A 101,609-nucleotide genomic window follows, 5' to 3' on the forward strand; every position below is an offset into this window, starting at 1 on the left:
ACTCATTGCGCCCGCTTGGCAGAACTTTTTGCGCACGCGCTCTCGATATCTGTATCGCCGCTGATCTGGCGGATGGCCTGAGCGTAACGCTGACTGCCGTGCTGCATTCCGGCGGCCTGGCACAAATACCCCAGGGCTTTGGCGCGGTCAGTTCTGGCAGCAAGAAGACCAAGATTATAGGCGGCATCAGACATGGTCGGGGCAAGGCGTAAAGCCTTGAGCAGCATCTGCTCTGCCTCTGCCCTGAGGCCGCGCTCTGCCAGTATTAGGCCAAGATTATAGGCAATGGCGGCATTGTCGGGATCAATCTCGTGTGCCTTGCGCAAGGAAGCTTCCGCCCCGGCCATGCTGCCCAGACGGGCCAGAGCCATGGCGGAATTGACATGGGCGGCGCTGGCGTCCGGCCGCAGGCGCAAGGCGGTCTCATAGGCCGAAAGAGCCGCAGCGGGCTCGCCCGAGCGCAGCAGGTAGTTGCCGCGATTATAACTGCCCGTCCAGTCATCGGCTCTGGCAGAAAAGGATTGCTCCAGTTCTTCTCTGGCCTTGGCAACAGCCTGCAGCGAAGATTCCGGGATATCCTGGCTCTGCACGCCAGCCAAGGCCTCGGCAGCCCGAACCCGCACGAGCCGGGATGGATCGGCGCAGGCTTTGGCAAGGGCGCTCACTGTGGCAGCCTCGCGATTTTCAGCCAGCGAGGCAGCGGCACTGGCGCGAACCAGCTCGGATTCATCGCTCAGGGCCGCGCGAACCACCGGCCACTTGGCGCTGTCCGGGCAGGCGCGCAGCAGGCGCAACATGGATGCGGCGTAAACAGCATCTCGCCCCGGCTCCGTCAGGGAGGCAAGCATGGCTGGCAATTGGCTGAAGTTACGCTGCCGCGCATCCAGAATATGCCGGGCGCGGGCCAGCACCGGGGCCTGATAGTCTCTGGGCCGCCATTGGCGCACAAGGGCATCTGCCCATGCGGCATCCTTATCCGGGTGGCAACCAAGGCAGGCGTTTGGCGAACCAAAACTGGCAGTTGCGGCAGGCGTTGGCGGGCGCATGGAGTGGTCGCTCCGGCTCATGCGGGCAAAGTCCGTCTTGGGCATGTGGCAGGCAATGCAACGGGAGCCGGGGCTTTCCGGCTTGTGCCGGGTGTGTTTGTCCAGCCCGGCTTCCTTGTCTTTATGGCATGGCAGGCAGGCCTGATCCGGATCCTTGGCCTGACGGAAACGCCCGCTGGAGGTATGGCAAAAGATGCATTCCAGTTTGCCCGCGCGCGCGCAGGGGGCAGACAGCCAGGAAGTGAAGGTAAAGTTTTCCCCCAGGTCGCGCCCGTCTGGATAGTAATCCTCATTTTCCAGCAGGATCAGATCAAAGTGGTCAAAAAAGCGCTCGCCCGGGCGGAACGAATCCGTGAGGGGCGACATTTTCGCATGGCACGAGGCGCAGGAATCGTCGCGCTGCTGGCGATCCAGATCTTTTTTTATACGAATGATTTTCAGATCCGCAGGCGGCTTTCCCGGTTGCGCGGCAAGGCAAGCGTCATTGTGGGCCTGCAACGGCCCGTGGCATGTCTCGCAGTTGATGCCCGGCTCACGCCATGTGGTGCGGTAGCTATCGCTTGCCGCATCATAATTGGTGGCCAGCTGACTGACATGGCAGGCGTGGCAGGAGGTATTGAAGGTGTAGGCGCGGTCGCGCCAGTTGAGGCCCTCGCGCCCGCCAGCCCGGAAGTGAGGGCTGCGCCGCGCCGTGCTGTCTGCAACCGCAAACCACTGGCGGTTACGCACGTCAAAAGCCAGAGGTAGGGTCTGCAAACGCCCGCGCTCAAGGGTTGTAAGAAAATAATAAACGTTTTTGCCGCCGAGCACCTGCGCAATGGCGTAGTCGTGTTCGCCGTCTGGGCCAGTCTCGCGCACAAAGCCCTGCCCCGGCCCGCAATAGGCGCGGTACACCCGCCCGCCGGATTCAATGCCTTTACCCTGCGGGGCCAGCTGCGCGCCAACCGTGGCATCTGCATACGGCTGCATGGCCAGCCCGTGACGGGATGTGGACCAGAGGGAATAAAATTTTTCGTGGCAGCTCTTGCAGCTTTGCGAACCGGCAAATCCATCAGAGGCATCTGCTGCAAGGGGTGCGTCCGGCCCGCAGACAAGGGCAAGCCCCAGCAACAGGGCCTGCCCGCATCTGCATATATTCTCTGCTATTTTCAAGCCTAATATCCTGGCAGACGGAAATTGGGCGGATACTTTTGCAACACGCCACGGTAGCGGCCAAATTCCGAATTAATGACATTCCCCACCGGTATGTGGCGAATACCCACGGAATCGTCTTCCTGCGGATTGGTATACAGGTTGAACATCACAAGGCCGCCGGTTTTTTCCACGATGCCCCCGGTAAAGCCGCCATTGTAGCCCTTGCGGGTGATCATGTCGGTGATCTGCACAGCCTTGTGCAGCTTGAACTCGTCAATGCGCACAGCCGCAAAGGTGGTGCCCAGCCAGTACAGAATGCTGCGCCGGTTGGAGTTGCCCTTGTCCGCCAGCAGGAAGGAAAGCTGGTCGATGCCGTCCACATAACGGTCTGGGGGCAGCAGCTTGGCAAGCTCTGCTCCGGGCTTGCCAGCGAGGGAAAGCGCCGTGGGCAAAATGTCCGCCAGGTCAAAGAGACCTTCTGTCTTGCGGGGGGAGATCACGCCCTTGAAATAGGCAAACGTGGGCACGCGGGTGCCGCCTTCCCAGGTGGTGCCCTTGTACCCGCGGAACGGCGAACGGCCATAGGGGGAGACTTCGCCTTCCGGTCCGTTATCCGAGGTGAAAATAACCAGCGTGTTGTCAATCTGGCCGGAATCCTCAAGGGCCTTCATCAGGCGGGCGAAGACATCGTCCATTTCCACCATGCAGTCGGAATACGGTGTGCAGGCGCGGGATCTGCCCAGATATTTGTCGCTGGGATAGTTATCAAAATGGCATCCGCGCGTGCCAAAATACAAAAAGAAAGGCTTGGGATTTTTTGCCTGGGCCTTGATGAAATTTTCGCCGTAGGTCGTCAGGTCGTCATCCAGATGCTTGATGCTGTCGAGATCAATAACCCGCAGATCCTTGCAGCCTTTTTCACCTTTTTTGCACTGCACTTCGCTGTGGCTGAAGGGGGCGTTTTCAAACGCGGCAAATCTGGGGGGATTGAGGGCAATCTCTGGGTTGGCATTGATGTCGCGCCATTCCGTGTACTCGTCAGAAACTGACAGAAATCCACGAAAATCGTCAAAGCCGACATTGTTGGGCAGGGAGCCTTCGTTTTCACCCATGTGCCACTTGCCTATGCCTTGGGTCACATAGCCCTGATCGGAAAGCAGTTTTGCAATGGTGATGGCCCCGTCCAGACCGCCCGCCTGTCCATACATGGGCGGGTATTGCAGGCCGTGATGCACTGGCAGCTGCCCGGTCATTATGGTGGCGCGGGTTGGCGTGCAGCTTGGCTGCGAATACGCCGAGGTCATGATAAGCCCCTCGGAAGCGAATTTGTCCAGCGAGGGTGTATCGTTGCCCACGGCTATGCCGCCGCCGTTAAAGCCCACATCCATCCAGCCAACGTCATCAAGCACAAAAACCAGGATGTTGGGTTTTTTACCGAACTTTTTTTCCAGAGCAGCCAGTTTTTCCCGAACGGCCTTGTCCTGCTCTGGATGGGAAATGACAGGCTCCAGGTTATCGGCGATTTTAACGCCGGGTACGGTGAGATACTGGTCGGGGTGAGGATACCCCTTGGCTTGTACGGGGCCGGATGAGGTGCCCCTGTCGTTTTGCGCAAGGGCAGTTCCTGAAACCAGCGCCATTGCCCCCAGCTGCATGAGGGTCAGGGCAGAACACAAACAGATAAAACGCAAAAATTTATCCATGCTTCCTCCGAACAACCGTGCTTAGCTGAAGATGTTCAGAAAATAGCATTGTAAATACGGCTTGACTAGATAAAAATATTGCAATTTCACAATATTCGTAACCACAATAATTCTATAACATTTATTTTTTTCATCACATTAATGCAGCATTATTCCAATACAAAATTGTTATAAAGACATTTAATATATTGTATTAATTACAACTACATTCTACTTTTCACATCAACTGTTCGCCATATTATTTTCATAATTTTTATCAAATTTACTTATATATTCTGCTTAAAACAAATAAAATAGTATAGAATATCAATGAAAACGATATATCTCGACATATTGTCGTTACGAATCACAGTTATAGTAGTCATAATTTTTAAAAATTATATACAGTACAATTAATACGCCATTCAACACAATATTTTCTATGCACTGCAAAGAGTTGTGCAAACATGGCGTGTATTTTTCCAGTTCATCCATGAGGCCCTACCCTGCAAATATTTGGTCAAAACCAGGCTGTGCGCAGAGCAGCAACCGACTTGTTCTAAATGTCTGAGCGCCAGTGCAGCACTGCCGCCTAAATAAAAAACTAATTTATTTCAAATGTTTATATTTTATCCAACTATTTTTATTCAAAAAGCAGACGGCTTCATATAAACTTGCTGCAACAGCGTGTGCTTGGCGCGGCATTGGCACGGCGGGCGAGCAAATCGGCTTTCACAGCACCCCGCTGAATCCCTTTCAAATAATGGTGAGATCATGCCCACAGCAGAGCAAAGCACCAGAGAGAAGAAAGGCGCGTTATGCAACTGCAACAGGCGCATGCTTGCCATCACGGCGGCGTCCCTTCTTTTTCTGCTGACGATCATCTGGTCGGCAACCCTGTGGGACATTGCGCGCTCAGAAAAAGAAGTTCAGTCTAACGTTGAAATTACCACGCGCACCCTGGCCCGCGCCCTGAGCGAGCACATGCTGTCCACAATCAAGCGCCTTGAGCTTGCCATCAAGGAACTGGATGCAGCATGGACTCCAGACCAAAAGGATATCCGCGCAGAAGCAGAGCGGCTGAAAAAAATCATCGGCGATCTGGCGCTGCAAATTTCCATAGTTGAGCCCAACGGCCTTGTTGCCTATTCAACCCTGCCGCACATTGCGGGCATAAGCATAGCCGACAGAGAACACTTTAGTGTGCACCTCACCCCGCCCTGGCGGGAAATTCATGTTGGCAGGCCAGTTTTGGGCCGCGTTTCCGGCAAATGGACCATCCAGTTTTCCAGCCCCATTGTCCGGCAAGACAAACTTGTCGGCGTCATTGTTATTTCTGTTGAGCCAGACTACTTTGCCTCATTTTTTCGCAGCCTTGGCCTTGATGCGCAAGATTCCATCGATGTCATCCGCTCTGACGGCACACTGCTTGTGCGCTCCACAGGAGCGGGCCTCATCTACGGGCATATCATCAGCGGCACAGCCTACCTGCAAGCAAACTCCCCCATCAGCGGCAACTTTCGCCGCCCTTCGCAGATTGACGGCATCGAACGGATATTCGGCTATTACAAGATTGGCCAGTATGGGCTGACCTTTGTGGTGGGCAGCGCGGTGGGCAACGCCTTTGCGCCTTTTGAGCAGATACGCACCGCCACATTATGCGGTGCGGCGCTGGTATCCGCCCTGCTGGTGGCTCTGGCCTTTCTTGCTTACGACAGCCTGCGCCGCCGCGATGAAGCCGAAAAACAGCTGGAGCTTACGGGACAGGTATTTGATTTCACCGGCGAGGCCATCTGCATAACAGACAGCGAAACAAACATTCTGGCCGTCAACGAATCGTTTTGCCGCCTCACGGGATTTTCGCAACCGGAAATAATCGGCAAGACCCCGCGCGTGCTGGCCTCAGGCCGTCACGGGCCGGAATTTTACAGGCACATGTGGGATCAGCTGTTTTCCAACGGCTGGTGGGAAGGCGAAATCTGGAACAAGAAAAAGGACGGTACCTTTTACCTTGAATGGCTGAACATCAAGGTAGTGCGCAACCTACGCGGGGTCATAACCAACTATATCGGCGTGTTTGCCGACATCAAAAAAATCGCCGTAACCCAAAGGCGCATTGAGTTTCTGGCCACGCACGATGAACTGACGCAGTTGCCCAACCGCGCCGTGTTTTGCGACCGCCTGCAAAAAGCGCTGGATTGCTACCCGCCCAACAGTTGCCAGTTTGCTGTTGCCTTTATCGACATTGATGATTTTAAAATAGTCAATGATTCCATCGGGCATGCGGCGGGCGACAGCCTGCTTAAAGAAATGGCCCTCCGCCTCACCACCGGAGCGGGCGCGGATGCCGTTGTTTCACGCTTTGGCGGCGATGAATTTACCCTGCTGCTGGAAAATGTGGACGAGGCCAAGGCTGCGGCCACAGCGCAGCGCATCATTGAATCATTACGCCAGCCCATTTCCGTATGCGGCTTTGAAATCTACGCCGGGGTCAGCATTGGCATAGCCGTGTACCCACAGCATGGCAGCGACATAAGCACTCTTTTGCAAAATGCCGATATTGCCATGTACCATGCCAAGGGGCAGGGTAAAAACACTTTCAGCTTCTTTAATGACGAGTTGCAGATCAAGGCGGCCATCCAGCTACAGATAGAAAGCGGCTTGCCGCGCGCCATTACAGAAAACGAGCTGGTTTTGCACTACCAGCCGCAGGTGGAACTGGATTCCGGTCGCATAATCGGGCTTGAAGCCCTTGTGCGCTGGCAGCACCCCAATGACGGGCTGCTGTTCCCCGGCAAGTTCATTCCCCAGGCGGAAAAAACACGCCTTATCGACAAACTGGGCGAATGGGTTGCCGACAGTGCCGCCGCGCAGATCGAGCAGTGGCGCGCCGCAGGGCTCAACCCGCCCAAGGTTTCCATTAATATTTCACCATCGCAGTTTTTGCGTGGCGCGGCCTTGCCCATGATTGAGCGTATTCTCAACAAATATTCCATTCCGCCGTATCTGCTCGCCATTGAGCTGACAGAAAGCGCCCTTATGACCGACCCCAAGGAGGCCCGCCGCGCTCTGGGCAGGTTCCGCGATATGGGGCTGGAAATTTCCATTGACGATTTTGGCACCGGCTTTTCTTCGCTGTCGTCCCTGCGCCACTACCCCATCAACAGGCTCAAGATCGATCAGTCTTTTGTGCGGGACTTGGACGAGGCCCCGGATGCCTGCGCCATCACGCAGACGGTCATTGATCTGGCAAAATATCTGGGCATAGCATCCATTGCGGAAGGCATTGAAAACGAAGGGCAGTTCACCAAAATCAAAATGATGGGCTGCAATATCGGGCAGGGATTCTTTTTCGCAAAAGCGCTTTCAGTGGAAGATCTGGAAAAAAGAGGATTCGTCAGCACCGGGCCGGCAATTATCCCGCGCGACCAGTAGCCCCCTCCGCTCCGGCGGAGTGCACCACGGTATTCTTGCCCCTGGCCTTTGCGGCGTACAGGGCGGCATCTGCCGCGCGCAGCAGTTCACGCCTGTTTTTCTTTCCCGTGGGTTCCAGCACGGCAACTCCGGCGCTCACGGTAACAACATTGTCGTGCCTGCCAGTGGCATGCTCAATGCGCATCTTTGCAAAAGCCCGAACCACATCCTCCGCCAGCGCAAGCGCCTCTGTAGCGCCCATGCCAGGCAGAATCAGGGCAAACTCCTCCCCGCCATAACGGGCGGCTACATCCGTGGTGCGCCGGGCATGTGCTTGCAGAACCTGCGCCAGCTTGCGCAGGCACTCATCGCCTTCCTGATGGCCGTACTGGTCATTGTAGTTCTTGAAGTCGTCAACATCCAGAATCACAATGGCCATGCCAAGCCGCCCACGCACGGCCCGCTTCCACTCGCTCTCATACGCGGCATCAAACTTGCGCCTATTGGCAAGGCTGGTGAGGGCGTCAGTCTCCGACATATCCTGAAGTTCTTCGTTGGCGACCCGCAGTTCCGCTTCCATTCTGGCAAATGTCATGGCGATGATGCTGAAAGTCAAAATTGAGGCAATGAACATTGCCATGAGCAACATGGCCTTGGCCATGTCATCCGGCCCGGAGGGAAGGCACTGCACGGAGTTGAAGGCCTTGTACGCGCGCAGCACAAACACTGCCCCAAGAACAACAAACATCGCCGACAGCAGGGATTGCGTCGCATGCCGTTTCCAACCCTTGACCACATACGGTTCAAACCCGATGCGGAGAAACATGAAAGCCATGCCAAGGGAAAATGCGGCGACCCTTGTGCAAGTGTTGAAATCAACAAACATGTAGTAGGCTATCACAGCTGAAACGACCGCAAAAACACCGTAGTTTACTGCCATGCGACGCTTCGGCCTGACACCGCCATACAGCAGCATGCCACGGAACAGAAAAACCCCGGAGAGCAGCATCAGCACGCCGCCAAAGTAGAGGGAAAGCAAAAAATCAAAGGGACGGAAATAGTTGAGAAACAGCCCTACAGACCAGGAAACCAGCCCGAGCGTCATACTCCCGAACCCAGGATAGGTTCGGCGGCACAAGTACGTATACACAAGCACGGAAGACAGCGAGAAATAGAGGGCCGCCACGAGAACTGCCATGGTGAAGGCATCAAAGTTGCTCAAAAGATCAGTCACTGGCAACTATCCGTAACGGTTGGGAATAAACCAAAATTTCAGACTGCCTCAGAAACATTTAGCAAGATTAGCATGTTGCTGCATACCTGAAAAGGCGCAAATACTCCCCCGGCCTGCCCTGCACGGGCACGTCTTTTGCGCCACCGGCCCTTTCCGCCAGGTTGACCTGCGCCGTGCTTCACGCGTAAGGCCAAGAGGTGGCTGCAACCTGCCGTGTTGCCTGTTGAATACGTTCCACCCCGGCTCTATTGCCGGATCAGCGAAGGCCCTATGGATATTCCTGTTCTTGTCGTTGTGATCGCCTGGTTTGTGGGCGGTTTTGTTTCAGGTGCAAGCGGCATCGGCGGCGCCATGATCGCCCTGCCCCTTGCGGCCCTGTTTATTCCCATTCAGGTTGTCATCGCCCTGAGCTGCATACTTAATCTTGTTATGGACGGCATGATCGCCGCCATGCATTTTCGGTACTGCAAGGTTCGCGCGCTGTACCCCTTGTTTGCCGGGGCCATCCCCGGCTCCATCATCGGCCTTTTCATTCTCCAGATGGTTCCTGGCAGCATGCTCCAGGGCATGACCGGCGTACTCCTGCTGGCATTTGTGCTGTGGCAGAGCCGCTCGCGCGTAAGCCAGACCGGGCAGGAATCCTGGCTCAAAGGCGGGCTTGCGGGCTTTGCCTCGGGCGTGCTGGGGTCGGCCATCTCGTTTGACGGTCCCCCTGTAGGAGCCTACGGCCTTTATGCCGGGTGGACTCCACGGATATTTCTCGGCACGCTGGGCGTATTTTTTATCATCAGGGCTTCGCTGACCTGCGTTCTTCAGGCCGGAGCGGGATTATACACGCCCGAGGTGCTGCGCTACGCCGCATACGGCATGCCTGCCACGGTGCTGGGCACGTTGTGCGCCTTCCCCGTTGCCAAGAAGATCAACCCTGAACGTTTCCGCACCGTGCTGCGCGGCATCATTGCCGCTGCGGCTCTGGTCTGCATCTGGCGGGCATGGCTGTAGCGCTCAACCACTTGCAACCTTCCATCAGTATTGGCCTCCTCGCGGAGGCCTTTTCTTTGCGGCAAAAGCAAAGCCCGCACCAAACAGGCGCTTGCCCCAGCAGCGATACAAATTTGTAATCTACAGTGGCTTTATGAGGACAATAAAACAATATTGTTTTAGCAATCCCCTGTTATTTTAATTAAAAATATTTAATTATCTGAAATAAAACAATTTTTAACTTTGGCAATCATGTTGCAATACCCTCTGCAAAATCTGGAGGGTTTTCGTATGAATATTTTGCTGAAAAAAGTTGTGGTTGGTGCAGCGCTGGCAAGTTCGCTCCTCATGGGCGCCAATACCGCTCGTGCCGACCTGCTTGCGGATATCAAGGCCAAGGGCGAAATCGTCATCGGCACCGAAGCCCGTTTTACGCCGTTTGAATTTATGGAAAACGGCAAAATCGTGGGCTACAGCACCGACCTGCTTGAAGTCATCATGAAGGACATGCCCGGCGTTAAGGTCAAGCGCATGGATATTCCCTTTCAGGGCATCCTGCCCGGCCTGAGCGCCAAAAAATTTGACTATATCGTCACGTCTGTCACCGCCACCAAGGAACGCAACGAACACTACGCCTTGAGCGTGCCCGTGGCTGACGCCACTGTGGCCATGCTGGTGCGCGCAGACAGCCCCTTTGCAAAGCCCGAAGACATGAGCGGCAAAACCGTGGGCTGCCAGACCGGCTCCGCCCAGATCAAGGCAATCGACCTGCTTGCCGAAAAACTTGGCGGCAAGGACAAAATCAAGGTCAAGGAATACGTGGCCTTTGACGAAGCCTACGCCGACCTTGCCGCAGGACGCCTTGACGGCGTGGCGCAGTCCTACCCCAACCTTGCGGATGTTATCAAACGCCGTCCCGGCATGTTCAAAATTCTCACCCCGCCCTTCGGCCCCAAGGTCTACTTTACCTGGGTTGGCCGCAACGATGCGGACAGCGCTAGCCTTGCGGCTTTCTTTGATGACGGGCTGCGCAAGCTCATCACCAGCGGCAAGATGGCTGAGCTTCAGCAGAAGTGGTTTGGCTTCACCATGGAAATTCCTACAGAGCTGCCCACTCCCGTTCAATAGCCTTTACTTCCTTCACACATGGCCCCGGCCCTATGAGGCCGGGGTCTGCTTTTACCAGTTTGCACATTATTTCAGGAGAATAGGTATGTGTCCGGTCAATTCCCTGCAATCCCCCCGGTTTTGCGGCATCCGCACCTTCATGCGGCAACCGATGGCAACGGGCGAAACCCCGCAGGCTGATATTTCCATTATCGGCGTTCCCTTTGACAGCGGCGTATCATACCGGCCTGGCACCAGGTTCGGCCCGGCGGCAATCCGCGAGGCCTCAACCCTGCTCAAGCCCTACTCTCCAGAACTTGATGTGGACGTGAACGAGAGCTTCACCATCGCCGACCACGGCGACATCGACACCATCCCCGGCTATATGGAAGACAGCTTTGCCGCCATCACCAGCGGCCTGAAGCCCTTTTTCGCCTCCAAAACCCTGCCCGTCATTCTTGGCGGCGACCACAGCATCAGCCTGGCAAACCTGCGCGCCGTGCATGCGGCGCATGGGCCAGTGGCCCTGCTCCATTTTGACGCGCACAGCGACACCATACCCAGCTATTACGGCAAGCCCTACAATCACGGCACCCCCTTTTACTGGGCGCTGAAAGAAGGCCTCATCCTGCCCCAGCATTCCACGCAGATCGGCATTCGCGGGCCGCTCTACGGCCGCAACGCCCTTGACTGGCCCCGCCAGCAGGGCCTGCGCATCATCATGGGGCACGAGGCCCACGCGATGGGGCCGGAGGCTGTGATACGCGAGGCCCTTGCACGCATTGGCGACGCCCCGGTGTTTCTGAGCTTTGACATTGATTTTCTTGATGCGGCCTATGCCCCCGGCACCGGCACGCCAGAGGTGGAAGGTTTCACCACCTACGAGGCCATGACCCTTGTGCGCGGCATTTGCAGCAAGTGCCGCGCTGTTGGCATGGATCTGGTGGAAGTGCTGCCCGACAAGGACGTGGCGGGCATTACCGCTCTGGCTGGAGCCTCCGTGGTCTTTGCCTTTCTTGCGGCGCAGGCGGCCTTTCGAAGCGCACAGCCCCAAACCACATTATGATCGCGGAATGAAACAAAAATGTTTTGTATAAATCCAACATTGCGGAATCAAAACTTTTTTGTTTTCACAAAGCTCCAAAAAAAATCAATCAAAACTTGGTAACTAACTGTCAATAAACAATAATCACCACAATGGCATCCAGTTTGCTCAAAACACCATACTGACAGGCGGGGAGCCGTGCCGCAGGGGAGTCCCTCCCACTGTTCCCCGCCGGAAACGCCCAACCGAGTGGATGCATCCACAGCAGGCTATCATGAACGAATGCAGCTTCATCCTTTCCATTATGCCGGAGCTGCTCCAGGGCGCAATAACTTCGGTTTTTGTGGCTATGGCGGCAATCTCGCTGGGTGTTGTGCTCGGCATTTCGGTGTGCCAGATGCGGCGGTCGCAGTTTTGGGGCTTCAAGCGGGCGGCGGGGCTGTACATCAGCTTTATGCGGGGCATTCCCGTGCTGGTGATTTTGTTTCTGCTGTTCTACCTGCCCTCGGCAGTCAACATTGAAGTGCCCTCACTGCTGGTTGCCGTGCTGGCCCTTGGCCTCAACACCAGCGCCTTTCAGGCCGAAATTTATCGCGGCGGCTTCAACTCCATACCCGTGGGGCAGATCGAAGCGGCCAAGGCTCTGGGCCTCAGCCGCATGCGTATTCTCACGCGCATCCAGCTGCCGCAGGTGCTGTCGCTCACAGGGCCGGAGCTGGTCAATGAGTTCATCATCCTGTTCAAGAACTCGTCACTTATTTCTGTTATCGGCGTCACCGAACTCATGCGCCGCAGCGAGCAGCTTGTGTCCACAACCTACAAGCCTGTGGAAGTGTATCTGGCCGCAGCCATTATTTATCTGGCCCTGTGCCTGATTATTTCTCGCCTGGGCGAACGCCTCAAGGGGAAGCACTGATGGACGCCCTCACGACCTTTCTGGCCCGCTGGCAGAGTTTTTTGATTGAAAACGGCCCGGATTTTGGTGCAGCGCTCTGGGTGACCATCCGCATCAGTCTGGTCGCCATAGCATGCGGTCTGGCGCTGGGTTTTGCCGCAGAACTTGGCCGCCGCATCTTCCCCTGGCTGCGCAAGCCCGTTGCCTGCTATGTGGAGTTTTTTCGCGGCACGCCTCTGCTTATCCAGCTCTATCTGCTCTATTACGGCGGCCCCCGAATCGGCATTGTGCTGGATGCGGAACCCGCAGGCATGCTGGGCATGTCGCTCTATGCCGCCGCCTATTTTTGCGAGATCTTCCGCGCCGGATTTGAGTCCATACCCGAGGGTCAGCGCGAGGCCGCGCACTGCCTGGGCATTCGCCCCTGGCGCAGACTGTGGCGCATAGAATTGCCGCAGATGGCCCAGATAGTTCTGCCGCCCGCAGTCAACCAGATCATCACGCTCATCAAGGATTCAGCGGTGCTTTCCATCATCACCGTGGCGGAACTGACCAAGACCGCGACCCGCATCATGAACATCAGCTTTGAAATCGTCATGCCCCTGTGCCTGCTGGCTCTGCTCTACTGGATCATTTCCGAGGCAGTGGCGGTTTTGTGCGGCAAGGCGGAGGCCCGCCTGACCAGGCATTTGACGCGTTAACGCAGCATCAGACGCGCGCAATTTTTACAGAAATACGCGCCGCCAAGGCTCCAAAGGAGAACAGGTCATGGAAGAAACAATCACTCCAGCCATCAGAATATGCGATGTGCGTAAGCGTTATGGGCAGCACGAGGTGCTTCAGGGCATCGATATGGAAGTCATGCCCAAAGAAGTGGTCTGCCTTATCGGCCCTTCCGGCTCGGGCAAAAGCACCCTGCTGCGCTGCGTCAACTTTCTTGAAGTGTACGACGAGGGCGAAATCCTGGTTGAAGGCGCGCTGATGGGCTACGAGGTGCAGTACAACGGCACTCGCCGCCGCGCCAGCGAAACACGCATCCGCGAAAGCAGGCGCGACCTAGGCATGGTGTTTCAGCATTTCAACCTGTGGCCGCACATGACTGTCATGGAAAACATTACCGAAGCGCTCATTTCCGTTGCTGGCAAAAGCCGCGCCGCCGCCGAAAAAAAAGGGATGGAATGCCTTGAACGCGTAGGCCTTGCCGAAAAGCGCAACAGCTACCCGGCCCAGCTTTCCGGCGGGCAGCAACAGCGCGTTGCCATTGCGCGCGCCCTGGCAACGGAGCCGCGCATCATGCTGTTTGACGAGCCAACCTCAGCCCTCGACCCCGAGCTTGTGGGCGATGTGCTGCAAGTCATGCGCAGTCTGGCCAACGATGGCATGACCATGCTCATAGTGACCCACGAAATGGGCTTTGCCGCCGAGGTGGCGGATCGGGTGGTCTTTATGGAAGGCGGACACGTTGTGGAGCAAGGGCCGCCGGACAAACTTTTTCATACGCCGGAAAGCCCCCGCCTTGCGGCCTTTCTAAAAAGCTGGACGCACCGCAACGGACAGGTTGCCTAGCGCCTGTAGCACTGCCGCCAACATCAGTTACGAGCGGCAGACAGAATATCTGGCACAAGCCTTTGGCAGGAGAACATGACCATGAGCGAATACATCACCATTCCCGGCCGCTGCGGCGATGCCGCCATTGTGCGGGCCGGTGAACGCATCAAGATCGTCAACATCACGGGGGAGCAGGTGGTGGACACCTGGGCCTTCAACCTGCGCAACCCACAGGAATATATGTCCATGCAGCATGTGCGGCCCGATCTCAACAAGGGCATTCCCGGCCCGGGCGACAGGCTGGTGACCAACTGCCGCCGCCCGGTGCTCACCATGCTGGAAGACACCAGTAACGGCGCGCACGACACCTTTATGGCCGCCTGCGACATCTACCGCTACATGGCCCTTGGCGTGCAGGGCTACCACGCCAACTGCACGGACAATATGTATGCGGCCCTGCGCAAAATGGGCATACAGGTGGATTTTTGCCCCTGCCCGCTGAACCTGTGGATGAACACCCCCATTGTGGACAACAAGGCCCACTGGCTGCCGCCCTTGAGCAAGGCGGGCGACTACGTGGTGCTTGAAGCCCACTTTGACTGCGTGGTGGTCATGTCGGCCTGCCCGCAGGATATTTTGCCCATCAACGGTAAAAACTGCGTGCCTTCAGACATCAAATACAAGGTCTACGCGGCCTGACCGCGCGGCAAAAATACAAGCATCGGCCCCCATTGCGGCGGCCACGATAACAGACCGAACTCTTCCGGCCCAAACATCGAGGTTTATATGGCTTCCATGCAACCACCCAGCGCGTCTTCGTCCCCACGTTTCTGCAACACCGGCAGCTTCATGCGCATGCCGCGTATGGACGACCCCACGGGTATGGATTTTGCGGTTTTTGGCATTCCCTTTGATACGGGCAGTTCCTACCGCACGGGTTCGCGCTTCGGGCCTTCGGCCATCCGGCATATTTCGAGCATGATCAAGCCCAACAACGTGATCTTCGAGGTCAATATTCTCAACGAGCTGACAGGCGGCGACTTTGGCGACGTCAATATTGTCCCCGGCTATATCGAGCCTTCGTATGCAGCCATCACCCAGTTCATGCAGCCTCTGCTTGAAGCTGGCGCAGTGCCGCTGGGCCTTGGCGGCGACCACGCCATCACCCTGGCCGAGTTGCGCGCTGTTGCCGCCCAGCACGGCAAGGTAAGCCTGCTGCATTTTGATTCGCACCTTGATCTGAACGAATCCGTATTCGGGCAGCCGTACAACCACGGCACACCCTTTCGGCGTGCGCTGGAAGAAGGCCTCATCGACCCGTCCACCTCTATCCAGCTGGGCATGCGAGGCTCGCTCTACGACCCGGACGACTTCAAGATCGCCGCCGATCTTGGCTTCAAGGTGCTGCCCGCGCACATCATGCACGAGATGGGCTTGCCCGCGGTTATCGAAGCCATCCAGCAGCGCGTGGGCGACACAAAGGTTTTCCTCACCTTTGATATCGACTTTGTGGATCCTGCATACGCCCCCGGCACCGGCACGCCAGAGGTCGGCGGATTTACCTCATGGGAGGTGCTGAGCCTGGTACGCGCCCTCAAAAACCTGCACTATGTAGGCTTTGACATTGTGGAGGTCATGCCCGGCATAGATCAGGCCGAGCTGACAGCCTATCTGGCGGCCAACATCGGCTTTGAATTTCTGTCCATCCTCGCATTTCAAAAAAAGAACGGCCTGCGTTAGGGCAGGTTCCGCATGAAATGGGTTAACGGCTCTAAAGAACGCAACTGAATTTAAGCAACTTTCCATCACGCGCACGGCGCAGCCCTGTTACCCTCACAGAGCTGCGCCGTTATATTTTCAGCCAGACAACACGTCTGGCAAGGGCTGGAGCCGACTAAACTTCGGCCGTGTACGGCGGGGCCGGGTCGTACTGCAAAATTTTGCGCACAAGGCGGGCGTGATCCGGATCATGGATCTGGCCCACAAGCCACAGGGCCATGTCCATACCTGCAGACACGCCCTGCGAGGTGACAATCTTGCCATCGCGCACATAGCGCGCATCCGGCAGAGCCGTTATTTCCGGGTCGCTTTCAAGGGCGTCCATGAGCTGCCAGTGCGTTGTGGCCCGGCGGCCCTTGAGCAGCCCGGCCTTTTGCAGGATCAACCCGCCGGTGCACACTGCGGCAAGGTATTCCACCTTCTCATATTGCTGGCGCACCCAATCCAGAATGCCGTGGTCGCTCCAGGCGTATTCGGAAACTTCCGCCGTGCCCGGCAATAGCAGCACATCCAGCGGCGGGGCGTTTTGCAGACTGTAATCCGGCGTAATGCGCAAGCCGCTCAATCCGCAGAGCGTCTGGCCCGTGCAGCTCAGCGTCACCACCCTGCCGCCCCCGGCAAACTGGTTGGATGCCGCAAATACCTGCATGGGCGCTACAAAATCCAGCTCCGCCACCTGTTCATAAATATATATTCCGTATGTCAGGCCTGTTTTCATCGTTGTTCTCCTTTAAAAAAATGTCGGCTGTACTGGTGGGGACTCAGGCCAAGGCGGCGGATGAAGGCCTTGCGCAAACGATCTTCGCTGCCAAAACCCGCCGACTGCGCCACCGAGGCAAAAGACTCAGCCCCGGCTTCAATGAGCTCACGCGCCCGGATGATGCGCAAGCCTTCCACAAAGCGGGCGGGGCTGCTGCCGGTTTCTACGGGGAATACCCGCGCGAAAGACCGGGGGCTCATGTTCGCCACCTCGGCCAGGCGCTCAACAGTCAGTTTTTTGCCCAGGTTAGCCTCCAGCCAGCGCACCAGAGGGGCAAATCTGCCCGCATTGACCTGCGCCGCCAGCGCTGAGCTGTACTGGCTCTGGTTGCCGGGGCGGCGGCGGTACAAAAGCAATACGCGGGCGACTTCCATGGCCAGTTTGTCGCCGTAGTCTTCCTCAACCATATCCAGAGCCAGATCTATGCCCGCCGTAACGCCGCCGCTTGTGGACGTCTTGCCGTCGCGCACAAAAATGGCGTCAGGCTCCACGCTAATCTGCGGGTACAGCTCGGCCAGGCGGTCAGCCACCAGCCAGTGGGTTGCCGCCCTTTTGCCGTGCAGCAGACCGCAGGCCGCCAGAATGAACGCCCCGCTGCACACGCATGCTATGCGCGCAGATCGGGCCGCCGCCGCACTTACCTGCTCTATGATCTGCGGATTCCCCGATATGGCTTCCGCATCCACTGCGCCGGGAACAACAAGAATATCCGGCGAAAGATTTTCAAGTGTTGTTTCCGCCGTCAGCACAAGACCGGATGAGGTTCGCACAGGGCCGGGGGGGCAGGCGGCAAATACGGGCGTATAGCCCTGATCATTTTTGTTGCTGTGCGCCAGAATATCCGTAGCAGCCGCAAAAACCTCCAGCGGGCCGGATACATCCAGCGAGACAATGCCGGGATAAAGAAAGAAAACAACGCGCTGTTTCATGTGTGCAGAATAGAAAACGGCCGCACTGGCTGCAATGACAAAAAATAGCCTTTTTCTGCCACAATGGCGGCAACAGTGCCGCCGCCGGAACAGGCGGTGCAGATTGGCAGAAACAGGCAAAGGCCGTCCGGCATACTCACGGGTATGCCGGACGGCCTTTATATTTTTGAATGTCGGGCCTTCTGGCCCGCCTGGTTGTTTACTGCTTCTTTTTATCGCGGGTCTGTTTGGTGGGGCTGCTGGGAGCCGCGGCCTTGGCAGGAGCCTTGGTGGACATGCTGCGCAGGGCGGCCTTGGCATCAGGATCCCCGTTCTTGGCGGCAAGCTGATACCAGCGGCTGGCTTCGGTCAGGTTGCGGGGAACGCCCGTCCCCTGTTCATACATGAGGCCAAGACTGTACTGGGCGGCAGCTTCGTTCTGCTCCGCAGCCTTGCGGTACCAGTCCACAGCCTGGGTATAATCCTGCGCCGCGCCGCGCCCCTGCTCATACATATAGCCGAGGTTGTACTGCGCCTCAGCATAGCCCTGCTCCGCCGCGCGTGTATACCACTGCACGGCCTTGGCGGGATCCTGGGCATAGCCGCGCCCTTCGGCGTACATGTAGGCCAGGTTGTTCTGGGCTTTGGCGTGATCCTGCTCTGCGGCCTTTTCAAACCAGTGGGCCGCCTTGGTGTCGCTCTGGTTTTCGCCCTTGCCGTTCATGTAGGTCCAGCCCAGCGAATACTGGGCCGAAGCCAGCCCCTGATTGGCGGCACGGGTGTACCAGTCAATGGCGGCGGCTTCATCCTTGGGCACGCCCTTGCCATAGGCATAGAGGTAGCCAAGATTGTACTGGGCCATGGCAAGGCCCTGATCGGCGGCCTTGCGGAACCAGCGGGCGGCCTCGTGGTAATTGCGGGGAACGCCATCCCCGGTAACCAGCGACGTGGCCCACGAATTCATGGCGCTGACATCGCCCTTTTCCGCCGCCAGACGGAAAAATTCCGCAGCGCGCGTATTGTTTTTCTTCACGCCCTTGCCATCAAGGATCAGGCGACCCATGACATAGAGGGCTTCGGCATTGCCGCTGTCCACCAGCGGCTTGAGCACGCGCACGGCCTGATCGTAATCGGCCTTGTCCAGCGCGGCCTGCGCCTCGCGCAGGGTCGAGGCGTCATCAGCCAGAACAGTGCCGCCCATGAGCAGAACAGAACAGAATACCGCGGCCACCAACAGCGACAACGAAAAAACACGAACTTGCATGTGTTACAGACTCTTCAGCATTTTCAGCCAGTAAGGGTTAGGACCGCCCGGAACGGTCAGGGCCTGCTGCGCGCAGTACGCCTTGCGCGCCTGCTGCACCTTATCGCTCATCCACCATGCCAGCGGATCACTCCAGACCTCGGCGGCCTTGGCGGCGGCCTTCTGGGGTGTTTCGTGCCATATACCGGCTTCGGCCAGCATGTCCAGCAGGGCCGTGGCATCGCTTGTCAGGGCCCAGGCCTCACGCCGCCAGAACAACACCATGGGCATATTGGCAACCAGCGATTCCAGCAGTGTTGTACCGTTGTGGTCCAGCACCAGCAAACGGCAGGCATACAGGTGGGTTGACAACATGCCCGTGGCCATTCGCACTGCGGGGAAACGCTCCAGCACCCAATCCGCATCGCGCAGGGAGCCGGGAACCGGGAAATAGGGACGGTACAGCGAACAGGCTTGCACATCGCGCCCCAGAGCTTCAAAAAATCGACTTTTGTCCTTGCGGTATTCCACTATCTGCAAGGGCGAGGGATGCGCGTCAAGCCGATAGGGAAAGGCGGGCATTTCGGTGCCGACATACAGCAGGTTTTCGCCCTTCTGCCCCTGCCAGCGCCCTTCAAGGCCATCAAGCTGCGGATACGGCAGGGGAATAAAATTGCCCGCGCTGCCCTGATGCTGCTTCCAGCCCCAGGTGCCAAAGGCATGCTGGCTGTATTCCACCATCTCCACATCCGACACGCAGCGCACCTGCCCGTAGTCGCTGCCATGCTGCACATACATGAGGCGGTTGCCGCGCCCCCGCCACATGGCCAGCGACTGGCGGTAATCCGCATCTTCATAGGCCAGCACGCTGGCAACGCGCAGGCGCGGCCCCAGCGGATCAGGCGTAAGACGGGCCGGATGCTTGTGACTTGCCAACAGCTGCGGCAAGGATGCCATGAAAAGCGTCACCAGCGTACTGGCGAAATTTTCTGGCAGATCCGCCGCAATACCGGTGGCGGCGCTGCTGTACTCCGCCTGCGGGCGCGACCTGTCCGGCCCATGGCTGCGGTGCAGCAAGGCCAGCGAAAAACGCAAAGTCTGGGCAATGCTCATGCCCTTAAGCCGGGGGCAAGGCAGGCGCAGCATCAGCTTGCGCAGCACTTCACGCACCCGCTCCTTGCCGGAGAGCTTTTCCGGCTCGCCATATTTCTTTTGCACCGCAGGCAGATACTCCAGGCTCCAGGCAGCGGGAAAAACCTCTTCCAGCAGGCGCGAGAACAGCCAGTGGTTGTAGGTATGCCCCAGCGCCCCGTGCATCACAAAATCCGGCCCGGTGGCAAAACTGAACGAGCAGTCACGCGGCAGCAGCGGCACATGCAGCGGCTCCTGCCCCCAGGCCTGCACCATGGCCTTGACCCGCCACCAGCGCTCCACAACCTGCTTGGAAACATTCATTGCCCACGGCGTGAGCAGGGTCTCCCAATAGGCAGGCGGCAAATTGCGGGCATGCGGGCATATACGCTCGGCAACATGAGGCAGCATGTCGGCGCAGAGAGCCTTTACCTCCTGACAGGCCCGCTCCTGCAAGGGAATCTCGACCAGCGGCTCTGGAGCAAAGGTGAATTTTTTATCCCAGTCGGGGAAAAATTCTTCCTGCTCGGCAAAACACCAAGGCCCGGCCGCGCGAAAAACCGCAGGGTCGGCCTTGTGGGGCATGCGCCCAAGAACAAGGGTTACGCGCCCGTTGCTCATAATCAGGCCCTGTCAAGATCGGCCCAGGAAAGCACGGTATCTTCTGGCAGATCACGGCGGGCGCGCATACCGAGCACCTCGTCGTAATTACGAGGGGAGATGCCGTGCGCGGGGCGCTTCCAGGTAAGATCGGCAGCGGTCAGAGGCTGACCGGCAGGCACGGCCCGCGCCGTCACCAGAGAGCGGCGGGCATGCTGACGTGCGGGTTCTTCTTCCGGCAGGGCGCGCAGTTCCATGCCGCCCACGCTGGTCAGCGTGGCGTTGAGGCGCTTGTAGAAATGCTTGAGGTCTTCCTTGTCCATGGCATGATAGTGGTCATTGCCGGGCAAGGTTTTGTCGTGCGAAAAGTGTTTTTCAAGAATGCGCGCGCCCAGCAGGGTGGCGGTTTCAAGAATATGCATGTCGTTGGGCAGGGTGTGGTCGGAATAGCCGATGACATGCTGGGGAAAATGCCGCTTGAGCGCGGGAATCATGCCCAGGGCCGCGTTTTCGTCCGCAGTGGGATAGTTGAGCACGCAGTGCAGCAGGGCCAGCTTGTTGCCCTTTTCTTCAATCCATTCCACGGCTTCTGCAATTTCGTGCAGATGCGCCGCGCCTGTGGAGAGAATAATGGGCTTTTTGAAATCGCAAAGAATGCGGATAAAAGGCTTGTTGGTGATGTCGGACGAGGAAATCTTGAACACGTCCATGAGGTCGTTAAGAAAGTGCGCCGACTCCACGTCAAAGGGCGTGGACATGAAGGCAATGCCTGCAGCGTCGCAATATTTCTTGAGGGCTTCAAATTCGTTCTTCCAGAAAGAATCGTGCTTCTTGAAGAGCTCGTACTGGCTGGAAGTAGGTTCCTTGGAGGTATCCCAGTAGGCAGGAGAATCCTTGGAGGCCAGGGTTCCTGCCTTGTAGGTCTGGAACTTGATGGCATTGGCCCCGCCCTCGGCGGCCTCGTCAACCAGACGGCGGGCAATGTCCATGCTGCCCTCGTGGTTCACGCCAGCCTCGGCAATAACATAGGGAACGGGGATGTGGGTTTCCTGAGTGGGGACGTCGAATATTTCCATGAGTTTCATGCTCATTTCCTCTCTGATGAATGATGGGTGAAAACTATACTCCCGCAAGATGCAAAAGAAAAGCACACGCTGCGGCCCATTCACATAACATTTCATAATAACTATATATTTAAACTATCCAGGCGTTTTACCCAACGCTCTTTACCTGCGGCCCGCCTGCGGATATGTTCTTTGCCCAAACTCATAAAGGATGCAGACATGGCGCACAGCAAGACACTTCGTATCGTTCTGGCCACGCAAAATGCGGGCAAGGTTCGCGAACTGGCCGACCCGCTGACCGAATTCGGCGTGGAAGTTCTGGGGCTTTCGTCCTTTCCTGAAATTGGCGACATCGAAGAAACCGGCACCACATTTGAAGAAAACGCTCTCATCAAAGCCCGGGCCGTGGCGGGCCTGACCGGCCTTGTGAGCGTTGCCGATGATTCCGGCCTGGAAGTGGACGCCCTGGACGGCGCACCGGGCGTGTACTCTGCCCGCTATTCCGATGACTGGGAGAGCCTGCCCGGCGAAAGCCGCGATGCCCGCAACATCCGCAAGCTGCTGCACGCAATGACCGCAGTACCCGCTGAAAAACGCGGCTGCCGCTTTGTCAGCTGCATGGCCGCCGCCAAGCCCAATGGCGATGAAATGGTGGTGCGCGGCACATGGGAAGGCACCCTGCTGGAATGCCCGCACGGGGACAACGGTTTTGGCTACGACCCTATTTTCTTTGATTCGTCCGCGCGCAAATCCGCTGCGGAACTGACGCGGGACGAAAAAAACGCCCGCAGCCACAGGGGTAATGCCCTGCGCGCCCTGCTGGCCCGCTGGACAGAATTTATGCACTAAGGCGCAGCACACGCCAATGATGCGGACGGAACAAACCGCCCGCAAATGTCGCATGGCTGCAACGTCAAAGAATCAGGAGCAGGCGGGGCAACCCGCCGCTTCTCTTTTACCCGGCTCTGCAAGGCCGCGAACTGCACCCTCCTGCCTAGACGCAGCCCCCCAAGAGTACCGGGGAACCAGACCGTCATTTTTATGCCAGTCAGGGCAACCGACAACCGGATCTGCTCATTTTCCAGGCGCCGCCAGTCTCTAAACTTTTTCGCCTTTGCTCCGTTAAAATAACTGAGCGCAAGACCTTCGGCAATTTTGCGTGGAGGCAAAAACTGCCCTTTCGACAGCCCGGAGCGAAACAAAGGCTCCACGTGCGCAAGCGAAAAAATACGGTCAAGACGGGTACCCGCGCTATCCGCTGATTTTTTTCAGCATTTCCGGCATTGCTACTCCCCGCCCTGACGTATCCACCAATTTGCACGTATCTTGCAAATTTTGAGTGTCCGTCATGTCTCCGGCATGTATTGCCGCCATTTGCATGCATGACGGCTGGCGGTTCCCCAGGTTTGCGCATGCCCGCACCGGGAACGGCACATCTTTCTTGTGAGGCACCTATGGCCACCACCATATCCGGTTCCAGCGCCATATCCAACCTCAGTGGTTCGGATACTGACTTTGACAAGGTTCTCGCGGACCTTAAAAAGATTGAGTCCACGCAACTCAATCGTCTTACGGCGTGGAAAAGCGACTGGAAACTGCGCTATGATGCTTTTGACAAAGTTATTGGGCAGGTCAGCACCGCCAGCAATGTGCTTGCAACCCTTGCCAACAAGAACAGCTTTGTTACCAAGAACGTAACCAGCAGCGACAGCAATATTATTTCGGCTGTTGCCAGCGCCTCCGCAGACGATGTTCAGCATACCATCAAGGTCAGCCAGGTGGCGAGCAACGCCATATGGGCCAACACCGGGCACGTCTTTACCAGCAAGACGGACATCATCAATACATCCGGCACATCGCAGACATTTTCATACCGCTATGCTGGCAAGGAATACAGCATGGCCGTTCCGGCCAATACCACGCTCGATTCCTTTGTGAGCATGGTCAACAATTCTTCCGACAACCCCGGCATCAAGGTCAGCATTGTTCAGGCCAGTTCCGGCTATGTTTTTCAGGTTGCCGGCAAGAGCACCGGCGCGTCCAACGATCTGGTCATTCACAGTTCCGGCCTTGTGGGCATGAGCGCATCTGGCGCATCCTCCACATGGTCGACCAACAGTGTGCTGGACATGGGCAGCACGCTCACCAACCCCACAAAATATGCCTACGACCTCATCATGGAGGACGGCAACACATTTTCGGTCAAAATCAACGGGGACAAGACCAACCAGGATCTTGCAAGCGCCATCAATGCGCAGGTGGGGCGCAGCATTGCCAGCATTGACGGCTCCGGCAATCTGCAACTTGCAGACGTCAAGGCCATGTACCGGCGTGACACCAGTACGCAGACATCTTTCAGCACCCCGGTCACAAAATTTTCCATGGGCTCAACGCCCACAACAACCAAGCTAACGGGCGCCCTGACGGTTGATCTGAACATCAACGATGGCGTCACCACTGGCACACGCACCCTGACCATTGCCGCCGGCACCACCATGAAGGATGCCGCATTGCAGATCGCCCAGGCTTCAGGCGCCAGCACGGCTGAAATGACCTACAACAACACCACTGGCGGCTGGGAGCTGAACCTCTCCAACGTGAACGGTGCAACCCTCAGCTTTGCTGACAGCGCCAGCGATTCTGGCAAAATGACCTCAACCGTCATTGCGGATCAAACCAAGCTTGGTACCAAGGTGATAGGCGATTCCGGCTCGCAGAGCTTTACCGCCAGCACGGCTATTACCTTTGACAGCGCCAAGCTCTCGCAAAAGCTTGGCGGCACAAGCGCTGACGGCACAAAAAACTTTACCTATACCTTTGTTAACAACACTGGCGGCACGCAAACCCTGACCATTGCGCAGGACAAGACCTATCAGGATCTGCTGACTCAGCTTCAGTCGTTTGGCGGCACATTGAGCGGAGATGGCAAAACCGTAACGTTCGCGAATACGGAGAAAGTCTACCTGAGCGCGGGCGGCACCGGCGGCGGCATGGACGGAATCACCGTCAAGACAGACTCCACGGCCACCGTTACCAACATGGCCGCAGGCTCCACGCTGGAGACGCCCCCGGCCCTGACCTATACTTACACCACCAATGACAGCTCCACGCCCAAGACATTTACGGTTCCTGGCGGCTCCAAGATGGCGGACGTGATCGCCGCACTCAAATCCAAGAATCTGTCTGGTTCACTGGTAAGCGCGGACGGAACCACGACCATTGACCTGCAAACAGGCACCCTGCCTACAACCGGCAGTTATTTTCTCAAGCTCAACAATATTGATTCGCTCAGCGGGCCGGGCATTACCGGCCAGGTGACCTCGTCCTCCAACTGGAATATCCGTGGCGCGGCCAACGCCAAATTTACGGTGGACAACTGGCCCTTGACCATGGAATCCGACACCAACAGCGTGAGCAACGTGATCGAGGGCGTGGTCTTTACCATTCAGGACAAAGGCAGTGCAGCCATTACGGTCAATACAGACGTCACCTCGGTGGAAAAATCCATTCAGACGTTTCTTGATTCCGTCAACTCTGTCTTGATGACCATCAATGATTGCACAAAATTTGACCCGAACAAGGACGTCACCACCAACGATCCTAAAAATATAAACAGCAAAAACTACAGTACCTCGCAGCTGACCGCAGAAAAAGGCGGCCTGTTGCAGGGCAACTATGGCGTACAGCTGTTCAAATCGCGCTTCACCTCCTTGGTCAACAGCGCCCCCCCTGGTTTTGCCAGCCGGTCATCTGCCTCCGATGTGCTGTCGGGCGATGTGCTTGCCAACCTCGCCAACATGGGCATCAAGGTTGAAACTGACCAGTCGAGTTCCAACTATGGGCTTTTGGTAATTGCGCCTTCGTCCGGCATTGCCGAGCTGCAGAAGATGGACAAGAGCAATTATGAAAAAATGATCAACAGCAACCTTTCGGATGTTGTGGATTTTTTCTGTTCCAGCGGCACCGGCACGACTACCAGCTCTGATTTTCGCTATGGCAGCCACATTGCGGGCATCACCAAGGGTGGTTCCTATGATGTGAACTACTCGGTTGATGCTGGCGGCAATATTACCAATGTCACGGTTGGCGGCGTGGCCGCAACGCGCGACACAAGCCAGCCGGGCTATTACTACAGCGTTGCTTCCGGTGATGCGCGAGGTCTTGCGCTCCAGATAGACAACCTCACCCCCGGCAACCACACGGGGCAGGTACGCATCAAGGAAGGGCTGATTCAGACGGTCAGCACCTTCCTCAAAAGCGAACTGACCTATACGGCCGTCAACGTCTCGGGCACTGGCACCGCAGAGCAGACGTCCGCAGCCATTGCGCTTAAATCAAAAAACGGCGCCTTGATGATTCTGAAAAACAACTATCAGAGCATCATGGAAAATATCGATAAAAAGATTACCAAGGAACAAGATCGGCTCGACCAGTGGGAAGCCCGGCAAAAAAAATATTTTGCCAACCTTGAAACCCTGCTTAAAAAATACAATACCCAGAAAGATCAGCTCACGTCACAGCTCAAGCAGCTTTCCAGTTCGTCAAGCAGCTCCTAACCAGCATGAAACAGCAATAAGGCCAGCCAAAGAACACCGCCATAAGGACACACCATGAACAAAGCGGCGCAAGCATATTTTCAGACCAAGGTCGGCACCACGGATCAGGGGCAACTTTTGCTCATGCTCTATGACGGCGCGCTCACATTCATACAGCAGGCACGCACAAAAATGATTGCCAATGACTATGCGGGAAAGGGCATCCTTATCTCCAAGGTCATCGACATAATCAACGAGCTTTCCGCTTCTTTGAACATGGACAAGGGCGGCAGCCTGGCTGTGAACCTGAACAACCTGTACCTGCTCTGCACGGCCCGTTTGCTGCGCGCCAACCTGAAAATGGATATGGATTCACTCAACAGTGTGGAATCCATCCTTTCAGGCCTGCGCGGCGCCTATGCCCAAATTATTGAAACCCCCGAGGCCCGTCAGGCGAGCAACGATATTGCCACCCGCCTGCAACCCATGGGGACAATGACCAGGTCACCGCAGCCCATCATACCGTCAACAGTTACCGCCGTGCCGCGCTCCCATGCTCAGGCGGCCTATGGCCGTAGCGCCATGCGCCCTGCAGCCCCTGCGGCGGAGGCACCCAGCCAGATGGCCGATGCCCAGCGCGCGCATGTGCAGTCTTTTGACCAGACCGCGCCGCAGGCGGCAGCACCTCAGCCGCGCCTGCCCGGCGCTTACGGCAAACCATAGCATAGGCCTTGCCCAGACAGGAAGGCTGGCAGCAGCATTACGCAAAAGCGGCGGCATCTTGGTGTCGCCGCTTTTTGCGCTGACATGCGGTCTGCCGAAAAATACCACCGATGTGTATGGCAAAAGACGGCAATGCAGCTTCGGGAAATCGATTATTATCCTCTTTGACAGGCTTATCCAGAGAAGCTAGTCTTCACAAAATTTTTAAAGAGCATCCGCTCAAAGTTTATCCATATTTTACTGCACTGCGAAACAAGCCCCATGGTGAAATCCAAAGAGTCTTCTGTTCACTGCAAAAACACATATCTCAAATTATTTGATATGTTTGATAAAGCAGGCGTTCCGCCAGAAACGCGCTGGCGCTCCCTGCTGCTTTTTTTCAGGGAAATGAAGGACTATCATTTTCTTGATGAAGAACAAAAGATTGCCATTCTCGCACAGATGGAAGAGCTGTTGAAAAACAGGCACTACTCTGATGAGCAGCTTGTTTCCACAATCCGCAAGTGCAGCGAAATATTCAGCAAGCCAATTGTGACGCAGCTTGACAGCATGGTTCACGAAACGTCTTCCATCATAGACCAGTTTTTCAGCAAGCTGTCTTCGCGCTACGGTGATATTGCCCACCTTGAAAAAGAAAGTCTTTCCATTGTGGCGGAGAACGGCGATGGCACCGTCATGCTTGAAAAGCTGCAATCAGCCTTTCGCCGGGTCAAGGTGCTTTTTGAGGAAGACATCTGCAACCTTGAAAATCTCGCCTTCATTGACCCCCTGACTCAGGTTGCCAACCGCCTGAGCCTTGATCTTTTTATCAAAAATTCTACGGCCCGATGGCACGAAGAAGGGCACCCCCTTGCCCTGGCCCTCTTTGATATCGACCACTTCAAAACCTTTAACGACACATATGGTCACCTTATCGGCGATCAGGTGCTTAAGGTTGTTGGCTCGCACCTCCGCAGAGCGCGCGAAGAAATTGATACAGAGACGGATGCCCTGGCAGCGCGCTTTGGCGGCGATGAGTTTGCCCTTGTGGCCTCCGGGGCCAACGCGCATATGTTGCCCGAAATCATCAGCCGTTTTTGCAAGGCCATCAAAAATTTCAACCTGCTCATCCGGGATACGGAAGGCAATGTTGAAAAAAACAACCTGCACATTACCGTCAGCGCCGGCATAGCAGTGCTGGATGCCCAAGCACCCCGAATTCAAACGGCAGAACAGCTTTTTGACCGGGCGGACAAAGCCCTGTACCACGCCAAGCACAATGCCCGTTCTCGCGCGGTGGTGTTAAAAGCCAACGATCAATACCTGATTCTGGACGAAGAAAATCACAAGGCAGTCTAGCGCCGGGGCAACAGCCCGCAGCTTGCGCACCATAAAAAAAGGCGGGGAAACCCGCCTTTTTTTATGGTGCTAACAAAATCAGCCGCATGCTCGCCAGTAACGGCCCTAACCCTTTGCACCCCCGTTTTTTTTACAGCCCAGACCTGGCTTGGTGAAAGCAGAGTTTTACCGCCACTGCGGCAAGGCAAGCTGTTAAAAATGCCCCCGCCATGTCCAGTGGATAGTGCACACCCACAAAAATTCTGGCCCAGGCAGTAGCGAACCCCAGCAGCATGACAACCAGTGCAATGCCACGCGGGCCCTTGTGCAGAAGCAGGGCAAACGCCATCGAAAACAAAAAGGTGGCGTGTAAACTGGGAAGTGACGATGTGGGTTCGTGGGCAATCAGCATTCGCCCAATCCCCAGCACAAAGGGCCGGGGATTATAATGAAACATTCGGATCAGGCAGGCTGAACCCATGGCCACCGCCACGGTCAAAACCACACGTAAAGCCAAAGCAACGGCAAAGCCGCGTGGCTTTTGCCGCACAACAGCCAGCAGGGTCAACAAAACCGCGATACCTATGGGCCACTCTGCCAGTGCGCCCCCTGCCCACACTGCAAAGGGGGATGCCGCATCGCTGGCGTTAATGGCAAGAAAAATCTGGTGATTCAGTAAAATCATGCTCTATACCGGGATACAACAGATCAGAAAAAATCCGCATTATGCGCGCTGAAGCGCGTTTTCAAAAAATCTTTGAATATGTCCACGGCCGAGGCCGCAGTATTGCTCCAGGCAAAATCCTGAAAAACAAAATGCCCGCAATACGGCAGCATCAACAGGGAGGCGTCCGGGATCAGTTTTTTCATGTCCACAAGCTGCTCTGGCAAAACGATATCCCGATCGCCGCCCACAATAAGCGTTGGCGTTTGCAGGGCTTGCAAAACTTCAACTTCAACAACGCAATCCCTGCTCCACAGCTCTTTTGTCTTACTGATAAAGCTCTCAAGCATTGGAGCTGGGTTCAGCTCGGCATACTGCTGCGCAACTTCCGGCATATGCTCCTGAACAAAATCCGCAGACAAAGCTTCAACCGTTTCCAGCCAACCTTGCGACATCCCCGACACACCAAGATAATTGCCGGATATGGCAATGAGGCTCTTTGCCTTGCCCTGCAAGCGACTTGCCATATGCAAGCCGAGGTTCGCCCCATCGCTGTAGCCAACAATGTGAAAAGGCGGCAGATCAAGCGCCTGCGTGAAAGAAATCAGTTCCTCCGCCATCAGGGCATATTCAAAAGGCGCTTCCGTGTCCGCTGTTCTGCCGTGCCCGCGCCGGTCAACAGCGATAACGCGGAAGTCCTTTGCCAGCTCTGCAAGCAAAGTTTCGTAATTTTCGCAGGTATCCAGCCCGCCGTGCAAAAAGAGAAGAGGTTCCCCCTGCCCTTTTGTTGTATAAAACCAGTTGATTCCGTCAGTTGATATTTGCATTGCTTGCACTCCGATATCTTCTTTTTTGCTATATTGGCTTGTTTCAGTGGCTTATCAACTTTAGCGTGTCGCCGTTAATGCCCTGAGCCGAAAAATCTTTTCGCGAATAATCACACAACGCGCCCCGAACTTGTAAACAAAAAGAGCCGGGGCAGACCATACTCCGGCTCTTTTTGCACATATCAGAGTTTGCTTTTCAGGCTACTGTCACTGCACGCCCTTGCCATTAAGAAATGGGCCATAGCGTTTATCCGTACCCATAATATGGCCCACGAGCCACTCTTTCAAAAAACGCATGATTTCCATGGTGACCTTGGCGCGACCACTTTTAAGCTCCTGCTCAAAGGCCAGAACTTTTTCTACCAGATCACGGTGCGCTTTTTTGTGCGCAGGCGCTTCTGCGTAGCCATAGCGGTCAAAAAATTCTTCTTCCGTGGCAAAATGCTTTACCGTGTATTGCTTCAGCCTGTCCAGCACGCCTGCAAGCACCTCTTCTGACCGGCGTTGCCGCATGGCGGAATTCAGCTCATTGATAAGGGCCACAAGAGCCTTGTGCTGCTCATCTATCTTTGCAACCCCTACAGAAAGATCGTTTGTCCAGCATATAAGCTGGTCAGAATCTACAACGCCGCCAAGATTTCCCTGCCCCATGGCGCTGACGATGGCGTCCAGTTCTTCTGCCTGACCAGATATTTCCACAAGCACGCGAATGGAATTATTGACGTGCTCCGCCGTTTCCTTTGCGATGGTGTTGACTTCAGCCGCACCTCTGCGAACATCTTCACTCGCCGCGGTCTGCGCCTGACTGGACGCCGCGATGGCAGAAACTTCGTTGGCGGCCTGCTGAACAAATCCCGCAATCCTGTCCACATCTTCAGCGGCCTGTTCGGCGGCGCTTGCGCTTGTAACAATATCTTGCGCGGCGGCATCCACAGCCTGAACATTTTCGCGCGCCTTGGCCTGAATATTTCTCAATGACTCGCCGACCTCGCTGGTGGCCTTCATTGTCTTTTCCGCGAGCTTCCGCACTTCGTCGGCGACCACGGCGAATCCGCGGCCAGCTTCGCCTGCCCTGGCGGCCTCAATGGCGGCGTTCAGGGCCAACAGGTTTGTCTGATCCGCGATGTCGGAAATAACTCCCAGCACAGTTCCAATGCCCTCGGCCTGTTGCCCAAGATTGGTCATGGTTTCCTTGAGCAGCAGAATACGCTCTTTAACCTGATCAATAGAAAGAACTGCCGAGCGCACCCCCTGCGCGCCCGACACAGCCCCCTGCTGCGCCAAAGCAGCGTCATCCGCAGCTTTAACGGTATTGAGCGCTATACTCTGAATGGCGGAATTAATCTGCTCTATGGCTTGCGAGGCTTCATGCATTCTTTCCCGCTGATGCACCACATCGCGATCCACATTCTCCATGTTTTGACCAAGTTCGCGGATACCGGAAAAAATACTTGAGGATGCAGTGGCCGCTTTTTGCGAAGCGGTACGCATGTCATTGAGCAGTTGCCGCACCTGCGCTTCCGCAGCGCGGCTTTCCTGCAATGCAAGTTCGCTGTCTGCCGCGAGCCGGTGCGCTTCGTCGCCTTTATGTCGGGCATCTTTAAGGGCCTGATCCAGCGAGGCGACCATAGTGCAAATACTCTCGCGCAGGTCTGAGTATTCTTTGGGCATGGTGTACGCTGGGCATGCTGTGGGGCGGCCACTGGCGATCTCTTGTGCGTAATCACGTATGCTGCGCAAAGGAAGTATCAGCTGCCTATAGACAGTCCATATTAAAAAAAGACCAGCCGTGGCCGCCAATAAAAATAACACACCGTGTATTATAAACGATGCATTAGAAATAACGCCATATGTGAATGATGCTGCGCCACCGCACATCAGCACGACAGCAGAAGAAAACAACCGGAATGAGAGGCTTGTTCCTGATGCAATAGCCATGACATATCCCCTAATGTAGTCGATTGTCGATTTTCAGGAAGCAAAAACTGTCTCGATAAAAATGCAGGCTAAACAACTCTACGGGAACATTAATAATTTTTGTATATAATTATACAAATTTAAATGCAACTGTCACTAAAGAAATACGGTAGCTTCCTATCTTTTAAATCGAGGCAAAGAGCCTACCCATTCTTGAGTAGTCTGTTTAATAAAATTAAAAAAAACGTTAGAGATTCGCCGCCCCATACGTTGCCCCTAGCATCACCCCTGTTTGAGACATAACGGATGCATTAAATTTTTTATTAGCTGAAAAAATAATTTTTTTGGAAATAAACAAAATAACCACTGTCATACTGAACAAAATAACGAGTATTAAAACGTCCCACTACAGCAACAAAGGAAAGCATGCGCGCTTCAAGCTCACACGTGCCCCATGATAGCCACGTGTGATATAAAGTCGCACATAACCGGGAGCATGCTTTCACATAGCGAACGCATAATTGCGGAAGCTGCACTCCGGTAAGAGTGCAGAATGGTGCCGGGGAGGAGGAAGGCGGCTTAACTCGAAAAAAAGACTGGAGCCGCATGTACGGCATTACTCGATACATACGGCTGACGCTGGCGGGAGTACGCCCTACCCGGCCAGTTCGCCCAGCTCTTGCCGGCGCTGCTCCGCAAATTCCCAGCGCAGCAGCAGCTCAGTTTGCTCTGTTTCCAGCGCCACCAGCCGATCTGTGATTTTGGCAAAAGCATCTGGATCGCGGGCGAACAGTTCCGGATCGGCAAGTGTTGCTTCCAGAGTTTTCTGCTCCTGCTCCAGAGCGTCCATACGCTCCGGCAGGGCTTCCAGCTCTTGGCCCAGCTGTTCAAATTCCCGCTGTTCCTTAAAGCTGCGTCTGCGGGGCTTGTCCGAGGCGGGGCGCTGGTTTGTGCGAGCGTTTTTCTCTTCCGGCTTGCGCTCCTGCGCAGGGGTCGAGCGCTGGCGCAGCCAGTCGGTATACGCGCCAACATACTCGTGCGCCATGCCGTCGCCCTCCAGCGCGATGACGCTGGTGACAAGATTATCCAAAAAACTACGGTCATGGCTGACCACGAGCACAGTGCCGGAATAATCAGCAATCAGCTCTTCGAGAAGATCAAGGGTTTCCGCATCCAGATCGTTGGTGGGTTCGTCCAGCACCAGCACGTTGGATGGCCGGGTAAATAGCTTTGCCAGCAGCAGGCGATTGCGCTCGCCGCCGGAGAGCACCTTGACCGGCAGGCGCAGGCGGTCGGGAGTGAAGAGAAAATCCTGTAAATATCCTGCAACATGGCGCGTGCTGCCGCCTACCGTGACCACATCGTTGCCCTCGGCGACGCTGTGCATGACGCTGGCTTCCGGGTCGAGCGTTTCGCGCAACTGATCGAAATAGCTGATTTCAAGATTGGTACCGAGGCGCACCTCGCCTTCAGTGGGCTGCTGCTCGCCCAGTAGAACGCGGATAAGCGATGTTTTGCCCGTGCCGTTTTCGCCGATCAGGCCCACGCGGTCGCCGCGCTGAATGATTGCGGAAAAATTGCGGATAAGCGGCGGCTGACCAGGGTAGCCAACTGAAATATTGTCGGCCTCAATAACCAGCTTGCCCGAGCGACCAGCCTCCTGCGCGGCCATACATACGTTGCCCTGTCTGTCGCGCCGCTCGGCGCGCTCGGCCCGCAGAGCCACAAGCGCGCGCACCCGGCCCATGTTGCGCGTGCGGCGGGCCTTGATGCCCTGCCGAATCCACACTTCCTCCTGCGCAAGCTTTTTGTCTTGCAGCGCAAAGGCGCGCTCCTCGGCGGCAAGGCGTTCTTCGCGCCGCTCGGGGTAACGGTCGAATCCGCAGGAATAGTTGTGCAGCTTGCCCCGGTCGATCTCCACAACACGCGTTGCGAGGCGCTTGGCAAAGGCCCGGTCATGGCTGACAAAAATCAGGGTGCGGGCCTTGCGCAGCAAAAAATCTTCCAGCCAGGTGATGGTGGCGATATCCAGATGGTTGGTAGGTTCGTCCAGAATGAGGTCTTCGGAGCAGATGAGCGCCCGCGCCAAGGCCACGCGCCGCTTGGTGCCGCCGGAAAGGGAGGTAAAATCCGCATCGGGATCCAGCCCCAGATGATTGATGACGGCAAGCACATCGCCGTAGCGCTCCCAGCCGCTGGTCAGCTCAAGGCTGTGCTCGGCCCCGGCATGCGCGGCGGCAAGGGCCGTGCCCTCCTCGCCCAGAACCTCCGCCACCAGAGAAAAAACCGTGCCGCGCCAGCGTTCCGGCACATCCTGCGGCATCTGGCCTATGAGCGTGCCGGGGCGGATAATCATGCCGGAATTGGGCTGCATCTGCCCGCCGAGCAGCGCCAGCAGCGATGACTTGCCCGCGCCGTTGCGGCCCACGAGGCAAAGCCTGTCGCCCACTTCAACCGAAAAATCCGCCGAGTCCAGTAGCGGCTTGCCGCCGAGGTTCAGGGTAACACCCTGCATGCTCAAAAATGCCAAAATATTCTCCAACGCTGTGATATGATTCTGCTTGAGGCTGCCGCTGCTCTGGGTTGCGGCTGCCCTGCGGATGTGTGCTTTGCGTGCCCTGCATACCTGGCGGCCAGCGCTGTGCGCAAAAACGCGCTGCACCTGCGCCCCGCAGAGGCGTATCATTACCCCAGCGGCGAAACTGACGCAACGGGCCGCTGACAAACCTGTGCGCGGCACATTTCGCACAACACATATGCTCAGGCGATCTTGTATTGCCCGCACAAAGCGAGTACCCGAAGACATTGCCGGAATTTCACTCATTACACACGGACGGGAATATGCGGAGCGCAAAAACCTTTTGCTGGTGTTTTCTCTTTGTGTTTTTTGGCGGATTTGGCTGCGCCCTTGCGGGCGATATTCAGGTTCACGAAGCCACGCAAACGACATCCCAGGGGCCGGTCGCGGTTAAGGCCTTTCTCGCCGCCGGGCAAGGGCCGCACCCGGCTATCATTGTGCTGCACGGCAGCCAGGGGCTGGATAAATTCCGGGCATTTTATGAGCGCAACGCCACACAGCTTGCCCACGCGGGTTTTGATACCTATGTGCTGGATTATTATAATGAGCAGGATGTCGCATGCTCCAAAACTGTGGAAACGCGGCGCGCAAATTTTTCAAAACGTATAGGCGCGTGGTCGCAGATGGTCAGCGATGTTGTGACAGGCGTGCTTGCGCAGGGGCACAAGGCGCGCCCTGTTGGCATTGTGGGCTTCTCTCAGGGGGGATATCTGGGCACATCCGTAGCCAGCAAGGATACAAGAATCGCGGCGCTGGTTGTGTATTACGGCGGTATTCCCGCCCAGCACAGGGCTGACGGCAAGCACCCCATTACCCACATGCCGCCGCTGCTGGAACTGCACGGCGATGCGGATACCGTTGTGCCCATGGAAAGAGGCAAGGAACTGATGGAACTGACCCGCAGCCTTGGGCAAACCGCTGAGATGGTCATCTACCCCGGCGCGGGGCATGGCTTTAACCGCTCTGCCGCCACAGACGCTGAACAGAGGACGCTGGAGTTTTTTCAGCGGGTGTTGATGGGCAAGAGGTAGGGGGAAGTGACATTCAAACTTTTCACATTTATAACACTTGGCATATCTACATTATTTAAGAAATCAGCATAGCCTTATTGTAATATTAACAAAACATACGTTAGTAAAATGCGAGATATTGTCCAAACAAATAAAAAAATTAGCGCGCTTCAACTAAAATTTTCCTGCGCTTGTTCCCAAATTTAATCTTTTCAAAATTATGCTTGCTGTCCTCAATATCTACGCGACGAAAAAAGGTCGCCCCTGCCAGCTATCGCGCGATTTTTTAACGACCTTGAAACCGTTCCGGTATATTCAACCCTCCCCGTGCAGAAAACCTGTTCAAACCGGAAGCACCTGCCCTCGCAAAAAGGCAGGTAGAAAACGCCAGGGGTATTGACGTCCAGCAGAGTTCTTACAGTGTGCGGCGCTAAGGGATAAAGCTTGCCACCACAAGACAACGCCTTCTGGTCCAGCACACGCCGGGATTTCTTGATTCGGGCATTAACATTTTACCATTCAGCCTTCCACTCAGCCCGCAGGGCACGAGAGCCTCCCAAAGAACTCCTTGGATCATCAAACTCCTTTCCATGTATGAACCACAGGGTACATGGCTGGCGGAATACGCAATTCCCTTATGGACAGAGAGACCGGGCTGGATATACTTGGAATGCGCCTGGTTCCGTCTACGACCTCGCCGGAAAATTGCGGCGTTAAACGCTTTGACAGGGCGCACGAGCAAAAGGTACATGTGCATGCAGCCTGCGACATACTGCACTCATCACCCCGCAAGCCTTCGCTACCGGCGAAAGCCTGCCGCGCCTGACGCTGATGCGAACCAAAGATAAGTATGAAGTGCTGAAAATACGGCGCATGGTGTTCAGCGTGGGCTCCGGCAACCGGGACGACCACTCAAAATCTTCCCTTTGTGCAGCACAAGAAAAATCTGTGGTACGCCCTCGATTTATGACCTTTGCAGTCAGAAGGTATTAACGGAAACAGACTTGCGAGGTCAGCAACAAGGGCCAAGGCCATAAGCGAAAAGGATTTTCCGATAGCTGCCGCGACTGTGGACGTGCACACGCCGACAATTAGAGAAATTGTGCTGGTGGATGGTTTTTTGGGCGGAGTGGAAAAGTAAGACGCTCGGTTGGCGGAGCTGCTACCCCCAAGGTTACAGAACACGGTTAACGAACAAGTATCAAAAAAGTCATTTTGACACAGACAGCAACACAATTTATGCAAGTCACCACCTGAACAACTTGCCTGCTGAAAAAACATACAGCGCATTTATCAAATTTGAATAATATCTCTTGGGGGAAGCATTTCGTGTCAACCAGCCTTTCGCTAATTATTCCTTGCTATAATGAAGAGAACACGCTGTCTAGCTGCGTTGAAAGATGCCTCGCGCTGCGTGATGAAGGTATCAAACTTGAGCTCATCATCGTGAACGATTGTTCAACTGATCGCAGCATGGCCATAGCCAATGAACTTGCAGCTGCACATCAGGAAGTTGTCGTGCTTCACCACTCTGTTAATCAGGGAAAGGGAGCGACACTGCGCACGGGATTTTTGCAAGCAACCGGCGACTACATAGGAATTCAGGACGCTGATGCGGAGTACGATCCTAAAGACTACCTGATGTTACTAGCACCACTGCTGGAGGGTAAGGCCGATGTAGTGTACGGCTCCAGATACCTGCGACAAGAAACCCGGCGGGTGCTATACTTTTGGCATACTTGGATGAACCGCTCGCTTACGTTTATATCCAATATGTTTACTAACCTAGACATCAGCGACATGGAAACCTGCTATAAACTCTTCAGGCGCGAGGTCATTCAGGCTATTGCCCCAAAATTGCAAGAGAACAGATTTGGCTTTGAACCAGAAGTTACCGCCCTTGTAGCCCAGATGCACTGCCGGGTATACGAATGCGCCATTCACTATACCCCGCGAACTTACGAAGAGGGTAAAAAGATCGGCTGGCGTGATGGCATACACGCCCTCTACTGCATCATGCACTACAGTGCGCACACCGCCCCGCTTCCAATGCAATTTTTGCTGTATTTCTTTATCGGAGCTATTAGTGCACTATCAAATATTATATCATTTGCTTCATTAACAGGAGCAGGACTTAATATTTCTTCCGCGATCATCCTTGCTTTCATTATCTCGACATCAATAAACTATAAGCTATGCATTTCAATTCTTTTCCGGCATAATGCGCGATGGTCTTCCCCAAAAGAAATATTCGCCTATGCGCTTGCATCTATAGGCATGCTTGGCCTTGATTATGCTGTAACATATGGGCTAATCGCCCTCACAGTGATGCCTGTTTGGAGTAAATTCTGGGCGGCAGTAATTGGCTTTGCAGGAAACTTTACATTACGAAAGTATCTAATTTTCCGAGAAAAAAACAAAAAATAAACTTAGCGCCTCTTCGCGATGCAGCCAATAAAGACCATCACTGGATCCTCATACATTTATCCCTAAGAGGCACCAGAAACAACAGTTGCGCCGGATTCACATAACAAGTCAAATATGCTGCGCGCTGCTTATTGCTGTATAAAGCCACTATTTTCTTTGTGCCGCGCGTATTGGAAAAAATGAATGATTTGCATCTATCTTTGCACCCTTGCGCTGTTTCTTGCTACCAGTAGTGCTGGATTTACATTTTTTTCATTATTGCGGGTTACTCCGCGCAATCCATTTTTAGCTTTTTTTGCGGGCGTTTTTTTAGTCAGCCTGCTGGCTATGGCGGTTTCACTGGTTAAGCCGCTCACCCTCCAATATTCCCTCTTGTGCCTGACCCCGGCGCTGTTTGGCCTTAAGCAGTTGCGCAACCTATTCGTCTCCCCGGCCAGTCAGCCGGGGCGGCACCTGCCCGTATTGGCATTCTTTTTTGCCATAGCGGGAGTTTGCGCTCTAGGCACAGCCTATGCGGAATGGACAGGCTATGCCTACGACACCGACCTTTATCACATTCAGATTGTGCGCTGGCTCAATGAATATGGCACACCGTGCGGCCTTGGCAATCTACATTCCAGGCTGGCAAACAGCTCCCTATGGCCCGTTTTTGCAGCTCTTCTAAACCACTCATTTCTTCAAGACAGCACACCATGGATCATGATGCCGACGTTTATAACGGCGTTTACAATGTATTTTGTACATGACTTCATGAACAGTTCATCCCAATCTCTTCGCGCCTACGCATTTTGCATGTTTCCAGTGTGCATTTATAGCCTCATATTTTGGAATTATCCCAATCTATACCACGATTTTCCTTCCATGGCTGTTTTGTGTATCTCTGGCGCAGAGTTGCTGAACATGCTCTTTACCAAACAAAGTAGAACGTTAAGTTCAACTATTTCTGTAATAACATGCATTACCCTTTCTTTTTTGATCAAACCACTTTCGGCAATATCAATATTGATTGTAACTCCAATTGCATTATATTACTACTGTACATCAACAAATTTTAAATTTAGTAATATTCTGATAATATTTGTGTTCCCATTACTCGCTGCCATTCTCTGGTGCGCAAAAAATGTCATCACTTCAGGGTATCCATTTTTCCCCATTTCCATGCTCCCGTTTAATGTAGATTGGGCCATGCCACTCAGGGATGTGACAGGCAATGCAACCGCTGTGCGCGCATGGGCGCGCATGCCTGGACCAAATCATCTTGAAGCATTTGAGCGTGGTATTTCTTTCTGGTTTTTACCTTGGGCTAAGGCGCTCATCTCATCCAAACAGGCAATTCTCACAACACTACTTCCTTTTACTGCGGGTTGCGTATGCTGGTTTTTTATTCGCGAGCAGCTTACTTCACGTAAAATATTGTGTCTCTTTGGCTGGCCGCTGCTTTCCATCGTGTACTGGTTCTGGATGGCGCCAGACCCGCGCTTCGGCAGGGAACTTTTCTGGATGTTTTTTGCCTTGGGGGCCGCGTGTTTCGTTCAGCATTGGCCAGTTACTGGCACATCCATTCTGAACAACTTTTTCAGATATAAAGACAAACAGCGCCAACTCTTCGTCGTAATAGTCCTTTTTTTCATGCTTGCTTCAAGTGCCATATCATTCATGCACAGATTACAGGGCAACAGTGTCGCGTGGGTTTCCCTGGGAACTATCAATCCATGGCCCACAAAACTTATAACTACAGAAAGCGGTGCCGCTCCTTTTGACATATATATTCCATTTGACGATGATAGATGCGGCAATTCACCACTACCATGTGCTCCAACAGTACCACAGCATACAGTACGGCGTGATGTCATAAAACTTGGGGCTGGATTTCGTCCAAATACCCACCAGTAAAACAAGTATCGCACTACTATTGTTGACTTTACCCGACGAAGCTGGAGCGACTTGAGTTAACCTGTCGCATGCCAAACCACGCAACTTGCGCCCCTTCTTTCACTGAGCAGTATTCAACGCATAAGGTGTCAGAGACAAAAATTCTTCCGCCTCTTCATCTTTGATGCTCATGATCATCTAAAATGTCCCCCCATGGATGCTTCCAGCAAACAGCCAAACACTCTTAGAAGTATTCTCAATGTATACACATTACTTGCAAATACAACCCGAGCTGCGGGGAAACATTCTGGTGGCGTTCAGTCACGTGCTGAACACCTCGTCTTGCATGAAGCTGTTGTCTACCCTATTGTCCCGTTTCTTCGCGGTCATTCCTGTCGCGGGCCCTTCCCCATTTTTCCCGCAAATCTCGTCAAGGTATGCAACGTAGGTCGAGAACTCGCTAAAAACATACCCTGTTTAGACACGAAAACGGCGTACTGCTATCTAAAGCAATACGCCGTTTTTATTATTTGCTAATGGCGGAGAGGGTGGGATTCGACAATATCCACTAACATAAAGAAATATCATAATAAAAAATAATTCCCCCAACAACAATATCCGCTTTTATATCCCATTAAGAAAAAAGTAAGAAAAAATTGAAATGCTATCCTCACGAAAAAAATAAGTACAAATCCCGCCACAATCCCTTCAGCATTCTTTACGAAATCAAGCAAGGTACACGCTGAAGATGACCCCCATTCAAAACAATCTGAACTTTTTTGTAGGCCGACCGAGTCTTGAAAACAAATAGAAGCATGAATATATTGAATCTTGTCAAAAACCGAGGTAATTTCGAGAAAAAAATTTTGGGGGGGGAATAAATGGATTTTTCAGTCATAACCATCCACACAATTGACCTTGAGCAAACTATGGTTCTTAACCGTACGATACCACAAGGATTTTCCGAATTTTCCTCTGAACTGTTTGACCACATTGACAACAACAAAACGACAAGGAACTACAAAACAAGATCGTTGAATACAGAGGTAATTAGTGCAGCGACTGAAGTCAGCAAAAATCAATCAAAGGAAATGTTTCATGAAAAATCTGAAATCATTGCAAGTCGCTTACTAAGAGAAGAACTCAATGCCCAAGATTCGATAAAAAACATGAATGGGATCGTTCGAAAAGGATCGTGTATTCAAGCATTTGCACAATCCAGCAATGGTTTTATTTATCTTTTGGCAAAAGTCCAGCACCGTAACTACATTGACGACATTGAACTTATCTCGAGGACTGGATTTCCGCAGGATCAAAAAGGCATTTGGAAATCATGTCTCATTTTCTTTGACTCCAATTGCAACATAAATACAATTAAGGTATATTCTGACAACGGCGCAAAATACTGGAATAATACTTTTCTAGAACTCGATCCTATTAATTCTGATAATGATAATACGGCTAATTCATTTAGTGCAATTGATAGTTCACTAAATATTCTTAAAAGCCACCCGCGAGACAAATTAATTTTCCGTAACAATATCATTACGTATATAAAGACACATGATATAATAAATTACGATGAAATGATTTCTGATTGTGTTTCAAGAATTGACAACACAAGCGTTGAGAAGGCAACGATTGAAAAGTTGCAAAAAAAGTTGCTGGATCTTCCTGACAAAAAAAACTTTGATAGACAATTCACTTCTGCCCCCAAAGCTATTACCGCTAAAGTCCGAAAAATCTTCACTGTGAGCCAAGGTATTAAGTTACAGATAGATATTACAGACGGGAGCCCTTGCGACAAAATTGTTTCGATGCAAGATCACTCCACGGGCGAGAAATTTTTAAAGCTTGCAGTTGAAGATGAAACAACCTATCAAGCCTTCCTAAAAAGAAATTAGGAGTTATCATGAGCTTCCTAGAAAGCCTACATAGCCTTTTCCCTGGCGATGGGACGTTCTGGGAAAACAGATTAAACGCTCAGTACACAATTTCGCTTGATGCAGACAAACTCCCAGACTTTAAGAACATCGTTGCTTTTTTATCCAATCTTCCAGAAAGGGATCATATTGCCATAACAGTGACGGTAGACGACGAAACTTTTTTTAGCTTCGAAAACAAAAAACCTTTCGACGAAGAGAGTTGGGAAACCTATTTAAAAAATTCAACAGATGAAGATTGCTCGTTTGATATAGCAATTAAGATTACAAAAACTAAGCATCTCGGCCACTGCACTATTTATTCTTATAATGACTTTATTAAAGATCTAGCAAGCCAATCTTTTCATGAACTTATAATTTTTTTCAATACACTCCTACTTGGTGAATCAAGCATCATTTTTGATGTCTTGGAGGATGGTAAATGCTGGGGGACAGAACACCTAGCTTTTGTTTCTGATGGAGCAAGCATACAGCTTGATGAATGCAGGCTAAAAACACTTGAAGCATGCCGCGACAACGCCCATTTCCTAAATTTCTCATCTTGCAACTTGTTGCCGTCTGATTTCCACATAGGCACTAACTACGAAGGGAATCCACTAACTGATAAATTCAGAAAACTTGAAACATTTTTATCCATTGCATTCATTTCCAACTCTTTTTCCTTTGACAAAGAAGGCTGCTCAACTTCATTTTCAGCCTTAAGGGACTTCAAAGAAGAAATCCATTTTGTTGATCTGCGCTTTAATAGGCACTGGTATAAAATTTATGAGTGGGCATACACTGATGCACATATTTCAGACAAGCTTGCGCTAGTTCGTAACGTTGTTAGCCTAAACTGCAAATTCAAAAAAATACTCGACATTGACGAGACACTGCTTGCCTCAATTCAATCAAACTACCTCATTTATTTAAAGAACAATATCTCTGAGTATCTAACGGCTAGAAATAAAATCGGGGACTATATTAGCGGGGTTCTTTTAAATTTATCTGAACACATCAGCAATCTATCAACGAGCCTTACTCACAATTTTATTGGGGTATTAGCATTTTCACTTACTACGATATTCCCAAAACTTATTTCAGGAAATACGGGAATACAATTCAGTGACACCTCACGTAACATTGTTTTTTTTGCAATAGCTATTTCAGTTATTTACTTAATATTCTGTGTAATAAATTTTAACGATAGGATATTAACCATTAGAGAAAGCTTTGCCGCACTAAAGGATAACTATACTAATATATTTTCAGAAGTAGAACTCGCTCAAATCTTTGACAACACCACAGTAGAGAACCGTATAAAGCGCGCAGAAAGACGGCGTCTACAAATTATTAGCATCTGGTTTTTTTTCATGCTTGCACTTGCATGCGGCATCAACTACTTCAGTGAGCACCCATTATCTTTCAATTTTATAAGCAGTAGCGTTTCTTTCAACACTTGCAGCGCTCCGTTTATATTAATTCCATGCTAACTACGAATAGGCTTAAGACTGACAGATTTCTATACATTATTCTTTCAAAAATTAATGACAGCCACCATGCGGATTCGACCTGTAAAATAATGTTTCCCGATGGTTACAGATGTATCCTTCTCGCGGGATTCTTCCGGCATTAGTTAGTTGCAATTCTGCTCCTGACTTCGCCTTGGCATCATGCACAAACAGAAACAATCTTACATTTAAGCATTCTTTCGAATTTTTCTGCAAAGCTTTCACTGTGCCAACGGGGCTGGTACTTTTTTGATTTACGCAGATGCTCTTTGGCCCTGCAACGCGCTATAAGGAACAATCCGTTCCATATCCGTGCGCTTCTGGGCATCCATCGAATCCGCTTCATACTGCGCCTGCAAGTTGACCCACAGATTAAGATCAGTTTCAAAAAATTTTGCAAGCCGCAGGGCTGTATCAACAGAAATACCCCGCTTCTCATTAATAATCTCATGCACTCGCGAGGCCGGTATCCGCAGCTCCAGCGCAAGGGTGGAGGCCGTAAGACCAAGGGGGGCCATGTATTCCTCGCGCAATATTTCGCCGGGATGAATAGCAATCATAATTAATCTCCTAACCATGTGTGGTGGTTTGTTGTTTCCTGCCAGTAGCTTTGCCGCTAGTGATAATCCACCACTTCCACACCATATGCGTTTCCATCTTTCCACCGAAAGCAGATGCGCCATTGTATGTTAATGGCGATGCTGAATTGACCGTCCCGATCTTCCTTCAACTTTTCCAGCCTGTTGCCGAAGGAATTCGGAGCGAATTGAGCTGACTTGTTGCATGTAAAATGCGCAGCATGCGCAATCCCTTTCGCTGCACAGTATTCAATGGCGGGAAATTGCCAGAGGTAAAAAGTTCTTCCGTCTCTTCGCTTTTGAAGCTCATAATCATCTAAAGCGTACCCTCATGAATGCCTCCAGCAAGCAGCCAGAACACTTTTTGCGGCATTCGCTGCGCGAATACGCTAAACGTATTTGTTGAACATAAAAGCGCCCGATTGGGCTTGCTGTCAATATTAGCTAAACAAGGAAAGATGGTGTTTACGCCTTCCTCGCCGTTTTCCGGCACCGCTCCATACGCGCCCGGTGCTGGTTCAAAACCTCAACAGGTTATTCCTTTTCTTGGTGAGCTTCGGCCCCGATCTCGCTTGGCGGGGCTGGTGTTGACGTTAGAGCGCGTGTTCACCTACCCCCCATCACCATATTGCTATCATCTCATATTTTAGCTACTATACTAAAAAATACAGTTAAGAGCTATTATGTTAGATGATATATTAAAAACTCCGCAGGAAATCCGGCTCGGCATCGCCGCCAAGGCGCAGGCCAAACGTCTTGCTCTCAATATGAGCCAGAAAGATTTGGCGGCCCGCAGCGGCGTTTCCCTTGGCTCTGTGAAGCGCTTTGAAACAACAGGGGAAATCTCGCTCGCGTCCTTGCTGGCTATCGCCCTGATTCTTAACGATCTTGAAGCCTTTTCCGGCTTGTTCAACCCACCGCGTACAGAAAACCTGTTCAAGCCGCAATCCCCAGCACCCCGCAAGCGGGCAGGGAGAAAACGCCATGAATCTTGACGTGCATCTGCATGCATACGGCGCACGGCGCCATGTGGGAAAGCTTGCCGCACACAGCAACGCCATTCTGTTCCAGTACGCGCCAGAATTTCTTGATTCGGGCATCAACATTTCGCCGTTCAGGCTTCCGCTCAGCCCAGAGGTCAGGGAAGACCCCAAGCGCACCTTTGACGGCCTGTTCGGTGTGTTCAACGACAGCCTGCCCGATGGCTGGGGGCTGCTTTTGCTGGACAGGGCATTACGAAAAAAAGGCTCATCGCTCCATGCCTGCCTGCCCTTGCAGCGCCTTGCCATGGTGGGTGCCCACGGCATGGGCGCACTGGAGTACACCCCGGCGGCGGAACAGGCAGAAGAAGCCGTTTCTGTGGCGGAACTGGATGCTCTGGCAGAGGATTCGCTGCGGATTCTGCGCGATGCGCCTGTGGATGCGGGGCAACTGGACAAGCTTATTCAGCTCAACGGCTCATCCGCAGGAGCCAGACCCAAAATTCTGGTGAACGTTGCCGATGATTACCGCATTGTGCCGCAGGGGGCGGGGGAACCCCAAGGAACCCCCTGGATCATCAAATTTCGGTCTGCGCACGAACCGCCAAACACCGGGCTGACGGAATACGCATATTCTCTGGCGGCCAGAGAAGCCGGGCTGGATATGCCGGAAACGCACCTGTTTCCGTCTGCAACCTCGCCGGGATATTTCGGCGTCCAACGCTTTGACAGGGTGCATGGCCAAAAGGTGCATGTGCACACCGCCTGCGGCCTGCTGCACGCATCGCACCGCGAACCCTCGCTCACCTATGAAAGCCTGCTGCGCCTGACGCTGCTGCTCACCAAAGACATACGCGAAGTGCTTAAAATGGTGCGGCTCATGGTGTTCAACGTGCGCTCCGGCAACAAGGACGACCATTCCAAAAACTTTTCCTTTCTGCTGAACAAGGAGAACCAGTGGCGCATGGCCCCGGTTTATGACCTTACACCGTCAGAGGGCATTAACGGGGAACAGACCTGCATGGTCAACAACAAGGGCAAGGATATAACCGAAAAGGATTTTTTGGCGGCCGCCGCAACGGTGGATGTAGACGCTCGGACTGTGCGCGAAATCATGCAGCAGGTAGACGCGGCTTTGGCCGAGATGAAAAAGTAAGGTGCTCAAATGTTGGAAGGAGCCCGTCTGAGTGACAAATGGGAAATTCCGCAAGCAGCATGAGAACTGCTCATAAAGGAAACGCCAGAAAAAATATCCGGTTTTGTATCTGATTTTCACAGCGCGAAAGAAGGCTGCCATGCGGTTACACATAGCAGCCTGCATTTATTAACCTACTGGGATAATAGCCTAAATTCCTACGGCAATACTCAATGACCTAGCCAGCGGAGAAACAAGAACAGAAGCATGAAAGCAATCGCTGTGCATCCAGAAGTTACACTTGCCAACCACCACGTATCACCCCGCAATTCCTTGCCGTAACCATCCATTACTGCACGCGATTTTTCAAAATACTCCTTTGATGCGATTGCCGCCACCTCGCACTTTGCCAAGCTTTGCTCCATACGCGCTCTGTGCTGATTCAAAACCTCAACGGGATAATCCCTTACTTGGTGAGCTGCGGTTCCGATCTCCCGCGCGGCCTGAGAGGTACTTCTCTGCAATTCTCGTAAAAGCTGAATCAACTCCTGTGAGTTCTTGATTCGTGCTTCTTCCTGCAAGCTCAGAACCATCAGGCTTGCCTCTATCCTTGTCTGATCTATCTCGCTCGACGGGGATGGTACTCCCCCTTCGCACTCCGTCAGAGATACAGCAATGTCGGCATTGCATAGTGCGGGCATGGCCCTATCCCACCCATCATGCAAATCAAAGAAACCCCGCACAAACTCGCAGTTTAAGTATCGGGCTGCGTTGCCCGCATCAAGGGCATCAAGAAGGCAGTTGCAGTTGTCAATCATGCCGACGATATAAACAGAAACCAGCGGTTCATGTTCATAGAGGCCTCGGCACCCTGTTATCGCAACCAGCTTCATACGTTCAATTGAAACTGAGCGTGGGGGCAAGGCTGCTGATCGCCGCATTCGCACGTTGAAAACGCTCTGGAATTGGCACAAGGACGCGGTTCCACGGAACCCCTGGCGTTTTGTTGCCAAGCCCGCTGTGGAACAATACGTCAAGTACGTGCCGACCCCTGACGACATGAGCAAGGTTCTTGCTGCGGCAAAACCGTGGCAAGCTGATTTGCTCAACACGCTGCTGCTCACAGGGGCCAGAGTAAGCGAAATTCTCAACCTAACGTGGGAAGACGTTGCCGAGCGCTCATTGAAGCTTTGGACGCGGAAGCGCAAGGGAGGGGCAAGGCAGTACCGGACGTTACCTATCGGCAGCAGCTTGCATGCCATCATAGCTGCTCAGAAAGCCATAACAGGCAATACGACACATGTTTTCATCAATCCCAATACAGGCGGGCCGTACTCAACCCGCCAACAAACGATCAGGGATATGATGAAAAACCTTTGCAAGAAGGCTCAGATCAAAACCTTTGGCTTTCATGCCATACGGCATTTTTTCGCCGTGAGCCTTATCCAGTCACACCATGCGGGTTTGACCGACATTCAGCTCCTCTTAGGACACCAGAGGGCCACTACGACCGACATCTACCTGAAAAGCGTGTCGCCAGACATCAACCATTTGGCGGCTATCATTGAAAGTGCGGTTCAGCCAGCATCTAGCCGAACGCACGAGGTTGAAGCCGGCAGATAACTCTGGATGCCAGAACGCTTAAGGGCGAGTTGCTTCACTGCGACCCGCCCTTTTCTTGTGTCCAGCGGCACTGATGCGAGTGCGGTACATGGCGACGGAATCAGGTTTTGGAACTCGAGGCTCTCATGGAGTGTTGATTTTTCCGCCCATCGGTGTGCCGGAGGTGCCGCTGAACGTGCGGTTATTGCCCCTTGACAGCGGTGGGGGTATCATTAATTATGAGACTGAGCACACCGTTTATTAATTGGGAGTACACATGGCTCGACCAAAAAACGAAACGCTCCACCAAGAGCGTCGTCTTCAGATTCTCAAGGCAGCAGCGGGCGTATTTCGCGCAAAGGGCTTCCATGCAGCTAGAACAGAGGAGATTTGCTCAGCAGCAGGCATGAGCGCAGGCACGGTTTTCCGATATTTCCGCGACAAGGACGAAATCATTGCAACCATCGCGGAGATGGAATTCAACGCCAGCCAGGAGATGGGAAAACACCTTTTCACCCGTGAAGGATTTACGGCCTTTGCCAACATCGACGGCAAAGGCCTGGAGGAGATGTGGAGTTCTTGTGCTTCGGGCATGGGCCTTGGCCTCGACAGTTGGCTCGAACTGTATCGAAACGAGAAGTCCGCAGTGCCGTGCAAGGCCAAGGAAAGGGCTATGCGGGAGCAGTTTGCGGAAGCTCTGCGCCTCGGACAGACTGAAGGATGGGTGCGCGCCGCCATTGATCCGAACGAGGCAGTGCTCATCCTCATGGCACTGTTTTCCGGGCTGATGATGGAGCAGCAGTTCGCTCCAGGGCTGGACCTCGAAAAGCTGGCTGGCGGTTTGCGCGGTGTGCTGCGCGCCTACATCCTTACGGAGGCATAGAGGATGATGTTTGACTTAGGCAGGAACATTTGACGAACAGCCTCCCGATATGAGGCATCAACCTTTTAGCCAACTCACATAGATGGTAGAGATATGAAAATAGCAATTATTGGAACTGGCCTGATGGGCACCGCTTTTGCAGAGGCAGTGATGAAAGCTGGCCATGAAGCCATTGTCTACAATCGCACGACAGCGAAAACAGCCCCCTTAGTGGCTATGGGCGCAACGGCCATGGCGACCGCAGCGGAAGCCATCATGGCAGCCGATGCTACCATCCTTGTGCTTCTGGACGGATCGGGAGTGCGTGAAATGCTGCTGAGCGATGCGACAAAAGCGGTGCTTAGGGGCAAGAAGCTTATGAACGCCTCCACGACAAATATTGACGAGATCATTGAAATCGCGGGCGAAGTGGCCAAGTGCGGCGGAGACCTCGCGGAGATGACCATCTATGTGGGTAATGATCAGCTACGCAACGGACAGGGACAGTTCGTCTACGGCTGCGCGCCGAAAGACGAGTCCCTCTGGGAAAACATTCTCATGAGTGTCGGCAGCTCCGCCTTCCGCGTGGGTGAAGTGGGGGATGCGACCAAGGCAGAAACCCCAACGCTCATCGCTTCCATGTTTGGGGCCGTGACGCTGGCGTATGCGGCAGCGGTGGCCAAGAAGCTTAACGTCCCGCAAGAAGTGTATGGCCCAGCCATTTCCATGGCTGTACCGGGCGCGGAATACCTGCTGCCCAAAATGATTGACCGGAATTATGATGAATCGCTTGGGTCTGTGGACAGTTACACGGCTGGGCTGACTATCGCAATCAATACGGCAACGTCAGTCGGCATCCCGACCGACGTCCTAAAGGACATGCTCCGTCTATTCGAGTCTGCGGCAAGTCGTGGCTTCGGCAAAAAGGATGGGGCTGCCGTTTTGGAAGTGCTGTTGGAGCCGCGCTAGACGGACACCGCAATCACGACGCGCACGCACAACCTAGCCCTCATTGCCTGTAAAATCGAAAAAACACCTTTACGTGATGTCCTTATTTGAACATACAGGCCATAGTGAATTTTTCCCACATATCTAGCCAAAGTATGCATGATGGTATGCATGTTAGTCGCGCACTCGCTAAAAACATACCCATTTTAGACGCAAAAACGGCGTGTTGCCATCTAAAGCAACACGCCGTTTTTATTACGCATTAATGGCGGAGAGGGTGGGATTCGAACCCACGTAGGAGCTATTAACCCCTAACTCGATTTCGAGTCTAACCATACACTTTTCGCACACAAAAATATGTGATGTTATTACCGTGCGTTATAAAAATAACCTCGGATAAACTCGGATAAACTCGATTTTCTTTCACGCCAAAAAGGCGGCAAAATCACGTCACATCACGAATTGCCATCACCATCCAATAGCGCCGCAACCCCGCGATCTATCGACAATTCATGTAGGTACTTTTCTGTCGTACTCAAATTTTTATGTCTCAGTGCCGCTTGAATCTGAAACGAAGTAATCACCCCACTGTCTTTTAACAGCGTTGCAAAATAATGCCGCATAGCATGAGCCGTAAAAGGAGGACAAATGCTGGCAGCCTTGCACAACTCCGGAAGCCAAAGCCGCACGGAGTTTTTTGTAAACTGTCGCCCGGCACGTCCCACGAAAACAAACTCCGGGTGGGCAGAAGGGAGCCCTTTCCTTGCTGCCAGGATTTCACGCAGAATTTGCGGCATGGCAAGGATCCCCGGTTCAAGGTTGCCCCCCTTACGCTTGCGCGTCCAAAACGTGATTGTATTCCGCTGAAAATCAACATCATTCCAGCAGAGGTTGCACACTTCAGAAAGTCGCGCGCCCGTGTAGCGCAGGATGTCGAGAAAATCTTTTTGTTCCTGCGTTGCCAACTTCAGCACTGCGTCAATTTCCGCAGCAGTTGGCACCCGCCGCACAAATTTCTTTTCAGGGAATTTCTCGAATGGAATGAAAGGATTCTCGTGATAAAGGCGCTTTCGGATCGCCCAGTTCATAACCGCCCGCAGTTCCACCAGATCACGATTTGCGGCCTTTGGCCCCATCGCTTGTTTTCGTGCAACAAGGTACCCGCTGATCTGCGCGGCCCGAAGGCGTTCAAGCTGAAAATCACCACCTATAAAAGACAAGAATCGCCGCAATGCGGCGATCTTGTACTGAACGGTATTGTGCTGCCGGCGCTCTTTCATATCGTCAAGATACGCTGTCGCCAGACCCAAGAAGGCCGTACCTGTCGGCTCTTTCTTTTCTGCCAGAGTGAGTGCCCTTGCTTCCCACTTTTTTGCGTCTTGCTGATTTGTGAACCCCGACTTTGAGCCTATCCGTTCGCCGTTCTGGTAGACTTCCACTTTGAACCGCTTGCCGCTCTTGGTCATGTATGGAGTAATTGCCATTGTGCTGCTCTAAAAATTTGAGGACATCATCAGGGCGAAAGCGCGCACCACGGGCCGTGCGTCCGTTGCCGACAAAAAAATGAGGCCAGGTACGCCATACCTTCGCCAATGATGATACTTCGACCATCAAAAGTTCAGCCATTCCGGCCAGATCAGTGACCGCGGGCAATGTTGTGTCATCCTGCATGGCGTTCCTCCGTGCCTCCATGCTAGGAAGTTTTACCCCATCATGCAAGAAAAAATAGGAACTTTAACCCTAATCAATTAACCCTCGCTCTTTCGCCTGCCGCTCAAGATTCCAGATCATGTTGGCAAAATCCTCGCCAAAGAACTTAGCAGCCGCATACGTTTCCGCCAGCGACATGCGCCGCGACTTCCCCTCTTTCGCCCTACATAACCGCCACGCTCGAACGGCATCGCCGTCCATCACGGCTCTGGCAAACTCGCTGTGAGACAAGCCTGACGCTGTTATCCGTTCATCCAACAGGGCCACTACCGCACGTTCAAATTTGTCGCCTTCTTTCATGTGCAGACCATAACGGAATTTAGAACCTAGGCAATTTCCGCGTTGACACTTTAGGCACTTTATGCCTAATTTTGACACATGAAAAACGCCACCAAAACCCACCTCAGTCGGCTGGTAAAAGTCTTCGGCTCCTTTAGTGCCGTGGCCCGTTACCTTGGCTTTACTCCCCGCTGGATGCGCCGCATCCGCGCGGAGGACATTCCCCCGCAAAGCGCCCTCAAAATCCGCATTGCCGCGTCCAACCTTCAACTGCGCAACCTGCTGCGCGAGCTGCGCCGCACTGGCGTGGTCACCCCTGCCCACCTGCAAGAGGCCTGGGCGAATATCCGCGCCCAGGAGGCCGACACCGCGCAAGGCAACCATGACACAACACCCGAACCGCTCGCCACCACAGTGACAAAAAGCGCGTAAAGGAACACATGCCATGCCTCAACTGCAAGATATTCCTGAAATAATCCCGTTTCACAAAATGGAAGCGTCAGAGGCGTTCTCCCTGGCCGCGCGAGAAAGCGGCCTCCCCTTCCCCGTGATCTGCAAGCGCATGAACTGGAGCAAGTCCTACGGGCGCCGCGTTTTCCGCAACGAAAAATTTTACCCATCATTTGCCGATCTGCCCCGCTGGTGCGCGGTTGTGGGCAACACAATCGTCCTTCAATGGGCGCTGGCCCGCGCCACAACCCACGGGCTTGAGGCCCAGTTCGACCACGTCGACTGCCAGTCACTGCTGCTGCGTATCACCGGCATGTTTGCCGATGCCGGCACAGTGGCTGGCCGCGCACGCGAAGCCGTGGCCGACAACCTGCTGCAACCGCACGAACTGCGCGCCGTGGTCAAAGGGCTCGACTCCCTCATCCAAGGCAGCCTCGACCTACTGGGCGACCTGCGCCACGAGCTGAAGGAGGCGCAACGTGGGGCATGACATTCCAGCGTCCGAGATCGTCACCGCGCTGCTTGATTCTCGCCTCTATGATCTGCGGAGATCAGGCAACTACCTGCGCGGCGTCTGCCCATCATGCGGGGAAAAGTCCCTCTTTGTGGGCACCCTGCACCCCTACGTGCTGCGCTGCACCCGCCTGAACAAATGCGCGTTTGAGCAGACCGTGCGCGAGGCCCTGCCAGACTTTTTCGGCAACTTCGCCAAGCGCTACCCGCCCACGGCAGAAAACCGCGAGGCAACAGCAGACGCCTACCTGGCGCTAGACCGTGGCTTCGACCTGGGCAAGATCCGTGGCTGGTACGAGCAAGGCTCCTACCCCATCCACAACACAGACCAATACATCCCCACCGTGCGCTTTTACCTGGACGAGGCCCGCACCCGCTGGTGGGAGCGCCTTATCGGCCGCAAGGGCAACAACGGCAACAAGGCCAGCTTCGGCGGCAAGCGCAAGGACGACGGCACCCTCTACCGTGGCGACGCCTGGATGCCGCCCGGCATGACCATTGAAAAGCTCGACCGCGTCTTCCTGGTGGAGGGCATCTTCCACGCCATCGCCCTTTACCATGCCGGGTTCAAGGCCGTGGCCTGCTTTTCGTGCAACACCTTTCCCGAAGACTTCATCAAGGCCCATTCCGCCAAAAACGTTAAGTGGACTGTGGCGATGGATGCCGACAACGCAGGCAGCCGCTGGGCAAAACGCCACTACCTGCGCCTGAAACAAATGGGCGAGCTGGCAAGCGTCTGCCTTCCGCCCAAGGGGCAAGACTGGGACGACCTCTGGCGGGCAGAGCACCTGACCGCCGCGCTCATCTCCAAGGGCCTATACAGCGGGCGGCTCATGGTGGCGGAGAGCGTGGAAGAAAAAGCCTTCCACTACTATGTTCATAACCGCAGCAACAAGTTTTTGCTCGACTTCAAAAACGCGCTCTACTGGATTGAACTTGGCGAGGACTTCCGCACCGAGGTCTACACCGCCGTAAACGCACAGGCGGAAAAGGACGCCGAAAACCGCGCCGCCGAAGCCAAAGCCCAGCGGGCAAAAGAGGCTGCCCGTCAAAAAGCCGAGCAGAAAAAAACCGCTGCCGCACCAGCGCCAGAAGCCACCCCCGCCGATGCCGCCACGTCAGAGCAATCACCAGACCAGCCCGATCAGCCGCAGCAACCCGAGGTGAAGGACACGCCCGACGACCCCGAGGGGCAGATTCTTATGACGCCAGAGGGCCGCCAGATGTTCAACCGCCATTGCTGCGTTGACACAATATCCAACGTGAATCCTGACTGCCTGTACTTATCGAAAGATTCTCTTACAGATGAAATTCGCTACCAGTTCAAAATCGCCTACGCCAACGGCACCCCGGACGAGATCATCCCGCTGGAGGGCTCGGCCATCAACAGCCCGGTGGACTTCAACAAGGCTTTGCTCAACCGCAGCCTTGGCGGCACGTTTGACGGCAACGCCGGGCATTTCAAAATTTTGCGCAAAATATGGCTTAACCGCCGCCTTCCGATTGTTTCGTCGTTATCATTCGTAGGTTACGACCCATCCACCAAGGCCTACGTTTTCAAGGATAACGCCTGGCACTGCGGCCGGCGATTGGCAGCCAACGACCAGGGCTATTTTGAAATCAACCGCCAGGGCGTCAAGACAACGCTGGTAAGCGTCAACATCACTACCGAGGGCGACTTCAAGCCAGACTGGCTGCCCAATTTCGTCAAAGCCTTTCACTGGCAGGGCTTGGCCTTGCTGGCTTTCTTTGCCGGTTCGCTCTTTGTGCAGCAGATCCGCAGCCGCGATAAGTCTTTTCCGCTTCTGGAGTTCACGGGCGACCCAGGCGCTGGCAAATCCACCGCGCTTGAATTTTGCTGGAAGCTTTTAGGCCGCGACGGATACGAAGGCTTTGACCTGCTCAAGTCCACGGCCGCAGGTCGCCGCCGTGCCTTCAGCCAGGTCAGCAACCTGCCCGTGGTCATTATTGAATCTGACCGCGACGATGGGCAGAAAGACTCCCGCCAAAAACAGTTCGGCTTCGATGAAGTAAAGCCCTTCTTCAACGGCCGCGGCACAGGCACCCTGGGCGTTTCCCGCCGTGGCAACGAAACGGACGAGAGCGTGTTCCAGGCCTCGCTTATCATTTCGCAGAATGCCGAGGTGGAAGGCAGCGAGGCGCTTCTGCAACGTATTGTCCACTGCCATGCGGACAAAAAGCACCATGCCCAGGGCACACGCGATCTTGCCCGCTGGTTTGAACGCCAGACCGTGGCCACCGTGGGCGGCTTTCTCAACCGGGCGCTCACGCGTGAGCGCGATTTTCTGGAGGCCTACGCCCAGGCCTACACCAAGTACGAAACCATGCTCACCGGCGCGGATCTGCACAACGAGCGCATCATCAAAAACCACGCCCAGGTGGCAGCCTGTGGCGATGCCCTGGGCGTTATCTTTGGCGATGCCATGACGCAGGAGCTAAAGACCGGCCTCGCCTGCTATCTCACCAACCGCGCCAGGGCGCGAGAAAAGCGCCTGGCCAACGACCATCCGCTGGTCGAACAGTTTTGGGACATCTACGAGTACATCACCATCAAGATCACCGGCAGCCTGCGCAACGACAAAGGCGACCAGGAGCCGCTCAACCATGCCCGCACCACCGATGGCCGCATCGCCATCAACCTCAACCAGCTTATGGAAGAGTGCCGCACCTGGGGCCAGCCCGTGCCGGATATGGCCACGCTCAAAAAGCTGCTGCCCATGTGCCGACGCCACAAGTACATGGGCAACATGCCCATCAATAGCCGCATCACGGGCAAGACCATGCGCTGTTGGGTCTTCAGCCGCGCTGGCGGGTATGCCGCTACTACCGACGAATTTTAGGGGGAATAAATATGTTGATGCACACAGGCTCACGCACCCGCAAACTCTACATCTGCACGTCTACCCGCAACCTTGCGGCCTACCGCCAGTTGCAGCAGGCCCTGGAGCTTGCGCCCTATGAGGTGCAAGACTGGACGCGCTTTCTGCCCGAGCCGGGGCCAGATTTTGACCAGCGCAAAAACGAGGATCCCCACGGCGCTGCCTTTTTCTTTTGCAGCCGCGCCCTGGGCGGCGCTGATCTGGTTGTGTACCTCGGGCCTTCCGGTTGCGATGCCTCGGCAGAGCTGGGCATTGCCTGGGCCGCAGGTGTGCAAGTTTGGGGAGTGCCCGGGCCGGATGAACGCCCAGGCGTCATGATCAAAGGCTGCGTGGCCAGATGGTTCCCCACCCTGGACGCGCTGATCGAGGAGCTTACCCGCTGGCGCGGGTGGTGAAAAAGCAGAACGGCCCCGATGCGCGAGGCCGTTCTAATGTATGGTAACCAAACTAACTAACCAGTAGGAGTCTACGCAATGAGCACCTTCATGTCATTCATTTTTGATGAGGCCCAAGTCCGTATCCACCAAAGTGCAAATGGTTCTATAGCTATTACCGATGGAACCGTCCTCCTCGGTGACACCCCAAGCATGCCCAACGTGAACGAATCCCGCATCTAGCCATTCCCATTTGAGGCTGCCCCCACAGATTACCATCGCTACTACCGATGGTAATCACCGCTCCCGTGCGGGGCTGTTCAAGGCTATAGAAACAAATAAACATGAGGTGATTATCATGTCTAATCTGCCGGAACTGGAAATGGTTAATGGGCTCCCAATGGCTTCTTCTCTGGATGTGGCTACGCACTTTGAGAAAGACCACCATAATGTTCTCAAGGCCATCAGAACCCTCATTGACGAACTGCCCGCCGAGTTCAATGGCGTTAATTTTAACGCCATTGAATACCGCGACCCGGTCGGCCGCACCCAACCAATGTTTTACCTGAGCCGCGATGCATTTACACTTCTGGCCATGGGCTTCACCGGGGCGGCAGCCTTGCAATGGAAGCTAAAATACATTGAGGCATTCAATGCCATGGCCGAAACCATATTTCACATTGAGGATATTTCTTTACCCTGGGCTACGCCCCCGGTTATGGCCATGCTGACCCGCCTGCCCACCTTTATGCACAGGGAATACTTTCGCGCGCTTATCGCCGTATACACCAAGCTTGCTCCAGAAGAGGCCGATAAACGAAGCCGCAAATTGCTGGATGTTTGCCGGGTATTCGCTTGCAAAGCCAGAACCCAACAAGGCAGCCTTTTGGATGTGACAGGGGCATAAACAGATTATGACCCTTTAGGCTACTCCAACATATCGGCCCATCCGACAGCCCCGCTAACCAGCGGGGCTTTTTTATCCACACGCAAACATAACATCAAACCAGCACAACATACTGAAAAATTTGTTTAATACCTTTAAACCCGGCCCTCTTGGAAAAATAAACTCAAAATATTTTTGGGGGCATCGGAAAGGCGTAATATGTGTAATGTTACATTATTTCATATAATTATATAGTAATATTAGTGTAACCAGATTACGCTTTGCCCCTGTGATTTTATTACGGTTAGCTGTGATTTTTCAGCATTCTTAACATGCTGAAATTTAACATATATTACAAATAGCCTCAAAAAATATTACGCTGTATTACACTGAAATCACAGCACATCACACTTATTACGCTGTTGCGAACCCCTGTCCCGCTTTATATACAAGCACCCCCCCAGGCAGCCCCTCGCCGTCCATTGACAAACGGTATATTTTTTATACCTTATAAGCATGAAGTTTGAATACGACCCCGCCAAGAGTGCGATCAACAAAATGAAGCACGGACTCGACTTTGAGCAGGCCAAGGCCCTGTGGAAAGACGAAAACCTGCTGGAAGTGCCCGTGCTGCGCACAGGTGAACCACGCTTTCTGGTTATCGGCATGATCGAGGGCAAAGTGTGGACAGGGGTCATCACATACAGGGGCGAGGCCGTGCGCATCATTTCCGTGCGCCGCTCCCGCAAAGAAGAGGTGGAACACTATGAATCATGAACAGCAGCTTTCTGCCGAGGAATTTGACCGCCGCTTTGAAGCGGGCGAGGACATTTCCGCGCATGTGGACTGGTCAGCGGCCCGTAGGCCCAACAAGCAGACGCAGCGCGTAAATGTGGACTTTCCCACCTGGATGGTGGAAGCGCTGGATACGGAAGCCCGCCACCTGGGCGTGAGCCGCCAGGCGCTCGTCAAAGTGTGGATAGCCAACTGCCTTGCGCGCGATGCACACAGCGCCAGATAAAATTTTAGTCACTTTGAGAAGATGGAAAAAGCCGGAGAAATCCGGCTTTTCTTGCGTTTCAGACCGCAAGCAGTTCAGCACCACTACAAGGTACCTATGGCGTTAAGGCGCAAATGGGTATAGGGAAGACAGTAGAAAGCCAACAAATGACAAGCTTGTGCCCCCCTAGAACTCTGTCATAATAAAAAAATTTCTAAAATTCACCCAAAATGCGCAGGCAACATATGACTGACCAGCAAAAAGACCGAGATGAGGCACTAGCCGAAATTACTGCAAATAGAATTCAAAAAATATTTTATGCAAACAGCATAAAACGCGCTTTTATCGATAGCATAGTCCCCGTAACTTTACTTCTAATTACTGGAATATTAGCTATTTCATTTTACTTCTTTCCAGAAGATTTCGATAACCTTCTTTCTCAAGAATCCGGCATTAAACGCCTAAGCCTGTCAGTAGGATCTATGGCAATATCAATATCTATAATAGTATTTTTCAAGTCTATTTTGGCTCGATTAGAGCACAGGCCTTTAAACTTCATTGATATTGAAAAACAACGTATTAACTCTTCACGCTCAGAAATATTCAAGATTTTGCAGGCAAAAGAGACCTTTTCTGACACAATTCCTCAGAAATCTATTCAGAAAGATTTGAATCCCTCCGATTATTTCGCCGGGATGATATCTTTTTTTAGCGAACGAATAAAAAAGACAAACGAAAGCGCATCGTACCTCCTCGACACAGGTAGAGCTTATTCAAAATATGGCCTCTGGTTTTACATCTTAACAATTATTGCATGGCAAATTTTAATATACAATACTGAATTCCATGTACAACACATCTACGGGATCGCAGGATGTTCTCTTATTTTTATTTTTGTTCAGTTTATGAGTGCATGGTTCTTAAAACAGTATAGATATTCCATCGACACATCTATACACCTCATCAAGATCAAAACTATCATTGAAAGATATTTTCTTACGTATCTAATTGTAAAAGAATCACACCGAAACAACAAATGTTATACAGAAGCATTTACCGTGCTCAAAGAAGATATCAAATGGCCTGAAACCTACCTCACAAAAAACCCTGACGTCAGTTTTGCCAAGGAATTTATGGAAACAGCTACACAGCTTATCCGAGCCGCCAAATCCGAGGCCAAGCCTGAAGCCAAAAAAAGCAACGGATGAGTAGCACCGTAAAAGGCATGAGTATAAAGCAGAGATTTACGCCATCGGCCCTTACCCTCTCCGTCTGTAAGCTGAATCAACAACATTAACCATCGCAATCGGAATGCCTGCCCATGCGAACATACTCCGCATCTTCAGTTGAAGAGTTTATCCGAGTAGTCAGCGACGAATTCTACACCATTGGAGGATATAGAGGAGTTTCAAACATCGCCTACGAACTAATTCCATCTATTGGGAGAGTTCCAAAAGAATCTAGGGGGGCAGCCCTGCTTTTTGAAGAAAGCATGTTTGAAGAATTCAAGCGGGAGCTACCGAGCTTCGAGCAAAACAAATCCGGCACTGAGTGCGCAATAATAGCCCAACACCATGGACTCCCAACGAGACTTCTTGACTGGACAAGCAACCCGCTGGTTGCCTTGTATTTTGCAACGTATACAAATCCAGACCATGACGGATGTGTGTATTGCCTATCCCCGCTTATCAAAAAGATAAAAGAACAAGATATTGACTATGGCGAACTACTTCTAATGACAGAAAAAAGTGGCATATTCGCACCAAGCAAAGTCAAACTTATACCAGATATTTCCGAAAACTACGCAAATATCATGCAAAAAAGATTTAATTTTGCTTATGCTATTTTAAAACCAAGCGCTATTACACCACGAGTTTCACGGCAACATTCTTTTTTTACAATTCATCCGAATCCATTTCTATCAATAACGGATATATATGTGAAAATAACAATTCCAAAGCAGTCAAAAAAAGATTTGCAGAATATGCTTTCCGTTTTGGGAGTTAATGCATATTCGCTGTTTCCTGATCTTGGCGGCTTAGCCTCTGCAATAAAGCGCAACTACTTTTCTAGCCTTTCAGCGATCGCTCAGGCGCAAATTTTATCAGATATTTCCCAAAATGCTTCAAAATAAAATTGTATAGACATGCCACTTACCTAGCAGACATTATGACAGTTCCAATGACAACTAGATGGCAACGCGACAACAACCTCAGATCGACAAGATTAACAGCACAAAATTGTTTACTATTTTTTAACTACACACATGCATACATCCTTCGACATTTAAAAATCCTGTCATTAGGGACAAGCAGAGACAAGGCAGAGTGGATTCTTAATACCGACAATCCTCATGAGAGTAACCCTCTATGTTCGAATACCTCCAGATTTTTCTATCCGGCGGCCTTCTTGGTGCAATTGTGATTAGCGCAATCAACAACAACATTTCTAAGAGAAATAACGAGATAACACTACTCGTCAATGAAAAAACGTTAGCAATGCAGAGAGAGCTCTTTGAAAAGAGCCAAGAAATCTCTAGAAATGACTTTATTGAAAAGATTAACTTTGAGAATAGAAAATCTGCATGCGTTGAATTTTTGCGTTGCATGCACCCTGATCGCATTGAGCATTATAATTTTAATATTTCACATATTGAAAAAATATTATTTGAAATAATGATATATTTTGATTCACCATATCGAATAGATGCTGAAGATTTATACGCAGCCATTTCATACTATAATCAAGATGAAGTTGACGAGAAACATCGCAATAAGCATCATTTTAATGTGCCTTCATTTTATAAAGAAGAATACAGCGCGCTAGTCAAAAAAACAAAGCAACTTCTCCTTATTGATGAGCTAAAAAAATAAGCCATTGCCATAGATTCTCCTTCAAAAAACACACCACATCCACCATTATCTGCCACTCATTTTTGAGCGAGCTACAAACTGCGCATGAAACGGGCATCTGGCGTTAAGGTGCAAACAGGTATAGAGTAGGAAGTGTAATCCTACTTATACGCGGAGCGCCAAATGCAGCATGAGGAGCTTATTGACCCGATCACAGGCGAAGTGACCCAGATTCAAAGCGACGAATCAAGCCCGGCCTTTACGGAATGGGAGCATGGCCTCGCCGTGTTGTGGAAGGGTTGCCTTGATATTTCCTTTGACTACCACTCCACAAAAAGCGGGCTGAAACCACGCGCCATAGTGCTGACGCGCGTTCTTTACGGGGGCAGCGGCGTCTACCTGGGGGGAGTGTATCCAGGTCAAAAAATGTTCAAGACCTTTCTGATTGACCGCATCAAGTCAGAGGTACGCTATCCAGACGGAACTGGCAGCATCCCTGAATTTCTCAATACGCTGGGCGTTGACCTTGCATCTCTGCCGCCGCTGAAAGACGCAGCGCCGCAAAAAACCAAACCAAGCCGAGCCAAGAGGCGCGGGCCAGACATGAGCGAGATTTTGCTATCCGCCCTTGCGGTACAAGCCCATGACGTGCTGATAACTTTCAAGGATGCCAAACGCGGCCCGCTGACCGTGCAGGTAAAAAAATCTGTGGTTGCGGAGTCAGGTGAGCTGTTCCTTATAGGCGTTAATGCCGACAATCAAGAAACAGAGTGTTTTCCTCTTCTGGCAGTAGCAGGCAAGATTACTGCCAACGGCAAGAGCTGGCAGCGTAAAACTTTTGTGCGGGATGTTCTGGGCTATGAACTTGATTAACCTTCGACCTGCATCCCCTCAAGGCGACAATGCCCGTTAAGGACTGGCGGAGCGTAAAAGGAAAGTTACAAAAGGAGTTTTGATAAGCATATGACGGACAATTACAAATTGTTTAGAGACAATTTTTGTGACAAGTGCATGGAAGAATCAGAAAAAGAACCGGATAATTTTCAGCTGATATATAATGGCGAAAATGAAAACCCTTCATATCTTGGCTATAAATACTACTGCCCTCATTGCCATCGATTAAAGGATGACGGGAGCGATGCAAAGAAAGACCTTATTGAGAAAGAGACTGCACATAGTCTGCCAGAGTTTCTCGAAAAAATTGAGAAAGAACCTCACGTGGAATGGTTCAGGGGTGTCAGCAACACCAATTATCCATTAAAATCCGTCATTGGAAGATTGGATATTGGCGAAAAAATCAACACTGCTCTAAAAAAAGAATACCGCCTTTTTTCAGAGTTTAAGAGATATATTTCGTACCTTGAAAATTCTTGTGAAAATGAAGACATTGCCTTCATTGGCCAACATTACAAATTGCCAACGAGGCTTTTGGATTGGACTTCAAGCCCCCTTGTTGCTCTGTATTTTGCAACTAAAAATAAAGAAAATGATGGAGCTGTTTATATCTTGGGGCAGGTGTCAGGGGCCCCCAAAGGCTTTACCTATGAAAGCATGCTGGCAGACGGTGCTCAAATAGAAAAAAGCGACACATGCCTAGTAATACCTCGGGCGATGTCTTCAAGAATGATCACACAGTCAGGGGTTTTCACGATTCAAACAGACCCCTTCATCCCTCTTACAAAAGAAGTCAGGAAAAAAATTATAATCCCTCAAATTTGCAAGGAAAAAATTTTTGCGGATCTAGATCGTGTTGGAATTCATGATTTCTCCCTTTTCCCCGACAAAGAAGGGCTCGCCGGATGGCTTAGGGAAAAGTATTGGTTACGCTCCATGTATGATCCAATGGAAGATCTATTGTGGAGTAACCGTTGACCCTTGACTACAGGAAGCTCCTCCCCTAATCTCAGCTCACGGAGCCTAAGAACTCCTCTGCGAGCGGATGCCTGACCCCGATAGAAAGGCTTTTTTTGCGCCCTATTGGTGGCGCTTCTTCGGCTATTATGGTCGGGAGTAGGCTAATAAAATACCCTTCGGGGGAATATGCCTGCCGCCTCGCAGCGGTTCTTAGCTCCCGGCTTTCGCTTTTTCTGCGGAAGCCAATTAAGAACTACTGCGAGGTTCCCATGTCTACCCCTTCCTTTCTCTCCCAACGGCTTTCCCTTGTTCAGGAGCAGCAGCTTGAGCTGACCGTGCTTGCCGAGCACGCCAAGCGCGGCACTGGCCAGCAGCGCCGCCTTGCCCTGCAATGCCTCTCACACCGCCAGGCCGAGCTTGCGGCAGATCTGGCCCAGGTGGCACAGTTGGCGGCCCCGCGCGCGGTCAAACGCGCAGCATTGCGCGGGCGGAGGGTTGCGGCATGAGCGGGGCACCATACCACAACGCCGCGGCACTTCAGGCCATGTCCACCCTGCAAGAAGCCCTGCGCGATATGCAGGAAGAACTGCCCGCACAAATGGCCCTCGCGGCCCGTAGCCAGCAAGATGCCCTCACCGCGCTGGCAGCGCAGCAAAAGCAGCTTGCCTGGCTGGCAGATCAGGCGGCCCAGGCCCATGCCGCCACCGCCGCCCAACCGGGAGGAGAAAGCCATGACTGAGCCTACAGATCCTATTGTGGAATTGCTGGATACCGCGCGCGCCCTGCGTGTGCTGGCTCTGGGCCTGAATGGCGAAGAAGGCGAAGGCACAGATTTGCCGCAGGGCGGCAAGCCGGGTCTGGCTTGCATATTGCGTCTGCTGGCGGATAATTTGGACAAAAACGCTCAAAGGTTAGACGAAGCCTAGCCGCAAAAATCAGCCGCCCCACCGTTGGCAGACGGTGGGGCGGCTTTGTTTATGCCTGCGGGGCCAGAGGTAGAAAGAGCTGCCGCACCTCGCGGGGTGAACCGCAGTTTCTGACCTTGTTTGCGGCGCCATCGGGCAAGTCCAGCGCCGATGGGCTTATGGTGTGCCCCAGGGTAAGCTCTGCTGTAAAGCTGTGGGCGCAGTCCACATTGCTGCACAGGCAGTAAAATATGGTAAATCCCGGCGCAACGTCCCGGCGCTTCCGTATAAAGGCCACTTCACCGCAGCGGTCGCAATAAATCCTCATGGCAACCCCTCAAAATAAGCAGAGCGCGGGCAATGTCTGCGTCAAAAATGCTTTTATTGCTCCAGTCGAGTACCGCAAAAGTACACTCCTTCCGCAAAAAGCATCTTTTCCTTGCCCTTGCCCGCGCTCTGCTTATTTTCTACGCCGTATTCACAGTCTGCCGCAACCAATGTGCGCGGCTATTCAGGCAATTCCGGTGCATCCTCAATAAATTTTACCTGCATACTTGCGGGTAGGTGGTCGTTTACCTCCAGCAACAGTTCACGCACCGGGGTCACTTCATTCTTAGCGTACACGGCATCTATCTTTGTTATGTCGCCAAAGCCCGCAGTGTTCTGTGGGATGATGCTTGCCATTGCTGGTGGTATGCGGTGCGCGGCGATAATGTCGTCGCGGCTGATGTTCTTGATCTTTTCCAAATCGTCCTTGGTGCTGAAGTCCCCCACTGGTAGGATCTGCACGTCCTTTTCCCGCCCGTTGGGAATGTGCAAAAACATGTTGCGAAAGTTGCCGATGCCCTTGCTGCCCTCGATGGCCTGGCGCAGTTTGTCGCGGTCGCTCGGGTCAAGCTGTTGTGAGGCAGAATAAAAAATATAGCCCATGTGCGCGCCGTTTTTGTAGTAGCGCCGCCGAAACAGAGTGGCGTCTTCATTCAGCAGCATGCTCTGGATCGCGCCCAGGTATGCGGGCATGCCGTACATAGTCTGCGACACGTCATAATTTTTTATGTGCAGCACGTCTCCAGCAGCAAAAACCTGTATCTGCCCCGTGCGGTCAAGCAAACCATAGGTGTCGGCTTCCTTCATGCGGCGCATGTTTATGGCGGGCAGGTGGGTCAGGCCCACCACCTCGCCGTACCAGTTGCGGCGCACCAGGGCGTAGGCGTTGGCAAAGACGTTGTAGTCGGTTGTCATGCAGCGCATGGTCGCGCGCGAAAGCGCCGCGCTTGGCGCAAAGCCCCGCATTATCACATTGGTTTTAAATTCCAGCAGCGGGCCGTGGTAGGCATTGGCGCGCAGCAGCCGGGCAAGGCCGCGCTGGGGCACGGGCGTCTGATAGTATCGCCCGTTGTCGATCAGCCACACTCCCAGGTTGTCGTAGAGTTCGCCAGCGAGGACTGGTTCCGGGTCGCCGAATTTACATGTAAACGAGCCGATTTTGCTCTCTGCCTGCGTCTGGCTGCGGCGTTTTTTACGGTCGAGTGCCATAAAAGCACACTCCCGTAAAAACGCCTTGCCATCCTTGGCAGAGAACAAACTTGCCTCGTTTACTGGACTCTATAAATTTTCCTTGCTTCATGTGCTTCCTTCCTTAGCTCATCGCAATAATGCAGCCACCAGAACTTTGTCTCGCCAGAGGTTCCGCAGCTAAAGCATGCATGACGCTCCAGGCCTCGTCCGCGTGGCCCGTCTTTTCCGTGCGGCCAGCCGCATAGGTCATTTGTCCGCTGTTGGTGGTGGTGCGCTTGATCGTCATAAAGGCATGAGCCAGATCAATGTCGCCTGCGTCAAACTGAAAACGCCCCTGCTCCATCACTTCCAGAGCCTTGAGCACCATTTGCGCCTTGACCTGCGGGCTGTACACAATGGGCACGGTCATGGGTATGAACTGCTTCACCATCTCATACACGCCAATGCCCGGGCCTGTGGTGTCCACGCCGTAGTGTCCGTAGTTGTAACGGCGGCTCTGCTCGCGTATGCGCTCGCCCTGCCACAGGTAGCTCTTGTTCTGCCAGCGTTCCTTTTCCAGCAGGCGAATCACGCCGCCAGACACATCCGGCGGCAACAGGGTGGACGCGCTGGCGTTGTCCCCGGTGCGGGCAGGGTCATAACCGCCCCATACGTTGCGGTTGCCCACGGGCCGGGCCGCGTTACTGTCAATGTCCGTCCACTCGCCCGTGTCCACCATGCAGCGCTCCAGCAATGACAGGGCAAACACGCTCTGCGCATCATCAATAAAGCGGCAGCGAAAAAGCTGCTCAAAATCATCAGTGCTGTATTCAAGCTTGAGCTGGGCAAGGTCGAAGAGGTCACAGCCCCCGGCCATGGCATCGTCCAGGGTAACGATCTGGCGAAACCACGAATCCGGGCAGGCCGTGCCGGCGCGCAGGGCCGCATCGTCCGGCCAGGGCTTGCGCTTGGCGTAGCGCTGCTGAAAGTCCTCACCGCTCCACAGGCTGAAGGCATCGTGCGTCAGTGCTGAAGGCGTGGAAAAGATGGTGCGCCGCCACTTCTTGTGCGCGGCCATGCCTGTGGCCACCTTGAACAGCTCGCGGAACTTCGTGATCCAGAAAAATTCGTCAATGTAAACGTGCCCGTGGTAGCTCTGGGCGCTCTTGCTGTTGTTGCTCAAAAAATAGAGCGTGGACGGGCCGTGCGCCGTGTTCAGCACAATGGGGTTGCCCGTGAGGTTTATGTCAAATTCCTCGGCGGCAATGGCCGTTATGTATGAGCGGAACACCTCGCTCTGCGCCCGCGTGGCAGAAAGAAAAATCTGGTTGTCGCCAGTGAGCACGGCATCTTCCAGCGCCTCCTGGGCAAAGTACCAGGTGGCCCCTATCTGGCGGCTCTTGAGGTAGGCGCGGTTGCGGTAAATCAGCTTCTGCGCCGCCCACTGCTGCTGATAGTCAAAATATCGCTTGTGCAGCCGCGCTTCAAAATCCGCCTTTGTCAGGCGGCTCACGTCATTCTTGACCTGTTTGCCCTTGCGTGGCTTGCGCTCCCTGCCCTGGTCGCCCCCCACCGCTGGCGCTGAATCTGTGTCCGCGACTTCCCGTCCCACAGTTCTGGCCGCGGCCCGCAGTTTTTGCAGGCGCTCCAGCGTGCTCACCAGGGCGTCCACTTCCTTCAGTTCGCCGGGCGTTTTGTTGTCGCGCTCCAGCAAAATGGTCAGCCGCCTTTGCGCGGCCTGCTCCGGGGCTTCGTGCGCCAGCAGGTCGTCCCACTGCCCCTGCGAAATCCAAAAATACACCGTGCGGCGCGGCACATTCAGGGCCTCGCTTATCTCTGTGGCGGAATAGCGCCGCAAGTACATGCCGCGCGCGGCGCTCTTGATTTCGTCTACGTAATGACGCCCACCGGCACGTCCTGTGCCGGATGGGCTCTCGCTTGCGAAAGGCGCGGCTTTCGCTTCACTCGCGCTGCGCGGCTCGCCGCCGTCCTGGCGGCATGTGGCTTTGGCATTATCCATGCCTGACGCATAGCAGATCACGCGGCGGTAATCCCGGCCCCTGTGTCCAGAATTGTCTAGTCTGGACAAGCAGTTGTTGACCATCACCCCACGCGCGAGGGTATCCTTGCGGGTAGGAGAGACACCATGCCCGCACTCATTACCAAGTTTGTCAAAGTCGCCCAGTCCGGCCCGACTGTAGACGGCCGCAATATCGACCCACAGTGGCTGCGCGACATGGCCGAGATATACGACCCGGCCCTCTACCGCGCCAAAATCTGGCCCGATCACCTGCGGTGGGGCAATAACTACGGTTCTGTGGTGGCTCTCAAGTCAGAAGAAAAAGACGGCCTGGTCAGCCTCTATGCCAGTTTCGCCCCGAACGCCCAGTATCTGCTGAGCAACCAGTATGACCAGAAATTAAGTTTCAGCATTGAAGTGCTGGAAAATTTCGCGGGCACGGGCAAGTTCTACCTTGGCGGCCTGGGCGTTACAGACAGCCCCGCAAGCCTCGGCACAGACGAGCTGAAGTTCTCACGCCGCGCATCCTATAACGGGCAGAGCGCGCGCATTTTTGCGGGCGAACCCGTGGACGCCTCCTGCTTCAGCGCGGATCCCGCAAGCGACACCGCGGAAGCCCCCGGCTGGTTCATAACCTTTGTCAAAAAATTTCTCCCCAATGAGGAACCCCCAATGGATCAGAAGCAGTTCGACGCCATGAACAAACGTATTGAAGGGCTTGAAGGCCAGCTCGGCGAAATAAAAACCCTGGTGGAAGGCAAGTTTGCCGCTGCACCCGCAGCCACCACTGCCCCCGCTGCGGCTGGCGAACCCAAGCCCGGCACAAGCCAGCCGGATGGCAAGCAGCCCCAGGGCGAAACCGGGCAGGATTTTGCCGCCATGTCTGCCGCCTTTGCCGCAAGCATGGAAACAGCCGTGGCCCCCCTGCGCCAGAAGCTGGACGAAATGGACAAGCGCTTTGCCGCTGCCAAACCCGGCGCGCCGGTTGCCGAAAGCACCGGCCCCGCCGACGACAACACCCCTCTGATTTAGGAGCCAACGCAATGCGCGACCAAACCCGCAAACTTTTCAAGATTCTCTGCACCCGCCTTGCCGCAGGCTTTGGCGTGGCCGACGTCAGCCAGCAGTTTTCCGTATCGCCCAGCGTACAGCAGTTGCTCAAGGACAAGATCGTGGAAGCCTCCACGTTTTTGCCCCGCATCAATTTCATCATCGTGGACGAGCTGAAGGGCGAAAACATCCTGGCCGGCGCTTCCGGGCCTGTCACCGGGCGCACCGACACCACGGGCGATGCCGAGCGCAGCCCGCGCGACGTGCTCGGGCTGGAAAAATTCACTTACGAGCTGGCAGCGACCCAGTCCGACGTCTACATGCGCTACAACACCGTGGACGCCTGGGCCAAGTTCAAGGACATGGCCGAGCGCTATTCCCGTTATGTCTGGGCGCGTATGGCCTCCGATATGGAGATCATCGGCTGGAACGGTACCAGCGTTGCCGCCACCACCAACCTTGTGGCCAATCCCATGTTGCAGGACGTGAACAAGGGCTGGCTGCAATACATGCGCGAAAACAAACCCGCCAACGTGCTGCCCCAGGGCAGTGTGGCGGGCAAGATCCGCTTTGGCGCTGGCGGCGACTTTGTGAACCTCGACGTGGCCGTGCACGACCTTTTGCAGGGCATCCCCTCCTTCCTGCGTCAGGATCTGGTGGCGCTCATCGGCACAGACCTGGTCGCGCAGGAAAAGTCCGCTCTCATGGCCGCAGTGGGCGGCAAACCTACGGAAAAGACCCTCGCCCAGCTCTCGCTTGCCACCTTTGGCGGCCTGCCCTGGGAAACGCCGAGCAACTTCCCCGCGCGCGGGCTTGTCATCACCAGCCTGGATAACCTTTCGATCTATCAGCAGGACGGCTCCTGGCGTCGTCAGATTTTGGACAACCCCAAGAAAGACCGGGTCGAGGACTACAACAGCCGCAACGAGGGCTATGTGGTCGAAACGCCGGAAAAGCTGGTGGCCTGGGAGGCCAACAACGTCAAGCTTGAAGGGGAATGGTAATGGGCAGCCTCATGCTCCAGTTCCAGCGCGCTCACAAGGCGAACGCGGGAACCGTGGTCGGCCAGTTGCCGGAAGCGGCACCCCCCGCGCCCCCCACCGGCCTGCCCTCCGGCCTCATGGCCGGGCAGCAGTTGGCGGCCTTCTGCACAGCCTCGCTTACGGAGGATCTGCGCGCCCTCAAGGAAGTGTCCAGCCACGCCAGCCGCGACATCACCAAGCGCGATGTGCTCATTCCCAAGTATGCGGACTATGTGCGCCGCCTGCGCGAGGCCGGGCACACGCACGAGCTGATCGGCTATTACCTGGTCTGGCTCATGGATTCCGGCATGATTGAAGAAGGGCTTGAGCTGGCGCTCTGGTGCGTTGGCAACGGTCAAACCCTGCCCGAAGGCTTCAGCAGCAAGCTGCCCTACTTTGTTTCGGACACCCTGCTCACCTGGGCGGAAGCCGAAACCGCAGCCGGCCGCACTGTGCAGCCCTACCTTGACCAGTGGAGCACAGCAGTTACCGCCGCGCCCGATGCCTGGAACCTGCCCGATGTTATCACCGGGCGCTGGCGCAAGGTGCTGGCCCAGCAGGCGGAACTTGCGGGCGACCTCGCCACGGCCAAGCCGCACTACGAGGCGGCGCTGGCCCTGGGGGCCAAGTGCAAAACCGCCCTGGGCGACGTTACCCGCAAGCTTGAAAAAGCGCAGGGAGCGGAAACCACCACGCCCGAACCTGAAGAAATCACCCCCGCAGCAGACCAGCCCGGGGCCGCAGCGTCTGAAGCTGGCTAGATACTCCCCACCCAACCGGGGCGGCCTTGCACAGAGGAACGGGGCATGACGGTGTACCCGCCAGCCGCAAGCCCAATGTGCAAGGCCCGCCCCACTAACAAGCAGGCAGCATGAGCTTTTCCGCAGTATCCACAGGGTTAAGCGCCCTCATTGTAGCTGGTGACGGCTGGTGGCCGGATCTGCCCGTGGCGGACTTCCAGCAGACCTACCGCCTCCCCCAGGAATATGCGGACGTGCTCTTGCAGGATCATCTGGAGCTTGCCGCCCTGTGGGCGCAGCGCCAGCTTGAGGAGTGGCGCACCCAGCGCGAGGCCGAAGACTTCACAGCTCTGGCCAGCGTGCCCAAGGGGGCCATGCGGCTCTATCGCCGGGCCGTGTTCTGCCATGCCAAGGCGCTCTTGCTGGCCCAGTTCGCCACGGTTGAGCGGCGCGAGGCGGCAAAGAACGACGCCAAGGAAAGCCCGGAAACATACCGCCAGTTTTACGCCTGGGCGCAGGATGCCATTGCCGACATTCTGGGCCGCACCCGGGCGGATATTGAACTTTTGTAAGGTCAGCCATGCGCAAGTTTACCGCCCTCGTCAAACACCTGCTGGAATCCTCGGGCCTGCCGCGCGAACAGTGCAGCGCCTTTGCAGACCAGGGCGAACTGCTGCTCACCGGGCGGGACATGGGCCCCGCCTACGTGGACGACCAGCCCCGCCGCCAGTTGGATCTCGGCGTCTGGAAGTACGAGGCCGTCATAAATCTGGAGCGCTACCCCTACGACGGCATGACCCTGCTCTCTCTCGTGCTGGCATGGCTGGCGGAGCATGACGCGGATCGCGCCGCCCAGGGGCTGGAAGATCCCAAAATCACTGTCACGCTCAACGATGGCGACACGTCAGACGTTGAGCTGGATATATTTTTTGAGGAGGCCCTGGCCGTGATCGAGGATCCCGCAGGCCCCATCAAATTTGAGGGCACACGCTGGAGCATGGCTCCTACCGTGCTGACCCCTGCGGAAAAACTCACCGGCCTGCACGGGGCTGTCAGGGGGCAGGCATGAAGTGGGCTGTGCGGATCGTAGGCAACAAGCAGCTTAACGCCCAGCTCGACCGTTTCGCGCGCGAGGCCAAGGAGCGCCAAAAGTTGGCCCGCCGTATGGGCGGCTATGTGCGCACCCTGTCCCGGCAAAACATCAAGCGCCAGCGCACGGTGGACGGCGCGGCCATGACCCCGGCGCAAAAGCGCCGCGCGGCCCGACCCATGCTCATGGGCCTGCACAGCCAGATGGTTGTGCGCGCTGCCGAAGGCAACAAGGGCGTAACCGTCAGTTGGGAAAACCCCCTTCTGGCCGCCATCGGCTATCGGCATCAGGAAGGCATCGGCGAAAACTGGTCGCCCGGCCGCGCCCGCACTGTCTACGGCCAGCCGGACTACAAGGCCCGCGCCACCCGCGCCCAGGCCAAGGCTCTACTGCGCGAGGGCTACCGCCTCATGGTTCCGGCCAAGGGCGGCGGGCGCAGGCCCAAGCGCGTCACCGTGCCGTGGATTGAAGAAAAAATGACCCTGGGCCAGGCAGGGCTGATCCTGCGTCTGCTCCGCACAGGCCAGACCAAGGGCAAACAGTCCTGGCGCGACACCGTGCCGGCGCGCCCTTTCCTCGGCGTTACGCCGCAGCAGGCCGAGGAACTGTCCCGAAAGCTCGTCAAAAGTTTGCTCGCGGCAGCCGTTGCCCGCTCCTAGCGGGCTTACGGATGGCGACAGCGGTTTCGTTCGCTGATTGTCGCGGTAACCAGTTACTGTCTTCATCCGTAGCTTCCTGCGTCGCAACGGCTGAAGCAAAGCCGCCCGCGCATAACAGGGCAGGAAGGTACAACATGCTTGGAACCGTACAGATAAACAATCTCAATCTGAAACAGGGCGAGCTGACCAGCGTTGAAAACTACATGCTGTTCACCGGCATTGCGGCGGCTGACTGCCAAAATACCGGAAAGATCGTCACCATCGACCAGTCCACGGATATGGACGCCGTGCTGGGGGCAACCGCCAGCGACCTCAAAACCCAGGTGACGGCAGCGCGCCTCAACGCCGGGCAAAACTGGTACGGCTGCGTGTTGCCGTACACCGTGGCCGAAACAACGCCCGACGCTCTGCCCAACGCTCTGGATGGAGCCTTTGAAAACGCCGTCAACACGGCAATGGAACACGTCAAGGTCGAGGCCATCATCCGCACCGATCCCGTCACCAGGGCAACCAGCGTGGAAGCCATGCAGGCCCTGGCCGAAAGCATCATGGCCAAGTACATGCGCCCCCTCTGGATCATGGCCCGCGCTCCCCAGTTCAACAGCGCAAGCCAGACCTTTGCCGATTATCAGGCCTTGGCATCTGCTCTTCAGGCGGGCATTGCCGCCGACCAGGTCATGCTGACCGTGAGCCTTTGGGGGCACGAGATGGGCACCCTTGCCGGGCGGCTGGCCAGCGAGGCCGTCACCGTGGCCGACAGCCCCATGCGCGTGGCCACTGGCGCACTGGTGGGCGTGTGGAGCAACAGGCCCACAGACAAAACCGGGCGCGTCATTGACCTCTCCGTGCTCAAGGCGCTGGACGCCGCGCGCTTCTCCGTGCCGCAGTGGTACCCCGATTATGAGGGCATGTACTGGGGCGACGGCAACGTGCTGGACGTCAACGGCGGCGACTTTCAGGTCATTGAAAACCTGCGCGTGATTCAAAAGTGCATGCGCCGCGTGTACCCCCTGGCCGTGGCCCGTATTGGCGACCGCCGCCTCAACCAGACCCCCGCCAGCATCGCCCAGGCGCAGACCGCCTTCATGGCTCCGCTGCGCGCCATGAGCCGTAGCCGCACCATTCTGGGCATCGTCTTTCCCGGCGAGATTGAACCGCCCAAGGAGGGCGACATCACCCTCACCTGGGTCAGCAAGTACAGCGTGGAAGTCTTCATTGCTGCGCGCCCCTACAACTGCCCCAAAAAGATCACCTGCAACCTTTTGCTTGACCTGACAAACTACGCAACCGCGACAGCGTAGGAGGCTCTACATGCAACGCATCAGCGGCAAAAATTTTGATGTTTCCATCGGCGACCTCACCATGAACGTGGGCAAGGCGACCCTGACCATCGAGGACAAAACCGATGTGGCCAAGGACAACGGCGTTCCCAACGGCCACGTGGACGGAGAGGTCTCCGGCTCTGGCGATATGGAACTGGACGCCCAGGCCATTGGCATCCTGGGCGAAGCCGCCAAGACGGCTGGCTCGTGGCGTGGGCTCCCATCCTTCGACATCCTGTTCTACGCCAAAACAGGGCAGGATGAAGAAATGAAGGTCGAGGCCTTCGGCTGCAAATTTGTGCTCGACAGCCTGCTCGACCTCGACAAGGCGGGCGGCCAGAAACACATCAGCAAGGTCAAATACTTTGTCACCAGCCCGGACTTTATCCGCATCAACGGCGTGCCCTACCTGCGGCCTGAAGAAACTGAAGGCCTTATCAGCAACGACAAGTAAGGAACCAACATGGATCGCAAGGAAGTTCTGCGCCGCGCCTTTATTTTTAGCGAGCTTGAAGAAGGCCGCGACAAATACACCAATGACCCGCGCGATGCGGGCGGCCCCACCAAGTGGGGCATGGCCCTCAATTATAACCGCGACATCATGCCCGACAAGGACGGCAACGGCATCATTGACGAAAATGATGTGCGCCTTCTTGAAGAGACTGACGCCCTGGTCATGTACGAAAAACGCTACTGGCGGCCCAACATCAAGCCGGAATACCCGGACGCCCTGGCCTTCATGCTGGTGGACATGATGCTCAACCCCGGCCCTGGGGCAAGCCCCAAACTTCTGCAACAGGCGCTCAAGGCCTGCGGCCAGAAGGTGGACGTGGACGGCGATATCGGCGGGCAAACCCTTGCCGCGGTCGCGGCGGTCGATCTTGTGTCCCTGCTCCGCGCACTCGCGGATCAGCGCCTTGCCTACTACCAGTCGCGGCCCAAATTCCCGGTGTACGGCAAGGGCTGGACTTCCAGAACCCGGCGCTGCCTTGAGGCCGCGCTGCAAATGGCGCGGTAGGCGTTGCGATGAAAGAAGCTACGCATAGCGACAGCAATTACGCTGATTGCCTACCGTATAACCAATTGCTGTCTTCATCCGTAAGCTGCTGCGCAGCAACGGCTGAAGCGCGGGGGCAGTAATGGGCAAAACCATCGCCACCATCGTTTTTGCCGTGCTGCTCACGGCCGTGGTTGTCTGGCTGGTCTGGCAGGGGCGTGAACAGGCCACGCAAATGGGCAAGCTGGAAGAAACCGCCAAGGCCAATGCCGCCGCCGTGCAGGAACAAAAAGAATGGGCGGGCAATGTGGACAAAGCACTGGGAGACTGGCGCATCCAGCGCGACGCCCAGGACAAAAAAACTGCCGACCTGCGCAAGCAACTGGAGGCCGCGCGCCATGATGACAAAACGTTTTCTGCCTGGGCTGATAGCCCTTTGCCTGACGCTGCAGTGCGCCTGCTCCAATCCGGCGCCGCGCGTTGAGGTTGTGCGGCAAGCGCCCCCGGGCGCGTTGCTTGCCCAAACTCCGGAACCTGTGCCGCCTGCCCAGGGCGCGACCAACGGCGAGTTGCTGGACTACGCCATTGAACTACAAGACGCCGTTCACAGTGCTAACGACGACAAAACAGCCCTGCGCGGGCTTTACGAGGATGCACATGCAGGATCCCGAATCTCTCAACTACCTTGAACGCTTCCTGCAATTCATCCTCCTGCCAGCCAGTCTGTACGGCGCTGGCGGGGCGCTCATGCACTCAACCCGTAAGGGCCGCACCCTCGGCCAGGCAGTTATTGAAGTTGTGGGCGGCGTGGTCACGGCCAACATGGTCTGCCCGCTGATCCAGGCGGAAACCCCGGCTCAATGGCACTACACGCTTTTTTTTCTGGTTGGTTGGGGTGGGCTGGAGCTTGTGGGCAGGCTGTATGAGGCGGGCGTCTGCGCCCTGGAAAGGTACATTCAACGCAAGGTCAACCCCGGCGACAATGCCGGCACACCACAATAAGGAGCTACTCATGGAAAAGAAGATTTCCCTCACGGTCAACGACCAGCCCCTGAACTTCACCGTCACGCTGGCGGACTACAACAAATACATCAACGAAATTACGCCGTTCAACAAGATTGCCCCGGGGCGAAACTTCCTTATGCGCACGGTCGATGCAGACAGCAAGGATGCCCTGCGCGAGGTGGTCGACCTGCCCGGCGTTGGCGTCCAGATCGCCGCGGCTGTTCTTGAGGATTACACCCCCGATGTGAATATCACGGTGGGAAAATAGAAGCCCATGCTGCCTCGCTGGAAGACGATGCCATAGGGCAGATGGTTGCCCTTTCGCTCCACTGGTTCCCCGGGCGGGAACTCAGCGAGGAAAGCATGGGCGAGGCCCTGTGGCTGGAAAAAGATTCCTGGGAAAAGATGAGCGTGGCCGTGGCTAACGGCATTGCCAAAGCCTTCAGGGGCTAGAAGCGGCTCTTTTCGCCCCCGGCTGTGTTGGGCAGCGCCGCGCGCTCGGCCATGTATTGCTTGATACACTCCCTCGCCTTGCGGCTTGCCCGCCTTGCCTGGGACGAAAACTGCTCACTTCTAGAGGTCATAATGTCAGCACTGCAAAAACTTTTGTTCCATATCGGCGTGTCGGATGATGCCAGCGGTAAAATGCTGGGCATCCAGCGCGCTGTGGACAAGACGTGCAGCACTGCCAAAACAAGCTTTGGCGGCTTGACCTCTGCCCTTGGCGGGGCATTAAGCGCTGGTGCGCTTTCCGGCATGATTGGCCCTGCCCGGGCCTTCAACAAGTCCGTCAACGAAGTGGCCAGCCTCGGCACGGATACCACCGCCCTCGATGCCCTGCAAAAGGCCTCAAAGCAGTTTGTCATCAGCTTTGGCGGTAATGCCGCAGAAGTGGTTAGCTCTGCCTATGATATTCAGTCTGCAATTTCTGGGTTGCAAGGCACGGAGTTGGCCTCGTTTACTGTGGCTTCTGCCACACTAGCGCGGGGGGTCAAATCAGATGCTGCAACAATCACTGATTATGTTGGCACCATGTATGGCGTTTGGCAGGCCCACGCCGATAAAATGGGCAAATCCCAATGGGTAGAGCAATTGGCCGGGCGCACAGCCTTGGCCGTGCAGATGTTCAAAACCAACGGCGGTAAATGGGCAGAGAGCGTTTCAGCATTGGGGGCGTCAGCCACAGCCAAGGGTATCAGCATGGAAGAGCAATTTTCCGTACTCGGCAATTTACAATCCACAATGGGGGGTGGGGAGGCTGCTACCAAGTATAACGCCTTTTTGACTGGTGCGTTGAATGCTCAAGAAAAGCTCGGGATCAAATTTTTCAAGAACGGCAAAATGCTTGGAATGGCAGATATTCTTGACAAAATAAAAACAAAATTTGGCGGAAAGTGGGACGACAAGGCAATGAAAGCCGTCAAAGATGCCTTTGGTTCAGACGAAGCAGTAAAACTCATAGAACTGCTTATGGGTAAAACCGGCAAGTTACGGCAAGATATGAGCGACCTTGGCCAGGTCAACAACATGGACAAGGCCCAGGAAATGGCCCGGACAATGTCTGGCGTCTGGGGCCGCCTGTCAGGCTCCTGGCAAGCTGTGCGCATCAGCTTTGGGCAGCGCCTCCTGCCCACCATCAACATAGTGGTGGGCAAGCTGGCGGACTTTGTGGCCTACATCCACAAGTGCATTGAAATCGCGCCCGGGCTGACAACAAAAATTGGCCTTCTGGCGGTTGGACTCACCGTTGTGGGCGCAGTACTTGGCCTTGTGGGGGCTGCATTTGTCTTTGGCAAGATGGTGCTCATGGGCTTTCTTGGGCCTGTCTTGCCGCTCATTGGCCTGCTCGGCAAGCTGAAACCGCTTCTTACATACATAAAAATGGCGGTATGGGTTCTGGCATTTGTCGGAAAATATCTGGTTATGGTTTTTTACGCGATGACCGCGAGCGCGCTCAAGTTCGCGGCTGCCCTGCTGGCCAACCCCATCACCTGGGTAGTCCTGGGCATCATGGCTCTGGTGGGCGCGGTCGTGGCCCTGGTCTACTACTGGTCTGACCTGGTCGCGTGGTTTTCCAACACCAGTTGGGGGCAAGGCCTTATCACCATGTTTCAGGATCTGCGCCAGTGGTGGAACGACCTCACCGCCTCCTTTACCGATGGCACATGGATACAAACCCTCATGGGCCTGCTGGATACCCTCATGGCTCCGCTGCGCTCCCTGGGCGACGGCATCGGCTGGATCGGCGAGAAGCTGGGCATCATCAGCGGCGAAGGCCCAAAGATTGAAGCCTCTGGCGTGGGCGCGCTTGCCGCTCCCCGCCAGTCGCAGATTCTGCCTGGCGGCGTGGCTGGACAGATCAGCAACGCTACCAACAACAGCGGCAAAACCGTGACCATCGGCTCCATCACCATTCAGCCGCAAACCATGCCCTCGCTCGATGATTTTGACGGCCTGGGCTACCTGGGGTGAGGCAATGAAAGGCACCCTTGGCTTTCCCCTGCAACTGACCGACCCCGGCAATTACTGGGATCTGCGCATTGTGGATAACGACATTGCGCTCGACGTGGGCCGCCAGCCCCTCAAGCTGGCCGACCGCGCAAGCATTGCCCAGGACATCGCCCACATGATCCGCGAGCGCGGCTACCTCACGGCCATGATTGCAGAGCGTGACGTGCGCAAACGCAAGTACCAGATGGTGCTCATCACCATCGCCGTGGACGACGACAAGCGCATCGTGCCAGGCACGGCCAGAATTACGGAATCCGTAGCCGGGGAACTCTGGCTCACGGCCAAAACTGTGGACTACGGCGAGCTGACCCTCCAGCTTACCTATGCCCAGGCGGAGCAAGCAAATGGCTGATACAAGCACCACAGACGCCTTGTTCACGCAAATGGCCGCAGAGGCAGGCATGCCCACAACCGAAGCCGAGATGCAGCAAGCCTGGGCGCAGTGCAATGTGGAGGCCGGTTCCCCCTTCTCCAACAGTTCGGAATTTTCCCCCTTCTGGCGGCTTATGTCGGCCATTGCCACCAAGCCCAGCCAGTGGCTGCTCACGCTGCTGGTCAAGCATGCCCTGCCCAACGTTTTTTTAAAATACGCCTCGGGCGCATGGCTGGACGTATTCGCCTGGGGCGTGGACGTTACCCGCAAGGGGGCTGTAGCCGCCCTGGGCAGTCTTACCTTCAGCCGCAACCCCGGCACCGCTGGCGCTGTGGCCATACCTGCCAGCACGGTGGTGGAAAGCCCGGCCATCAACGGCACCACCTACCGCCTCACCACCCTTGCCGCCGCCGTCATACCCGATGGGCAGGATAGCGCCCTGGTGCCCGTGCAGGCTGAAGCCACTGGCGCTGCCTACAACCTCGGGCCGGGCTATTACTCCATTCTGCCCAAGCCCGTTCCTGGCGTCGCTTCCGTCACCAATGCGGACGGCTGGCTCACCACCGAAGGCGCGGACGAAGAATCGGACGAAGCCTTGCGCCTGCGCAGCCGCAACCAGTTTGCGGCCGTTGGCCAGTACCACCACGATGCCGCCTACCGGGCCATGATCGCCGCATACGCTGGCATCCGCGTGGACTACATATTTTTTGAGAAAGACGCCCCGCGCGGCCCGGGCACGGCCAATGCCCACATCATGACCGAATCCGGCGTTCCGCCGCAGGAGCTGGTGGAGGCTATCAACACCTTTGTCCAGACCAGCGGCAACCATGGCCACGGCGACGACTTGCGCTGTATAGCCATAACCACCACGCCCGTGGATCTGCGCGTCACCGTCTACCCGCCTGTGGGCATGGATGCGGCCAGGGCTGAAGCCCTGCGCCTTGGCGTGGAAAACAGGGTGCGCTGCGCCTTCAGGGAGAATACCGACTTCACACTTACAAGGGTGCTCCCGCTCACGCGCTTTTCCTTCTCCACCCTCTCGCAGGAGCTGCACGCCCAGTTGCCGGATCTGCGCAGCGTGGAGTTTACCCGCCCGGCTGCGGCAGGCGAAGCCGTTGAGAACGAATTTGTGTGGGTGGACATTGTGCCCGCCCGGGCGCTGCCTGTGCTGGCAAGCCTTGAGGTTGTGCTGGGGGCCGGGCAATGAGCGACGACAACAAGCTGGATCTGCCGGAAGTAAGTTTCTGGATGAACGGGGCCAACGCGCAGTCCCTGTGCAAGGCTGCCCAGCTCTGGTTTCAGCGCCTGGGCGATGCGGCCATCTGGCCAGCGCGCCAGTTCAACCCCATGACGTGCAGCCTGCCTGTGCTGGATCTGCTGGCCTGGCAGCGCGGGGTTTCCCGCTACAGCAACGAGCCAGAACGCCTCTACCGCCTGCGCGTCACCCATGCCTATGCCAACGCGCGCGACTCTGGCCAGACGGCAGGCTGGGGGCGCATTTTTGAGCGCCTGGAGCTTGGGGGCCTTTCCCTGGCCGAGCGCGTACCCGGGCAAGACTGGGATCGCGTGGGCATCATTGCCGATGATTCGCAGTTTCCCGACCAGCAGAACGTGCTGGAAATCATCATTGAGGACTACGGCCGCACCTGCCGCCGCTACTATTTCGACAGCCGCATTCCCATACCGGCCATGGCCCACGTGGGCCGATTTTCCTGGCATCAGGAAACCGTAGAAGCCGCCATGAGCACCCGCGCCATTGCCGATGCCGGCGCGCGTCTGGCCGTGTTTGACCACCATGCCGCCACACTGGAGGCCCACTTATGAGTACAATACTGACCGCCGCGGGTGAGAGCCTTATTGCCCGCCTTCAGGCCGAGGGCAAGGCCCTCATCATCGACACCATGATTCTGGCCAACGTGCCCGGACAGGATCACACCCAGGCCATTGCCCCCGGCGTCACCGTGCCGGCAGAGGCGCAAATCGCCCTGCGCTACGCCATCCCCCCGCAGTACCGCGCCTACGTCAACCCCAACCAGGTTGTCTACAGCGCCATGCTGGGCAGCGACATGGGCGACTTTATCTTCAACTGGCAGGGCCTCTGGTGCAGCGAGCACAACACCCTGGTAGCTGTGGCCACCTTCCCGGCGCTGGAAAAACGCCGCTACGACGAGGCCAACGGCAAAACGGGCAATAACCTCACTCGCAACTTTCTGCTGACCTTCACGGGCGCGCGCGAGCTTACGGGCCTGACCATCAGCGCCGACGTGTGGCAGCTTGATTTCACCGTGCGGCTCAACGGCATTGACGAGCGCCAGCGCCTCGCCAATTTTGACATTTACGGCCAGGCCTTCTTCGATGCCGATGGCTGGTTGTTGCGAAAAACGGCAGAGGCTTATGCCTTTGCGCCGGGCCTTGGCTATGTGGGCGGCATCCGCGCGGCCCTTGCCGAGAGCCTGCCCCTGGCTGCGCCGGAAAGCGCCAACCTGCCGCAAAACGTCTGGCTTGACGTCTGCCTCAAACATACCGGCAGCGACCGCGTGGCCGAGGCCTCGCCCATGCTCGCGCCGCCCGCAGCACCCCTGGCGGACAGCGCCGCTGACGAAACAGGCCTCATGCACTACCGCGCCCTGGTGGCCCGCATCGAGGCTGACGGCTCGGTCACGGATCTGCGACCGCGCAAAACATCCGGCGCGCTGCCCATTCCCGATGTGGCCACGCCGGATGTTGCGGGTACCATGCGACCCGATGGCGTCACCTGCTACATGCAGGAGGAGCTGCTCAAGGTCAGCGGGCGCTACGCCATTTGCGCCACAGCGGCGACCACTGCGGCCAAAACCGCAAGTCTTGACCACTTTGCGCTTATCCCGGGCGTGGTTCTTCAGGTGGCATTTGCCACGGTAAACACCGCAGCAAACCCCACCTTGAACATCAATGACACCGGGGCCAAACCGCTCACGTCCTGCGGCGTACCTGTTGAGGTTGGCGCGCTGGCGCAGGGGCAGGGGCAGGTCTACACCCTGATCTTTTCCGGCAACGCCTGGCAGATCATCGGCGGCATGGCTCCCTACCCCATCGGGCAATATACCTGGTTTGAAGACGAACTTGTCCGCCCGGGCTTCAAGCCTTGCAATGCCAACGTCATTTCAGCATTCGCCGCCACATACCCGCAAATGGCCGCCTATCTGTCCACAACGCACGGCGCAAAGCGGCTCTTTGCCTCGCTTGCAGAGTACGAGGCGGCCCATAACGCCGCGTGGGCAACGCTTGCCGATGGCTCCCAGGTCAGGTGGAACAACATCGGCGGCGCAGCCAAGTTCTGGTGGAACAAAGCCGCGGACACGCTCCTCATGCCTGACCTCACGGGCATGCTCCGCGAAATGGCTGGATATGACTCTCTCGGCGTGGGAGGGACGCATATTGATATGATCCGCAACATCACAGCGTCGCATTATTATGGTCAGGACGCGGACAGCGGTCTTTATCACACCCCGACAGGCGCAATGAGTTACGGCCAGGTAGCAAACGACACCACCATAAACCTGTCGATGACCAACAATGCGGGCGCGAACAAATGGGTGCCGCTGATATTAGATATCTCTCGACAGGTACCAACTGGAAACGCCAACAAAACCAGAGCATGGGGCTCGCTGGTTTGCTGCTATCTAGGTGTTCCGACATCGTTATGATGCAATTATTTTGGATAATGGAATAAACTTATGGAGATAATAAAAAACGCAACCATGTATTCTTTCTGATAAGGCTAACGAGCAAAAATGTAATGCCCGTAACTAACAATAGTAGTGTTGGCAGCATTATCCAGGAACTCACGGCTAATTGTTCAGAAAGTCTCCAGCCCCTAACCCCTAGTTGTTCTAAGAAATAAATTGGCAGTGGGTGGAGGAGATAAATACCATAAGAGCATGCAGAGAACTCTTTAATTAACACATTCGGTTTCATTTTTATTTTGTCTATAAATAAAAATAATGAAACAGCAGATAGTGTTACAAAAAAAATATTATACGATAAATACGTCACAACATATTTACCTGAATTTATAGATGAAACATATGTTATAATAAAGATACAAATGCATGATACTGCATATATTGATATATTAATAATATCATTCTTTGTGTTGTATTTTTTTATATACATACCCAAAAAAACATAACCAAAATAATTAATTGGCTCAGGTATAATTGGAATAGCCAAAAACAATGGGAATAAAAAGTTTAGTGTTGGCAAAAGAAAGGCAAAAATAAACCAAAGTAAGAGGAATAATTTTGATTTCTGTTGATCAATACAACTAAAAAATTTGTATATAAATGGCATAAAAGGATACAGAATCAAAAGTACATACATATACCACAAATGATACCACACATGCCCCTTTAATATCGCTACTGGGAATTTTATTAGCGGAGCATATGTAAAAACATAAAAAATAAAAGAATATACAATCAATGGCACTACAATTTTTACAAATCTCGATTTGTAAAACTCAAGGTAATTATTGAGAACAGTTTCCTTCGTTATATAACCTGTGATCATAAAAAAAATCGGAACACATCCACGACTCAATGACTCGAATATAAGTGAGCACATCCAATTAGAAGTGCCTATTTCAGCAGAGCAGAAAGTTGGCGCAACAACATGAATTACAATAACCATAATACATGAAATAGCTCGAAGAGTGTCAATATTGTCGTAGTGCTTTTCGCCCATAAAAGTAGTCACCTCGTATGAATAATCCCCTTGCGTTAGCGTTTATTCAATCGAAAAGCCAACTAAAAATTATACCTGTCTCCCACGCCGAGAGGCGACAAAAAAATTCAAGGAGTAACCAATGGCAATCGCCCATAGATATACGCGCCCTGACCAGTATTATATCAACTCTGATGAGGACTACGGCTGCCCGCCGTACAACTCCACGCCCGATGCTCTGCCCCCCCGTCCCTGGAAAAACCAGTGGCCGCAGTATGTGGACAAAAAATGTTGGGTGTTGGTTGAGGATCACCGCCAGCGCGAGGAACCGCACTTTGCAGCAGAGGACGTGCAACCCGGCACCGAATACTGGCTGCCGGGCGATACGCACCTTAGCCCGGCGCGCCGCATGCACACACCTGGCCCCCTGCCAGCAGCCGCCCTGACCAAACGCCCGGAACAGCCGCTGGCAGAGGTCAAAGCCGCAAAGGTTGCAGCTATCATTGCCGGGCATGAGGCAGCCCTGGCTGGTGCCGTGGCACTGTCTGACCCCACGCCGTCAACAGTTGCGGTAGAGGCAGGGCTTCTGGCCGCTTCTGACCCGGAGGGGTTGGAGTTCGTGCGCAATGCCCTGGCCGCCCGCCGCGGTGAACTGCTGGCAGCAGTGGAAGCCGCCGAAACGGCTGAAGCCGTGCAGGCCATTGTCGTCAGCTACGCTGTGTAGGTGTCCGCATGACCGTCACCTTCTCTCCCCTGCGGCTTCGCCAGCCTACCAATATTGCCGACATAGCCGAGCGGGTGGGCGGCGCACTCGCGGCCGTGGGGCAAAGCATCAGTGATGGTCTGGCAGATCTGGGCAACCTCTCACTTCCACCCCTGCCGGAAATGCCGGAGCTTCCTTCAGCCGAAGACATGCGCAAGGGGCTGGCCACTGCGCTTGAAGGCACGGCGCGCTTTCTTGAAGTATCGCCGTATCAGTATGGCATTGGCAGCCGCATGGGCGAGGCCGCGTGGCTCACGCCCGCGCAGGCGCTGCGCCTCACGGCGCAAAGCCTGGGCGGCCTTACCGTGGACGATGTGACGAATATGGACGCAGCCCTGGTGCTGGTGCTTACCGCTGCCGTGGATCAGTCCAGCCTGGCCGGTGCGCTGGGCAGCCTCAACAAGGCATTTCCCCTGCCCGAGCTGCAAAAGCTGCAACGCCGGGCCAAAGGCGTGGCAGATCTGGAGCAGACAAAATTTGTTGTGCCGGCAGCGCCAGCCTACCCGCCGTGGAGCAAGGTGGCCCCGCGCCAGTTGCCGCAGGCGCGCCGATCCAGCCGGGCCATGACGACAATGGTTGCCCAGGCGGAAGGCATGGAAGCCGCGGCAAAGCCGCCCGCCGATGTCATGGCAAATTTCGCCAGACGGCAACAGGCCAGGGTGCAAAAAGCGCAGCAGGATCTGGCGGCGGTTGGCAGCGACCTTGCCGCCCTGGTGGATCTTTCCGCCTGGTTCGGCGTGTATGTGGACGGGGCAGCCGCCGTTGCGGCCAAGGCCCTCGCCAGCCTTGCCCCGCCCCTGGACGAACGCTTCAAGTGCTGCACCGTGCTTTCGTGGTACGGCACCAGAGCCGAGGTGGCCTACTACAAAGAACTTTTCGGCCTATAGGAATACCGCCATGCCAGACTTCTTGCTCCTCGATGATTACACCGTTCCCGGCTTCGGCCTGACCGTCTCGCTCACCCTGCCCATCAAGGACGAGGACGCCAGCGGCGATTCTTCCAGCACGTCAAAGGCGGAAAAAGGCAAGAAGGGCAAAAAGCTGGAGGTCAAGACCAAGATCCGCTTCAAGGATGAGGACAAACTCACTGAATTTATGTCCCTGGCTGAAGCCATGAGCAAGGGCGACGGCAGGCTGTTCACCATCACAAACCGCGTGGCCAATGCAGGCGGCATGCGCCAGGGGCGCTTTTCCGGCGATGTGAAAGTGGATCCACAAGAGGGGCTGGCAATGTGGCTCCTGACCTTCAGCCTTGCCGAGCACAAGTCCGTGTCTGAAATGGCTGAAGACCGTGAGGGCACCCCAGCCGTTGCCGCTCAACAGAACAACGGCGACAAGGTGGACGGTGCAGCAGCTCCGGAAGGCTCCACGGCGGAAACCGAACAGATGGACATCTTTCAGCGCGGACTCAAAAAGTTGGATGACTGGTGGGGGTAGGCCATGCGGTTACGCAAAAAACTTATGGTTGATGGGCAGGAATACGGCCTGGTCAACGAAAACGTGGCCCTCTACTACAACCGCCCTGGGCGCGCAGTGTTTCAGGTGCGTGCTACGGACGAGCAGGCGGAAGCGCTCACGGGCATGGTGCAGTTCGCCCTTGGCTGGGCGCATTCAGACGGCATGACCCTGTTTTTCACGGGCGACATTGAGCGCGCCGTGCGGGTGGACGGCCAGCAGCGCCGCCTCTTCTGCCGCGAAATTTCGGCCCGGCTGGATAGCAACATCCCGCTGGCCATCCGCCACGCCACACTCAAGGACGTGCTAGGCGCGTATGCCGCCGCTACCGGGCTTGAGTTCATCCTGCCGGATAAACCTTATGCCTCGGTCAAAGCGCCGGCCTTTTACGGGCACGGCAGCGGCTTCCACGGGCTGGCCTGCGCGGGCGACATTTTTGGCATTGCCGACTACCACTGGCAGGCCCAAGGCGATGGAAAAATATTTGTGGGCTCCTGGGCAGATTCCCGCTGGCCGGACAGGCCCGGCACAATCTCGGAAGAGTTTTTTACCGCTGCTGGCAGCGCGGCCCGCAAAATTGCGGCCGTGCCCACCATGCGCCCGGGGGCTGTGCTCAACGGGCAGAGGGTGCGCATGGTGCGCTTTTCCGGCCACAACATGACCGTGGGCTTTGAGGACGTGTAACCATGCGCGAAATGATAAAAAAAATCGTCATGGAGCTGCTGCCGGAACTGGCGGGCGGTCTGCATCTGGATCGTTACGCCCGGGTGCTGGCCGCGGGGGATTCCCCCACAGAGGGAGCCACCAGCGAACGCTTTCGCCCCCGGTATGCCGTGGATCTGGAAATTCTCGGGCCGGACATGGAGCCGGACGCCAGTTTCCCCCGTTACAGCGCCGTGCCGCTGCCCGTGAGCGTGGGCGGCGGGCAGGAGAGCGGCACGTTCTGCTTTCCCGAGGAGGGCGCGTTGTGCGTGGTGGGCTTTGCCTATGGCAGGCAGGATCACCCCATCATCCGGCAGATTTTCCCCCTGGGCGTCAGCCTGCCCGCGCTGGAACGCGGCGAGGTACTCATGCAGCAAAGCCCCACCAGCTTTCAGCGTGTGGACGCCCAGGGCAACTGGCGGCGCGAAACCAGCGCCGACATACACGAAAGCTCACTTGCCCGCACCGTAAAGGCGGAGAACTACTCCGCCGACCTTGGCAGCGAAAACCGCAGCGTGGCCGCCCACAGTACCGAAAGCGTGGGCAGCTGCAAAACCATCGAGGCCGGCACGGTGCTGACCTTGCTGGCAGGCCTGCGGGCCGACCTGGGCAGCCTTGGCGCGCTCAACCTCACAGCCGGCGGCGACTCCACACACTCCACCGCAGGCGCTGCGCAGGAGACCGTGGGCAAGGATCACACAAGCAAGGTCACTGGCAACCGCCAGATCGACATTGCGGGCAACCGAGGCCTGACCGTCCACGGGGCCGACACCGTGACCGTGCAAGGCGAGGAAACCATCAAGGCCAGGGGCAAGGTCACTATTGAAAGCGCGCAGGAGATCCTGCTGCGCGCGCCCGTGGTCAAAATTCAGGGCATCCTCACCACCGAGGGCTACGAGGGCGGCCCAGGCAGTTCAACGCTTTACGGCGACTTTACCGTGCGCAACGGCGGCGTGGCCGTGCCCGACAAGGACGTTACAGCAGGGGCCGTTTCCTTGCGTGCCCATACCCATACGGGCGTCATGCCCGGCAGCTCCACCACCGGCACCCCGGTGGGGGGATAAACAGCTATTTTTTCTCTCTGAGCCGCCACACATGATCAGGGCGAGGCTTTTCCAGCACCTCGCTGTCTCTGAGGCGCTGCCCCGCCCAGCGAACGTCATACTGCCACGTGTAAAACAGATCCCCTGAACCGCGAAGAGCGTCATTGTGATGCTCCCAGATATATTTGCATATCTGGACAATGCGGCCTGCTCCACCCATGGCCTTCAGTGCTTCAACAACCATATCCGGCAGATCATGACGAGTCATTAAGGGCCTCCTGCGTGCTGTAGGTATTAAGTTCCACATGCTAGCCAGAGTCGGACAAAATGCAAAGGGCCCCGGAAATCCGGGGCCCTTTTTCGTTTCAAGGCTCTAAAGCTCAGTTATCCAGTTTTTCAGCGCAGGCCCGCACCTCGCGGGCAAACATGCCCATGATGCAGCCAAGCCCCCGCCGTTCTTCGTCCCAGCTATCGCTCAGGGAATCCAGAGCAGATGCCAGATGGTAAAGATGCTCTATGGGGTCTTCCGGGCAAAATCCGGCCTTGGGGACTGAATCGCACTTGCTCTCGGCGTTCATGCTGCCACCTCCTGCCTCTTGCTGCTGCGCTTTCCGCGCGCGGTCATGTCGGCAAGGCGGGTGATCTCGTCGGCCAGCTCCGCCTGGCGGAAGGCCAACGCCTGAACGGCATACTCGGCCTTGTCAGACAGACGGGCATACATGGCCAGCTCCCGCAGCTCGGCCTGTTGGGCCATGACCAGACTCAGACGACGGTCAAGAAAGATGGAAGAAATCATAAGGCACCTCTGTTGATTTTTTTGATGGGAGCTTCAGAAATAGAAAACTCCGGGTGCTCAAAACCGTCAACAGAACGGCGGGCTACTTCCCGGTTGCCCGGTATTGTATATCGCCCACACCCGGAGATACAGAACTCCGTAAGCGCGTCCTTTTTCAGTGGACGCAAAAAAACCACAAGCTATCGGGTGTGGTACCGCTGTTGACTAAAGGTGTTTTGAGCACCTTTTAAAATCATGCTGAAAAACCTCTGCCTCGTCAAGGCTGTCATAGCCCAACCAGTATTCCCGCCCACTTGTTATAGGAATTCAGTTCACGTATCCTTTCCAACAACTGGAGGGTGATAAACATGGTTCCTTCTTGGCTGATGGACGCATGGTGTTGGGTTATCAATAGTTCATTTTTTAGTGGAACCGGTGGAGCTATTTTGGGGGTTTTCATTGGGGGGATATTTTTTAGAAATAAAAATACAAATATTCCACTGAATGAACTTCAGGATTTTTTATTATCTTCAGTTAGATCTGAAATAGATAAATATGATGCCAATAACAGAGTAAATACAGAGAGAAGACTTTCTGAATTTGGAATGAACTTATATAAATCTATTTCTTGCATGCCATGCTTACATCAAATAATTTCCTTTCCTGAAGTACAATATTCTATAAATAATGCAGCAATCCAATACATTAGAACTTCTGACGAAGAAACGAGAAAGCTTCTTCTCAATGCTGTGAAAATACGCCTTGAGTCAAACAAAAATTCAATTATTAGTGCAAATATGGATTCAATCATTAGCAATATTTTATTACTAACCAACATTCAAATAAAAATTATATTTTCATTATGTGCATTAAAGTACTTTAAAATTGAAACTAATAATTTTGAAGAATTCAAAATTAATATTGAAGAAATAGCAAATGAAATTTTACTATGCGATAAAATTACGACAGTAGATCTAAATGGGATTGTTGCGCATGGGTTTATGGTTGATGATTTGCTTGCTATGGCTTGGAGTTCAGAAATAAGACTTGGCCATGATATGGTTCAGTGTAACCAAAAAGTATTTGAAGAAAATTCATTTGATATTTCAGAGCATGAAAAAATATCAACATTAGTAAACAGCCACTTTAAAAAACTGTATGAAGCCAGCAAAATTTTTACTGAACTGAACTACAGGAGGTTGTCCTGCACCTATTCAGGAATAATCCTGACTGATTTAATTTTTTCCTTAAAATTTCCACACATAAAGCATGCACACCTTGAAGATATCTTGGATAGCCTCAAATAGTCTGCATTAGACGACTAAGAATTATGGCGGGGAAACCCGCCTTTTTTCATATCTTCAGCCATTTTCCGGCATGTTTTCTGCCGCCTTCAGCACCCATCCGCCCCACTTGCGCCCGGCCTTCACCTCCCTGTCCCCTACCACACCGACCAGCCGCGTCCCCAGAAAAAAAGCACTCCTCCGCCCCAAACCTTCGGCGTTTTTTTGACGCTTCTGTGCAATCCCAGGGACTGCGCAAAGGGTAGGCAAATCTACGGGGCCAGGGGCGGGAAAGGGAAACTCCCTGTTGCACGCAATGCAGCCATTTGCAAATGATTGCAGGCTAATTGCACACATTCTTGTCAGCTAATTAGGCATAATTTACCTATTTTTTTAGCCTTTTTTAAAAAAGCGCGAACGCCTAAATCGTGTTGTTTTGCAAGGAGCTGCGAACAGTATCACGAATGAAATCACGAATCGTCCCTAGGCACACCCAAAATCAAGGCATAAAAAAAGAGCTGGTCACATTTGTAACCAGCTCAAATTATTTACTAATGGCGGAGAGGGTGGGATTCGAACCCACGTAGGAGCTATTAACCCCTAACTCGATTTCGAGTCGAGCGCGTTACGGCCGCTTCGCTACCTCTCCGCAGGCCACAAAGGGCGTTGGGTGCCCCGCTTGCAGCCGAAGGCGGTATATAGCCTATCTTTGGGTGAAAGGCAATGCTTCTGATTCACAAAGGCGCGCCGCCTCAGCGGTTTGCCCCAACATAGCAAAAGCCATCTGTGAGGCCCTCATTCACGTCGCCACGGTTGGCAAACCGAAGGCCGAGCCTCAAGACCGTGGGCAGCAATGCCCTGAACGGCAGATCATCTGTACTGGTGGGCAGAAAGGCAGAGCCAAAATTTTCATCCTCGCTTAACCTGTTCGCGTGCTCGGCGCGTATGCACAATCCGTGAATCCGGCCTGACCGCAGGCTCCACAAACACAGCTCCCGCCCCTAGTGCTTGCCCAGCGAAGCCATAACCTCCAGGGCATCGGCCTGCTCGGGGTCTGTCTGCAAGGCGCGCAGGGCATTATCTTCCGCAGCCTGTTTTTTACGCCAGGCAAGGTACATTTTCGCCATTTTGCCAAAGGTGGAGGCATGCCCGCCAAAAGTACGTAGCACAGCCTGATACACAGCCTCGGCCTTTTCGTATTCCCGCAGTTCCATCCACGCTGCCACGGCCCCGGTGTAGGCCGAGGCCTCGCGCGGCTGGATGGTCATGGCTTCCTCATACATGGCGGCGGCTTCGGCAAATAGCCCGGCAGCGGCAAAAATCTGGCCCATTTGCAGGCGGATGCCTTCCTCGTCGCCAAACTCTTCCACTATGCGCTTCAAAAAAGCGCGCCCCTTGGCGACCTGCCCCTCGCGCAAAAAATCCAGCCCGCTGCTGATAAGCTGCTTTTTCCGCTCCAGCCGGGACTCTGCCTCCAGTTGCACAGCCTGCTCTGCCGCAGTTTGCAGAATCTTTGCCAGCCCATCCAACACGGTGGAAAGCGTAACTTCCTTGCCCGCTTGCAGAGTGATGCTGCGCGGCTTGCCCGTATTGCCGGGATCAAGCAGCGGTTGCAGGGCGCTATGGCGCACAATGCCCCCCAAAAATTCCCCGATCTGGATATCCAGTTCCGCCCTTGCTGAACGCATCAGCTTTACCCCGGCCAGGAGCCGCAGCGCCTCACTCATGGTCACAAGGGCGCGCTCAACTTCGTCTCGCCGCAGATAGCCCATTGCACGGGCGATATTTTCCCTGATTTCTTTTGGAGCAGTTGTCAGCATGCCGAGCCGTCCTCCAGCCAGTGATGCCGCACTGTTTGAACGTTGCTTCGCAAAATCTGCAAGGCCGCATCCGGCACAAGAAAATCCACATTACGGCCCGCCAGCCAGAGCTGCCGCACCCGAGAGGCGCTCACCGCCAGCCATGGCACAGAAAGAAAATGCGCCAGCCCTCCCCCCGGCAAGACCATGCACGGACAGGCAGGCAGCAATGGAGCGCGCTCTGCGGCATCGGGCCACAGGGCTTTGGCGGCAGTGATAAAATCGGCAGAGGTATGCCCCTTGCGGGGCACCACAACAAAGTGACACAGCCGGGGCAAATCCAGCCCCCTATACCATGTGGAGAGCAAGGCGAAGTCCGGGCTGCCCAGAATAAAATACAGATCCGTATCCGGCTCTGCCTCACGGTAGGCGCAAAGCGTATCCCACGTATATGATGGCCCCTGACGCTGGGCCTCCATCCGGTTGCAGCGCAGCCAGGGCAAGCCCTGAGCGCAGGCCTCTACCATATCGGCGCGCAGGTCAAAGGGCAGCATGCTGCGCTGCACCTTGTGCGGCGGTACGGCGCAAGGCACCATATCCACACCCTGCACAAGGTCGCCCAAGGCCTCGCGGGCCTCGATGGCCAGCCGCAGGTGTCCCACATGGGGCGGGTTAAAACTGCCGCCAAGAATGGCTCTGCCCGGCGGGGGGGACGCCGCTTCCGTCATTTATCCGCGCACCTGCCCCTGGCCAAGCACCACAAACTTGGTGGTGGTCAGTTCGTCCACGCCCATGGGGCCGTAGGCATGCAGCTTTGAGGTAGAAATGCCGATCTCCGCGCCTAGGCCAAGCTGCCCGCCATCGTTGAAACGGCTGGAAGCGTTGACCGCCACCATGGAAGCATCCGCCTCGCGCAAAAAGCGCATGGCATGCTCGTGGTTGTTGGTGCAGATGATTTCCGTGTGGTTTGAGCCGTAGCGGGCAATGTGATCCAGCGCGGCATCCATGCTTTCCACCACGCAAACGGCAAGCACCAGGGCATGGAATTCCTGCCCGAGATCATCGGGCTGCTGGGCAACGGCAGTTGCGCCAAGCAGGGGCAGCGATTGCGGGCATGCGCGAAATTCCACACCGGCGGCGCCAAGCTTTGCCCCCACCTTGGGCAGAAAATCCTTGGCCACATCGCGGTGCACCAGCAGGCATTCCAGCGCATTGCACACGCCAGGGCGCTGCACCTTGCCGTTAAAAACAATCTCCGCCGCTGCGTCCAGATCGGCATACGCATCAATATAAGCGTGGCACACGCCCTTGAAGTGCTTGAGCACAGGCATGGTGGCAGCCTCGGTCACTGCGCGCACAAGACCCTCGCCGCCGCGCGGGATGATAACATCAATATAGCGGTCGAGCTTGCACAGGGCGTTGACGGCCTCATGACCGGGTATGGACACAAGCTGGGCCGCATCGGCGGGTAATCCCGCCTGCGCCAGCGCATCGCACAGGGCCTTGGCAAGCGCGATGTTGGAGCGCAAAGCCTCGCTGCCGCCGCGCAGAATAACCGCATTGCCCGCCTTGATGCACAAAATGGCGGCGTCGATGGTCACATTGGGGCGCGCCTCGTAGATCATGGCGATCACGCCCAGCGGCACACGCATGCGGCCCACAAGCAGGCCGTTGGGGCGCTGCCACTGGCGTTCCGTAGCGCCCACTGGGTCGGGCAGATTTGCCACGTGGCGGCAGGCGGCGCGCATTTCATCCATGATGGCAGGGGTAAGCGTCAGGCGGTCAAGGCGGGGGGCGTCCTGCCCAGCGGCACGGGCCGCAGCAAGGTCTTCCGCATTGGCGGCCAGGATTTCGGCCTCCCGCTCCTGCAGCAGCTGCGCCAGCCCCAGCAGGGCTTGCGTTTTGGCATCAGGGTGGGCCTTGGCTATGGCCCTGGCCGCTTCCTTTGCCCGCGCGCCAAGGCGCGACATTTCTTCTGCAGGCGTCATGCGTACTCCTTATTGTATTGGCAGGGGCCGCGCGGGCAGCCTGACCAGAGGATATTTGTTTTGACAGAGGGGCTGATTCTGGCCTAAGAAAAAAGCTTCCGTCCAGCTCCGCCGATCATGGAACGCGCAGGGCAAACGCGCGGAAAAACTACGGCGGTTCCGCCTCCCTAAGGAGTTTTGATACATGAATCCGCAAAAGAATCAAGGCGCAGAGGATTCCCCCCTGTTGCGCGACCTTCAGGCAGAAGTCAGCTCCGAAAGCGCCCCCATGCTCCAGTTTATGCTGCGCCACGCTGGCACCATAGCCAGCATTGTGGTGCTGTTTGTGCTGGTTCTGGCGGGTACCGGCATCTGGCGCTGGTATAGCACATCCAAAAACGATGAGGCGCGGCAGTCGCTTGCGCGCATTGTGCTGCAAACCAGCGGCCCCGCGCAGATCAAGGAACTTGCCACCCTGGCGGAAAAAGCTCCCTCTGACGTGAAGTTTTCTGCCTACTTGGCTCTGGGCCAGAGCGCCATGAGCAACGGCGACAACGCCACAGCCGCAGATGCCTTTGCCAAAGCCGCCAAGGAAAGCGAAGGCCCCCTTGCGCTGATTGCCGGCATGAACGAGGCCGGCGCCATGCTCAAGGCCGGAAAATACGCCGATGCCCTTGCTCTGCTGCAAAAACTGCAAGCCGCGCTGCCTGGTGAAGTTACCGCTCCCCAGCTCAAGCAGATGATGGCCGAAGCCGCCGTTGCCGCCGGGCAAACGGAACAGGCCGCCCGCATCTATCTTGCTCTCTCGCGCGAGGCGCAGGGCCTCAACAGCGAATATTTCCGCGCCCGCGCAACCACGCTGGCCCCCAAGATTGTTGAAGAAGAAGCCGCCCAGACTGCGGCCCCGGCAGCGCCAGACGGCGCTGGGGAAAAATCTTCCGGCAAAGCCCAGTAAATATCTCTTCGCAAGCCCGCGCATGTGCAAACAGCGCGGGCTTGCGTCATTGTAGGCGAGGCCGCATGGGCCGCGCCATTTTGCATCCAGTTGCGGTTCAGGCGCATATGCCTGGGCCTGGAGGGAACATGAGCAATCATCCGCTGTTGCAGGGCGCTCGCGGCGAGCGGCACCTGCTGTTGGGAAACGAAGCCATTGTGCGCGGCGCGCTTGAAGCGGGTGTGCATATGGTCAGTTGTTACCCTGGCACTCCGTCTTCGGAAGTGCCGGACACGTTCCACCGCCTTGGCGGCGAGGGCCGCTACCGGCTGGAATATTCCGTCAATGAAAAGGTAGCCATGGAAGTGGCCGCCGGTGCCGCCCTTGGCGGTGCCATGAGCCTCGTGACCATGAAGCACGTGGGCGTCAATGTGGCCGCTGACCCGCTGTTCACCTCCGTTTACACTGGCCTGCCCGGCGGCATGGTCTTGCTGACGGCAGACGACCCCGGCTGCCACTCGAGCCAGAACGAACAGGACAACCGCACCTATGCGCGCTTTGCCCTGCTGCCCTGTTTTGAGCCTGCCTCCGCGCAGGAAGCCAAGGACATGACCCGCGAGGCCTTTCGCCTTGCCCGTGAGCTGCAACAGCCCGTGATGCTGCGCACCACCACCCGCATCAGCCACATGCGCGGCGCTGTGGATTTTGACGACCTGCCCGCCACCCAGCCCAAGGTTGAATTCAAGCGCGATCCGGGCCGTTTTGTGCCGGTTCCCGCTGTGGCCCGCAAGCGCCATCAGGTGCTGGACGGCATCATTGAAAAAGCCCGCCAGTTTGCGGAATCCAGCCGCTTCAATACGGTGCATGAACCCCAGACGCCCACGCGCCTCGGCATCATCACCAGCGGCGTGGCCCGCAACTATCTGGCCGACGCCCTTGCGGCTGGCGGCTGGGGAGACCGTGTGCGTGTGCTTGAGCTTGGCATGACCTGGCCCCTGCCCACCGCCATGATCACCGAATTTTTGCACGGCTGCGACCGCGTGCTGGTGCTTGAAGAAGGCGTTGACCTGCTGGAGCAGGACATCCGCGCCCTGGTGCAAAAGCAGGACATCCACGTGCGCATTGAAGGCAAGGATTCCGGCCTCACCGGTCAGGGTGAATACTCCACCACCCTTGTCATGCGCCGCATTTCCTCCTGGCTCGACACGCCCTGCCCGGCCAAACCCGTGCGCAGCGTGGACATGGAACTGCCGGGCCGCCCGCCGAACCTCTGCGCCGGCTGCTCCCACCGTGCCGTTTACTATGCCGCGCGGCAGGTTTTTGGCGACGATGCCTTCTACTCCAGCGACATCGGCTGTTACACCCTGGGTCTGCTGCCGCCCCTGCGCGCTGCGGATTTTCTGGTGTGCATGGGGTCATCCATCTCCGCAGGCAGCGGCTTTGCCCGCGCATCGGGAAAGCCCGTGGTGGCCTTTATCGGCGACTCCACGTTCTTCCACTCCGGCATGACGGGCCTTGCCAACGCGGTTTTCAACCAGCATGACGTCATTCTGGTCATTCTGGACAACGGCACCACGGCCATGACCGGCCATCAGCCCAACCCCGGCATGGTGCAGGACATGCTTGGCTCCATGAGCCAGCACATGGATATTGAAGCCATTGTGCGCGCCATGGGCGTTACCCAGTGCACCAAGGTGCGCTCCTTCAACGTCAAGGCCGTCACCAAGGCGCTGGAAGAAATGAAAGCCCAGAGCGGCGTGCGCGTGCTGATTACCGAAGAGCCCTGTGTGCTGTATGCCCGCCGTCAGCTCAAAAAGGCCCAGCCCCAGGTAGCCGAAGTGGCCCAGCAGGGGCCGGAAGCCATGCGCTGCCTTGAGCAGCTGGCCTGCCCCGCCTTTTACCGCGAGGGCGACAATCTTGCTGTAGACGCCACGCTCTGCACAGGCTGCATGGTCTGTTTGCAGGTTGCGCCCACGGCCTTCAAGGCGCGGAAGCGGTAGGGAGATATTATGAAGACACAAGAAATGCAGAAGCGGATGCGTATATTCTTTACCGGCGTGGGCGGTCAGGGAACCCTGACGGCCACAACCCTGTTGGCCCGCACGGCGCTGGAAGCCGGACTGGATGTGGTGGCTGGCGAAGTGCACGGCATGGCCCAGCGCGGCGGCGTGGTGGAATCTGTCATGCTGCTTGGCGGCTGGCGTTCCCCCAAGCTGGACTACGGCGAAGCCGATGTGCTGCTTGGCTTTGAGCCGCTGGAAACCCTGCGCGCCCTGCCCTATTTGCAGCCAGGCGGCGCAATCTTTTCCAGCAGTGATGCCCTGCCGCCCCTCAGCGTTTCGCTGGGCAAGGCAGTGTACCCCGATATGCCGCACATTATGGAAAAAACCCGTCAGGTTGCGGGGCAGTGCCACTTTGTGCCCTGCCGCGAGCTTGGCATGCAGGCCGGTTCCGTACAGAGCGGCAACACCGTGCTCCTGAGCGTGGTCTGTTCTTCTGGCGTGCTGCCCTTTGGCGTGGACGCGCTGGAAGCCGCCATCAAAAAATTCCTGCCTCCGAAATTGCAGGAATCCAACCTCAAAGCGCTGGAACTAGGCAAGGCCTACGTGAATAAATAGCGCCTTGCGTGCAGGCCCGCCACAGCTGTGGCGTCTGAGCGTGACCCATTATGAACGCAAGGAGCCCCTTCAATGAAGGGGCTCCTTTTTTGCGACGGAATAATTTTTGCCTCAGCAGTTCTGCATCTGCTCAATGAGGCCTTCAAGATTTTTGGCCTGGGCAGAGAGCCCCGCAACGGCGCGCGAGGCTGCGCTCATGGCAACAGCGGTTTGCCGCGAAAGACTGGTGACATCGCCAATTGTGCGGTTGATCTGGTCCGTGGCCACAGCCTGCTGCTCACTGGCGGTGGCAATGGCGCTGACCTGATTGGCGGTTTCTTCCACTGTTCCCACAATGCCCTCCAGCGCCTGCCCTGACTGCTGGGCAGCTTCAGTTGCCAGCGAGATGCCTTTTACCGCCTCCTCCACAGAGGCGGCGCTATGGGCCACACTTTGCTGAATGGCCTTGATGGCCGTATCCACATCATGGGTGGAAGCCATCGTTTTTTCCGCCAGTTTGCGCACTTCGTCCGCCACCACGGCAAAACCGCGCCCGGCATCGCCAGCCCGTGCGGCCTCAATGGCGGCATTGAGGGCGAGCAGGTTGGTCTGATCCGCAATATCCGAAATAACGTTCATGATACGGGTGATCGCCTGCGCATGCCCGCCAAGCTGTTCCATATCATCCTTGAGACGCAAGGAGGTGGCGCGCACGGTTTCAATACTCTCCAGAGCGTGGCGAACCACCTTGGCCCCGTCCTCTGCTTTTTGGCGGGTTTCTGCCGAGGAATCAGAAGCTACCGCGGCATTCTGCGCCACCTCGCCCACGGTGGCATTCATCTGCTCCATGCCTGTGGCGGCTTCTGTGAGCCTTTGAGCCGTGCTGTCGGCACTTTCTTCTGCCTGCCGGATGGTTTCGCCAACCTGACCGGACGCAGTGGCAACCACATGGGTCACTTCTTCCAGCGCCTCGGCCACCTGCTGCATGGCTTCTGTTTTTGCGCGGGCATCCCGCTCCGCCGCTTCGGCCTGTTCCAAGGCGGCATTGGCCCGGGCAGACTCTTCCCGCGCTTTTTCCGATTCACTGCGCGCACTTTCTATATGCACCTTCAAAGCCTGAACCATAAGCACCAGCGAGGCGTACACCCCTTGCTGGCGGCCAGAGTGCTCAAGGTCATACTCCCCTTCAGCCACGCGGCCCGCTATGAGCTGCAACTGCGCCGGGTCTTTGCCGAGCTGACGCTTGATGGCAAGCGTGATGCCCGCCGTAACCGCAATGCTGAACAGTATGCCCACGATGGCGAGCACGCCCCCGGCCACGCGCGACTGACGCGCAATTTCTTGCGCGCCTGCTGCTGCCTCCTGACTGCGCTGCACGTCGTGCTGCACAAGCTGGTCAAAATAGCGCGCAAGGCGGATAAAATCAGCCCTGCTGCGGGTGAACAGCGCAATGGAGCCATCCGTATCGCCCTCGCCCGCCAGACGGATAATCTCTTCGCGTGTGGCTTCCTCCGCGCGCAACTGGGCTGTGATGTTGCCCCACAGTTCATCATCTACCGGTTCGTCAGCCTGTTTACGGGCTTCAATCAATACCTGATAGGCCTCGGCGTGCTGCGCAAACTGCTTGAGCGCGCGCTTAATGCGGTCGCGATACTCGGCAATGGTTACTTTATCCGTATGCGGAGTAAGCGCCGCCAGATCGGAGCGGGCCGAATACAGCAGGGACGTCATGGTCTGCACTGCCACAAGCGATGGCACATACTGCTGATCCATATGGCTGACGGCGTGATCAATACGGTCGGTATTGACGTAATACACGCCGAACAGCGCCAACATAAGAACAATGATGCTGCTGAACGAAAAAACCAGTTTCGTGGTCAGCTTCATGAACACTCCCGTAGTTTGCTTGCTGTCGCCTGCGGAGACGGCAATAGTCGTTACGCTTCACACTGATAGTTGCTGCCGCTGATGCGTTTGCACTGCTTTTTCAGCGTGGCTGCGGCCCGCGCCAGATCAAAGCTGCTCTGGAAGTTGCTGGCCTTGACGCCGACAATTGTCAGAGACATGAGCGGAAAACGCTCCTCAATATTGCTGCGGCTTTTGCCCTCAATGTAACCGCGCTGGACGTCATCAGCGCTGTAAAAGGCAGGCACGCTGTCGTTAAAGGCAGAAATAATGGTTTCGCACACGCTGGAGGCTGTTTGGGTGCCTGTTACGGCGATAAAATCATCGCCGCCGATGTGGCCCACAAAATCATCCTCACAGGCGCTTTCCTTGATGATGGACGAAAGGCGCTTGAGCGCCCTGTCTCCATTTTTAAAGCCGTATTTGTCGTTGTAAGCCTTGAAGTTGTCGATATCGAAGTAGAGAACAATGCGCGGCAAACCGAGGCGCACAAGGCGCTCCAGCTCGATATCTATGAGCGCGTTGCCGGGCAGTTCTGAAAGAGGGTTGAGCTGGCGAGCGTTGGCGACCTCAAGCTCTATACTTTTTTCAAGCAGTTCCTTGACTGTCACCACGCCCTGATAGCGCCCCTCGCGGGTTACGGTAACAAAGTCATAGAGTTTGGCGTCATCACGGCGCATGGCCTGACGCGCGACCAGATCAATGGTGCACTGGTGGTCTACACACAGAAAGGAGCGGTCCATGACCGCCTCCACGGCTTTGTCGGCAAAGAGGGAAAAACCGAACCTGCCGCTCAGTTGCTCGTGCAGGCGGTTGCGCGTGAGCGCTCCAACGGGAATTTCGCCCATGACAACGCACAAACCATTGAGTTTGCTGTTTTTTTCAAACAGCTCAACCACGCTGCGTATTGGCATGTGCGGCGGCACAACAGTGCCTGGGCGGCAAATGTGCCGCACATGAAACTTGTGGACGCGCGCGCCGAAAAATCTGTTTTTGATTTTATTTTCGCGGTGAATGACCTGTAGAGCCACGGGATCTACAGCTCGAGGAGTGGGATCTGGCCTGCGGAGAAAATACCCCTGCCCGTAGGGCACATCAAAACTGATGAGGGTTGCCAGCTCTTCTTCGGTTTCTATGCCCTCGGCAATGATGCGTGTATTCGTGAGCGCCGCAAATTCCTGCATGCTCTTGATGAGCGCCTGCCGGGTGAGGTCTTTATCCACCCCGCGTATGAGCTGCATGTCGAGCTTGATAAAGTGCGGCTGCACGTCTGATATGAGGTTGAGGCCGGAATAGCCTGCGCCTGCATCGTCGATGCTGATCTGGTAATTCTGGCCTTTGTAGTGTTCGATAATTTGTTTGAAGCCACGCAGATTCACAACCGACTCGCGTTCGGTGATTTCAAAAACGATATCCTCGGCGCTGATGGCAAAACGGGTCAAATATTCCTTGGTGAACCCCATGCCGAAGTGCGAATCCTGAATGATGTTGGGATTTACATTGAGGAACAGGCGGATGCCCGTGGGCATCTGGCGGGCAGCGCGCAGGGCGCTGCGCCTAAAGAGGTGCTCAAGCTCCAGCATGCGCCCGTTTTCCAGCGCGCACTGAATGAGAGCCTCGGGATTTTCAAGCGGAGTCCCGGCCGGGCCGCGACCAAGCGCCTCATAACCAAAAACAGCGCCATCGCGAAGGGAAACAATGGGTTGGAGCACGCTGGTGATGGCTTGGTTCTGAAGCACATCCAGCAAATCTTGTCGGCGCTGCTCATCATCGGCAGTTGCAACATTCAGTGACGTTGATGCTGGCGGCGGAACCATTGACGAGGCGCGGCATGGATGCGAATGCGAATCTGCCAAGCCTGCAGGATGCAGCGGCAAATCGCAAAAAGTTTCTACAAATAAATCCTGCGCGGAAGAATCGGGCATGACCCCCTCCACATAAATTGCTGGGATGGCTGGGCTGTGGTCTGTTTACGCGAAGCGGACTGCGACATTAATTTTCAGCCGGCGCGCACTCAGACTCGTTGTCACAAACATCACTAAGCCGATACTATGGCGGGTCTGTTACAGAAATAATTGATTTTGACGGCGAACTGGATTCGTCAGAGATAATTGGAAAAGACTCTTGCCAAAAAGAAGGAGGGAATTGAGCTCATTGTTACAGCCGCATGACGCGACTTTTTACGGCAATGTTACAGAGGTAGACGTGCGCTTGAGAGGGGCAGATTTTGATCGGGGCCTAGATGGTGGGACGGATGGCCTTTAGTGATTGCCGTGTCTGGTGCGGCAATGTTGCCAAGAACGATTTGCTTCGCTCAACTTAACTCTATTTATTGCCCTTTGGGCACGAGATTCCGCCGTTCGGCGGAGCTTGGGACGCCGGTGCGGCGCGCAGCAAGGCGGGGCCGGTTAGGAGATGGTTGTGGCGGCGCTTCCTTAGACTCGCCGTAGCGTGAGCGGAGGCGACGTGCTGGTGTTGGGCGAGTTTGCAAAATACGCATTTTTGTGGACTGACAAGGAAAAATTAGTTTTTTAAGCGCAGCGTACTCAAGTACGTGAGCATTAAAAAACTAATTTTGACGCAGTCAGGCCCAAAAAGACGGGTTTGCGTAAACGCGCCTGACAGGCTCAGGCAGAACTGCAAGCAAGGAGGTTCAAGGGTTTCGGGCAGAGGGAGGCTGTGAAGCAAGGGAAAGAAGAAGAAGAAGAAGAAGAAGAAGAAGAAGGCGGATAAAGGACTGTTTTGCGTAAATGCGGCTGACGGGCTCTGGACACGACCAGCAGAGACAGGGGAATAAAACCCAAAGAGCAAAGGGGGAGCTATGAAGGAAGTGGCGGAAGGAAGGGAGGGGTAGTAGAAGGGATAAAAGACAAAGCCCCTTGCGCTAGTAGCAGCAAGGGGCTTTGGAGCAATCGTTGACAGCGGCCTACTTTCCCACATGACGTTATGCAGTATCATCGGCGATGGAGAGCTTAACTTCCGAGTTCGGAATGGGATCGGGTGTACCCTCTCCTCCATGGCTATCAACGAAATTTGTCAAAATATTAATTGACAGGGACGGAAGGATTTTTTTCAAACACAAGCCTCACGGGCTATTAGTACTGGTCAGCTCCACACCTCGCGGCGCTTCCACCTCCAGCCTATCAACGAGGTAGTCTACCTCGGCCCTTTAGGGATTGCTCCAGGGAGAACTTATCTTAAGGCAGGCTTCCCGCTTAGATGCTTTCAGCGGTTATCCCTTCCGCACATAGCTACCCTGCTGTGCCGTTGGCACGACAACAGGTCCACCAGGGGTGCGTCCATCCCGGTCCTCTCGTACTAGGGACAGGCCCTTTCAATTCTCCAGCGCCCACAGAAGATAGGGACCAAACTGTCTCACGACGTTTTAAACCCAGCTCGCGTACCACTTTAAACGGCGAACAGCCGTACCCTTGGGACCTGCTTCAGCCCCAGGATGTGATGAGCCGACATCGAGGTGCCAAACCGCATCGTCGATGTGAACTCTTGGATGCGATCAGCCTGTTATCCCCGGCGTACCTTTTATCCAATGAGCGATGACCCTTCCATTCGGGATCACCGGATCACTAACACCTACTTTCGTACCTGCTCGAGATGTCTCTCTTGCAGTCAAGCTCCCTTATGCGTTTGCACTCGACGGCTGGTTTCCAATCAGCCTGAGGGAACCTTTGCATGCCTCCGTTACTCTTTAGGAGGCGACCGCCCCAGTCAAACTACCCACCAGACACTGTTCCCTCACCGGATAACGGTCGAGGGTTAGGGACCTGAAAAAACAAGGGTGGTATTTCAACAATGACTCCCCCCATACTAGCGTACAGAGTTCACAGTCTCCCACCTATCCTACACATGCAGTTCCAAATCCCAATGTCAAGCTATAGTAAAGGTGCACAGGGTCTTTCCGTCTTTCTGCGGGTACACGGCATTTTCACCGCGACTTCAATTTCACCGAGTCTCTGGCCGAGACAGTGTGGAGATCGTTACGCCATTCGTGCAGGTCGGAACTTACCCGACAAGGAATTTCGCTACCTTAGGACCGTTATAGTTACGGCCGCCGTTTACCGGGGCTTCAATTCGAAGCTTCGCTTGCGCTGACCTCTCCTTTTAACCTTCCGGCACCGGGCAGGCGTCAGTCCGTATACGTCGTCTTTAGGACTTCGCACAGACCTATGTTTTTAGTAAACAGTCGCCACCACCATTTCTCTGCGGCTCCCTCAGGCTCGTTAAGTGAATTAACTTCACCCGGAGGAGCACCCCTTCTTCCGAAGGTACGGGGTTATTTTGCCGAGTTCCTTGGCCAGAGTTCTCTCGAGCGCCTTGGATTATTCATCCCACCCACCTGAGTTGGTTTGCGGTACGGTTTGCACATCCTAAACTTAGAAGATTTTCTAGGCAGTATAGGCTCAACAGCTTCAGACCTTACGGTCACGGACTCGCGTCTCGACGTAGAGCGGTACGGATTTGCCTGTACCACACGTCTACCTGCTTGCACCGGGACAACCAACACCCGGCCTGTCTACCTTTCTGCGTCCCTCCATCGCACAGATGTACAAGTACGAGAATATTAACTCGTTTCCCATCAGCTACGCCTTTCAGCCTCACCTTAGGGACCGACTAACCCTGGGAAGATTACCTTTACCCAGGAAACCTTGGGTTTACGGCGAACGGGTTTTTCACCC

At 55.1% G+C, this 101,609-nt stretch carries 96 protein-coding genes, 1 tRNA gene and 2 rRNA genes (1 of these 99 only partly in view); 67 read left to right on the plus strand and 32 right to left on the minus strand.

The annotated features are described in order from the left end of the window. Positions 1 to 2: 2 nt before the first annotated feature. Both ACUZ9P_RS02165 and ACUZ9P_RS02170 read right to left on the minus strand, forming a co-directional pair. Positions 3 to 2,198, minus strand: a complete 2,196-nt coding sequence (locus ACUZ9P_RS02165; protein ID WP_449248460.1) for a tetratricopeptide repeat protein — start codon at positions 2,196 to 2,198, stop codon at positions 3 to 5. 2 nt (positions 2,199 to 2,200) lie between these two features. After that, positions 2,201 to 3,883 (minus strand): sulfatase-like hydrolase/transferase, encoded by a 1,683-nt coding sequence (locus ACUZ9P_RS02170; protein WP_449248461.1) that lies wholly within the window; start codon positions 3,881 to 3,883, stop codon positions 2,201 to 2,203. A 753-nt stretch (positions 3,884 to 4,636) separates the two neighbouring features. Here ACUZ9P_RS02170 and ACUZ9P_RS02175 point away from each other — a divergent pair. Further along, positions 4,637 to 7,297 carry a bifunctional diguanylate cyclase/phosphodiesterase gene (locus ACUZ9P_RS02175; protein WP_449248462.1) on the plus strand — a complete coding sequence of 887 codons (2,661 nt, stop codon included), beginning with the start codon at positions 4,637 to 4,639 and terminating at the stop codon, positions 7,295 to 7,297. On the opposite strand, the gene ACUZ9P_RS02180 is transcribed toward ACUZ9P_RS02175, so the two are convergent. Next, on the minus strand, positions 7,278 to 8,510 hold the full coding sequence (locus tag ACUZ9P_RS02180; RefSeq protein ID WP_449248463.1) for a GGDEF domain-containing protein: 1,233 nt from the start codon (positions 8,508 to 8,510) through the stop codon (positions 7,278 to 7,280). The two genes, ACUZ9P_RS02175 and ACUZ9P_RS02180, sit on opposite strands and share 20 nt — an antisense overlap. Before the next feature lie 270 nt (positions 8,511 to 8,780). On the opposite strand from ACUZ9P_RS02180, the gene ACUZ9P_RS02185 reads away from it, so the two are divergent. The 8 genes from ACUZ9P_RS02185 to speB (ACUZ9P_RS02220) all read left to right on the plus strand — a co-directional run bounded on the left by ACUZ9P_RS02185 (position 8,781) and on the right by speB (ACUZ9P_RS02220) (position 15,826). Further along, entirely contained in the window at positions 8,781 to 9,512 is a 732-nt protein-coding gene (locus tag ACUZ9P_RS02185) for a sulfite exporter TauE/SafE family protein (protein WP_449248464.1), read from the plus strand. Between the two features lie 270 nt (positions 9,513 to 9,782). Beyond that, complete coding sequence (locus ACUZ9P_RS02190) at positions 9,783 to 10,619, plus strand: transporter substrate-binding domain-containing protein (RefSeq protein WP_449248465.1); 837 nt, start codon at positions 9,783 to 9,785, stop codon at positions 10,617 to 10,619. 85 nt (positions 10,620 to 10,704) lie between these two features. Further along, positions 10,705 to 11,664, plus strand: coding sequence for an agmatinase (speB, locus tag ACUZ9P_RS02195; protein ID WP_449248466.1), 960 nt, complete (start codon positions 10,705 to 10,707; stop codon positions 11,662 to 11,664). Between the two features lie 253 nt (positions 11,665 to 11,917). Continuing rightward, complete coding sequence (locus ACUZ9P_RS02200) at positions 11,918 to 12,559, plus strand: amino acid ABC transporter permease (RefSeq protein WP_449248467.1); 642 nt, start codon at positions 11,918 to 11,920, stop codon at positions 12,557 to 12,559. Then, entirely contained in the window at positions 12,559 to 13,239 is a 681-nt protein-coding gene (locus ACUZ9P_RS02205) for an amino acid ABC transporter permease (protein WP_449248468.1), read from the plus strand. The genes ACUZ9P_RS02200 and ACUZ9P_RS02205 overlap by 1 nt, the downstream gene beginning before the upstream one ends. Positions 13,240 to 13,306: 67 nt before the next feature. Further along, entirely contained in the window at positions 13,307 to 14,104 is a 798-nt protein-coding gene (locus tag ACUZ9P_RS02210) for an amino acid ABC transporter ATP-binding protein (protein WP_449248469.1), read from the plus strand. Between the two features lie 81 nt (positions 14,105 to 14,185). Further along, the gene (locus ACUZ9P_RS02215) at positions 14,186 to 14,785 is read left to right on the plus strand and encodes a DUF1989 domain-containing protein (RefSeq protein WP_449248470.1); all 600 of its coding nucleotides are present in this window, start codon (positions 14,186 to 14,188) and stop codon (positions 14,783 to 14,785) included. Positions 14,786 to 14,872: 87 nt separating this feature from the next. Then, on the plus strand, positions 14,873 to 15,826 hold the full coding sequence (speB, locus tag ACUZ9P_RS02220) for an agmatinase (protein WP_449248471.1): 954 nt from the start codon (positions 14,873 to 14,875) through the stop codon (positions 15,824 to 15,826). 154 nt (positions 15,827 to 15,980) lie between these two features. On the opposite strand, the gene ACUZ9P_RS02225 is transcribed toward speB (ACUZ9P_RS02220), so the two are convergent. The 5 genes from ACUZ9P_RS02225 to ACUZ9P_RS02245 form a co-directional block, all read right to left on the minus strand. Beyond that, complete coding sequence (locus tag ACUZ9P_RS02225) at positions 15,981 to 16,583, minus strand: DJ-1/PfpI family protein (protein ID WP_449248472.1); 603 nt, start codon at positions 16,581 to 16,583, stop codon at positions 15,981 to 15,983. Next, a complete protein-coding gene (locus ACUZ9P_RS02230) occupies positions 16,580 to 17,554 on the minus strand; it encodes a GlxA family transcriptional regulator (protein ID WP_449248473.1) in 975 nt (324 codons plus the stop codon). The genes ACUZ9P_RS02225 and ACUZ9P_RS02230 overlap by 4 nt, the downstream gene beginning before the upstream one ends. Positions 17,555 to 17,753: 199 nt before the next feature. Next, positions 17,754 to 18,797 (minus strand): tetratricopeptide repeat protein, encoded by a 1,044-nt coding sequence (locus ACUZ9P_RS02235; RefSeq protein WP_449248474.1) that lies wholly within the window; start codon positions 18,795 to 18,797, stop codon positions 17,754 to 17,756. A gap of 3 nt (positions 18,798 to 18,800) precedes the next feature. Next, a complete protein-coding gene (locus tag ACUZ9P_RS02240) occupies positions 18,801 to 20,528 on the minus strand; it encodes an LIC12162 family transferase (RefSeq protein ID WP_449248475.1) in 1,728 nt (575 codons plus the stop codon). 2 nt (positions 20,529 to 20,530) lie between these two features. Continuing rightward, positions 20,531 to 21,592 carry an N-acetylneuraminate synthase family protein gene (locus ACUZ9P_RS02245; RefSeq protein WP_449248476.1) on the minus strand — a complete coding sequence of 354 codons (1,062 nt, stop codon included), beginning with the start codon at positions 21,590 to 21,592 and terminating at the stop codon, positions 20,531 to 20,533. Between the two features lie 198 nt (positions 21,593 to 21,790). Here ACUZ9P_RS02245 and rdgB point away from each other — a divergent pair, with 198 nt between their 5' ends. The 4 genes from rdgB (at position 21,791) to ACUZ9P_RS02265 (ending at position 28,167) form a co-directional block, all read left to right on the plus strand. Next, positions 21,791 to 22,420, plus strand: coding sequence for an RdgB/HAM1 family non-canonical purine NTP pyrophosphatase (gene rdgB / locus ACUZ9P_RS02250; protein WP_449248477.1), 630 nt, complete (start codon positions 21,791 to 21,793; stop codon positions 22,418 to 22,420). 605 nt (positions 22,421 to 23,025) lie between these two features. Further along, entirely contained in the window at positions 23,026 to 26,127 is a 3,102-nt protein-coding gene (fliD, locus tag ACUZ9P_RS02255; protein WP_449248478.1) for a flagellar filament capping protein FliD, read from the plus strand. 54 nt (positions 26,128 to 26,181) lie between these two features. Then, on the plus strand, positions 26,182 to 26,829 hold the full coding sequence (fliS, locus tag ACUZ9P_RS02260) for a flagellar export chaperone FliS (protein WP_449248479.1): 648 nt from the start codon (positions 26,182 to 26,184) through the stop codon (positions 26,827 to 26,829). A gap of 321 nt (positions 26,830 to 27,150) precedes the next feature. Beyond that, the gene (locus ACUZ9P_RS02265) at positions 27,151 to 28,167 is read left to right on the plus strand and encodes a GGDEF domain-containing protein (RefSeq protein WP_449248480.1); all 1,017 of its coding nucleotides are present in this window, start codon (positions 27,151 to 27,153) and stop codon (positions 28,165 to 28,167) included. Positions 28,168 to 28,297: 130 nt separating this feature from the next. On the opposite strand, the gene ACUZ9P_RS02270 is transcribed toward ACUZ9P_RS02265, so the two are convergent. The 4 genes from ACUZ9P_RS02270 to ACUZ9P_RS02285 all read right to left on the minus strand — a co-directional run bounded on the left by ACUZ9P_RS02270 (position 28,298) and on the right by ACUZ9P_RS02285 (position 34,084). Continuing rightward, positions 28,298 to 28,831, minus strand: coding sequence for a phosphatase PAP2 family protein (locus tag ACUZ9P_RS02270; protein WP_449248481.1), 534 nt, complete (start codon positions 28,829 to 28,831; stop codon positions 28,298 to 28,300). A gap of 23 nt (positions 28,832 to 28,854) precedes the next feature. Then, complete coding sequence (locus ACUZ9P_RS02275) at positions 28,855 to 29,637, minus strand: alpha/beta fold hydrolase (protein ID WP_449248482.1); 783 nt, start codon at positions 29,635 to 29,637, stop codon at positions 28,855 to 28,857. Between the two features lie 207 nt (positions 29,638 to 29,844). Beyond that, positions 29,845 to 31,308: a bacteriohemerythrin gene (locus ACUZ9P_RS02280; RefSeq protein WP_449248483.1), complete on the minus strand. Its 1,464-nt coding sequence runs from the start codon at positions 31,306 to 31,308 to the stop codon at positions 29,845 to 29,847. A gap of 901 nt (positions 31,309 to 32,209) precedes the next feature. Beyond that, a complete protein-coding gene (locus tag ACUZ9P_RS02285) occupies positions 32,210 to 34,084 on the minus strand; it encodes an ATP-binding cassette domain-containing protein (protein WP_449248484.1) in 1,875 nt (624 codons plus the stop codon). A 21-nt stretch (positions 34,085 to 34,105) separates the two neighbouring features. On the opposite strand from ACUZ9P_RS02285, the gene ACUZ9P_RS02290 reads away from it, so the two are divergent. From ACUZ9P_RS02290 to ACUZ9P_RS02315, 6 genes are all read left to right on the plus strand, one after another. Next, positions 34,106 to 34,276 (plus strand): hypothetical protein, encoded by a 171-nt coding sequence (locus ACUZ9P_RS02290; RefSeq protein ID WP_449248485.1) that lies wholly within the window; start codon positions 34,106 to 34,108, stop codon positions 34,274 to 34,276. A 119-nt stretch (positions 34,277 to 34,395) separates the two neighbouring features. Then, positions 34,396 to 35,163 (plus strand): dienelactone hydrolase family protein, encoded by a 768-nt coding sequence (locus tag ACUZ9P_RS02295; RefSeq protein ID WP_449248486.1) that lies wholly within the window; start codon positions 34,396 to 34,398, stop codon positions 35,161 to 35,163. 1,308 nt (positions 35,164 to 36,471) lie between these two features. Next, positions 36,472 to 37,569: a glycosyltransferase gene (locus ACUZ9P_RS02300; protein ID WP_449248487.1), complete on the plus strand. Its 1,098-nt coding sequence runs from the start codon at positions 36,472 to 36,474 to the stop codon at positions 37,567 to 37,569. A 183-nt stretch (positions 37,570 to 37,752) separates the two neighbouring features. Continuing rightward, positions 37,753 to 39,462 (plus strand): LIC_10190 family membrane protein, encoded by a 1,710-nt coding sequence (locus ACUZ9P_RS02305; protein WP_449248488.1) that lies wholly within the window; start codon positions 37,753 to 37,755, stop codon positions 39,460 to 39,462. Positions 39,463 to 40,322: 860 nt separating this feature from the next. Next, on the plus strand, positions 40,323 to 41,345 hold the full coding sequence (locus ACUZ9P_RS02310) for a hypothetical protein (protein ID WP_449248489.1): 1,023 nt from the start codon (positions 40,323 to 40,325) through the stop codon (positions 41,343 to 41,345). Positions 41,346 to 41,353: 8 nt separating this feature from the next. Beyond that, positions 41,354 to 42,856, plus strand: a complete 1,503-nt coding sequence (locus ACUZ9P_RS02315; RefSeq protein WP_449248490.1) for a hypothetical protein — start codon at positions 41,354 to 41,356, stop codon at positions 42,854 to 42,856. 272 nt (positions 42,857 to 43,128) lie between these two features. Here ACUZ9P_RS02315 and ACUZ9P_RS02320 read toward each other — a convergent pair whose 3' ends face one another. Together ACUZ9P_RS02320 and ACUZ9P_RS02325 are read right to left on the minus strand one after the other, a co-directional pair. Beyond that, positions 43,129 to 43,434, minus strand: a complete 306-nt coding sequence (locus ACUZ9P_RS02320; RefSeq protein ID WP_449248491.1) for a HigA family addiction module antitoxin — start codon at positions 43,432 to 43,434, stop codon at positions 43,129 to 43,131. A gap of 56 nt (positions 43,435 to 43,490) precedes the next feature. Beyond that, positions 43,491 to 43,604 (minus strand): type II toxin-antitoxin system RelE/ParE family toxin, encoded by a 114-nt coding sequence (locus tag ACUZ9P_RS02325; RefSeq protein ID WP_449248492.1) that lies wholly within the window; start codon positions 43,602 to 43,604, stop codon positions 43,491 to 43,493. Positions 43,605 to 44,135: 531 nt separating this feature from the next. Here ACUZ9P_RS02325 and ACUZ9P_RS02330 point away from each other — a divergent pair. Beyond that, positions 44,136 to 44,447: a helix-turn-helix domain-containing protein gene (locus tag ACUZ9P_RS02330; RefSeq protein WP_227119438.1), complete on the plus strand. Its 312-nt coding sequence runs from the start codon at positions 44,136 to 44,138 to the stop codon at positions 44,445 to 44,447. Continuing rightward, positions 44,437 to 45,588 (plus strand): type II toxin-antitoxin system HipA family toxin, encoded by a 1,152-nt coding sequence (locus ACUZ9P_RS02335; RefSeq protein ID WP_449248493.1) that lies wholly within the window; start codon positions 44,437 to 44,439, stop codon positions 45,586 to 45,588. The genes ACUZ9P_RS02330 and ACUZ9P_RS02335 overlap by 11 nt, the downstream gene beginning before the upstream one ends. A 209-nt stretch (positions 45,589 to 45,797) precedes the next feature. Here the strand turns inward: ACUZ9P_RS02335 and ACUZ9P_RS02340 are convergent, their stop codons facing one another. Beyond that, the gene (locus ACUZ9P_RS02340; protein ID WP_449248494.1) at positions 45,798 to 46,460 is read right to left on the minus strand and encodes a hypothetical protein; all 663 of its coding nucleotides are present in this window, start codon (positions 46,458 to 46,460) and stop codon (positions 45,798 to 45,800) included. Between the two features lie 166 nt (positions 46,461 to 46,626). On the opposite strand from ACUZ9P_RS02340, the gene ACUZ9P_RS02345 reads away from it, so the two are divergent. From ACUZ9P_RS02345 to ACUZ9P_RS02355, 3 genes are all read left to right on the plus strand, one after another. Further along, positions 46,627 to 47,190, plus strand: coding sequence for a tyrosine-type recombinase/integrase (locus ACUZ9P_RS02345; protein ID WP_449248495.1), 564 nt, complete (start codon positions 46,627 to 46,629; stop codon positions 47,188 to 47,190). 256 nt (positions 47,191 to 47,446) lie between these two features. Next, positions 47,447 to 48,052 carry a TetR/AcrR family transcriptional regulator gene (locus ACUZ9P_RS02350; RefSeq protein ID WP_449248496.1) on the plus strand — a complete coding sequence of 202 codons (606 nt, stop codon included), beginning with the start codon at positions 47,447 to 47,449 and terminating at the stop codon, positions 48,050 to 48,052. Positions 48,053 to 48,145: 93 nt separating this feature from the next. Continuing rightward, on the plus strand, positions 48,146 to 49,000 hold the full coding sequence (locus ACUZ9P_RS02355) for an NAD(P)-dependent oxidoreductase (protein WP_449248497.1): 855 nt from the start codon (positions 48,146 to 48,148) through the stop codon (positions 48,998 to 49,000). A gap of 434 nt (positions 49,001 to 49,434) precedes the next feature. Here ACUZ9P_RS02355 and ACUZ9P_RS02360 read toward each other — a convergent pair whose 3' ends face one another. Together ACUZ9P_RS02360 and ACUZ9P_RS02365 are read right to left on the minus strand one after the other, a co-directional pair. Then, positions 49,435 to 50,463, minus strand: a complete 1,029-nt coding sequence (locus ACUZ9P_RS02360) for a tyrosine-type recombinase/integrase (RefSeq protein ID WP_449248498.1) — start codon at positions 50,461 to 50,463, stop codon at positions 49,435 to 49,437. 256 nt (positions 50,464 to 50,719) lie between these two features. Next, a complete protein-coding gene (locus tag ACUZ9P_RS02365) occupies positions 50,720 to 50,989 on the minus strand; it encodes a hypothetical protein (protein WP_449248499.1) in 270 nt (89 codons plus the stop codon). 78 nt (positions 50,990 to 51,067) lie between these two features. Here ACUZ9P_RS02365 and ACUZ9P_RS02370 point away from each other — a divergent pair, with 78 nt between their 5' ends. The 15 genes from ACUZ9P_RS02370 (at position 51,068) to ACUZ9P_RS02440 (ending at position 62,723) form a co-directional block, all read left to right on the plus strand. Next, a complete protein-coding gene (locus tag ACUZ9P_RS02370) occupies positions 51,068 to 51,400 on the plus strand; it encodes a hypothetical protein (protein WP_449248500.1) in 333 nt (110 codons plus the stop codon). A 13-nt stretch (positions 51,401 to 51,413) separates the two neighbouring features. After that, the gene (locus ACUZ9P_RS02375) at positions 51,414 to 51,908 is read left to right on the plus strand and encodes a phage regulatory CII family protein (protein ID WP_449248501.1); all 495 of its coding nucleotides are present in this window, start codon (positions 51,414 to 51,416) and stop codon (positions 51,906 to 51,908) included. Next, positions 51,898 to 54,792: a toprim domain-containing protein gene (locus ACUZ9P_RS02380; protein WP_449248502.1), complete on the plus strand. Its 2,895-nt coding sequence runs from the start codon at positions 51,898 to 51,900 to the stop codon at positions 54,790 to 54,792. Before ACUZ9P_RS02375 ends, ACUZ9P_RS02380 begins: the two co-directional genes overlap by 11 nt. A gap of 11 nt (positions 54,793 to 54,803) precedes the next feature. Next, a complete protein-coding gene (locus ACUZ9P_RS02385) occupies positions 54,804 to 55,226 on the plus strand; it encodes a hypothetical protein (RefSeq protein ID WP_449248503.1) in 423 nt (140 codons plus the stop codon). A 337-nt stretch (positions 55,227 to 55,563) separates the two neighbouring features. Beyond that, on the plus strand, positions 55,564 to 56,112 hold the full coding sequence (locus ACUZ9P_RS02390) for a Rha family transcriptional regulator (RefSeq protein ID WP_449248504.1): 549 nt from the start codon (positions 55,564 to 55,566) through the stop codon (positions 56,110 to 56,112). 495 nt (positions 56,113 to 56,607) lie between these two features. Next, positions 56,608 to 56,868, plus strand: a complete 261-nt coding sequence (locus ACUZ9P_RS02395) for a BrnT family toxin (protein WP_240823983.1) — start codon at positions 56,608 to 56,610, stop codon at positions 56,866 to 56,868. After that, the gene (gene brnA / locus ACUZ9P_RS02400) at positions 56,858 to 57,112 is read left to right on the plus strand and encodes a type II toxin-antitoxin system BrnA family antitoxin (protein WP_449248505.1); all 255 of its coding nucleotides are present in this window, start codon (positions 56,858 to 56,860) and stop codon (positions 57,110 to 57,112) included. Before ACUZ9P_RS02395 ends, brnA begins: the two co-directional genes overlap by 11 nt. 224 nt (positions 57,113 to 57,336) lie before the next feature. Further along, positions 57,337 to 58,299: a hypothetical protein gene (locus tag ACUZ9P_RS02405; RefSeq protein ID WP_449248506.1), complete on the plus strand. Its 963-nt coding sequence runs from the start codon at positions 57,337 to 57,339 to the stop codon at positions 58,297 to 58,299. Positions 58,300 to 58,412: 113 nt separating this feature from the next. After that, positions 58,413 to 59,225, plus strand: a complete 813-nt coding sequence (locus tag ACUZ9P_RS02410) for an FRG domain-containing protein (RefSeq protein ID WP_449248507.1) — start codon at positions 58,413 to 58,415, stop codon at positions 59,223 to 59,225. Between the two features lie 235 nt (positions 59,226 to 59,460). Continuing rightward, positions 59,461 to 59,964 (plus strand): hypothetical protein, encoded by a 504-nt coding sequence (locus ACUZ9P_RS02415; RefSeq protein ID WP_449248508.1) that lies wholly within the window; start codon positions 59,461 to 59,463, stop codon positions 59,962 to 59,964. A 162-nt stretch (positions 59,965 to 60,126) separates the two neighbouring features. After that, the gene (locus ACUZ9P_RS02420; RefSeq protein ID WP_449248509.1) at positions 60,127 to 60,816 is read left to right on the plus strand and encodes a hypothetical protein; all 690 of its coding nucleotides are present in this window, start codon (positions 60,127 to 60,129) and stop codon (positions 60,814 to 60,816) included. Between the two features lie 90 nt (positions 60,817 to 60,906). Continuing rightward, on the plus strand, positions 60,907 to 61,815 hold the full coding sequence (locus ACUZ9P_RS02425) for an FRG domain-containing protein (RefSeq protein WP_449248510.1): 909 nt from the start codon (positions 60,907 to 60,909) through the stop codon (positions 61,813 to 61,815). A gap of 251 nt (positions 61,816 to 62,066) precedes the next feature. Further along, positions 62,067 to 62,303: a hypothetical protein gene (locus ACUZ9P_RS02430; RefSeq protein ID WP_449248511.1), complete on the plus strand. Its 237-nt coding sequence runs from the start codon at positions 62,067 to 62,069 to the stop codon at positions 62,301 to 62,303. Then, positions 62,300 to 62,536, plus strand: coding sequence for a hypothetical protein (locus ACUZ9P_RS02435; protein WP_449248512.1), 237 nt, complete (start codon positions 62,300 to 62,302; stop codon positions 62,534 to 62,536). Before ACUZ9P_RS02430 ends, ACUZ9P_RS02435 begins: the two co-directional genes overlap by 4 nt. After that, positions 62,529 to 62,723, plus strand: coding sequence for a hypothetical protein (locus ACUZ9P_RS02440; RefSeq protein ID WP_449248513.1), 195 nt, complete (start codon positions 62,529 to 62,531; stop codon positions 62,721 to 62,723). The genes ACUZ9P_RS02435 and ACUZ9P_RS02440 overlap by 8 nt, the downstream gene beginning before the upstream one ends. A gap of 49 nt (positions 62,724 to 62,772) precedes the next feature. Here the strand turns inward: ACUZ9P_RS02440 and ACUZ9P_RS02445 are convergent, their stop codons facing one another. From ACUZ9P_RS02445 to ACUZ9P_RS02455, 3 genes are all read right to left on the minus strand, one after another. Then, complete coding sequence (locus ACUZ9P_RS02445; RefSeq protein WP_449248514.1) at positions 62,773 to 63,030, minus strand: ogr/Delta-like zinc finger family protein; 258 nt, start codon at positions 63,028 to 63,030, stop codon at positions 62,773 to 62,775. A gap of 179 nt (positions 63,031 to 63,209) precedes the next feature. Beyond that, a complete protein-coding gene (locus ACUZ9P_RS02450) occupies positions 63,210 to 64,238 on the minus strand; it encodes a phage portal protein (protein ID WP_449248515.1) in 1,029 nt (342 codons plus the stop codon). Between the two features lie 103 nt (positions 64,239 to 64,341). Then, complete coding sequence (locus ACUZ9P_RS02455; RefSeq protein ID WP_449248516.1) at positions 64,342 to 66,219, minus strand: terminase large subunit domain-containing protein; 1,878 nt, start codon at positions 66,217 to 66,219, stop codon at positions 64,342 to 64,344. Positions 66,220 to 66,345: 126 nt separating this feature from the next. On the opposite strand from ACUZ9P_RS02455, the gene ACUZ9P_RS02460 reads away from it, so the two are divergent. The 19 genes from ACUZ9P_RS02460 (at position 66,346) to ACUZ9P_RS02550 (ending at position 80,674) form a co-directional block, all read left to right on the plus strand. Then, on the plus strand, positions 66,346 to 67,251 hold the full coding sequence (locus tag ACUZ9P_RS02460) for a GPO family capsid scaffolding protein (protein ID WP_449248517.1): 906 nt from the start codon (positions 66,346 to 66,348) through the stop codon (positions 67,249 to 67,251). A gap of 11 nt (positions 67,252 to 67,262) precedes the next feature. Beyond that, a complete protein-coding gene (locus ACUZ9P_RS02465; protein WP_449248518.1) occupies positions 67,263 to 68,273 on the plus strand; it encodes a phage major capsid protein, P2 family in 1,011 nt (336 codons plus the stop codon). Then, positions 68,273 to 69,052, plus strand: coding sequence for a phage terminase small subunit (gene gpM, locus ACUZ9P_RS02470; RefSeq protein ID WP_449248519.1), 780 nt, complete (start codon positions 68,273 to 68,275; stop codon positions 69,050 to 69,052). The genes ACUZ9P_RS02465 and gpM overlap by 1 nt, the downstream gene beginning before the upstream one ends. Positions 69,053 to 69,162: 110 nt before the next feature. After that, entirely contained in the window at positions 69,163 to 69,603 is a 441-nt protein-coding gene (locus ACUZ9P_RS02475; protein ID WP_449248520.1) for a head completion/stabilization protein, read from the plus strand. Positions 69,604 to 69,611: 8 nt separating this feature from the next. Continuing rightward, the gene (locus tag ACUZ9P_RS02480; RefSeq protein WP_449248521.1) at positions 69,612 to 70,100 is read left to right on the plus strand and encodes a phage tail protein; all 489 of its coding nucleotides are present in this window, start codon (positions 69,612 to 69,614) and stop codon (positions 70,098 to 70,100) included. Next, a complete protein-coding gene (locus tag ACUZ9P_RS02485; protein ID WP_449248522.1) occupies positions 70,097 to 70,780 on the plus strand; it encodes a virion morphogenesis protein in 684 nt (227 codons plus the stop codon). Before ACUZ9P_RS02480 ends, ACUZ9P_RS02485 begins: the two co-directional genes overlap by 4 nt. 134 nt (positions 70,781 to 70,914) lie before the next feature. Then, positions 70,915 to 72,081, plus strand: coding sequence for a DUF2586 domain-containing protein (locus ACUZ9P_RS02490; RefSeq protein ID WP_449248523.1), 1,167 nt, complete (start codon positions 70,915 to 70,917; stop codon positions 72,079 to 72,081). Positions 72,082 to 72,091: 10 nt separating this feature from the next. Continuing rightward, positions 72,092 to 72,556, plus strand: coding sequence for a phage protein (locus tag ACUZ9P_RS02495; RefSeq protein ID WP_449248524.1), 465 nt, complete (start codon positions 72,092 to 72,094; stop codon positions 72,554 to 72,556). Between the two features lie 9 nt (positions 72,557 to 72,565). After that, positions 72,566 to 73,120: a glycoside hydrolase family 108 protein gene (locus ACUZ9P_RS02500; protein ID WP_449248525.1), complete on the plus strand. Its 555-nt coding sequence runs from the start codon at positions 72,566 to 72,568 to the stop codon at positions 73,118 to 73,120. A 121-nt stretch (positions 73,121 to 73,241) separates the two neighbouring features. Continuing rightward, positions 73,242 to 73,583, plus strand: a complete 342-nt coding sequence (locus tag ACUZ9P_RS02505; protein ID WP_449248526.1) for a hypothetical protein — start codon at positions 73,242 to 73,244, stop codon at positions 73,581 to 73,583. After that, positions 73,501 to 73,788, plus strand: a complete 288-nt coding sequence (gene lysC / locus ACUZ9P_RS02510; RefSeq protein WP_449250224.1) for an Rz1-like lysis system protein LysC — start codon at positions 73,501 to 73,503, stop codon at positions 73,786 to 73,788. The genes ACUZ9P_RS02505 and lysC overlap by 83 nt, the downstream gene beginning before the upstream one ends. Beyond that, positions 73,757 to 74,101 (plus strand): hypothetical protein, encoded by a 345-nt coding sequence (locus ACUZ9P_RS02515; RefSeq protein WP_227119383.1) that lies wholly within the window; start codon positions 73,757 to 73,759, stop codon positions 74,099 to 74,101. Before lysC ends, ACUZ9P_RS02515 begins: the two co-directional genes overlap by 32 nt. Positions 74,102 to 74,111: 10 nt before the next feature. Beyond that, positions 74,112 to 74,372: a putative phage tail assembly chaperone gene (locus tag ACUZ9P_RS02520; RefSeq protein ID WP_449248527.1), complete on the plus strand. Its 261-nt coding sequence runs from the start codon at positions 74,112 to 74,114 to the stop codon at positions 74,370 to 74,372. A 41-nt stretch (positions 74,373 to 74,413) separates the two neighbouring features. Next, positions 74,414 to 74,557, plus strand: a complete 144-nt coding sequence (locus ACUZ9P_RS02525) for a DUF6890 family protein (RefSeq protein ID WP_449248528.1) — start codon at positions 74,414 to 74,416, stop codon at positions 74,555 to 74,557. A 132-nt stretch (positions 74,558 to 74,689) separates the two neighbouring features. Next, the gene (locus tag ACUZ9P_RS02530) at positions 74,690 to 76,576 is read left to right on the plus strand and encodes a phage tail tape measure protein (RefSeq protein ID WP_449248529.1); all 1,887 of its coding nucleotides are present in this window, start codon (positions 74,690 to 74,692) and stop codon (positions 76,574 to 76,576) included. Positions 76,577 to 76,580: 4 nt separating this feature from the next. Beyond that, positions 76,581 to 76,967: a DUF2590 family protein gene (locus tag ACUZ9P_RS02535; RefSeq protein WP_449248530.1), complete on the plus strand. Its 387-nt coding sequence runs from the start codon at positions 76,581 to 76,583 to the stop codon at positions 76,965 to 76,967. Then, positions 76,960 to 78,195 carry a baseplate J/gp47 family protein gene (locus tag ACUZ9P_RS02540; RefSeq protein WP_449248531.1) on the plus strand — a complete coding sequence of 412 codons (1,236 nt, stop codon included), beginning with the start codon at positions 76,960 to 76,962 and terminating at the stop codon, positions 78,193 to 78,195. Before ACUZ9P_RS02535 ends, ACUZ9P_RS02540 begins: the two co-directional genes overlap by 8 nt. After that, the gene (locus tag ACUZ9P_RS02545; RefSeq protein ID WP_449248533.1) at positions 78,192 to 78,812 is read left to right on the plus strand and encodes a phage tail protein; all 621 of its coding nucleotides are present in this window, start codon (positions 78,192 to 78,194) and stop codon (positions 78,810 to 78,812) included. The genes ACUZ9P_RS02540 and ACUZ9P_RS02545 overlap by 4 nt, the downstream gene beginning before the upstream one ends. Next, a complete protein-coding gene (locus ACUZ9P_RS02550; RefSeq protein ID WP_449248534.1) occupies positions 78,809 to 80,674 on the plus strand; it encodes a phage tail protein in 1,866 nt (621 codons plus the stop codon). Before ACUZ9P_RS02545 ends, ACUZ9P_RS02550 begins: the two co-directional genes overlap by 4 nt. 28 nt (positions 80,675 to 80,702) lie before the next feature. Here the strand turns inward: ACUZ9P_RS02550 and ACUZ9P_RS02555 are convergent, their stop codons facing one another. Next, positions 80,703 to 81,713, minus strand: a complete 1,011-nt coding sequence (locus ACUZ9P_RS02555) for an acyltransferase (RefSeq protein WP_449248535.1) — start codon at positions 81,711 to 81,713, stop codon at positions 80,703 to 80,705. A gap of 121 nt (positions 81,714 to 81,834) precedes the next feature. Between ACUZ9P_RS02555 and ACUZ9P_RS02560 the strand changes: the two genes are divergently transcribed. From ACUZ9P_RS02560 to ACUZ9P_RS02580, 5 genes are read left to right on the plus strand one after another with little or no spacing between them, the layout of a single operon-like run. Beyond that, positions 81,835 to 82,416 carry a phage tail protein gene (locus ACUZ9P_RS02560; RefSeq protein WP_449248536.1) on the plus strand — a complete coding sequence of 194 codons (582 nt, stop codon included), beginning with the start codon at positions 81,835 to 81,837 and terminating at the stop codon, positions 82,414 to 82,416. An 8-nt stretch (positions 82,417 to 82,424) separates the two neighbouring features. Further along, positions 82,425 to 83,342 carry a hypothetical protein gene (locus ACUZ9P_RS02565; protein WP_449248537.1) on the plus strand — a complete coding sequence of 306 codons (918 nt, stop codon included), beginning with the start codon at positions 82,425 to 82,427 and terminating at the stop codon, positions 83,340 to 83,342. Between the two features lie 10 nt (positions 83,343 to 83,352). Then, complete coding sequence (locus ACUZ9P_RS02570; RefSeq protein WP_449248538.1) at positions 83,353 to 83,892, plus strand: baseplate complex protein; 540 nt, start codon at positions 83,353 to 83,355, stop codon at positions 83,890 to 83,892. Positions 83,893 to 83,895: 3 nt separating this feature from the next. After that, on the plus strand, positions 83,896 to 84,594 hold the full coding sequence (locus tag ACUZ9P_RS02575) for a hypothetical protein (protein WP_449248539.1): 699 nt from the start codon (positions 83,896 to 83,898) through the stop codon (positions 84,592 to 84,594). A gap of 2 nt (positions 84,595 to 84,596) precedes the next feature. Continuing rightward, the gene (locus ACUZ9P_RS02580) at positions 84,597 to 85,676 is read left to right on the plus strand and encodes a bacteriophage T4 gp5 trimerisation domain-containing protein (RefSeq protein ID WP_449248540.1); all 1,080 of its coding nucleotides are present in this window, start codon (positions 84,597 to 84,599) and stop codon (positions 85,674 to 85,676) included. Positions 85,677 to 85,680: 4 nt separating this feature from the next. On the opposite strand, the gene ACUZ9P_RS02585 is transcribed toward ACUZ9P_RS02580, so the two are convergent. The 3 genes from ACUZ9P_RS02585 to ACUZ9P_RS02595 form a co-directional block, all read right to left on the minus strand. Beyond that, positions 85,681 to 85,923, minus strand: a complete 243-nt coding sequence (locus tag ACUZ9P_RS02585; protein ID WP_449248541.1) for a hypothetical protein — start codon at positions 85,921 to 85,923, stop codon at positions 85,681 to 85,683. Positions 85,924 to 86,035: 112 nt separating this feature from the next. After that, positions 86,036 to 86,233 (minus strand): hypothetical protein, encoded by a 198-nt coding sequence (locus ACUZ9P_RS02590; RefSeq protein ID WP_449248542.1) that lies wholly within the window; start codon positions 86,231 to 86,233, stop codon positions 86,036 to 86,038. Then, complete coding sequence (locus ACUZ9P_RS02595; RefSeq protein WP_449248543.1) at positions 86,230 to 86,451, minus strand: hypothetical protein; 222 nt, start codon at positions 86,449 to 86,451, stop codon at positions 86,230 to 86,232. Before ACUZ9P_RS02595 ends, ACUZ9P_RS02590 begins: the two co-directional genes overlap by 4 nt. Before the next feature lie 347 nt (positions 86,452 to 86,798). Here ACUZ9P_RS02595 and ACUZ9P_RS02600 point away from each other — a divergent pair, with 347 nt between their 5' ends. Then, on the plus strand, positions 86,799 to 87,737 hold the full coding sequence (locus ACUZ9P_RS02600; protein WP_449248544.1) for an LPO_1073/Vpar_1526 family protein: 939 nt from the start codon (positions 86,799 to 86,801) through the stop codon (positions 87,735 to 87,737). A gap of 531 nt (positions 87,738 to 88,268) precedes the next feature. Here ACUZ9P_RS02600 and ACUZ9P_RS02605 read toward each other — a convergent pair. The 4 genes from ACUZ9P_RS02605 to ACUZ9P_RS02620 all read right to left on the minus strand — a co-directional run bounded on the left by ACUZ9P_RS02605 (position 88,269) and on the right by ACUZ9P_RS02620 (position 91,500). Continuing rightward, positions 88,269 to 88,362 (minus strand) — tRNA-Ser (locus ACUZ9P_RS02605). 352 nt (positions 88,363 to 88,714) lie between these two features. Beyond that, positions 88,715 to 89,533 carry a tetratricopeptide repeat protein gene (locus ACUZ9P_RS02610; RefSeq protein ID WP_449248545.1) on the minus strand — a complete coding sequence of 273 codons (819 nt, stop codon included), beginning with the start codon at positions 89,531 to 89,533 and terminating at the stop codon, positions 88,715 to 88,717. Then, positions 89,527 to 90,240, minus strand: coding sequence for a nicotinate (nicotinamide) nucleotide adenylyltransferase (gene nadD, locus ACUZ9P_RS02615; protein WP_449248546.1), 714 nt, complete (start codon positions 90,238 to 90,240; stop codon positions 89,527 to 89,529). Before nadD ends, ACUZ9P_RS02610 begins: the two co-directional genes overlap by 7 nt. Next, positions 90,241 to 91,500, minus strand: a complete 1,260-nt coding sequence (locus tag ACUZ9P_RS02620; RefSeq protein ID WP_449248547.1) for a glutamate-5-semialdehyde dehydrogenase — start codon at positions 91,498 to 91,500, stop codon at positions 90,241 to 90,243. It lies immediately after the preceding gene. Positions 91,501 to 91,684: 184 nt separating this feature from the next. Here ACUZ9P_RS02620 and ACUZ9P_RS02625 point away from each other — a divergent pair, with 184 nt between their 5' ends. From ACUZ9P_RS02625 to ACUZ9P_RS02635, 3 genes are all read left to right on the plus strand, one after another. Further along, positions 91,685 to 92,434 carry a tetratricopeptide repeat protein gene (locus ACUZ9P_RS02625; protein WP_449248548.1) on the plus strand — a complete coding sequence of 250 codons (750 nt, stop codon included), beginning with the start codon at positions 91,685 to 91,687 and terminating at the stop codon, positions 92,432 to 92,434. 128 nt (positions 92,435 to 92,562) lie between these two features. Then, complete coding sequence (iorA, locus tag ACUZ9P_RS02630) at positions 92,563 to 94,413, plus strand: indolepyruvate ferredoxin oxidoreductase subunit alpha (protein WP_449248549.1); 1,851 nt, start codon at positions 92,563 to 92,565, stop codon at positions 94,411 to 94,413. Between the two features lie 9 nt (positions 94,414 to 94,422). After that, complete coding sequence (locus ACUZ9P_RS02635) at positions 94,423 to 95,031, plus strand: indolepyruvate oxidoreductase subunit beta (protein ID WP_298993473.1); 609 nt, start codon at positions 94,423 to 94,425, stop codon at positions 95,029 to 95,031. Positions 95,032 to 95,142: 111 nt separating this feature from the next. Here ACUZ9P_RS02635 and ACUZ9P_RS02640 read toward each other — a convergent pair whose 3' ends face one another. The 4 genes from ACUZ9P_RS02640 to ACUZ9P_RS02655 all read right to left on the minus strand — a co-directional run. Further along, entirely contained in the window at positions 95,143 to 96,897 is a 1,755-nt protein-coding gene (locus ACUZ9P_RS02640) for a methyl-accepting chemotaxis protein (RefSeq protein WP_449248550.1), read from the minus strand. A 50-nt stretch (positions 96,898 to 96,947) separates the two neighbouring features. Next, positions 96,948 to 98,840: a bifunctional diguanylate cyclase/phosphodiesterase gene (locus ACUZ9P_RS02645; RefSeq protein WP_449248551.1), complete on the minus strand. Its 1,893-nt coding sequence runs from the start codon at positions 98,838 to 98,840 to the stop codon at positions 96,948 to 96,950. Positions 98,841 to 99,828: 988 nt separating this feature from the next. After that, positions 99,829 to 99,943, minus strand: a 5S ribosomal RNA gene (gene rrf, locus ACUZ9P_RS02650). A 46-nt stretch (positions 99,944 to 99,989) separates the two neighbouring features. Further along, positions 99,990 to 101,609 (minus strand): 23S ribosomal RNA (locus ACUZ9P_RS02655) (it continues 1,314 nt past the right edge of the window).

This window comes from Desulfovibrio intestinivivus (assembly GCF_053570665.1).

Excerpts from the sequence above, each read along its gene's own strand:
- ACUZ9P_RS02170 (WP_449248461.1), bottom strand. The coding sequence starts at position 3,883 with ATGGATAAATTTTTGCGTTTTATCTGTTTGTGTTCTGCCCTGACCCTC.
- ACUZ9P_RS02175 (WP_449248462.1), top strand. The coding sequence starts at position 4,637 with ATGCCCACAGCAGAGCAAAGCACCAGAGAGAAGAAAGGCGCGTTATGC.
- ACUZ9P_RS02185 (WP_449248464.1), top strand. The coding sequence starts at position 8,781 with ATGGATATTCCTGTTCTTGTCGTTGTGATCGCCTGGTTTGTGGGCGGT.
- ACUZ9P_RS02190 (WP_449248465.1), top strand. The coding sequence starts at position 9,783 with ATGAATATTTTGCTGAAAAAAGTTGTGGTTGGTGCAGCGCTGGCAAGT.
- speB (WP_449248466.1), top strand. The coding sequence starts at position 10,705 with ATGTGTCCGGTCAATTCCCTGCAATCCCCCCGGTTTTGCGGCATCCGC.
- ACUZ9P_RS02200 (WP_449248467.1), top strand. The coding sequence starts at position 11,918 with ATGAACGAATGCAGCTTCATCCTTTCCATTATGCCGGAGCTGCTCCAG.
- ACUZ9P_RS02205 (WP_449248468.1), top strand. The coding sequence starts at position 12,559 with ATGGACGCCCTCACGACCTTTCTGGCCCGCTGGCAGAGTTTTTTGATT.
- ACUZ9P_RS02210 (WP_449248469.1), top strand. The coding sequence starts at position 13,307 with ATGGAAGAAACAATCACTCCAGCCATCAGAATATGCGATGTGCGTAAG.
- ACUZ9P_RS02215 (WP_449248470.1), top strand. The coding sequence starts at position 14,186 with ATGAGCGAATACATCACCATTCCCGGCCGCTGCGGCGATGCCGCCATT.
- speB (WP_449248471.1), top strand. The coding sequence starts at position 14,873 with ATGGCTTCCATGCAACCACCCAGCGCGTCTTCGTCCCCACGTTTCTGC.
- ACUZ9P_RS02225 (WP_449248472.1), bottom strand. The coding sequence starts at position 16,583 with ATGAAAACAGGCCTGACATACGGAATATATATTTATGAACAGGTGGCG.
- ACUZ9P_RS02230 (WP_449248473.1), bottom strand. The coding sequence starts at position 17,554 with ATGAAACAGCGCGTTGTTTTCTTTCTTTATCCCGGCATTGTCTCGCTG.
- ACUZ9P_RS02235 (WP_449248474.1), bottom strand. The coding sequence starts at position 18,797 with ATGCAAGTTCGTGTTTTTTCGTTGTCGCTGTTGGTGGCCGCGGTATTC.
- ACUZ9P_RS02240 (WP_449248475.1), bottom strand. The coding sequence starts at position 20,528 with ATGAGCAACGGGCGCGTAACCCTTGTTCTTGGGCGCATGCCCCACAAG.
- ACUZ9P_RS02245 (WP_449248476.1), bottom strand. The coding sequence starts at position 21,592 with ATGAAACTCATGGAAATATTCGACGTCCCCACTCAGGAAACCCACATC.
- rdgB (WP_449248477.1), top strand. The coding sequence starts at position 21,791 with ATGGCGCACAGCAAGACACTTCGTATCGTTCTGGCCACGCAAAATGCG.
- fliD (WP_449248478.1), top strand. The coding sequence starts at position 23,026 with ATGGCCACCACCATATCCGGTTCCAGCGCCATATCCAACCTCAGTGGT.
- fliS (WP_449248479.1), top strand. The coding sequence starts at position 26,182 with ATGAACAAAGCGGCGCAAGCATATTTTCAGACCAAGGTCGGCACCACG.
- ACUZ9P_RS02265 (WP_449248480.1), top strand. The coding sequence starts at position 27,151 with ATGTTTGATAAAGCAGGCGTTCCGCCAGAAACGCGCTGGCGCTCCCTG.
- ACUZ9P_RS02270 (WP_449248481.1), bottom strand. The coding sequence starts at position 28,831 with ATGATTTTACTGAATCACCAGATTTTTCTTGCCATTAACGCCAGCGAT.
- ACUZ9P_RS02275 (WP_449248482.1), bottom strand. The coding sequence starts at position 29,637 with ATGCAAATATCAACTGACGGAATCAACTGGTTTTATACAACAAAAGGG.
- ACUZ9P_RS02280 (WP_449248483.1), bottom strand. The coding sequence starts at position 31,308 with ATGCCCAAAGAATACTCAGACCTGCGCGAGAGTATTTGCACTATGGTC.
- ACUZ9P_RS02290 (WP_449248485.1), top strand. The coding sequence starts at position 34,106 with ATGATTCTGCTTGAGGCTGCCGCTGCTCTGGGTTGCGGCTGCCCTGCG.
- ACUZ9P_RS02295 (WP_449248486.1), top strand. The coding sequence starts at position 34,396 with ATGCGGAGCGCAAAAACCTTTTGCTGGTGTTTTCTCTTTGTGTTTTTT.
- ACUZ9P_RS02305 (WP_449248488.1), top strand. The coding sequence starts at position 37,753 with ATGATTTGCATCTATCTTTGCACCCTTGCGCTGTTTCTTGCTACCAGT.
- ACUZ9P_RS02310 (WP_449248489.1), top strand. The coding sequence starts at position 40,323 with ATGGATTTTTCAGTCATAACCATCCACACAATTGACCTTGAGCAAACT.
- ACUZ9P_RS02315 (WP_449248490.1), top strand. The coding sequence starts at position 41,354 with ATGAGCTTCCTAGAAAGCCTACATAGCCTTTTCCCTGGCGATGGGACG.
- ACUZ9P_RS02320 (WP_449248491.1), bottom strand. The coding sequence starts at position 43,434 with ATGATTGCTATTCATCCCGGCGAAATATTGCGCGAGGAATACATGGCC.
- ACUZ9P_RS02330 (WP_227119438.1), top strand. The coding sequence starts at position 44,136 with ATGTTAGATGATATATTAAAAACTCCGCAGGAAATCCGGCTCGGCATC.
- ACUZ9P_RS02335 (WP_449248493.1), top strand. The coding sequence starts at position 44,437 with ATGAATCTTGACGTGCATCTGCATGCATACGGCGCACGGCGCCATGTG.
- ACUZ9P_RS02340 (WP_449248494.1), bottom strand. The coding sequence starts at position 46,460 with ATGAAGCTGGTTGCGATAACAGGGTGCCGAGGCCTCTATGAACATGAA.
- ACUZ9P_RS02345 (WP_449248495.1), top strand. The coding sequence starts at position 46,627 with ATGAGCAAGGTTCTTGCTGCGGCAAAACCGTGGCAAGCTGATTTGCTC.
- ACUZ9P_RS02350 (WP_449248496.1), top strand. The coding sequence starts at position 47,447 with ATGGCTCGACCAAAAAACGAAACGCTCCACCAAGAGCGTCGTCTTCAG.
- ACUZ9P_RS02355 (WP_449248497.1), top strand. The coding sequence starts at position 48,146 with ATGAAAATAGCAATTATTGGAACTGGCCTGATGGGCACCGCTTTTGCA.
- ACUZ9P_RS02360 (WP_449248498.1), bottom strand. The coding sequence starts at position 50,463 with ATGGCAATTACTCCATACATGACCAAGAGCGGCAAGCGGTTCAAAGTG.
- ACUZ9P_RS02365 (WP_449248499.1), bottom strand. The coding sequence starts at position 50,989 with ATGAAAGAAGGCGACAAATTTGAACGTGCGGTAGTGGCCCTGTTGGAT.
- ACUZ9P_RS02370 (WP_449248500.1), top strand. The coding sequence starts at position 51,068 with ATGAAAAACGCCACCAAAACCCACCTCAGTCGGCTGGTAAAAGTCTTC.
- ACUZ9P_RS02375 (WP_449248501.1), top strand. The coding sequence starts at position 51,414 with ATGCCTCAACTGCAAGATATTCCTGAAATAATCCCGTTTCACAAAATG.
- ACUZ9P_RS02385 (WP_449248503.1), top strand. The coding sequence starts at position 54,804 with ATGTTGATGCACACAGGCTCACGCACCCGCAAACTCTACATCTGCACG.
- ACUZ9P_RS02390 (WP_449248504.1), top strand. The coding sequence starts at position 55,564 with ATGTCTAATCTGCCGGAACTGGAAATGGTTAATGGGCTCCCAATGGCT.
- ACUZ9P_RS02395 (WP_240823983.1), top strand. The coding sequence starts at position 56,608 with ATGAAGTTTGAATACGACCCCGCCAAGAGTGCGATCAACAAAATGAAG.
- brnA (WP_449248505.1), top strand. The coding sequence starts at position 56,858 with ATGAATCATGAACAGCAGCTTTCTGCCGAGGAATTTGACCGCCGCTTT.
- ACUZ9P_RS02405 (WP_449248506.1), top strand. The coding sequence starts at position 57,337 with ATGACTGACCAGCAAAAAGACCGAGATGAGGCACTAGCCGAAATTACT.
- ACUZ9P_RS02410 (WP_449248507.1), top strand. The coding sequence starts at position 58,413 with ATGCGAACATACTCCGCATCTTCAGTTGAAGAGTTTATCCGAGTAGTC.
- ACUZ9P_RS02415 (WP_449248508.1), top strand. The coding sequence starts at position 59,461 with ATGTTCGAATACCTCCAGATTTTTCTATCCGGCGGCCTTCTTGGTGCA.
- ACUZ9P_RS02420 (WP_449248509.1), top strand. The coding sequence starts at position 60,127 with ATGCAGCATGAGGAGCTTATTGACCCGATCACAGGCGAAGTGACCCAG.
- ACUZ9P_RS02425 (WP_449248510.1), top strand. The coding sequence starts at position 60,907 with ATGACGGACAATTACAAATTGTTTAGAGACAATTTTTGTGACAAGTGC.
- ACUZ9P_RS02430 (WP_449248511.1), top strand. The coding sequence starts at position 62,067 with ATGTCTACCCCTTCCTTTCTCTCCCAACGGCTTTCCCTTGTTCAGGAG.
- ACUZ9P_RS02435 (WP_449248512.1), top strand. The coding sequence starts at position 62,300 with ATGAGCGGGGCACCATACCACAACGCCGCGGCACTTCAGGCCATGTCC.
- ACUZ9P_RS02440 (WP_449248513.1), top strand. The coding sequence starts at position 62,529 with ATGACTGAGCCTACAGATCCTATTGTGGAATTGCTGGATACCGCGCGC.
- ACUZ9P_RS02445 (WP_449248514.1), bottom strand. The coding sequence starts at position 63,030 with ATGAGGATTTATTGCGACCGCTGCGGTGAAGTGGCCTTTATACGGAAG.
- ACUZ9P_RS02450 (WP_449248515.1), bottom strand. The coding sequence starts at position 64,238 with ATGGCACTCGACCGTAAAAAACGCCGCAGCCAGACGCAGGCAGAGAGC.
- ACUZ9P_RS02455 (WP_449248516.1), bottom strand. The coding sequence starts at position 66,219 with ATGGATAATGCCAAAGCCACATGCCGCCAGGACGGCGGCGAGCCGCGC.
- ACUZ9P_RS02460 (WP_449248517.1), top strand. The coding sequence starts at position 66,346 with ATGCCCGCACTCATTACCAAGTTTGTCAAAGTCGCCCAGTCCGGCCCG.
- ACUZ9P_RS02465 (WP_449248518.1), top strand. The coding sequence starts at position 67,263 with ATGCGCGACCAAACCCGCAAACTTTTCAAGATTCTCTGCACCCGCCTT.
- gpM (WP_449248519.1), top strand. The coding sequence starts at position 68,273 with ATGGGCAGCCTCATGCTCCAGTTCCAGCGCGCTCACAAGGCGAACGCG.
- ACUZ9P_RS02475 (WP_449248520.1), top strand. The coding sequence starts at position 69,163 with ATGAGCTTTTCCGCAGTATCCACAGGGTTAAGCGCCCTCATTGTAGCT.
- ACUZ9P_RS02480 (WP_449248521.1), top strand. The coding sequence starts at position 69,612 with ATGCGCAAGTTTACCGCCCTCGTCAAACACCTGCTGGAATCCTCGGGC.
- ACUZ9P_RS02485 (WP_449248522.1), top strand. The coding sequence starts at position 70,097 with ATGAAGTGGGCTGTGCGGATCGTAGGCAACAAGCAGCTTAACGCCCAG.
- ACUZ9P_RS02490 (WP_449248523.1), top strand. The coding sequence starts at position 70,915 with ATGCTTGGAACCGTACAGATAAACAATCTCAATCTGAAACAGGGCGAG.
- ACUZ9P_RS02495 (WP_449248524.1), top strand. The coding sequence starts at position 72,092 with ATGCAACGCATCAGCGGCAAAAATTTTGATGTTTCCATCGGCGACCTC.
- ACUZ9P_RS02500 (WP_449248525.1), top strand. The coding sequence starts at position 72,566 with ATGGATCGCAAGGAAGTTCTGCGCCGCGCCTTTATTTTTAGCGAGCTT.
- ACUZ9P_RS02505 (WP_449248526.1), top strand. The coding sequence starts at position 73,242 with ATGGGCAAAACCATCGCCACCATCGTTTTTGCCGTGCTGCTCACGGCC.
- lysC (WP_449250224.1), top strand. The coding sequence starts at position 73,501 with ATGACAAAACGTTTTCTGCCTGGGCTGATAGCCCTTTGCCTGACGCTG.
- ACUZ9P_RS02515 (WP_227119383.1), top strand. The coding sequence starts at position 73,757 with ATGCAGGATCCCGAATCTCTCAACTACCTTGAACGCTTCCTGCAATTC.
- ACUZ9P_RS02520 (WP_449248527.1), top strand. The coding sequence starts at position 74,112 with ATGGAAAAGAAGATTTCCCTCACGGTCAACGACCAGCCCCTGAACTTC.
- ACUZ9P_RS02525 (WP_449248528.1), top strand. The coding sequence starts at position 74,414 with ATGGTTGCCCTTTCGCTCCACTGGTTCCCCGGGCGGGAACTCAGCGAG.
- ACUZ9P_RS02530 (WP_449248529.1), top strand. The coding sequence starts at position 74,690 with ATGTCAGCACTGCAAAAACTTTTGTTCCATATCGGCGTGTCGGATGAT.
- ACUZ9P_RS02535 (WP_449248530.1), top strand. The coding sequence starts at position 76,581 with ATGAAAGGCACCCTTGGCTTTCCCCTGCAACTGACCGACCCCGGCAAT.
- ACUZ9P_RS02540 (WP_449248531.1), top strand. The coding sequence starts at position 76,960 with ATGGCTGATACAAGCACCACAGACGCCTTGTTCACGCAAATGGCCGCA.
- ACUZ9P_RS02545 (WP_449248533.1), top strand. The coding sequence starts at position 78,192 with ATGAGCGACGACAACAAGCTGGATCTGCCGGAAGTAAGTTTCTGGATG.
- ACUZ9P_RS02550 (WP_449248534.1), top strand. The coding sequence starts at position 78,809 with ATGAGTACAATACTGACCGCCGCGGGTGAGAGCCTTATTGCCCGCCTT.
- ACUZ9P_RS02555 (WP_449248535.1), bottom strand. The coding sequence starts at position 81,713 with ATGGGCGAAAAGCACTACGACAATATTGACACTCTTCGAGCTATTTCA.
- ACUZ9P_RS02560 (WP_449248536.1), top strand. The coding sequence starts at position 81,835 with ATGGCAATCGCCCATAGATATACGCGCCCTGACCAGTATTATATCAAC.
- ACUZ9P_RS02565 (WP_449248537.1), top strand. The coding sequence starts at position 82,425 with ATGACCGTCACCTTCTCTCCCCTGCGGCTTCGCCAGCCTACCAATATT.
- ACUZ9P_RS02570 (WP_449248538.1), top strand. The coding sequence starts at position 83,353 with ATGCCAGACTTCTTGCTCCTCGATGATTACACCGTTCCCGGCTTCGGC.
- ACUZ9P_RS02575 (WP_449248539.1), top strand. The coding sequence starts at position 83,896 with ATGCGGTTACGCAAAAAACTTATGGTTGATGGGCAGGAATACGGCCTG.
- ACUZ9P_RS02580 (WP_449248540.1), top strand. The coding sequence starts at position 84,597 with ATGCGCGAAATGATAAAAAAAATCGTCATGGAGCTGCTGCCGGAACTG.
- ACUZ9P_RS02585 (WP_449248541.1), bottom strand. The coding sequence starts at position 85,923 with ATGACTCGTCATGATCTGCCGGATATGGTTGTTGAAGCACTGAAGGCC.
- ACUZ9P_RS02590 (WP_449248542.1), bottom strand. The coding sequence starts at position 86,233 with ATGAACGCCGAGAGCAAGTGCGATTCAGTCCCCAAGGCCGGATTTTGC.
- ACUZ9P_RS02595 (WP_449248543.1), bottom strand. The coding sequence starts at position 86,451 with ATGATTTCTTCCATCTTTCTTGACCGTCGTCTGAGTCTGGTCATGGCC.
- ACUZ9P_RS02600 (WP_449248544.1), top strand. The coding sequence starts at position 86,799 with ATGGTTCCTTCTTGGCTGATGGACGCATGGTGTTGGGTTATCAATAGT.
- ACUZ9P_RS02610 (WP_449248545.1), bottom strand. The coding sequence starts at position 89,533 with ATGCTGACAACTGCTCCAAAAGAAATCAGGGAAAATATCGCCCGTGCA.
- nadD (WP_449248546.1), bottom strand. The coding sequence starts at position 90,240 with ATGACGGAAGCGGCGTCCCCCCCGCCGGGCAGAGCCATTCTTGGCGGC.
- ACUZ9P_RS02620 (WP_449248547.1), bottom strand. The coding sequence starts at position 91,500 with ATGACGCCTGCAGAAGAAATGTCGCGCCTTGGCGCGCGGGCAAAGGAA.
- ACUZ9P_RS02625 (WP_449248548.1), top strand. The coding sequence starts at position 91,685 with ATGAATCCGCAAAAGAATCAAGGCGCAGAGGATTCCCCCCTGTTGCGC.
- iorA (WP_449248549.1), top strand. The coding sequence starts at position 92,563 with ATGAGCAATCATCCGCTGTTGCAGGGCGCTCGCGGCGAGCGGCACCTG.
- ACUZ9P_RS02635 (WP_298993473.1), top strand. The coding sequence starts at position 94,423 with ATGAAGACACAAGAAATGCAGAAGCGGATGCGTATATTCTTTACCGGC.
- ACUZ9P_RS02640 (WP_449248550.1), bottom strand. The coding sequence starts at position 96,897 with ATGAAGCTGACCACGAAACTGGTTTTTTCGTTCAGCAGCATCATTGTT.
- ACUZ9P_RS02645 (WP_449248551.1), bottom strand. The coding sequence starts at position 98,840 with ATGCCCGATTCTTCCGCGCAGGATTTATTTGTAGAAACTTTTTGCGAT.